Annotated in this window: 101 protein-coding genes and 1 pseudogene (2 of these 102 running past the window's edge); 59 read left to right on the plus strand and 43 right to left on the minus strand. The window is 71.1% G+C overall.

Annotation, left to right across the window (positions count from 1 at the left end; genetic code table 11):
• The 3 genes from AB0H54_RS12695 to AB0H54_RS12705 form a co-directional block, all read left to right on the plus strand.
• Nucleotides 1-1034 carry the 3' portion of a helix-turn-helix domain-containing protein gene (locus tag AB0H54_RS12695; RefSeq protein WP_357345190.1) on the plus strand. 190 nt of this gene lie to the left of the window's left edge, so the window shows 1034 of its 1224 coding nt (coding positions 191-1224); its start codon lies beyond the left edge, outside the window; the stop codon is at nt 1032-1034.
• Between the two features lie 69 nt (nt 1035-1103).
• On the plus strand, nt 1104-1661 hold the full coding sequence (locus AB0H54_RS12700; protein WP_357345191.1) for an NADAR family protein: 558 nt from the start codon (nt 1104-1106) through the stop codon (nt 1659-1661).
• Nucleotides 1662-1905: 244 nt separating this feature from the next.
• Nucleotides 1906-2406 (plus strand): DUF4189 domain-containing protein, encoded by a 501-nt coding sequence (locus AB0H54_RS12705; RefSeq protein ID WP_357345193.1) that lies wholly within the window; start codon nt 1906-1908, stop codon nt 2404-2406.
• Nucleotides 2407-2471: 65 nt separating this feature from the next.
• On the opposite strand, the gene AB0H54_RS12710 is transcribed toward AB0H54_RS12705, so the two are convergent.
• Genes AB0H54_RS12710 through AB0H54_RS12720 form a run of 3 tightly spaced genes read right to left on the minus strand, consistent with a single transcriptional unit; the run spans nt 2472 to nt 4983 of the window.
• Complete coding sequence (locus tag AB0H54_RS12710) at nt 2472-3134, minus strand: methionine ABC transporter permease (protein WP_357345195.1); 663 nt, start codon at nt 3132-3134, stop codon at nt 2472-2474.
• Nucleotides 3134-4147 carry a methionine ABC transporter ATP-binding protein gene (locus AB0H54_RS12715; protein WP_357345197.1) on the minus strand — a complete coding sequence of 338 codons (1014 nt, stop codon included), beginning with the start codon at nt 4145-4147 and terminating at the stop codon, nt 3134-3136. The genes AB0H54_RS12710 and AB0H54_RS12715 overlap by 1 nt, the downstream gene beginning before the upstream one ends.
• Entirely contained in the window at nt 4144-4983 is an 840-nt protein-coding gene (locus tag AB0H54_RS12720) for a MetQ/NlpA family ABC transporter substrate-binding protein (protein WP_357345730.1), read from the minus strand. Before AB0H54_RS12720 ends, AB0H54_RS12715 begins: the two co-directional genes overlap by 4 nt.
• Before the next feature lie 308 nt (nt 4984-5291).
• On the opposite strand from AB0H54_RS12720, the gene AB0H54_RS12725 reads away from it, so the two are divergent.
• Nucleotides 5292-5903, plus strand: coding sequence for a TetR/AcrR family transcriptional regulator (locus AB0H54_RS12725; protein ID WP_357345199.1), 612 nt, complete (start codon nt 5292-5294; stop codon nt 5901-5903).
• Between the two features lie 14 nt (nt 5904-5917).
• Here the strand turns inward: AB0H54_RS12725 and AB0H54_RS12730 are convergent, their stop codons facing one another.
• Nucleotides 5918-6463 (minus strand): GNAT family N-acetyltransferase, encoded by a 546-nt coding sequence (locus tag AB0H54_RS12730; RefSeq protein ID WP_218718217.1) that lies wholly within the window; start codon nt 6461-6463, stop codon nt 5918-5920.
• 15 nt (nt 6464-6478) lie between these two features.
• Nucleotides 6479-7396: a Ku protein gene (locus AB0H54_RS12735; RefSeq protein ID WP_357345732.1), complete on the minus strand. Its 918-nt coding sequence runs from the start codon at nt 7394-7396 to the stop codon at nt 6479-6481.
• Nucleotides 7397-7505: 109 nt separating this feature from the next.
• On the opposite strand from AB0H54_RS12735, the gene AB0H54_RS12740 reads away from it, so the two are divergent.
• Together AB0H54_RS12740 and AB0H54_RS12745 are read left to right on the plus strand one after the other, a co-directional pair.
• On the plus strand, nt 7506-8591 hold the full coding sequence (locus tag AB0H54_RS12740; protein ID WP_357345202.1) for a lycopene cyclase family protein: 1086 nt from the start codon (nt 7506-7508) through the stop codon (nt 8589-8591).
• Between the two features lie 178 nt (nt 8592-8769).
• Entirely contained in the window at nt 8770-11097 is a 2328-nt protein-coding gene (locus AB0H54_RS12745) for an MMPL family transporter (protein ID WP_357345204.1), read from the plus strand.
• 78 nt (nt 11098-11175) lie between these two features.
• Here AB0H54_RS12745 and AB0H54_RS12750 read toward each other — a convergent pair whose 3' ends face one another.
• Nucleotides 11176-11940: an SDR family oxidoreductase gene (locus AB0H54_RS12750; RefSeq protein WP_357345206.1), complete on the minus strand. Its 765-nt coding sequence runs from the start codon at nt 11938-11940 to the stop codon at nt 11176-11178.
• 147 nt (nt 11941-12087) lie between these two features.
• On the opposite strand from AB0H54_RS12750, the gene AB0H54_RS12755 reads away from it, so the two are divergent.
• Together AB0H54_RS12755 and AB0H54_RS12760 are read left to right on the plus strand one after the other, a co-directional pair.
• Nucleotides 12088-13719, plus strand: a complete 1632-nt coding sequence (locus AB0H54_RS12755; protein WP_355275979.1) for an ABC-F family ATP-binding cassette domain-containing protein — start codon at nt 12088-12090, stop codon at nt 13717-13719.
• Between the two features lie 176 nt (nt 13720-13895).
• The gene (locus tag AB0H54_RS12760; protein WP_019047730.1) at nt 13896-14168 is read left to right on the plus strand and encodes a helix-turn-helix domain-containing protein; all 273 of its coding nucleotides are present in this window, start codon (nt 13896-13898) and stop codon (nt 14166-14168) included.
• Nucleotides 14169-14175: 7 nt separating this feature from the next.
• Here AB0H54_RS12760 and AB0H54_RS12765 read toward each other — a convergent pair whose 3' ends face one another.
• From AB0H54_RS12765 to AB0H54_RS12780, 4 genes are all read right to left on the minus strand, one after another.
• A complete protein-coding gene (locus AB0H54_RS12765) occupies nt 14176-15135 on the minus strand; it encodes an MvdC/MvdD family ATP grasp protein (protein ID WP_355275975.1) in 960 nt (319 codons plus the stop codon).
• Between the two features lie 13 nt (nt 15136-15148).
• On the minus strand, nt 15149-15568 hold the full coding sequence (locus AB0H54_RS12770) for a hypothetical protein (protein ID WP_355275973.1): 420 nt from the start codon (nt 15566-15568) through the stop codon (nt 15149-15151).
• A 284-nt stretch (nt 15569-15852) separates the two neighbouring features.
• The gene (locus tag AB0H54_RS12775) at nt 15853-16269 is read right to left on the minus strand and encodes an acyl-CoA thioesterase (RefSeq protein ID WP_357345209.1); all 417 of its coding nucleotides are present in this window, start codon (nt 16267-16269) and stop codon (nt 15853-15855) included.
• An 84-nt stretch (nt 16270-16353) separates the two neighbouring features.
• Nucleotides 16354-16776, minus strand: coding sequence for a cupin domain-containing protein (locus AB0H54_RS12780; RefSeq protein WP_357345734.1), 423 nt, complete (start codon nt 16774-16776; stop codon nt 16354-16356).
• A 137-nt stretch (nt 16777-16913) separates the two neighbouring features.
• On the opposite strand from AB0H54_RS12780, the gene AB0H54_RS12785 reads away from it, so the two are divergent.
• Together AB0H54_RS12785 and AB0H54_RS12790 are read left to right on the plus strand one after the other, a co-directional pair.
• A complete protein-coding gene (locus AB0H54_RS12785) occupies nt 16914-17408 on the plus strand; it encodes a MarR family transcriptional regulator (RefSeq protein ID WP_355275969.1) in 495 nt (164 codons plus the stop codon).
• 459 nt (nt 17409-17867) lie between these two features.
• On the plus strand, nt 17868-18689 hold the full coding sequence (locus tag AB0H54_RS12790; protein ID WP_357345211.1) for an SDR family NAD(P)-dependent oxidoreductase: 822 nt from the start codon (nt 17868-17870) through the stop codon (nt 18687-18689).
• 156 nt (nt 18690-18845) lie between these two features.
• Here the strand turns inward: AB0H54_RS12790 and AB0H54_RS12795 are convergent, their stop codons facing one another.
• A complete protein-coding gene (locus AB0H54_RS12795; RefSeq protein WP_019047713.1) occupies nt 18846-19412 on the minus strand; it encodes a TetR/AcrR family transcriptional regulator in 567 nt (188 codons plus the stop codon).
• 134 nt (nt 19413-19546) lie between these two features.
• Nucleotides 19547-22345 (minus strand): aconitate hydratase AcnA, encoded by a 2799-nt coding sequence (gene acnA, locus AB0H54_RS12800; protein WP_355275966.1) that lies wholly within the window; start codon nt 22343-22345, stop codon nt 19547-19549.
• Nucleotides 22346-22641: 296 nt separating this feature from the next.
• Between acnA and AB0H54_RS12805 the strand changes: the two genes are divergently transcribed.
• The 12 genes from AB0H54_RS12805 (at nt 22642) to AB0H54_RS12860 (ending at nt 34315) form a co-directional block, all read left to right on the plus strand.
• Complete coding sequence (locus AB0H54_RS12805; protein WP_357345214.1) at nt 22642-23202, plus strand: DUF6676 family protein; 561 nt, start codon at nt 22642-22644, stop codon at nt 23200-23202.
• Nucleotides 23203-23526: 324 nt separating this feature from the next.
• Entirely contained in the window at nt 23527-24891 is a 1365-nt protein-coding gene (locus AB0H54_RS12810; RefSeq protein WP_357345216.1) for an NlpC/P60 family protein, read from the plus strand.
• A 176-nt stretch (nt 24892-25067) separates the two neighbouring features.
• Nucleotides 25068-26234: a MoxR family ATPase gene (locus AB0H54_RS12815; protein ID WP_355275961.1), complete on the plus strand. Its 1167-nt coding sequence runs from the start codon at nt 25068-25070 to the stop codon at nt 26232-26234.
• A gap of 29 nt (nt 26235-26263) precedes the next feature.
• Nucleotides 26264-27214 carry a DUF58 domain-containing protein gene (locus AB0H54_RS12820; protein WP_355276014.1) on the plus strand — a complete coding sequence of 317 codons (951 nt, stop codon included), beginning with the start codon at nt 26264-26266 and terminating at the stop codon, nt 27212-27214.
• Complete coding sequence (locus AB0H54_RS12825; protein ID WP_218716512.1) at nt 27211-28215, plus strand: VWA domain-containing protein; 1005 nt, start codon at nt 27211-27213, stop codon at nt 28213-28215. Before AB0H54_RS12820 ends, AB0H54_RS12825 begins: the two co-directional genes overlap by 4 nt.
• An 84-nt stretch (nt 28216-28299) precedes the next feature.
• Nucleotides 28300-29016, plus strand: coding sequence for a 3-oxoacyl-ACP reductase FabG1 (fabG1, locus tag AB0H54_RS12830; protein WP_355275959.1), 717 nt, complete (start codon nt 28300-28302; stop codon nt 29014-29016).
• A gap of 81 nt (nt 29017-29097) precedes the next feature.
• A complete protein-coding gene (gene inhA, locus AB0H54_RS12835; RefSeq protein ID WP_218716513.1) occupies nt 29098-29934 on the plus strand; it encodes an NADH-dependent enoyl-ACP reductase InhA in 837 nt (278 codons plus the stop codon).
• A complete protein-coding gene (locus tag AB0H54_RS12840) occupies nt 29934-30983 on the plus strand; it encodes a ferrochelatase (protein WP_357345220.1) in 1050 nt (349 codons plus the stop codon). Before inhA ends, AB0H54_RS12840 begins: the two co-directional genes overlap by 1 nt.
• Before the next feature lie 86 nt (nt 30984-31069).
• Nucleotides 31070-31471: a hypothetical protein gene (locus tag AB0H54_RS12845; RefSeq protein WP_357345222.1), complete on the plus strand. Its 402-nt coding sequence runs from the start codon at nt 31070-31072 to the stop codon at nt 31469-31471.
• A 215-nt stretch (nt 31472-31686) separates the two neighbouring features.
• Nucleotides 31687-32664, plus strand: a complete 978-nt coding sequence (locus AB0H54_RS12850) for a hypothetical protein (protein ID WP_357345223.1) — start codon at nt 31687-31689, stop codon at nt 32662-32664.
• Nucleotides 32665-32687: 23 nt separating this feature from the next.
• A complete protein-coding gene (locus AB0H54_RS12855) occupies nt 32688-33782 on the plus strand; it encodes a hypothetical protein (protein ID WP_357345225.1) in 1095 nt (364 codons plus the stop codon).
• A gap of 125 nt (nt 33783-33907) precedes the next feature.
• Nucleotides 33908-34315 carry a hypothetical protein gene (locus tag AB0H54_RS12860; RefSeq protein WP_357345227.1) on the plus strand — a complete coding sequence of 136 codons (408 nt, stop codon included), beginning with the start codon at nt 33908-33910 and terminating at the stop codon, nt 34313-34315.
• A 7-nt stretch (nt 34316-34322) separates the two neighbouring features.
• On the opposite strand, the gene AB0H54_RS12865 is transcribed toward AB0H54_RS12860, so the two are convergent.
• Entirely contained in the window at nt 34323-35138 is an 816-nt protein-coding gene (locus AB0H54_RS12865) for a hypothetical protein (protein WP_355275947.1), read from the minus strand.
• Nucleotides 35139-35209: 71 nt separating this feature from the next.
• Nucleotides 35210-36022 carry a DUF3097 domain-containing protein gene (locus AB0H54_RS12870; protein ID WP_357345736.1) on the minus strand — a complete coding sequence of 271 codons (813 nt, stop codon included), beginning with the start codon at nt 36020-36022 and terminating at the stop codon, nt 35210-35212.
• 142 nt (nt 36023-36164) lie between these two features.
• On the opposite strand from AB0H54_RS12870, the gene AB0H54_RS12875 reads away from it, so the two are divergent.
• The 4 genes from AB0H54_RS12875 to AB0H54_RS12890 all read left to right on the plus strand — a co-directional run bounded on the left by AB0H54_RS12875 (nt 36165) and on the right by AB0H54_RS12890 (nt 41202).
• On the plus strand, nt 36165-36596 hold the full coding sequence (locus AB0H54_RS12875) for an NfeD family protein (RefSeq protein ID WP_355275945.1): 432 nt from the start codon (nt 36165-36167) through the stop codon (nt 36594-36596).
• Nucleotides 36597-36598: 2 nt separating this feature from the next.
• The gene (locus tag AB0H54_RS12880; RefSeq protein WP_357345229.1) at nt 36599-37840 is read left to right on the plus strand and encodes an SPFH domain-containing protein; all 1242 of its coding nucleotides are present in this window, start codon (nt 36599-36601) and stop codon (nt 37838-37840) included.
• Nucleotides 37841-37913: 73 nt separating this feature from the next.
• The gene (locus AB0H54_RS12885) at nt 37914-40193 is read left to right on the plus strand and encodes a LuxR C-terminal-related transcriptional regulator (RefSeq protein WP_357345231.1); all 2280 of its coding nucleotides are present in this window, start codon (nt 37914-37916) and stop codon (nt 40191-40193) included.
• 196 nt (nt 40194-40389) lie between these two features.
• Nucleotides 40390-41202: an IclR family transcriptional regulator gene (locus AB0H54_RS12890; protein ID WP_357345233.1), complete on the plus strand. Its 813-nt coding sequence runs from the start codon at nt 40390-40392 to the stop codon at nt 41200-41202.
• Nucleotides 41203-41206: 4 nt separating this feature from the next.
• On the opposite strand, the gene AB0H54_RS12895 is transcribed toward AB0H54_RS12890, so the two are convergent.
• The 3 genes from AB0H54_RS12895 to AB0H54_RS12905 all read right to left on the minus strand — a co-directional run bounded on the left by AB0H54_RS12895 (nt 41207) and on the right by AB0H54_RS12905 (nt 44841).
• On the minus strand, nt 41207-42418 hold the full coding sequence (locus AB0H54_RS12895; RefSeq protein WP_357345235.1) for a molybdopterin-binding protein: 1212 nt from the start codon (nt 42416-42418) through the stop codon (nt 41207-41209).
• Nucleotides 42419-42649: 231 nt separating this feature from the next.
• Nucleotides 42650-43264 (minus strand): DUF305 domain-containing protein, encoded by a 615-nt coding sequence (locus AB0H54_RS12900; protein ID WP_357345738.1) that lies wholly within the window; start codon nt 43262-43264, stop codon nt 42650-42652.
• Between the two features lie 2 nt (nt 43265-43266).
• Nucleotides 43267-44841 (minus strand): hypothetical protein, encoded by a 1575-nt coding sequence (locus AB0H54_RS12905; RefSeq protein WP_357345237.1) that lies wholly within the window; start codon nt 44839-44841, stop codon nt 43267-43269.
• Nucleotides 44842-45065: 224 nt separating this feature from the next.
• On the opposite strand from AB0H54_RS12905, the gene AB0H54_RS12910 reads away from it, so the two are divergent.
• A complete protein-coding gene (locus tag AB0H54_RS12910; RefSeq protein ID WP_357345239.1) occupies nt 45066-46787 on the plus strand; it encodes a BCCT family transporter in 1722 nt (573 codons plus the stop codon).
• Nucleotides 46788-46792: 5 nt separating this feature from the next.
• On the opposite strand, the gene AB0H54_RS12915 is transcribed toward AB0H54_RS12910, so the two are convergent.
• Together AB0H54_RS12915 and AB0H54_RS12920 are read right to left on the minus strand one after the other, a co-directional pair.
• Nucleotides 46793-48670, minus strand: coding sequence for a serine/threonine-protein kinase (locus AB0H54_RS12915; protein ID WP_357345241.1), 1878 nt, complete (start codon nt 48668-48670; stop codon nt 46793-46795).
• A 99-nt stretch (nt 48671-48769) separates the two neighbouring features.
• Nucleotides 48770-49645: a 3-methyladenine DNA glycosylase gene (locus AB0H54_RS12920; RefSeq protein ID WP_357345739.1), complete on the minus strand. Its 876-nt coding sequence runs from the start codon at nt 49643-49645 to the stop codon at nt 48770-48772.
• 191 nt (nt 49646-49836) lie between these two features.
• Between AB0H54_RS12920 and AB0H54_RS12925 the strand changes: the two genes are divergently transcribed.
• The gene (locus AB0H54_RS12925) at nt 49837-51012 is read left to right on the plus strand and encodes a hypothetical protein (RefSeq protein ID WP_357345243.1); all 1176 of its coding nucleotides are present in this window, start codon (nt 49837-49839) and stop codon (nt 51010-51012) included.
• Complete coding sequence (locus tag AB0H54_RS12930) at nt 51009-51335, plus strand: hypothetical protein (RefSeq protein ID WP_357345245.1); 327 nt, start codon at nt 51009-51011, stop codon at nt 51333-51335. The genes AB0H54_RS12925 and AB0H54_RS12930 overlap by 4 nt, the downstream gene beginning before the upstream one ends.
• Here AB0H54_RS12930 and AB0H54_RS12935 read toward each other — a convergent pair.
• From AB0H54_RS12935 to AB0H54_RS12990, 12 genes are all read right to left on the minus strand, one after another.
• Nucleotides 51305-51829 carry an SRPBCC family protein gene (locus AB0H54_RS12935; protein ID WP_357345247.1) on the minus strand — a complete coding sequence of 175 codons (525 nt, stop codon included), beginning with the start codon at nt 51827-51829 and terminating at the stop codon, nt 51305-51307. The two genes, AB0H54_RS12930 and AB0H54_RS12935, sit on opposite strands and share 31 nt — an antisense overlap.
• Nucleotides 51826-52191, minus strand: coding sequence for a metalloregulator ArsR/SmtB family transcription factor (locus AB0H54_RS12940; protein WP_357345249.1), 366 nt, complete (start codon nt 52189-52191; stop codon nt 51826-51828). The genes AB0H54_RS12935 and AB0H54_RS12940 overlap by 4 nt, the downstream gene beginning before the upstream one ends.
• Nucleotides 52192-52327: 136 nt before the next feature.
• Nucleotides 52328-53392, minus strand: coding sequence for a hemolysin family protein (locus AB0H54_RS12945; protein ID WP_355275890.1), 1065 nt, complete (start codon nt 53390-53392; stop codon nt 52328-52330).
• Entirely contained in the window at nt 53385-54740 is a 1356-nt protein-coding gene (locus AB0H54_RS12950) for a hemolysin family protein (protein ID WP_357345251.1), read from the minus strand. Before AB0H54_RS12950 ends, AB0H54_RS12945 begins: the two co-directional genes overlap by 8 nt.
• Nucleotides 54741-55022: 282 nt before the next feature.
• Nucleotides 55023-56459 (minus strand): GuaB1 family IMP dehydrogenase-related protein, encoded by a 1437-nt coding sequence (locus AB0H54_RS12955; protein WP_355275886.1) that lies wholly within the window; start codon nt 56457-56459, stop codon nt 55023-55025.
• Between the two features lie 42 nt (nt 56460-56501).
• The gene (locus AB0H54_RS12960) at nt 56502-57374 is read right to left on the minus strand and encodes a DMT family transporter (protein ID WP_357345253.1); all 873 of its coding nucleotides are present in this window, start codon (nt 57372-57374) and stop codon (nt 56502-56504) included.
• 243 nt (nt 57375-57617) lie between these two features.
• Nucleotides 57618-59033, minus strand: a complete 1416-nt coding sequence (locus AB0H54_RS12965) for a DEAD/DEAH box helicase (protein ID WP_357345741.1) — start codon at nt 59031-59033, stop codon at nt 57618-57620.
• 315 nt (nt 59034-59348) lie between these two features.
• Nucleotides 59349-60287: a M56 family metallopeptidase gene (locus AB0H54_RS12970; protein WP_355275882.1), complete on the minus strand. Its 939-nt coding sequence runs from the start codon at nt 60285-60287 to the stop codon at nt 59349-59351.
• Nucleotides 60288-60351: 64 nt separating this feature from the next.
• The gene (locus AB0H54_RS12975; protein ID WP_019047691.1) at nt 60352-60732 is read right to left on the minus strand and encodes a BlaI/MecI/CopY family transcriptional regulator; all 381 of its coding nucleotides are present in this window, start codon (nt 60730-60732) and stop codon (nt 60352-60354) included.
• 71 nt (nt 60733-60803) lie between these two features.
• The gene (locus AB0H54_RS12980; RefSeq protein ID WP_355275880.1) at nt 60804-61628 is read right to left on the minus strand and encodes an ABC transporter ATP-binding protein; all 825 of its coding nucleotides are present in this window, start codon (nt 61626-61628) and stop codon (nt 60804-60806) included.
• A complete protein-coding gene (locus AB0H54_RS12985) occupies nt 61628-62743 on the minus strand; it encodes an iron chelate uptake ABC transporter family permease subunit (protein WP_357345256.1) in 1116 nt (371 codons plus the stop codon). The genes AB0H54_RS12980 and AB0H54_RS12985 overlap by 1 nt, the downstream gene beginning before the upstream one ends.
• Nucleotides 62740-63729 carry an iron ABC transporter permease gene (locus AB0H54_RS12990; protein ID WP_357345258.1) on the minus strand — a complete coding sequence of 330 codons (990 nt, stop codon included), beginning with the start codon at nt 63727-63729 and terminating at the stop codon, nt 62740-62742. Before AB0H54_RS12990 ends, AB0H54_RS12985 begins: the two co-directional genes overlap by 4 nt.
• A 168-nt stretch (nt 63730-63897) precedes the next feature.
• Here AB0H54_RS12990 and AB0H54_RS12995 point away from each other — a divergent pair, with 168 nt between their 5' ends.
• On the plus strand, nt 63898-64605 hold the full coding sequence (locus AB0H54_RS12995) for a hypothetical protein (protein WP_355275874.1): 708 nt from the start codon (nt 63898-63900) through the stop codon (nt 64603-64605).
• Here the strand turns inward: AB0H54_RS12995 and AB0H54_RS13000 are convergent.
• From AB0H54_RS13000 to AB0H54_RS13015, 4 genes are all read right to left on the minus strand, one after another.
• Nucleotides 64602-66017 carry a wax ester/triacylglycerol synthase domain-containing protein gene (locus tag AB0H54_RS13000; protein ID WP_357345260.1) on the minus strand — a complete coding sequence of 472 codons (1416 nt, stop codon included), beginning with the start codon at nt 66015-66017 and terminating at the stop codon, nt 64602-64604. The two genes, AB0H54_RS12995 and AB0H54_RS13000, sit on opposite strands and share 4 nt — an antisense overlap.
• On the minus strand, nt 66014-67039 hold the full coding sequence (locus AB0H54_RS13005) for an alpha/beta hydrolase family protein (RefSeq protein WP_357345262.1): 1026 nt from the start codon (nt 67037-67039) through the stop codon (nt 66014-66016). The genes AB0H54_RS13000 and AB0H54_RS13005 overlap by 4 nt, the downstream gene beginning before the upstream one ends.
• 1393 nt (nt 67040-68432) lie before the next feature.
• Nucleotides 68433-68951, minus strand: coding sequence for a pyridoxamine 5'-phosphate oxidase family protein (locus AB0H54_RS13010; protein WP_357345264.1), 519 nt, complete (start codon nt 68949-68951; stop codon nt 68433-68435).
• Between the two features lie 34 nt (nt 68952-68985).
• Entirely contained in the window at nt 68986-72213 is a 3228-nt protein-coding gene (locus AB0H54_RS13015) for a BTAD domain-containing putative transcriptional regulator (RefSeq protein ID WP_357345266.1), read from the minus strand.
• 129 nt (nt 72214-72342) lie between these two features.
• On the opposite strand from AB0H54_RS13015, the gene AB0H54_RS13020 reads away from it, so the two are divergent.
• Nucleotides 72343-73911: an MFS transporter gene (locus tag AB0H54_RS13020; RefSeq protein ID WP_357345268.1), complete on the plus strand. Its 1569-nt coding sequence runs from the start codon at nt 72343-72345 to the stop codon at nt 73909-73911.
• A gap of 113 nt (nt 73912-74024) precedes the next feature.
• Here the strand turns inward: AB0H54_RS13020 and AB0H54_RS13025 are convergent, their stop codons facing one another.
• Nucleotides 74025-74633 carry a maleylpyruvate isomerase family mycothiol-dependent enzyme gene (locus AB0H54_RS13025; protein WP_357345270.1) on the minus strand — a complete coding sequence of 203 codons (609 nt, stop codon included), beginning with the start codon at nt 74631-74633 and terminating at the stop codon, nt 74025-74027.
• A gap of 67 nt (nt 74634-74700) precedes the next feature.
• Between AB0H54_RS13025 and AB0H54_RS13030 the strand changes: the two genes are divergently transcribed.
• Nucleotides 74701-75591, plus strand: coding sequence for a MerR family transcriptional regulator (locus tag AB0H54_RS13030; RefSeq protein ID WP_357345271.1), 891 nt, complete (start codon nt 74701-74703; stop codon nt 75589-75591).
• 46 nt (nt 75592-75637) lie between these two features.
• On the opposite strand, the gene AB0H54_RS13035 is transcribed toward AB0H54_RS13030, so the two are convergent.
• The 3 genes and pseudogenes from AB0H54_RS13035 to AB0H54_RS13045 all read right to left on the minus strand — a co-directional run.
• Entirely contained in the window at nt 75638-76150 is a 513-nt protein-coding gene (locus tag AB0H54_RS13035) for a L,D-transpeptidase (RefSeq protein WP_355275859.1), read from the minus strand.
• A gap of 158 nt (nt 76151-76308) precedes the next feature.
• Nucleotides 76309-76989 (minus strand): hypothetical protein, encoded by a 681-nt coding sequence (locus AB0H54_RS13040; RefSeq protein WP_357345274.1) that lies wholly within the window; start codon nt 76987-76989, stop codon nt 76309-76311.
• A 37-nt stretch (nt 76990-77026) separates the two neighbouring features.
• Nucleotides 77027-77470, minus strand: a pseudogene (locus tag AB0H54_RS13045) (FAD-dependent monooxygenase); the annotation flags it as partial.
• An 86-nt stretch (nt 77471-77556) separates the two neighbouring features.
• Between AB0H54_RS13045 and AB0H54_RS13050 the strand changes: the two are divergent.
• The 5 genes from AB0H54_RS13050 (at nt 77557) to AB0H54_RS13070 (ending at nt 81441) form a co-directional block, all read left to right on the plus strand.
• Nucleotides 77557-78258 carry a TetR family transcriptional regulator gene (locus AB0H54_RS13050; protein WP_357345275.1) on the plus strand — a complete coding sequence of 234 codons (702 nt, stop codon included), beginning with the start codon at nt 77557-77559 and terminating at the stop codon, nt 78256-78258.
• A 227-nt stretch (nt 78259-78485) separates the two neighbouring features.
• Entirely contained in the window at nt 78486-78914 is a 429-nt protein-coding gene (locus AB0H54_RS13055; protein WP_357345277.1) for a PaaI family thioesterase, read from the plus strand.
• Between the two features lie 154 nt (nt 78915-79068).
• Nucleotides 79069-79371, plus strand: a complete 303-nt coding sequence (locus tag AB0H54_RS13060; protein WP_110035401.1) for an urease subunit gamma — start codon at nt 79069-79071, stop codon at nt 79369-79371.
• Between the two features lie 9 nt (nt 79372-79380).
• Complete coding sequence (locus tag AB0H54_RS13065; protein WP_357345279.1) at nt 79381-79692, plus strand: urease subunit beta; 312 nt, start codon at nt 79381-79383, stop codon at nt 79690-79692.
• Nucleotides 79693-79719: 27 nt separating this feature from the next.
• Complete coding sequence (locus tag AB0H54_RS13070) at nt 79720-81441, plus strand: urease subunit alpha (RefSeq protein WP_355275848.1); 1722 nt, start codon at nt 79720-79722, stop codon at nt 81439-81441.
• 57 nt (nt 81442-81498) lie between these two features.
• Here AB0H54_RS13070 and AB0H54_RS13075 read toward each other — a convergent pair whose 3' ends face one another.
• On the minus strand, nt 81499-82806 hold the full coding sequence (locus AB0H54_RS13075) for a lipase family protein (protein WP_355275846.1): 1308 nt from the start codon (nt 82804-82806) through the stop codon (nt 81499-81501).
• A gap of 276 nt (nt 82807-83082) precedes the next feature.
• Here AB0H54_RS13075 and AB0H54_RS13080 point away from each other — a divergent pair, with 276 nt between their 5' ends.
• From AB0H54_RS13080 to AB0H54_RS13130, 11 genes are all read left to right on the plus strand, one after another.
• The gene (locus tag AB0H54_RS13080) at nt 83083-83754 is read left to right on the plus strand and encodes an O-methyltransferase (protein WP_357345282.1); all 672 of its coding nucleotides are present in this window, start codon (nt 83083-83085) and stop codon (nt 83752-83754) included.
• A 241-nt stretch (nt 83755-83995) separates the two neighbouring features.
• Nucleotides 83996-84919, plus strand: coding sequence for a LysR substrate-binding domain-containing protein (locus tag AB0H54_RS13085; protein WP_355275843.1), 924 nt, complete (start codon nt 83996-83998; stop codon nt 84917-84919).
• An 87-nt stretch (nt 84920-85006) separates the two neighbouring features.
• Complete coding sequence (locus AB0H54_RS13090) at nt 85007-86674, plus strand: AMP-dependent synthetase/ligase (RefSeq protein WP_357345284.1); 1668 nt, start codon at nt 85007-85009, stop codon at nt 86672-86674.
• Nucleotides 86675-86816: 142 nt separating this feature from the next.
• Nucleotides 86817-88067, plus strand: coding sequence for an NAD(P)/FAD-dependent oxidoreductase (locus AB0H54_RS13095; protein ID WP_357345286.1), 1251 nt, complete (start codon nt 86817-86819; stop codon nt 88065-88067).
• Entirely contained in the window at nt 88064-88669 is a 606-nt protein-coding gene (locus tag AB0H54_RS13100) for an SGNH/GDSL hydrolase family protein (protein ID WP_357345288.1), read from the plus strand. Before AB0H54_RS13095 ends, AB0H54_RS13100 begins: the two co-directional genes overlap by 4 nt.
• 34 nt (nt 88670-88703) lie before the next feature.
• On the plus strand, nt 88704-94994 hold the full coding sequence (locus AB0H54_RS13105) for a beta-ketoacyl synthase N-terminal-like domain-containing protein (protein ID WP_357345290.1): 6291 nt from the start codon (nt 88704-88706) through the stop codon (nt 94992-94994).
• Complete coding sequence (locus AB0H54_RS13110) at nt 94991-97120, plus strand: beta-ketoacyl synthase (protein WP_357345292.1); 2130 nt, start codon at nt 94991-94993, stop codon at nt 97118-97120. Before AB0H54_RS13105 ends, AB0H54_RS13110 begins: the two co-directional genes overlap by 4 nt.
• Nucleotides 97120-98688 carry a PfaD family polyunsaturated fatty acid/polyketide biosynthesis protein gene (locus AB0H54_RS13115; RefSeq protein WP_357345294.1) on the plus strand — a complete coding sequence of 523 codons (1569 nt, stop codon included), beginning with the start codon at nt 97120-97122 and terminating at the stop codon, nt 98686-98688. The genes AB0H54_RS13110 and AB0H54_RS13115 overlap by 1 nt, the downstream gene beginning before the upstream one ends.
• Nucleotides 98685-100373 carry an acetyl-CoA carboxylase, carboxyltransferase subunit beta gene (gene accD, locus AB0H54_RS13120; RefSeq protein WP_357345296.1) on the plus strand — a complete coding sequence of 563 codons (1689 nt, stop codon included), beginning with the start codon at nt 98685-98687 and terminating at the stop codon, nt 100371-100373. Before AB0H54_RS13115 ends, accD begins: the two co-directional genes overlap by 4 nt.
• Before the next feature lie 34 nt (nt 100374-100407).
• Nucleotides 100408-101076 (plus strand): acetyl-CoA carboxylase biotin carboxyl carrier protein subunit, encoded by a 669-nt coding sequence (locus tag AB0H54_RS13125; protein ID WP_357345298.1) that lies wholly within the window; start codon nt 100408-100410, stop codon nt 101074-101076.
• Nucleotides 101073-102446 carry an acetyl-CoA carboxylase biotin carboxylase subunit gene (locus tag AB0H54_RS13130; RefSeq protein WP_357345300.1) on the plus strand — a complete coding sequence of 458 codons (1374 nt, stop codon included), beginning with the start codon at nt 101073-101075 and terminating at the stop codon, nt 102444-102446. The genes AB0H54_RS13125 and AB0H54_RS13130 overlap by 4 nt, the downstream gene beginning before the upstream one ends.
• A gap of 66 nt (nt 102447-102512) precedes the next feature.
• On the opposite strand, the gene AB0H54_RS13135 is transcribed toward AB0H54_RS13130, so the two are convergent.
• Complete coding sequence (locus tag AB0H54_RS13135) at nt 102513-103265, minus strand: hypothetical protein (RefSeq protein WP_357345302.1); 753 nt, start codon at nt 103263-103265, stop codon at nt 102513-102515.
• Between the two features lie 231 nt (nt 103266-103496).
• On the opposite strand from AB0H54_RS13135, the gene AB0H54_RS13140 reads away from it, so the two are divergent.
• The 8 genes from AB0H54_RS13140 to AB0H54_RS13175 all read left to right on the plus strand — a co-directional run bounded on the left by AB0H54_RS13140 (nt 103497) and on the right by AB0H54_RS13175 (nt 111114).
• On the plus strand, nt 103497-103622 hold the full coding sequence (locus AB0H54_RS13140; protein WP_355275822.1) for a hypothetical protein: 126 nt from the start codon (nt 103497-103499) through the stop codon (nt 103620-103622).
• 70 nt (nt 103623-103692) lie between these two features.
• Complete coding sequence (locus AB0H54_RS13145; protein ID WP_357345304.1) at nt 103693-104832, plus strand: cytochrome P450; 1140 nt, start codon at nt 103693-103695, stop codon at nt 104830-104832.
• On the plus strand, nt 104829-106112 hold the full coding sequence (locus AB0H54_RS13150; protein WP_357345306.1) for an MFS transporter: 1284 nt from the start codon (nt 104829-104831) through the stop codon (nt 106110-106112). The genes AB0H54_RS13145 and AB0H54_RS13150 overlap by 4 nt, the downstream gene beginning before the upstream one ends.
• 185 nt (nt 106113-106297) lie before the next feature.
• On the plus strand, nt 106298-107314 hold the full coding sequence (locus AB0H54_RS13155; RefSeq protein ID WP_357345308.1) for a hypothetical protein: 1017 nt from the start codon (nt 106298-106300) through the stop codon (nt 107312-107314).
• Nucleotides 107299-108117: a hypothetical protein gene (locus AB0H54_RS13160; protein WP_357345310.1), complete on the plus strand. Its 819-nt coding sequence runs from the start codon at nt 107299-107301 to the stop codon at nt 108115-108117. Before AB0H54_RS13155 ends, AB0H54_RS13160 begins: the two co-directional genes overlap by 16 nt.
• Before the next feature lie 12 nt (nt 108118-108129).
• Nucleotides 108130-108618, plus strand: a complete 489-nt coding sequence (locus AB0H54_RS13165) for a hypothetical protein (protein WP_357345312.1) — start codon at nt 108130-108132, stop codon at nt 108616-108618.
• A 10-nt stretch (nt 108619-108628) separates the two neighbouring features.
• Nucleotides 108629-110350: an asparagine synthase-related protein gene (locus AB0H54_RS13170; protein ID WP_357345313.1), complete on the plus strand. Its 1722-nt coding sequence runs from the start codon at nt 108629-108631 to the stop codon at nt 110348-110350.
• Between the two features lie 20 nt (nt 110351-110370).
• Nucleotides 110371-111114, plus strand: a complete 744-nt coding sequence (locus AB0H54_RS13175; protein ID WP_355275808.1) for a hypothetical protein — start codon at nt 110371-110373, stop codon at nt 111112-111114.
• A 12-nt stretch (nt 111115-111126) separates the two neighbouring features.
• On the opposite strand, the gene AB0H54_RS13180 is transcribed toward AB0H54_RS13175, so the two are convergent.
• A complete protein-coding gene (locus tag AB0H54_RS13180; protein WP_355275806.1) occupies nt 111127-111678 on the minus strand; it encodes a helix-turn-helix domain-containing protein in 552 nt (183 codons plus the stop codon).
• Nucleotides 111679-111771: 93 nt separating this feature from the next.
• Between AB0H54_RS13180 and AB0H54_RS13185 the strand changes: the two genes are divergently transcribed.
• From AB0H54_RS13185 to AB0H54_RS13195, 3 genes are read left to right on the plus strand one after another with little or no spacing between them, the layout of a single operon-like run.
• Entirely contained in the window at nt 111772-112983 is a 1212-nt protein-coding gene (locus AB0H54_RS13185; RefSeq protein ID WP_357345316.1) for a pyridoxal phosphate-dependent aminotransferase, read from the plus strand.
• Between the two features lie 29 nt (nt 112984-113012).
• The gene (locus AB0H54_RS13190) at nt 113013-113792 is read left to right on the plus strand and encodes a helix-turn-helix transcriptional regulator (RefSeq protein ID WP_357345318.1); all 780 of its coding nucleotides are present in this window, start codon (nt 113013-113015) and stop codon (nt 113790-113792) included.
• 5 nt (nt 113793-113797) lie between these two features.
• Nucleotides 113798-114655 (plus strand): sterol desaturase family protein, encoded by an 858-nt coding sequence (locus tag AB0H54_RS13195; RefSeq protein WP_357345320.1) that lies wholly within the window; start codon nt 113798-113800, stop codon nt 114653-114655.
• Here AB0H54_RS13195 and AB0H54_RS13200 read toward each other — a convergent pair.
• On the minus strand, nt 114648-115343 hold the 3' portion of the coding sequence (locus AB0H54_RS13200; RefSeq protein ID WP_355275798.1) for a carbohydrate ABC transporter permease. The gene runs 117 nt beyond the window's last position; 696 of the gene's 813 nt are visible here — the last part of the coding sequence; the start codon falls outside the window, past its right edge — the gene reads right to left on this strand; its stop codon occupies nt 114648-114650. The two genes, AB0H54_RS13195 and AB0H54_RS13200, sit on opposite strands and share 8 nt — an antisense overlap.

The raw sequence follows: 115343 nt of genomic DNA on the forward strand, positions 1-115343 counted from the left end.
ACGGCCGCGACGAGACCGAGCGGCTGAACCGGCTCTCGGTCGCCGCGGCGGGCTGGGCGCGCGAGGGCGTGCCGATCGACGCCATCCTGCACGCCTTCCACGAGGGTGTGCGGATCAGCTTCGATGCCGTCTTCGACGCGGTCGCCGACGACGACCGGGCGAGCCTGCTCGACGGCTTCCGCCGGGCGGTGGCGATCTCGGATCAGCTGTGCACCACCGTGACCCGCGCCTACATCCGGGAGCATCGCGACGTCGCGGGCGAGCATCACACGGCCGTGCACACGCTCACCTCGGCGCTGCTGGCCGGGCAGCCGACGGTCACCATGGCGCGCGAGTGCGGAATCGCCGTCGCCGAGGCGTATTCGGTGCTGGCGCTGTCGATCCGGCGTCGTCCCGAGGCCGCCGATCCGCGGGTGAACCGGGCGGTGGTGGCCCGGCGCGCGCTGCGCCGGGTGCAGGCCGCGCTCGCGCACCACGGCGGCGACCAGGTGCTGTCGCTGCTGTCGGTGGACGGTGGGACCCTGCTGATCCCGGCCGAGCTGATGGACTCCAGCGCCCTGGACGCCCTGATCGCGGCGCTGTCGCGCGCGGCCGATGTCGACGTGACCGGCGCGCTGGTCCCGGCGACCACCGCGGAGATCCCCTCGGCCGCCGAGCGCGCGCACGAACTGCTGGACATGGTCGAACGGCTCGACTGCGAGCCCGGCCTGTACCGCTTCGGCGATCTGGCCCTGGAGTACCAGCTCACCCGTCCCGGCCCCGGCCGCGCCCGCCTCGGCGAGCTGCTCGCACCGTTGGACAGCCACCCCGAGCTCTTCGAGACCCTGCGGGTGCACATCGCCAACAATATGAACCGCAGGCGCACGGCCCGCCTGCTGCACATCCACACCAACACCGTCGACTACCGCCTGCGCCGCATCGCGCAGCTCACCGGTCTGGATCCGGCGCAGGGCTCGGGGCTGTGGCAGCTGCGCTCGGCCATGATCGCCCGCAGCTTCCACTCCGGGCCGACCGTGGAAGCCCGCCTGGCCTGATCCGGAAACCGTTGGCGCGGTGCCCCCTCCCCGGTATATGGTTCAGTGGACCAAAACCTGGGAGGGGATATGACCGTCGAGACCGTCGAGCAGCTGTGTCACGCGATCGAGCAGGGCGCGGCACCGAAATACCTGGCGTTCTGGGGGCACACCCCGCGCGCCGACGGCGCTGTCGGCGCGAGCTGCCTGAGCCAGTGGTGGCCCGCGGAATTCGTCGTCGACGGCACCGCGTTCCGCAGCGCGGAGCACTACATGATGTGGCGCAAGGCGCTGCTGTTCGACGACGAGCGCACGGCGGCTCGCGTGCTCGACGCGACCCATCCGAGCGTGGCCAAGAAGCTGGGCAGGCAGATCCGCGCCTTCGACGACACCGTCTGGGAGCGTGCGCGATTCGAGATCGTCGTCGCGGGCAGCGTGGCCAAGTTCGGCCAGGACGACGCCCTGCGCGCCTACCTGCTCGGCACCGGCGCGCGGGTGCTCGTCGAAGCCAGCCCGGTGGACCGGATCTGGGGGATCGGCCTGGCCGCCGACGACGCGCGCGCCACCGACCCGGCGCGCTGGCGCGGCCTGAACCTGCTCGGTTTCGCCCTGATGCGCGCTCGCGAGGTGCTCGCCGCGGCGGGCTAGCCGCCGGCGATCCCCGGTTGTCGGTGGGGGTTGTTAGTCTGTGGCGGACGGACGGACCGGGAGGATTCGGGCGTCACGGTAGGCGAATTCGGTTGGCGTCGTGCTCATGCCGGCGCGCGGCGGAATTCGCGGAACCCGGCCGAGCGGGCAATTCGGGAAAGCTATTTCTCGATGGCCCGTGTGGCGGTTCATGATTGGTTCGGCTTCGACCGCGAAGCCGATTTTTCGATGGGGAGATTCACTGATGTCTGTTGTGGGCAAATATGCCCTGGGTGTGGCCGCCATGTCCGCGGTGGCCGCGTTCACCGTCGTGAACGCCGGCTCGGCCGCCGCGGCCGAGAGCGGCGTGGCGATCGCCGAGGCGCCCGGCTACACCGCCGTCTCGCGCGACGGTGGCTTCCAGGCCGCCGCCGGTGATCTCTACGGCGCGCTGGCGTTGTCGTCGAAGGAAGCCGTGGTCGCCTCGGCGGTCAACTACGGCAGCTGGGCGGCCGCGAGCCAGGCCGCGCTGGCCGAGTGCGGCGTCTGGGACTGCCAGATCGTCGTCGAGTTCCGCAATGCCTGCGGTGCCGTCGCGCAGGGCGCCGACTACCGCTTCGGCTGGTCCTGGGATCACTCCCTGGCCGCGGCCGAGCGCTCGGCGGTCGACGTGCTGGGAATCAGCGCGCCGCCGTTCCCCGACCCGGGTTCGGCCTCGCCGCGTGCGGCGAGCGTCATCCTGTCCGCCTGCACGGCGAACGTCTGACGAATCGAGGCAACGGGGTGCGGATCGAATCGATCCGCACCCCGTTCTCTTACCCACCGATATTCTCAGCGCCGCAATACCTTCCGGGCCAGCCAATTGCCGAAGAACTGCACACCCTGCACGCCGGCGATGATGATCAGCGTCGCCACGATCGTGACTTCCCAATCGAATTGCTGATAGCCGTAGACCAGCGCGAAATCGCCGAGTCCGCCGCCGCCGACCGTGCCCGCCATGGCGGAGATGTCCACGATCGAGATGACCACGAAGGTATAGCCGAGGATCAGCGGCCCGAGCGCTTCCGGAATCAGCAGCGTGAGAATGATCCGCAGCGGACCGGCCCCGACGGCGCGCGCTGCCTCGAGCACGCCCGGATCGACCGTCACCAGATTCTGTTCCACGATCCGGGCGATGCCGAACGACGCCGCGACGATCATCACGAACAGCGCCGCCTCGGTCCCGATCGTGGTGCCGACGACCTCGAGAGTGACCGGACCCAGCGCCGCCAGCAGGATGATGAACGGAATCGGGCGCACCACGTTCACCAGCACATTGAGCACCAGGTAGACCGGCGCGTTCGCCAGCAGCCCGCCCCGGCGGGTGGTGTAGAGCGCGGTGCCGAGCGCCAGCCCGATCACCCCGGCCACGACGAAGGTCACGCCGACCAGATAGACGGTGGTCCCGATCGCCTCGAACAGCGTGGGCTGCAGCTTCTCCCAGTTGGTCTCCATCAGCTCGCCTTCCGCTCCAGGTCGGCGACCACGCGGTCGAGCGCGTCGTCGGGGCCGTGCAGCGCCAGCGTGATGCTGCCGAACGTCTTGTCCTGCAACGTGCTCACCCCGCCGTAGACGATCTCGAAGCGCACGTCGGCGGCGGTCGCGGCGGCCAGCGCGGCGCCGATCCCGCTGTCGTCGTCGATGTCGACGGTGACCAGCCTGCCGCCGTGCAGGTCCCGCAGGCGCGCGAGTTCGGCCGCGTCGGGCCGGTTGTGCAGCACGGTGGCCACGAACGACCGGGTCGGCGCGGCCCGCGGCGCCGCGAAGACGTCGAAGGTGGGCGACAACTCGACGATCCGGCCCTCGGCCAGCACCGCCACCCGGTCGGCGACCGCGCGGATCACGTCCATCTCGTGGGTGATCACCACGATGGTCACCCCGAGCTCGGCGTTGATCTTCTTCAGCAGCCGCAGCACCTCGGCGGTGGTCTCCGGGTCCAGCGCCGAGGTCGCCTCGTCGGCGAGCAGCAGCGACGGCGAGGTCGCCAGTGCCCTGGCGATGCCGACGCGCTGCTTCTGCCCGCCGGAGAGCTGGTCGGGGTAGGCGCGCGCCTTCTCGGTGAGACCGACGAAGTCGAGCAGCTCGGCGACGCGCGCCTTGCGTTCGGCGCGCTTCCAGCCCGCCACCTTGAGCGGATATTCGATATTGCCCGCGGCCGTGCGCGAGCGGAACAGATTGAACTGCTGGAACACCATGCCGATATCGCGGCGCAGGGTGCGCACCGCCGACTCCGGCACCCCGGTGATCGGGGCGCCGGAGACGGTGATCGTGCCCGAGGTGGGCTTCTCCAGGGCATTGATCAGCCGGACCAGGGTCGACTTGCCCGCCCCGGAGTAGCCGATCACCCCGAAGATCTCGCCCGCCTCGATCCGCAGATCGATGTCGTCGAGCGCGACGTGCCGCTCGGCGCCGCTGCCGAAGACCTTGCTGACCGAACGGAATTCGACCGCGGCGTCGGGTGCGCTCACTTGTTCGCGCGGATGCCCTGCTGCACCCGGTCGAGGATCTGCTCGAGCTCGGGGCCCGGGCGGGTCACGGCGACCGCGGTGTTCTTGGTGACCTCCGCGTGTGCGGCGGCCACGGCCGGGTCCTTCCAGATCTCGACCAGTTTCAGGTAGGTCGGGTCGGTCTTGTCCTCGGCCCGCGTCACGATCACGTTGATGTACGGCTCGGCGGCCGGGTTCTTCGGATCGTCCTTGTAGAGCGCCGAATGCGGATCGATCCCGGCGCGGTCCAGGAAGGTGTTGTTGATCACCGAGCCGTCCACCGAGGCCAGCGACAGTGCCGTCTGCGCGGCGTCGACCGGGGTCACCGTCACCTTGGAGGCGCCCTTGTCGATGTCGGCGGGGGTCGGCTGCGCGGAGGTGCCGGTCAGCTTCAGCAGCCCGGCGGCCTGCAGCACGAACAGCGCGCGGGCCTGGTTGGTCGGATCGTTGGGGATCGCGATCTGACCGCCGGCCGGGATGTCGGCCAGCGCCTTGTGCTTCTTGGAGTACAGGCCCAGCGGCACGATGTAGGTCGCGCCGATCGGGGTCAGCGTGTCCGAACTCGCCACGTTGTACTGCCCGAGGAACTGCAGGTGCTGGAACAGGTTGACGTCGATCTGCTTCTGCGACAACGCGGCATTGGGCTGCTTGTAGTCGGAGAAGCTGGTGATCTTCAGGGTGATGCCCTGCTCCTTGGCCTTCTGCTCGAAGACGTCCCAGGCCTTGTCCCTGTCGGTGGTGCCGATGCGCACCACGGTGCCGGAGTCCGCGTCGTCCGAACCGCACGCCGTGAGGGTGAGGGCCGCGGTTGCTACCAGGACCGGGATCGCCAGTACCCGCCGGAATTTCACTTGATGCTCCCGAATTGCTCGCTGAGGATGAACCCGGTCATCCAAGCCGCCGTTCGTACGCCGAAACAACGGTTTGCGTTGCCTCGAGCGAAACCCTCGGCAACTCCTGGACGTGCGACTACTTTGCGGACGATGCGAGTTCTGCGCCGTCTGCGGCCGGGATACTCGAGACCGACGACCCGGCCGATCCGCAGGCGATGCCGCGTGAGCTGGAGGCGAGGTTCCGCGAGGAGGGATCGCCGCATACGAGAATCGGAGTTTCGTATGCTGCGAGCATGAGGACGTCGAAATCAGCGGGCGGACGCCCCCGCGAGAGCCGGGTCGACACCGCGATCGCGGCGGCGGTGACCGGGGTACTGGCGGAGTCCGGGTACGCGGCGCTCACCGTCGACGCGGTGGCGGCGCGGGCCGGGGTGAGCAAGGCGACGATCTACCGCCGCTTCGCCACCAAGCAGGAGATGACGTTCGCGGTCGTGTTGCACGACCTGGACGAGGCCCCGCCCGCCGACACCGGCACACTCGAGGGTGACCTGGGCGCGCTCATCGAGCGGATCGGCGAGCAACTAAGTCGCTCCGGCTCCGACGTGATGACGGGGCTGCTCGCCGATATCCGGGCTGACGCCACGCTGACCGAGCGCTTCACCACCACCTACCTGGCGGTGGAACGCTCCGTCATCGGCGAGCTGCTCGACCGCGCGATCGCCCGCGGCGACCTGACCCGGCGCCCCGATCCGGCGATCACCCAGGCGCTACTGCTCGGTCCGCTGTTCGCCTGGATCGTCGTGCTCGACGAAGATCCCGCGCGCGCACCCGAACTCGCGCGCATCGTCGCCCGGATGGTCAGCGACGCGCTCGCGGCGGGCGTGGTGCCCGCCGATCCGTCCTAGCGACGGCGCTCCGCTCAGCGGCGTGGGTGCTCCACCGACAAACGGCCGCGCCGGATGAGGTCGTGGCGGGTGGTGGCCGACATCGGCGGCAGCGGCTGCTCGCCGCCCGCCTCGTCGGGGTTCGGGCGCACGAGCAGGGTGACGGTCGCGGCGGGCACGAAGCCGGTGCTGGTCATCAGCGCGGCCGAGGCGCTGTTGCGGTCCTCGACATCGGTGACGATATGGCGGGCGCCGCGCGCGAACAGCGCCTCCGAGCACACGTTCACCAGCCGCCGCGCGATGCCGTGCCCCTGCATGTCGGGGGCGACCGCGATCCATTCCAGATACGCCCAGTCGTCGCGGTGCTCGAATTCCATCGAGCCGAGCACGAAGCCGACGACCCGATCGGAGTCGAGGGCGACCCAGCAGGCGTTGTCGGGGCTGTCCAGATGCTCGGCGACCGCCGTGAGCGACCACGAGGTGTAGGGCTTGGTGGTCGTGTCGAACACCTGGTGGCCGAGGTCGAGGACTTGCCGCAGATGTCCCAGCCCCATCGGCACGACAGCGATCGAGGAGTCCATGCGGGCCAGTCTGCCCTATGCGCCCTTGCGCGCCGCGGTCTTGCCGTCCGTGGATTTCTTCGCCGCGGCTTTGCGTGGCGCGGCTTTCTTGGCCGGCGCTTTCTTCGCCGCCTTCTTCGCGGGCGCTGGTGCCGCGTCGGCGTCGCGGCGACCGCTGGCCTCGAGGCTGCGCTGGAGCGCCGCGACCAGATCGACGACCTCGGCATCGGGTTGTTCGGCGGGTTCGGCCGAGGCGGCGGTCTCGACCTTGCCGGATCCGCTGGCGATCGCCTCGTCGAGCAGTTTCTGCAATTCGATCTGGTATTCGTCGGTGTATTCGGTGGGATCGAAATCGCCCGACATCGACTCGACCAGGGTTTCGGCCATCTTCAGTTCCTGCGGGCGCGGCGCGGGGGCGTCGTCGAGGGCGGGGAAGTCGACGGCGCGCACCTCGTCGGGCCACAGCAGGGTTTGCAGCACGAGCACGCCGTCGCGTACCCGCAGCGCCGCGAGCCTGGTCTTCTGCCGCAGCGTGAAGTGCACCAGCGCGGTCTTGTCGATGCGTTCGAGCGTGGCGGCCAGCAACTGATAGGCCTTGGGCGTGGCCGAATCCGGTTCGAGGTAGTAACTCTTGTCGAACAGCACCGGATCGATCTGCTCGGAGGGCACGAATTCCAGCACCGGGATCTCGTGTTTCTCCGCCGCTGGGAGTTTCGCGAAATCGGCGTCGGTGAGCACGACCTGGTCGCCGTCGGCGGAGACGTAGGCCTTGTCGATGTCGGAATACTGGACGGAATTGCCGCACACCTGGCAGACACGGTCGTATTTGATCCGGCCGCCGTCCTTGGCGTGGACCTGATGGAACCGAATATCGTGGTCCTCGGTCGCGGTGTAGACCTTGACCGGGACATTGACCAGCCCGAATGCGATCGAGCCCTTCCAGATCGATCTCATTTCCCCATGATGGCCGATAGATCGCGCGGGGGCGAGCCGACGCCGCCGAACCGGTGCCCGGCCGTGACGCGGCGGTGCTTGAAATAGCGGCGTCTGATCCAATCGACGGGTGCACGCCGAGGTGATCATCTGCGGACTCGGCCCCGCGGGCCGGGCGGTGGCCCATCGCGCCCTGGCCCACGGCCTGCCGGTGACGGCAATCGACCCGCACCCCGAGCGCGGCTGGACGCCGACCTACGCGGCCTGGGCCGACGAACTCCCGGACTGGCTGGACCCCGCCGTCGTCGCCGCGACCGTCGACCGGCCGACGGCCTGGGCGGTGGGGGAGCACCGGCTCGAGCGCGCGTACCAGGTGTTCGACACCGCGGCGTTGCAGCGCTCGCTGACCCTCGACGGCGCGCGGGTGATCGCCGACCGAGTCGTCGACCTGGACGCGCGCACCGTGCGCACGGCCGCAGGACGGACACTGACCGGCCGGGTGCTCGACGCGCGCGGCCTGGCCCGATCGCCGCGCCGGGCCGAACAGACCGCCTACGGGATGATCCTGCGCCGCGACACCCTCGCCCCCGATCAGCCGACGCTGTTCATGGACTGGCGCCGCGACAACGGCACCGGCCCCGACGATCCGCCGTCGTTCCTCTACGCGGTCCCGCTCGGCCCGGACACGATCCTGGTCGAGGAGACCTGCCTCGCGGGTAGACCCGCGCTCGATCCCGCGGTCCTGCGCGAGCGGCTGGAATATCGGCTGCGCGCCCGCGGCATCGCGTTCGCCGGGACGGAACCGGTCGAGCGGGTGCGTTTTCCGGTGCAGGGCGGTACCCCCGGCCGGGGGCGGATCGGGGCGGCGGGCGGGATGACCCACCCCGCCACCGGCTACAGCGTGGCGGCCGCGTTGCGCGCCGCGGACACCGTCGCGGTGGGCGGCACGCCCTGGACCGCACAGGCGCGGGCCGTCGCCGCCCTGCGCCGGGCCGGGCTGCGCGCGCTGCTCGCGCTCCCGCCCCGTGACCTGCCGATCTTCTTCGAGGCGTTCTTCGCGCTCCCCGCCCCGCTGCAGCGCGCGTACCTGTCCGGGAACGCCGATCTGCGCGGTACCGCGGCGGCGATGCGGGGGCTGTTCGCCGCGCTCCCACCGCGTCTGCGCCGCACGCTCGCGACCTCGGTGGCCGGAGTCGGCGGGCGAGCAACCGCCTAGCGTCCGCGGGGTCGGCCCGAGGCCCGGCGGCGCCGCCACGAAGTTGCTACCATCGCCGAGCGAACGCGCCGACCCGCCAACAGATTCGGGCCGACGAGGCGGACCGGCCGGGAGTTCCCCCAGCCCCGCGCGTCGACGTGCGTGCCGCCCAGTTGCGTGACTAGTTAGGGGAATATCGGTGTTCGAATTCACCAAGCGGCGCAGCCGCTGGGTGCTCGGCGTGTTCGCGGTGCTCGCGGTGGTGCTCGGCGCACTCGGCGCCACGCTGTTCGAGCGGGTGGAGGGCGGCGGATACACCGACCCGGACAGCGAATCCGGCCGGGCGCTGACGGTACTGCGCGACGAGTTCGGGCAGTCACCGCCGAACCTGCTGCTGCTCGTGGAGACCGAGTCCTCGGTGGAGGACCCCGAATCCACCGCGGCCGCCACGGCCCTGGTGGCCAACCTGCAGGAACGGCCCGGCGTCACCGACGTGGCCTCCTACTGGACCACCCACCAGCCCGCGCTGCGCAGCGTCGACGGCAAGCAGGGCCTCATCGTGGCCAGCGTGCTCGGCACCGAACGCGAGATCGACGACCGCGTCGCCACGATCGCCGACGAGCTCAGCGGCACCCACGGGACGCTGCAGGTCAGGGCTGGCGGCTTCGCCATGCTCATGCACGAGACCGTCGAACAGGGCAAGGCCGACATCGCCAAGGGTGAGGCGATTGCCTTCCCGCTCACGCTGATCGCGCTGCTGTTCGTCTTCGGCGGACTGGTCGCCGCGAGCCTGCCGCTGCTGGTCGCGTTCCTCACCGTGGTGACGACCATGGGCGCGCTGTGGGTGCTCACCCTGTTCACCCCGCTCTCGGTCAGCGCGACCAATGTGGCCACGCTGCTCGGTCTCGGTCTCGCCATCGACTACAGCCTGCTGATCGTCAACCGTTATCGCGACGAACTGTCCGAGGGCCGCACCCCGGCCGGTGCGGTGGCGACCACCCTGCGCACCGCGGGGCGCACCGTCGCGTTCTCGGCGCTGACCGTCGCCGTCGCGCTCGCGGGCCTGCTGTTCTTCCCGCTGCTCGCCATCCGGTCGATGGGGTACGCGGGCATCGTCGTCGCGGCGCTGGCCGCGACGGTCTCGCTGACCGTGCTGCCCGCCACCCTGCTGCTGCTCGGCACCCGCATCGACAAGGGCCAGATGGGCTGGTGGTTCCTGCGGGCGCCGCGCCCGGCCCCCGGTGAGGGCGCCTGGCACAAGCTGGCCACCGCGGTGATGCGCAGGCCGATCCCGATCGGCCTGGCCGTGACCGCGCTGCTGCTCATCCTGGGCGCGCCGTTCCTCGGCGTGCAGCTCGGCTTCCCCGACGAGCGGAGCCTGCCCGCGTCGATGCCGTCGCGCCAGGTCACCGAGATCGTGCAGGCCGACTTCGGCGAGAGCGATCAGAACCCCCTCGTCGCCGTGCTGCCCGAGAGCGCGTACAGCGCGGCCGGAGTGGACGCCATCGCCCGGCAGATGTCGGATCTGGCGCACGTGCGCCGGGTCGACACCGCGACCGGCAGCTACGCCCAGGGCGGTCTGCTCGCCGGTCCCACCGCGGCCAACGCCCGGTTCCGGGCGGATCGGGCCGTCTACCTGTCGATCGTGCCCACCACCACCGAGAGCGCGGCGCTGGCGGACCTGGTCGGGCAGGTGCGGGCCGTCGAGACCCCGAGCGAGCTGCTGGTCGGCGGCGTGCCCGCCGCCAATGTCGACTCCATCGGTGCCATCGAGGACGCGCTGCCCTGGGCGCTCGGCTTCGTGGTGATCGTGATGCTGATCGTGCTGTTCGCGCTCACCGGCAGCGTGGTGCTGCCGGTGCTCGCGGTGGTGCTGAGCGCGCTCAGCCTGACCGCGACCTTCGGCGCGCTGGTGTGGATCTTCCAGGACGGGCACCTGTCCGGGCTGCTCGGCTTCACCGTCACCGGCGATCTGGCCGCGACGGTGCCGGTGATGCTGTTCGCCGCGGCGTTCGGCCTGGCGATGGACTACCAGGTGTTCCTGCTCTCGCGCATCCGCGAGGAGTACGACCGGACCGGTAAGAACGACACCGCCGTCGCGCTCGGCCTGGAACGGGTCGGCCGCATCGTCTCCGCCGCCGCGGTCCTGATCTCGGTGGTGTTCCTCGGCTTCCTGGCCTCCGACATCACCTTCATGAAGGCCTTCGGCATCGGCCTGCCGCTGGCGGTCATCGTCGACGCCACCCTGGTGCGCGGGTTCCTGCTGCCCGCCGCGATGAAGGTGCTCGGCGACGCCAACTGGTACGCGCCGGAATTCCTGCGCCGCCTGCACGATCGGTGGGGCCTGGACGAGGGCGGCGCCGGCCGGTCGCTGAGTCACGATGTCCCCGTGCGTGATCCGCTGGGCGTCACCACCGGCAGGCCGGTGGCCGACGCCGAACCGCTGGTCAACGATCCGCTCGCGCGCGCCGAAGCGGCCCGCGCCGAGGAGGGCCTCGCCGCCGCCGGACGGGAGTCCACGGACTGACCCCGGCGACGTAGTTCCGCTGGGCGGCATCGGTATCCATGCGACACCGATGCCGCCCTGGGCGTGTGCGGGGGTGGTTCAGATACCGCCGGTGGCGAGCAGACCGCCGTCGACCCGGACGCAGTCGCCGGTGATCCAGGCGGCCTCGTCGGAGACCAGGAACGCGATCAGCCTCGCCACGTCCTCCGGGACGCCGAGGCGCTTGAGCGGGTAGACGCTCGCGGCGCGGTCCTCGTCGGCGGAGTACAGGGCGTCGGCGAACTTGGTCTTCACCACGCCCGGCGCCACCGCGTTGACGCGGATGTTCGGGCCCAGCTGCCAGGCCAGTTCCTCGGTGAGCCGGATCAGCGCCGACTTGGAGGCGCCGTAGGCGGAGATGACGCCCGAGGACCGGATCCCGGCCACGCTGGCCACATTGACGATCGCGCCGCCGTGCTCGGCCATCCACGCCCGGTAGGCCTGCTGGACGTAGCCGAGCGAGGCCACCACGTTGACGTCGAAGATCTTGCCGACCGCGCCCAGGTCGGCGTCCATCAGCGCGCCGTAGACCGGGTTGATGCCGGTGTTGTTGACCAGGATGTCCAGCGAACCGAACTCCGCGACCGCCCTGGCCACGGCCTCGGCGCGGGCATCGGCGTCGCCCGCGTTGCCGGCGAGCGCGCTCACCTGCCCCGTGTGCCCGAGCGCCCGCAGCTCGGTCGCCGCGGCCTCCAGCGGCTCGGGCTTGCGCGCGGTGATCAGCACGTTGGCCCCCCGGCGCAGGAGTTCGGCGGCGGTGGCGAGGCCGATGCCGCGGCTCGCTCCGGTGACGAGGGCGGTCCTGCCAAGTAGATCGGTAGTCATGCGACGAGAGTAACCACGCTCACACCCGGCGGCGCCGGTTCGGCCGCCGCGTCGGCGGACGGTAAAATGGGTGGTTCTTGCCGAGGCCGACGGTGCACGATGGGTCGGTTCGGCGTCACCATTCTGTGCGACACGAGGAGAAGCCCTGTGATCACGGCGACCGACCTGGAGGTCCGGGCCGGAGTCCGCACCCTGCTCGCGGCCCCCGGGCCGGCGCTGCGGGTGCAGTCCGGCGACCGGATCGGACTGGTCGGCCGCAACGGCGCCGGCAAGACCACCACCCTGCGCATCCTCGCGGGGGAGGGTGAGCCGTACGCGGGCAAGATCACGCGCTCCACCGAGATCGGCTACCTGCCGCAGGACCCCAAGGAAGGCGATCTCGACGTGATCGCCCGCGACCGGGTGCTCTCCGCGCGCGGCCTGGACACGCTGATCCGGGACATGGAGAAGCAGCAGGCGCTGATGGCCGAGGTCGTCGACGAGAAGGAACGCGAGAAGGCGATCCGCAAGTACGGCCGCCTCGAGGATCAGTTCTCCTCGCTCGGCGGGTACGTCGCCGAGAGCGAGGCCGCGCGCATCTGCAACAGCCTCGGCCTGCCCGACCGGGTCCTCGGCCAGCAGCTGCGCACCCTCTCCGGTGGTCAGCGCCGCCGGATCGAGCTGGCCCGCATCCTGTTCTCGGCCTCCGACGGTTCGGGTGGTCGCTCCGATCGCATCCTGCTGCTCGACGAGCCGACCAACCACCTCGACGCCGACTCCATCACCTGGCTGCGCGGGTTCCTGCAGAACCACGACGGTGGCCTCATCGTGATCAGCCACGATGTCGAACTGCTCGAGGCCGTGGTCAACAAGGTGTGGTTCCTCGACGCGGTGCGCGGCGAGCCCGACGTCTACAACATGGGCTGGAAGAAGTACCTCGACGCCCGCGCCACCGACGAACAGCGACGCGTCCGCGAGCGCGCCAACGCCGAGAAGAAGGCGAGCGCGCTGCGGCAGCAGGCCGCCAAGCTCGGCGCCAAGGCCACCAAAGCCGCTGCGGCACACCAGATGGTGCGCCGGGCCGAGCGGCTGATGGCCGAGCTCGACGACGTGCGCGTGGCCGACAAGGTCGCCCGCATCCGCTTCCCCGAGCCCGCGCCGTGCAGCAAGACACCGCTCATGGTGAACAACCTGACCAAGCTCTACGGGTCGCTGGAGATCTTCACCGGCGTCAACTTCGCCGTCGACAAGGGCAGCCGCGTCGTGGTGCTCGGCCTCAACGGCGCGGGTAAGACGACCATGCTCAAGCTGCTGGCCGGCGTCGAGACGCCGACCTCCGGCGGTGTCGAACAGGGCCGCGGCCTCAAGGTCGGCTACTTCGCCCAGGAGCACGACACCCTCGACGATCAGGCGACGGTGTGGGAGAACATCCGGCACGCGTCCCCGGACGCGGGCGAGCAGGAGCTGCGCAGTCTGCTCGGTGCCTTCATGTTCACCGGCCCGCAGCTCGAGCAGCCCGCGGGCACGCTGTCGGGCGGTGAGAAGACCCGGCTGGCGCTGGCCGGGCTGGTGTCCTCGGCGGCCAACGTGCTGCTGCTCGACGAGCCGACCAACAACCTCGACCCGATCTCGCGTGAGCAGGTGCTGGAGGCGCTGCGCACCTACGCGGGCGCCGTCGTCCTGGTGACCCACGACCCGGGCGCGGCCGAAGCGCTCAACCCCGAACGCGTCATCCTGCTGCCGGACGGCACCGAGGACCACTGGTCGAAGGAATACGCCGAGCTGATCGACCTCGCCTGAGCCGTCGGGGGGCGTGCGGCGGTCGCGCCGAGGCCGTGACGGCGGTGTGTCGCGCGTGAAACGCTGTGTCGGGAGGGAACTCGCGGCACTCGCGTGAGTTTCATCACTGTTTTCGTTGATCACCGACTCCGGAGTGTCTAGCCTGGAATCAGCTGCTCGGCGACTCGGAGGAAGCCATGAGCGACAGTGCGAGACAGGCCGCTAGGTCGGCCAAGGGCAAGACGACGATCGGCAAGGCCGCGCTGGGAAAGGGCACCCGGGTCACGGGCAAGTCCCGCGACCGGCTGCAGTCCCAGCTGAAGAAGCAGTACGAGGCGGGCGCGAGCATCCGCTCACTGGCCAGGGCCACCGGCCGCTCGTACGGCTTCATTCACAATGTGCTGGTCGAATCGCACGTCGAGTTGCGCGGCCGCGGCGGCGCCAACCGGCGCAAGAATCCGGCCGACTGAGGCGCGCTCACCACCCGGGGACGGCACCGTCCCCGCGCACCAGCAGGTTCGCCAGGCTGGCGAACAGCGGCAGGCCCGTCTTGATCTCGAGATAGGCGAACTGCCCCTGCGGATTGACCTCGAGGAAGTAGTACTCCCCGTCGGTGCCCAGTCGCAGGTCCACGACGCCGAAGCTCAGCCCGAGGGCGCCCATCAGGGTGGCCAGCGACTTGCTGACCGGGGCGGGCAGCCGGTCGCGGGCGAAGCCGACCGAGGTGTCGAGCCGGGAATCGACCCGGCCGACGCCGGCCTGCGAATCGATGCGCACCGACCACTCGATGCCGTCGACCCACACCACCCGCAGATCGCAGCTGGCCTCGACGTAGTCCTGGAACGTGGTCGGGGTCGACCGGATCGTGCCGAGCCTGCTCAGCTCCGGCCTGGTGATGATCCTGGTCTCGGAGAACTCGCCGCGCCCGGTGCCGGTGCGCTTGTACACCACTGGGCCGGAACGGGATTCGACGAAACTGCGGGCTTCGTCCGGGTCGTTGGTGATCAGGGTCTCCGGTATGGTGAACCCGGCGCGCTGCGCGGTCTCGAGCTGGACGATCTTGCGGCTGGCGGTGCGCTCGGCGGCCGGATCGTTGACCCAGTACGCCGGGATCGACCACAGCATGCCCTGCAGGAACCCGTCGCACTCGGCCTGGCGGAACTCGTCGTCGGCGGCGCGCACGCCGTGCGGCACCTGGCACGGATGCGGCCTGCGCCACCAGACCGCGCGCACGTCGTCGAGCCCGTGGACATGGGCGAGCGCGCGGTTGGTGCCTGCCTTGTCGAGCCGGAAACTGCCTGTCTCCCTGGGGAAGTCGCGCAGATCGAGCCGGATCGGGTCGAGCCCGTGGTGTTCTCGCAACGTGGCGGCCAGCGCATCGGCGTGCAGGTCGTCTGTTTCGGAGACGATGAGCACCGCGTCGGTCGCGCGTTCCATGACCGTGGGCCGTTCAGTCGAGGCTGTCGCAGTTGAGGCCGTCACGGAAGGTGAACGTGGCGCCGGTGACGCCGCCGCGCTCCGCGATCCGCAGCTTGGTCGCCCAGGTGCGAGTGGCCTGGGCCAGCAGATCGTCACCGAGTGCCTCGGACGGATCGGGCGCCAGCGTGATCGGGCGGTCGACCAGTTCCACCCGCATCCGGCGGGTGAAATCGGCGGTCGCGCCGGGCCGGATGTCGACCCGCACCTGCCGTTCCCCGGCGGCGGCGCGGTCCTCGGTAAGCCGTACGACATCACGCCGGTCGAAGGTCCACGTGCCACCGTCGACCCGGACCGAGATGTCGCGATCGGACTCGGCCACCAGCAATCCGCGCAAGGCGGGGCCCCGATCTCGGGACGACGCGGTAGCGGGGAGGTGGATGGCGTCGGTCATGGGCACTCACTCCGATCTTCTCGTCTGCTCGCGATTTGCCAGAACCCCCGAAGGTGCTACGGATCATAGCGCGCGAGCGCGTCGCGCCGAGCCGGTTCGCGAGATTTGCGGAGCCCCGGGCAAACCGCCGAGCGGCGCGTGATCGCCTAGCGGGGAGAGAATTTCGGGCAACTCAGCCGGGGATCGCCCCGTCGCATCGGCAATCGATCAGCAAACGATGGTGGAGACGGCGACGGCCCGCATCGCCGCGAGATTGCCGGCGATCCGGGCCGTGTCGGGACGTGTCAGAGGCCGAGGAGCTCCGGGCGCTCGGCCAGCCCGCGGAAGTGCTCGGCCGGGTTGGGGACCAGCTTGCGCGCGGTCAGATCCATCGCGCCCGCCACCACGGTGATCTCGGCGGACACCGTGCCGTCGAGTTTGATGATCTGGTGCTGGAAGCGGAAGACTTTGCCGCCGTCCCACTCGCAGGCGGCCGTCACGGTCACCTCGTCGCCGCCGCGCAGCTCGCGCCGGTACTTGATCGTCGACTCGAGCACGACCGCGCCGATCCCGGTGGCGAGGAACTTGTCCTGCGGGATGCCCGCCGCCCGCATCAGTTCCCAGCGGGCGTGCTCGCCGTACTGGTGGTAGACGGCGTGGTTGAGATGACCCTGGGTATCGAGCTCGTAGCCGCGGACGAGGACCGGTACGGAGAATGTCATACGGCGTATAACCGGCGGCTTCGCCACGATTGTTCCCGCCGCGCCTGCAATCTGTGACACAGACCGACAGGTTCGGTATGACGGTCAGCGGCGCTGCGCGGCGCGTTCGGCCCGCCAGGCGGGGGCGTCGACGAAGTGGTTGTCGAATTCGTCCTGGGCGGCGAGGAATTCGTCGTGCGTCGCCTCGCCGCGGATCAGGCGGTCGAGCAGGCGGAAGTACTCGAATCGCTGCACGCCGGGCATCAGGGCGATGAGGATGCGGGCGCCGCTGTCGGGAGTGGCGCCGAAGGCGTGCGGCATGTGCCGGGGAACCACCAGCGAGCCGCCGGCGCCGACGGTGAGGATGCGGTCTCCCGCGAGGACCTGGAGTTCGCCGTCGGCGACGTAGAACAGCTCGTCGGAGCGGGTGTGGAAGTGCGGTGCCGCGCCGTCGGCGCCCTGGGCCATGGTGACCTCCAGCGTGCTGACGGTGCCGTCGCTGGCGTCGGCGTCGGTGAGCAGGCGCATCCGCACGGCGTCGGTGCCGAGGGTCTCCGCGTCCTCGGGGAGGCAGAGGGCGATGTCGCGAGCGTTCGTCATGGCCATTCCATTCGCTGGTTGATAGTTCGCTGCCAAACTATATCGCAGCGAATAGAATCGTGTCCATGGATGATCCGGATGCCGTCGACGCCATCGCCGCCCAGTGGCGCCGCGAACGCCCCGACCTCGACCTGGCCGCGATGGCCGTCTTCGGACGGCTCGGCAGGCTGATGGTCGTGGCGACGGCCCGCATCGAGGCCGTGTTCACCGCGCACGGCCTGCAGCGTGGTGAGTTCGACGTGCTTGCGGCGCTGCGACGTTCGGGCGCGCCGTGCGAGCTCAACCCCTCGGTGCTCGCCGATACCCTGATGCTCTCGCGCGCCGGGATGACCGGGCGGATCGATCGGCTGGAAGCGGCCGGGCTGGTGCGCCGGATCGCCGATCGGGCCGACCGCAGGGCGGTGCGGGTCGCGCTCACCGAGGAGGGGCGCGCGCTCGTCGACGTGGTGGTCGCCGCGCACACCGAGAACGAGACACGCATGCTGTCGGTGCTCGACCCCGCCGATCGGGAATCGCTGGATCGCATCGCCCGCATCATGCTGAGAAGCCTCGGCGACTAGCCGATCCCGACCCGCGCAACGTCTCGCCTCGCACATCCCGCCGAGGGCAATCCGGGTGCAAGGGAAACGTCAAACCGGGGTGCGACATCTTGCCCGGTGTGGTGCGCGCCGGTTGTATGACTGGCATGACCGCGACTTCGGGTGCAGTGCTCCAGCGCTGCACGTGGTGTGGCGGTCATCTCGTGCCGTCCGCGCTGGAGCTCGTCGGCTTCGGCAGTGAGGACGAGCCCCCGAGTCCGGCGGCCTGACCGCCACCGCGCCGTCGGCGCGGTTCATCACCGAGCACCACCGATGCCATGTGGCAGTCGTCGGCTCCCCGCCGCGTGCTGCCGGTCCGGTTGGCTGTACCCGGTCCCCCTGCATCTTCATCCGAGTCACCGTGCGTGCTGCCGGTGGCCGAATTCCACTGTGCGCATGCGGCTTTCGTCCGCCCTGCGCCCCTTTTCCGATGGGAGAACAATGTCTGCATCCGTACCTGGTGACCGGCTGGTCCTGGTCACCGGTGCCGACGGCCGCCTCGGCTACTCGACCGCCCTGCGGTTCGCCGCCGAAGGCGCGTCGCTGATCCTGCACACCCACGATCGGCACAACGCCGAACGCACGCTCGACCGCTTGGTCGCCGACGGGATCGACCCGCGCTCCATCCGCATGGTGACCGCCGACTTCCGGCGGCTCGGGGAGGTCGACGAGCTCGCCACGCGGCTGTGCGCCGAGCTGCCCGCGCTCGATGTCCTGGTGAACGCCGCGTCCGTCCCCGGCGCGCCCGGCCGCACCCACACCGAGGACGGCTTCGAGCTGACCCTGCAGGTCAATTATCTGGCACCGCAACGTCTGACGATGGCGCTGGTCGACGCGCTCGCCGCCGCCCGCGGCCGGGTGGTCAGTGTGACGTCGCGGATGCACGTCGGCGGGAACATCGACTACTCCGACCTGGACCGCAAGCGTGGGATCTACGCTCCCACCGCGGTCTACGCGCAGTCCAAGCTGGCGCTGACCATGTTCACCCGCTCGCTCGCCGAGACCGGACCGGGTGGCCTCACCGCGGTGAGTGTGCACCCCGCCGAGTTCGAGATCGATATGCCCTACCTGCGTTCCCACGTCGATGCGCCGCTGGAGGAGGCCGCCGAGGTCATCGCGGCACTGGCCGATCCCGCGTTCCCGGTCCTCGACGGCGGCTATTACGTCGGTACCGAATCCGCCATACCCGCCGGGCTGGTCCGCAATTCGCGGGCTCGCACACGACTGGCCGCCTGGTCCAACGGACTGCTGGTGACCGCCTGATGTCCAAGCGCGCATCCAAGAAGCGGGCCCGCCGCAAGAAGAAGGCCAACCACGGCAAACGGCCGGGAGCCTGACCGAATACCCGGTGCCTGCCACTGCACAGTGCCACCGCCGCATCGTTCCCGGAAGAACGGTGCGGCGGTTCGGGTTTCGGCCTCAGTCGCGGCGGCGGACCGAGGCTTCGACGAGATCGAGGACGGCGGAGAGGTTGTCGTCGGTGTGGCCGGAGGCGATCCGGGCGATCAAGCCGTCCAGCACGAGGTCCAGGTAGCCGAGCAGGACGTCGGTGGGGACGTCGTCACGCAGCGCGCCCGCGGCCTTGCGGCGTTCCAGGCGGGCCAGGGTGGCCGCGGTGAGCTCGGCCGAGCGCTGGGTCCAGCCCGCGCGGAACTCGGGGTCGGTGCGGACCCGGCGGGCGATCTCGAGCCGGGTGCCCAGCCAGTTGAATTCCTCGGGGCGGGCGAGCATGTCGCGCATGACCTGCACGATGCCCTGGTTGGCCGCGACCTCGGCCATGCGCTCGGCGTCGTCCTTGGCCAGGGCGAAGAACAGCGCGTCCTTGTCGCGGAAGTGGTGAAAGATGGCGCCGCGCGAGAGGCCGATGGCCTCTTCCAGACGGCGCACCGTGGCGCCGTCGTAGCCGTATTCGGCGAAGCAGCGCCGTGCGCCGTCGAGGATCTGGCTGCGGCGGGCGGCGAGGTGGTCGTCGCTGACCTTGGGCATGAGTCCTCCAACGGGGAATACACGGACCCCCGCCCCGGAACTCCGAGACGGGGGCTGTCGCGAACAGGGCATCCGTGACCGGATGCCCGTGTGGTGCAGCATCATTCGATACTGCACCACCGGACACCGAGGTGTTAGCCGCGGATCATGTTGCGCAGGACGTACTGCAGGATGCCGCCGTTGCGGTAGTAGTCGGCCTCACCGGGGGTGTCGATGCGGACGACCGCGTCGAACGTGGTGACCTTGCCGTCTTCCGCGGTGGCGGTGACCTTGACGGTCTTCGGGGTGACACCCTCGTTGAGGGCGGTGATGCCCTCGATGTCGAAGGTCTCGGTGCCGGTCAGGCCCAGCGACGCGGCCGACTGGCCGGCCGGGAACTGCAGCGGCACAACGCCCATGCCGATGAGGTTGGAGCGGTGGATACGCTCGAACGACTCGGTGATGACGGCCTTCACGCCCAGCAGGCTGGTGCCCTTGGCGGCCCAGTCACGCGAGGAGCCCGAACCGTACTCCTTGCCACCGAGCACGACCAGCGGGATGCCGGCGGCCTGGTAGTTCTGCGAGGCGTCGTAGATGAACGCCTGCGGGCCGCCCTCGAGGGTGAAGTCGCGGGTGTAGCCACCCGAGACGTCGTCGAGCAGCTGGTTGCGCAGCCGGATGTTGGCGAAGGTGCCGCGGATCATCACCTCGTGGTTACCACGACGCGAGCCCAGCGAGTTGTAGTCCTTGCGGGCCACACCGTTGGCGTCGAGGTACTGCGCGGCGGGGGTGCCGGGCTTGATCGGGCCCGCCGGGGAGATGTGGTCGGTGGTGACCGAGTCGCCCAGCAGCGCCAGGACGCGGGCGCCCTTGATGTCGGTGACCGGGCTCGGCTCCATCGACATGCCGTCGAAGTACGGCGCCTTGCGGACGTAGGTCGACTTCTCGTCCCACGCGAAGGTGTCGCCCTCCGGGGTGGCCAGGCCCTGCCAGCGGGCGTCGCCGTCGAAGACGGTGGCGTAGGAGTTGCGGAACATGTCCTGGCTGATCGACGCCTTGATGGTGTCGTCGATCTCCTGGGCCGAGGGCCAGATGTCCTTCAGGAAGACGTCGTTGCCGTCGGTGTCCTGGCCGAGGGCGTCGGTCTCGAAGTCGAAGTCCATGGTGCCCGCGAGCGCGTACGCGATGACCAGCGGCGGGGAGGCCAGGTAGTTCATCTTCACGTCGGGGGAGATACGACCCTCGAAGTTGCGGTTACCCGACAGCACGGCGGTGACCGAGAGGTCGTTGTCGTTGATCGCGGCCGAGATCTCCTCGGGCAGCGGGCCGGTGTTACCGATGCAGGTGGTGCAGCCGTAGCCACCGACGAAGAAGCCCAGCTTCTCCAGGTAGGGCCACAGGCCGGCCTTCTCGTAGTAGTCGGAGACGACCTGCGAGCCCGGCGCCATGTTGGTCTTCACCCACGGCTTGGTCGACAGGCCCTTCTCCACCGCGTTGCGGGCGAGCAGGGCGGCGCCCAGCATGACCGACGGGTTGGAGGTGTTGGTGCAGGAGGTGATACCCGCGACCACGACGGCGCCGTGATCGAGGACGAAGTCACCGCGCTCCTCGGAGCGCACCTCGACCGGCTTGGACGGACGGCCGTTGGCACCCTTGGCGGCCGAGTGGGCCGGGGTGTAGGTGTCGTCGGCGGCGTTCGCGGACACGGCGACCGAATCCGACGCCGGGAAGGACTCCTCGCCGGCCTCGTCCAGCGCGGTGAGCTCGCCCTCGCCGACGTAGTTGACGATGTCGGAGCGGAAGGCGGCCTTGGAGTCGCTGAGCAGGATGCGGTCCTGCGGGCGCTTCGGACCGGCGATGGACGGCACGACGGTGCCCAGGTCCAGCTCCAGGTATTCCGAGTACGCGGGCTCGTTGTCGGCGTTGTGCCACATGCCCTGTTCCTTGGCGTACGCCTCGACGAGCGCGAGCTGCTCGTCGGTGCGGCCGGTCAGGCGCAGGTAGTTGATGGTCTCCTCGTCGATCGGGAAGATCGCCGCGGTGGAGCCGAACTCGGGGCTCATGTTGCCCAGGGTGGCGCGGTTGGCCAGCGGCACCTCGGACACACCGGCGCCGTAGAACTCGACGAACTTGCCGACGACGCCGTGCTTGCGCAGCATGTCGGTGACGGTGAGCACCACGTCGGTGGCGGTGACGCCCGGCTTGATCTCACCGGTCAGCTTGAAGCCGACGACGCGCGGGATCAGCATGGAGACCGGCTGGCCCAGCATCGCGGCCTCGGCCTCGATGCCACCCACGCCCCAGCCCAGCACGCCCAGGCCGTTGACCATGGTGGTGTGCGAGTCGGTGCCCACACAGGTGTCGGGGTAGGCCTGGCCGTTGCGGACCATGACGGTGGGGGCCAGGTACTCGATGTTGACCTGGTGGACGATGCCCATGCCCGGGGGGACGACCTTGAAGTCGTCGAAGGCGCCCTGGCCCCAGCGCAGGAACTGGTAGCGCTCGCCGTTGCGCTCGTACTCGAGCTCGACGTTGCGCTCCAGCGCGTCGGCGCGACCGAAGACGTCCAGGATCACCGAGTGGTCGATGACCATGTCGGCGGGGGAGAGCGGGTTGACCTTGCTCGGGTCGCCGCCGAGGGTGGTGACGGCCTCACGCATGGTGGCGAGGTCGACGATGCAGGGCACGCCGGTGAAGTCCTGCATGATCACGCGCGCGGGGGTGAACTGGATCTCGACGCTCGGCTGCGCCGAGGGGTCCCAGTTCGCGATCGCGCGGATGTGATCGGCGGTGATGTTGGCGCCGTCCTCGGTGCGCAGCAGGTTCTCCGCCAGCACCTTCAGGGCGTAGGGCAGCTTCTCGGTGCCGGGAACAGCCGAGAGACGGAAGATCTCGTAGGAGTTGCTTCCGACCTCGAGCGTGCCCTTGGCGCCGAAGGTATCAATCTTCGTCACGTCAGCTCCACTCATGTGTGAGGGTGTGCCGCCGGCGGGGCTGTGCCGGCGACTCGCGTCTTCGGAGGGGGTTCCGGCGCCGTGAGATGCCGGTTTCCTCGCCGTACGAGCCTAACAGTACGCTTGTCCTATGAAATACGCGGGGGCGGTTGGGTGTGCCGTGCGACCATGTCCGCGCGCACCGTCGGCTACTGTGCCAGTCGAGCGAGTCGGGGAATGACGCGTTGACGCTCACCCTGCAGTGTTGGATGCCCGTCGCAACGTAGGCGGCCGAGGCTCGACAGACCGGATGGAAGATGACCGTCTTGCACACCTTTGCGCCGATGGCCGCGGAACTGCCGCCGAATACCGTGCTGAGCAGTGTCCGGTCCGATCTCGCCGACAATCATGTCGCCGCTCCCAAGGGCGTGAACCAGGAGAAACTGGCGGCGATCGTCGCCGAGGCGCGATCCGAGGGGATCCCGCTGAGCGTCGTCGTCGTTCCCGGTAACCCCGGCCACGACTCGAGCCTACGTGACCTGGCCACCGAGGTGGGTAAAAGCACGCAGGGCACCGTCGCGGTCTTCAGTGACGATTGGGTCGGCACCTACAGCGACGGCATCAGCCGGGTGCGGCTGGAGTGGGCCGAGGACGCCGCCAAGTACAAGGGCAACCATCCCGAGGAGGCCCTGCAGGCCTTCGTCGGACGGCTCGAGGAGCCCGAGGGGGTGTCCTGGGGGCTGATCACGGCCGTGCTGCTGGTGCTCACCGCGCTGGTGATCGCCGGCCTGTACCTCGTGAAGGTCCGTCGCGGTCCCGATGCCGACGCGCGGGATTCGGTCGCCTCGGCGCCCCGCGGCACGGGATCCCCCGAGTAACAGGTTTCCCTTTCGTCACATTTCCAGACCTCTGGTCTGTTTTTGGCGTGCAATCCTGTCGTCGATAAGGCTAACTCCGGGCTATCGGAAAATTACACCCCTGTCATCCTGTGGCTGATGTTTCCTTTGTGAACTATGTGTCGTACGGTTGCGGTGATCGCGATCGTGAAAGCAGTGGTACAGGGGGCATTGGTCGACTCCTGTGGTCGATGGGTGGGCTGATGCGCCGGTGGCGTAGGTCGAGTCGAGTCACTCGGAGGTGCCGTGCGCGGTGCGGGCAGGCAGGACGAACCAGGTCTATTACGGGTAGCGGCAGGATTGCTGATGGCGCTGGCCGTCCTCGCGAGTGCGGGACCGGTCGCGGCGGTGCCACCGCCGCCGCCGAATCCCTCCGACGGTGAGATCGCGGGCGCTGGCGCCCAGGTCGACGCGCGGGTCGGCGAGATCGGCGTGCTGATCAATAGAGTCGCCGCGGCCGATCAGCAGTTACGGGCCCTCGACGATGTGCTCGCCGCCAAGCGCGAGGCGGTCAACCAGGCGCTGGTCGACCTGCAGACCGCGCGCGACGCCGCCGACGCGGCCGCGGCCGCGGTCACCGATTCCCAGGCGCTGCTGGCCGACGCGGGCGCGAAAGTCGGTGTGGCCCGCCAGGATTTCGATCAGCTCGCGACCCAGGCCTACGTGCGGCCGGTGAACAGCTCGGTCGTCACCTATCTGGCCTCCTCGACACCCGACGCCGCGATGGACCGCGCGCAGGTGCTGAGCATGGTGTCGAAGAACCAGCGCCAGGTCCTCGACGAGCTGCGCCGCACCCAGATCGCGCAGGCCAACCAGAACGCCGCCGCCCGGCAGGCCAAGGCCGACGCCGACAGCGCCGCCGATGCCGCCGAACAGCAGAAGAACGTCGCCCAGAACGCGGTGGCCGTCGCCAAATCCGAATACGACAGCCAGACCGTCACCCGCGACAACCTGCAGCGCGATCGCGCCGCCGCGCAGTCCGCGCTCGACGTCGCCCGGCAGACCGTCGCGGGCCTGCAGAGCCAGCGCGAGGTATTCCTGGCCTGGGACGACCAGCGCAAGGCCGAGGTGACCGCGCTGCTCGCCGCCGCCAACGCCGCCGCCCAGCGCGCGGCCGCCGACCAGGCGGCCCGCGACCGCGCCGCCAAACTCGGCGAGGGCCAGCGCCCGCACACCGAGCTCGAGTCCACCCCGGCCTCGCCGCGCAAGACCCAACCCAAACCGACGAAACCGCAGGTCACCGGATCGGCCGCGATCGAGACGGTGATCGACCGGGCGATGTCGCAACTCGGCGTCACCTACGCCTGGGGCGGCGGGGACGAGGACGGACCCACCCTCGGCATCCGCGACGGCGGCACCGCCGACGCGCACGGCGACTACAACAAGGTCGGCTTCGACTGCTCGGGCCTGATGCTCTACGCCTTCGCCGGTATCGGCGTCTCCCTGCCGCACTACAGCGGTTATCAGTACAACGCCGGCACCCGCGTCGACGTCGAGGACCGCGAACGCGGTGACATGCTGTTCTGGGGACCGGGCGGTAGCGCGCACGTCGCGCTCTACCTCGGCAACGGGAAGATGATCGAGGCTCCCGAATCCGGTGATGTCGTGAAGATTTCGCCGGTCCGCGAGGACGGCATCATGCCGTACGCGGTCCGCATCGTCACCGAATGAGCAGGTATCGTCGCTGGTAGTGGCCGGTGAGGCCGCCCGGGCTCGCGATCGGCCGACGCGCGTGAGCCCCGTCACCGTCATGACGAATTCCGGTCTACTCCCGGCCGGTTGCGGCATACCGGGCGATTACCTGGAATAGTTGGGGCGGCACGCACAGGACCAAAGCGAAAGCGGGGATGTTGGTGACTTCGACGGAAGGTGTGAGCGGGCCGAAGCTGGCGAAGGACGCCGGTACGGCAACGCCGAGCACCCTGGAGCGTGACGTCCAGACTCTCGAGAAGGCGATCTACGAGGTCAAGCGGGTCATCGTCGGCCAGGATCGCCTGGTCGAGCGGCTGCTCGTCGGCGTGCTGTCGCGCGGCCACGTGCTGCTCGAGGGTGTGCCCGGTGTCGCGAAGACGCTCGCCGTGGAAACCTTCGCCAAGGTCGTCGGCGGCTCGTTCTCGCGCGTGCAGTTCACGCCCGACCTGGTGCCCACCGACCTCATCGGTACCCGCATCTACCGTCAGGGCCGCGAAGAGTTCGACACCGAGCTCGGCCCGGTCGTCGCGAACTTCGTCCTCGCCGACGAGATCAACCGCGCCCCGGCCAAGGTGCAGTCCGCGCTGCTCGAGGTGATGGCCGAGCGCAAGCTGTCGATCGGCGGCAAGACTTACCCGATGCCCGATCCGTTCCTGGTCATGGCGACCCAGAACCCGATCGAGAGCGAGGGCGTGTACCCGCTGCCCGAGGCCCAGCGCGACCGCTTCCTGTTCAAGGTCGTCGTCGACTACCCCTCGGTCGAGGAAGAGCGCGAGATCATCTACCGGATGGGCGTGACCCCGCCGGAGCCCAAGCAGGTCCTCGCGCCCGAGGACATCATCCGGCTGCAGAAGCTGGCCGCCAACGTCTTCGTGCACCACGCGCTGGTCGACTACGTGGTCCGGGTGATCACGGCGACCCGCACCCCCGCCGAGTTCGGCATGCCCGATGTCGCCAGCTGGATCTCCTACGGCGCCTCGCCGCGTGCCAGCCTCGGCATCATCGCCGCCGCGCGCGCCGTCGCCCTGATCCGCGGCCGGGACTATGTCGTTCCGCAGGATGTCGTCGAGGTGATCCCGGACGTGCTGCGGCACCGTCTGGTGCTGTCCTACGACGCGCTCGCCGACGAGGTCACCCCCGAAGACGTGATCAAGCGCGTGCTGCAGACCGTCGGCCTGCCGCAGGTCGCGCCCCAGGCGGTCGGTGGCCAGGCCGCGCCGCAGCAGCCCGCGGTGCCCCAGCCGCCCGCCCAGCAACAGCCCGTGCCGCAGCCGGTGAACGGGCAGCAGTCCCAGCCCGCCGGCCACGTCGCGCCCCAGTGAGTGCGCCGGAACCCGTTGTCCGCGTGCCCATGTCGTCCCACGCGCCGCCGTCGTTCCGGGCCGGTGAACTGACCGACCCGAAGCTGTCCGCCGCGCTCAAGACACTCGAACTGACGGTGCGGCGCCGCCTCGACGGTGTCCTGCACGGCGACCACCAGGGCCTCATCCCCGGTCCTGGCTCGGAGCCGGGCGAGGCGCGCCTGTACCAGCCGGGTGACGATGTGCGGCAGATGGATTGGTCGGTCACCGCCCGCACCACCCATCCGCACGTGCGGCAGATGATCGCCGACCGCGAGCTCGAGACCTGGCTCGTCGTCGACCTGTCGTCGAGCCTGGACTTCGGCACCGGCCGGGTGCAGAAGCGCGATCTCGCGATCGCGGCCGCCGCGGCGATCACGCATCTCACCTCCGGCGGCGGCAATCGCATCGGCGCCGTCGTCGCCACGGGCCAGGACCTGGTGCGCATCCCCGCGCGCAGCGGTCGCCTACACGCCCAGACCATGCTGCGCGGCATCGCGACCACCCCGCACGCCCGCGACGGTGTGCGCGGTGACCTCAAGGCGGGCATCGAGTCGCTGCGCCGTCCGCAACGCAAACGCGGTCTGGCCGTGGTGATCAGCGACTTCCTCGGCGACGTCGACTGGCAGCGCTCGCTGCGCGCGATCTCGGCGCGCCACGACCTGCTCGCGGTCGAGGTGCTCGACCCCCTCGATGTCGCGCTGCCCGACGGCGGTGACGTGGTGCTGCACGATCCGGAATCGGGTCGCACCCGCGAGTTCAGCGTCACCCCCACGCTGCGGGCCGATTTCGCGGCCGCCGCGCAGGCCCAGCGCGCGCAGGTGCAGCAGGCGCTGCGCAGCTGCGGCGCGCCGGTGCTGTCGCTGCAGACCGATCGGGACTGGATCGCCGACGTGGTCCGGTTCGTGTCCACCCGGCGCCACAGCCTCGGCGCCCCGAGCGGGCGGGTGCCTCGCCAGTGAGTATTTCGCATTTCACGGCCGTCGTCTGGCTCGGTTTCCTGGTCGTCGTCGCCCTGCTGGTGCTCGGCTATGTGCTGGTCCAGCGGGCCCGGCACAAGCGGATGCTGCAGTTCGGCAACATGTCCGTGCTCGAGCGGGTCGCCCCGTCGCGACCCAGCCCGATGCGGCACGTGCCGATCGCGCTGATCCTCGCCGGCCTGGTGCTGCTGACCGTCGCCGCCGCCGGACCCACCGCCGTGCAGAAGGTGCCGCGCAACCGCGCGACCGTCGTGCTGGTGATGGACGTGTCGCTGTCGATGGAGGCGACCGACGTGGAGCCGAACCGGCTGCAGGTCGCGCAGAAGGCCGGTAAGGAATTCGTCGACGGCCTGACCCCGGGCATCAACCTCGGTTTCGTCACCTTCGCCGGTACCGCGTCGGTGATGGTGTCGCCGACGACCAACCGCGAGGCCGTCAAGCATTCGATCGACAACATCAAGCTGGCCGAGCGCACCGCCACCGGCGAGGGCATCCTGACCGCCCTGCAGTCGATCGACACCCTGGCCGCCGTGCTCGGCGGCGCCGAGACCCCGCCGCCCGCCCGCATCGTGCTGATGTCGGACGGCAAGCAGACCGTGCCCGACGACAAGGACGTCGACAACCCGCGGCACGGCTTCACCGCGGCCCGGCTGGCCAAGAACAAGAACATCCCGGTCTCCACGATCTCCTTCGGCACCGAATGGGGCACCGTCGAGATCCCGGATTCCGACGGCAAGGGCTCGCAGCGGGTGAAGGTGCCCGTGGACAACGCCTCGCTCCAGGAGATCGCCAAGCTGTCCGGCGGCGAGTTCTACACCGCCTCCTCGCTGGCCGAACTGCGCGCCGTCTACGACACCCTCGAGGAACAGATCGGCTACGAGACCACCCGTGGCGACGCGAGCAGGCCGTGGCTGCTGCTCGGTATGTTGTTCGTCGCCGCCGGCGTCGTGGTCAGTTTGCTCTATCGTCAACGCCTGCCCTAGCACGCCTCGCCCCGCGTTGTGAGCCGTCGCAGTGCCGCGACCCTGACGCGGGGCACACGAACCGGAACAGATAGGTTGGACCCTATGTCGAACGTCACATCCCGCTCGGTCCTGGTGACCGGTGGTAACCGCGGAATCGGTCTCGCGGTCGCCCAGCGCCTGCTCGCCGACGGCCACAAGGTCGCCGTCACGCACCGCGGATCGGGGGTGCCGGAGGGTCTGTTCGGAGTGAAGTGCGATGTCACCGACAGCGAGTCGGTCGACCGGGCGTTCACCGAGGTCGAGGAGCACCAGGGTCCGGTCGAGGTGCTGGTGGCCAACGCGGGCATCACCGACGACACCCTGCTGATGCGCATGACCGAAGAGCAGTTCACCAAGGTCATCGACGCCAACCTGACCGGCGCGTTCCGCTGTGCCAAGCGCGCCAACCGCGCGATGCTGCGTGGCCGCTGGGGCAGGATGATCTTCCTGGGTTCGGTCGTCGGCATGAGCGGCCAGGCCGGTCAGATCAACTACGCATCGTCCAAGGCCGGTGTCATCGGTCTGGCGCGTTCGGTGACCCGTGAGCTGGGTTCGCGTTCGATCACCGCCAACGTGGTCGCGCCCGGTTTCATCGAGACCGATATGACCGCAGAGCTGCCCGACGATCTGAAGGAGATGGCGAAGAAGTTCATCCCGCTGCAGCGTCTCGGCCAGCCCGAGGACATCGCCGCGGTGGTCAGCTTCCTCGCCTCCGAGGACTCCCGCTACGTCTCCGGTGCCGTCATCCCGGTCGACGGCGGCATGGGCATGGGTCACTGACCCGCTAACGGATCGCACCGCGCCGCCGACAATCCGGTGGCGCACGAAACGACCACCAGATTTCAGGAGAACCGAAAACTCATGGGCGGACTGCTCGAAGGCAAGACCATCCTGGTCACCGGCATCATCACCGATTCGTCGATCGCGTTCAGCGCGGCGGCGGTCGCGCAGGAGCAGGGCGCGAAGGTGATCATCACCGGCATCCCGGAACGGCTGCGGCTGATCGACCGCATCGCCAAGCGCCTGCCGCAGGAGGTGCCGCCCGCCATCCCGCTGGACGTCACCAACGAGGAGAACCTGGGCGCCCTGGCCGACGCGCTGCGCGAGCTGGCCCCCGAGGGCATCGACGGTGTCCTGCACTCGATCGCCTTCGCGCCCAAGACCCTGATGGGTCCGGACGCGGTGCCGTTCCTGGAGGGCCCCGGCCCCGACGTGGCGAAGTCCTTCGAGATCTCCGCCTGGAGCTACGCCTCGCTGGCCCGCGCCGTGCTGCCGGTGATGAACGAGGGCGGCTCCATCGTCGGTATGGACTTCGACCCGCGCGTGGCGATGCCGTACTACAACTGGATGGGCGTCTCCAAGGCCGCGCTGGAGTCGGTGAACCGGTACGTGGCCCGGGAAGTGGGCTACGCCAAGAAGATCCGCTCCAACCTGATCGCCGCCGGTCCGGTGAAGACCCTCGCGGCGAAGGCCATCGCCGGTACCGCCACCGACGACGCCAAGCAGCTGCGTCAGCTGGACGAGTACTGGGACGGCGCGTCGCCGATCGGCTGGGACGGCGCCGACGCGCGCGCGGTCGGCAAGTCGATCGTCGCGCTGCTCTCGGACTGGCTGCCCGCCACCACCGGCTCGATCATCTACGTCGACGGCGGCGCCAGCCACAACATGTGGTTCCCCGAGGGCTTCACCGCCAACTGATGACCGACGGCCTCCTGCTGCTGTCCTTCGGTGGCCCCGAGGGCCCCGAGGACGTGATCCCGTTTCTGGAGAACGTCACTCGGGGCCGCGGGGTACCGCGCGCGCGGCTCGACGAAGTCGCCCAGCACTACCTGCATTTCGGTGGTGTCTCGCCGATCAACGCGCTCAACCGCGACATCATCGTCGCGGTGGAAACCGATCTCGCCGACGCCGGGATCGAGCTGCCGGTGTATTTCGGCAACCGCAACTGGCACCCGCAGGTGGAGGACACCGTCGCCCGGATGACCGCCGACGGCGTGCGCTCGGCCCTGGTCTTCCCGACCTCGGCGTGGGGTGGCTACTCGGGCTGCCGCCAGTACGACGAGGACATCGCCCGTGCCCGCGCCGCGGTCGGCGACGGTGCGCCGGAACTGGTGAAGCTGCGCCAGTACTTCGACCATCCGCTGCTGATCGCCGCGTTCGCCGACGCGATCACCGCCGCCCTCGCCCGGATTCCGGCCGATCGCCGCGACGGTGCGCGCCTGGTGTTCACCGCGCACTCCATCCCGGTCTCGGCCGACATCGCCGCGGGCCCACCCGCCGACGGTGGCCGCCTCTACAGCAGGCAGGTCGCCGAGGCGGCCCGATTGTGTGCCGCCGCCACCGGTTTCGCCGACTTCGATGTGGTGTGGCAGTCGCGCTCCGGCCCGCCGCAGGTGCCGTGGCTGGAACCCGACATCGTCGATCACCTGGAGGTGCTGCACGGCAAGGGGATCGACGCCGTCGTGGTCTGCCCGGTCGGCTTCGTCTCCGATCACCTCGAGGTGATCTGGGATCTCGACAACGAGGCCGCGCAGAAGGCGGCCGAGCTCGGCATGGCCTTCGCCCGCGCCGCGACGCCGGGGACCGACCCGCGGTTCTCGCGCATGGTCGTCGAACTGGTCCAGGAGCGGATCGCCGGGGGCCCGGTGCGTGAACTCGGCGAGGTGCCAGGCTACGGCTGCACCGTGGACGGCGCCCTCTGCGCGCCCGGCTGCTGCGCACCGGCGGCGCGCCCGGCCAGGCCCTGAACACAACCGGATAAACATTCGCCGGGTCGACCGGGTCCGGGGAGTAGGCTTTGCGGAGTTGTGCTCGACTGATCGGAGGACTTCCGATGCGTTCGACTCTGCTCCGCCGCGGCCGACCAGCCGTCGCCCTGCTCCTCCTGGCCGTGACCGCGTCCGGCCTCAGCGGCTGCGGGAACGACTCCAGTTACGAGGACGCTGGTCCGGTTCCCACCGAACCCACCATCTCCCAGGACTCGGTGGACGAACTCTGTGGCATCCTCGACGGCCAGAAGGGCACGTGGAAGGCGCTGGGCCCCCAGGTCGCCCGCGTGGCGTTCACCGGCGCGATGAAACTGTGGACGGTGCAGGACACCGTCGCGAACGCCGCGATCTCCTGGAATCGCCACATCGTCGACACCGTCACCACCGAGACCTGCCCCGTCGTCCGTGACGACACGCTGGTCGTCCTCGACGTTCCCGATCTGAAGGCCGCCCTCGGCGGTTTCTGAACCGCGACCGCAGCCCTGCGCCACGCCGCGTCGCACGTACACCGCTCCCGCGTGGTCGAGTAGTCGGGTACGCGCGCGCCCCTGTACCGCTCCGGCGCATTCTCGTCCCACCTGCACGACAGGAGAGGACGATGCGATGCGATCCCGTTCGACCTGATCCGGCGCCCTGCGGCCACCGGACCGGCACCTGTCGGACCGCTGCGCGCACCCACCGGATGCTCGCACTCGCCGCGGTGGCGGCTGTGGCGGTCCTGTCGGCTGGTTGCGTGCGGCCCGCCGACGATTCGCTCGCACCGGCGCCCGCGGACCCCGGTGTCTCGGCGACCGCCGATCAGCACTCGGCCACGGAGCCGGGAGACCGGTCAGGATCCGACGGTGGTTCTGCCGGGACGGCGCCGGGTGGCAGCCCCGATTCCGGTGCGGCACCAGGGAACAGACCCGACAGCGGCGCGGCACCGGGTGGACCGATCGGCGAGGCCGGTGGCGGCGGGAGCGCGCCGGGCGGCCCGGTCGGCCCCGGTGCGCGACCGCCCGCGGGCGGCGGCCCGGCGCCCGCCAAGAAGCCCGGGAGCGGGAACCAGGCCAAGGGCTCCCCGGTCAAGATCCCGTCCTTCACCGAGATCGGCAGCCCGTTCACCCCGGAGCTGAAGGGTCGCATCGAAGCCGCGTCGGCGGCAGCCTGCCAGGACGCCGGAAACGACGCGAACTGCCTCACCCTCTCCTTCGCCCTGACCACGCCGGACGAGCGCGTCTGCACCTTCAGCGGCCTCTCGCCCTCCGGCGGAACCGCCGAGCCCGGCACCACACTCACGGTGAACCTGTCCGGCACCGAGCCGTGCCCCACCACCGATGACAACGGCGGCACCGGGACCGGCGGCGGTGGCACAGATGGTGGAGGCACAGCAGGTGGCGGTGGCGCGGGTGGAACGGGTGGCGAGGGCACATCCGGCGGCGGACCGTCCGGCGGTGGCGCAGGAGACGGAACGGGTGGCGAAGGCACACCCGGCGGCGGCGGAACGACCGGCGGTGGCGCGGGCGGCGAGACCGGTGGCGACGGAACGTCCGGCAGCGGCGGAACCACGGGCGGAAGCAGCGGGGGCGGCGACGGTTCGACCGGTGGCAGTGCAGGAGGTACGACCGGCGGCGCGGACACCAGCGGCACCGATGCCCCGCCGGGAACATCCGGCGGTTGACCGGTGAGACGAAGGACGACGACATGAGCACAAACACCGGCTCCACCGGTTCCGGCGCCACCCACCCACACAACGGCACGCCGCGACCCACCCCGGCCGCGGCGGTACCGTCCGCCGCAACGGCAGCGACCACGTCGGGATCGGACGTACCGTCCGTCGCGACGGTAGCGACCGCGCCGGGATCGGACGCGTCGACCGCCGCCCCGGCGCCGGGCGCGTCCTCCGCCACTCCTTCCGGCGAGACCGGTCTGTCCCGCCTCGGGCCCATGATCCGGAACTTCGCCGCGCCGACCACGCTGGTGACCGCGCTGCTGTTCTTCTTCGGGTGGTCGCATGCCTACTGGTTCTTCGACTACTTCGGGGTGAACTCGACGACGATCGGGCTGACGACGCAGGACTATCTGATGCGCAGTCAGGATTCGCTGTTCATTCCGCTCGCGGCCGGGGCGTGCCTGTTCCTGGTGTATCTGCTGGGCCGCAGGGTGTTCCAGGAGTTCGTGGTGCCGCGGATGAGCGCGGCGCAGCGTCGGCTGCTGGTGCTCGCGACCCTGGTCGTCGGGAGTGTGCTGGTCGTCGCCGGACTGGTCAGCATCGTCGTCTCGTCGCCGTTGCGGTCGATCGTCGGCGCGCCGGGGCTGTGCCTGGTCGGCGGTGTCGTGCTGGTCGTCGCCGCGGTGCGGGTGCGGCGCAATGATCAGGGTGGTGACGAACCTGCCGCCGATGTGCTCACGGCGGGGGAGTGGGGCGCGGTGTTCGTCCTGGTGGGGGTCGGCTTGTTCTGGGCGGTGGCCGACTATTCGGCGGCGGTCGGTACCGGCCGGGCGATCGAGCAGGTCGAGCAGTTCCCGCACCAGCCGAGTGTCTCGGTGTACGCGGACAAACGTCTCGGCCTGGCGGCGCCCGGCGTCACCGAACTCACGTGCCCGGCGTCCGACGCCGCCTATCCCTTCCGCTACGACGGTCTCAAACTCGTTCTGCAGTCGGGGAACCAGTACCTGCTGCTGCCGGAGTCGTGGAATCGGGACGGTGGGGTGGCCTTCCTGCTGCCGCGATCGGATGCCAACCGGATCGATTTCTTCCCGCCCGGAGCCGTCCCGCCCGCCCACGATTGCCGCTGAGCACGGGGTGCGCGGATTCCGAACCGGCGCTTGCCACTTCGGCCTGCCGCTGCGCTAGCATCTGCGCGCAGACCTTCGAGGGAAGGTGGTGTTCGAGACGGGGAGGCCCGATGATTCATGCCGCAATGCCGGCAACCGCACTAACGCTCCAGTCCGCGCCGGTCGCGGTGCTGGCCCGCCGCGGCGGCGGGGGAACCAGCGTCGGCATCGGCCTGCCCGATTGGTTGTGGATCACGATCCTGATCATCGTCGTGGTGATCGTCGCGATCGTGGTGATCCGCAAGCTCAGCAGCGGCTCGAATACCGGTGCGCCGCAGCAACTGCCGCCTCAGCAGTACCAGCAGCCGTACCCGCCCCAGCCGTATCCGCAGCAGCAGTACCAGCAGCCGCACGGATACCCGCAGCCGTATCCACCGCAGTACCCGCAGGCGCAGTACCCGCAGCCGTATCCGGCCCAGCAGCCGATGCCGTATCCGCAGCAGTACGCGCCCTACCAGGGCCAGCCGCAGTACCAGCAGCCCTACCGGCGCTGACCGGCGGCTAGCGCGGGGGACCGGCGGCGGCGTGCACCGCCACCAGCCGGGCCTCCCTGATCGTGTTCCACAGCGGCCGCAGCAGCGACTCGTGCGCGCCGATCGCGCTGGCCGAGGTCGGCGCGGAGGCTGGTTCGTGCTGGGCGACGGTGAGGATCGCCGCCACATGGTCGGCGGTGTCGAGAATGCGCTTGGCGCGCAACGGGATCGAGTCGGGGTAGGCGTGCCGGGAATACGCCGCCAGCTGCGCTTCGATCTGTTCGCGCGGGTCGGCGTCGCCGGTGCCGACAGCGGTGGTGTGTAGCTGCATCAGCGCGTCGGCGGCGTCGCGGACGGCCTCGCGCATCGTGTATTCGGCTTCCCCCAGCGACATGTCGGGCCCGCTGACGTGCGGGACGTCGACGCTGTACACAGTCCACTGGAGCGTCTCGTCGTCGTCCCACTGCGGGATCAGGCCGGTGCCCTGCTCGCCGGGCACCCCGAGCAGCAGGCCCTCCTCGGCGTCGATCGCGTCGGCGGCGAAGGCGGTGCCGACCGGCAGGCCGCGCACGTCACCGGGGGCGGGCAGCACCAGGCGCAGCTGCGCGCCCTCGGGCGCCATCGCTTCGCGGATCACCTTGAGCAGCGGCATGACTCCGGTGCCGGCGGCCTCGCCACGCGAGGTCCACGGCAGATCCGTGCGCCCGCCGGTGACCGGGTCGCCCGCGGCCAGCGTGTGCCGCGCCGCCCAGGCGTGCAGTGCCTCCAGGAGGTCGTCGGGCGCGCTGGTACCGGCCAGCCAGGAGCCGGCCCACAGCGTCAGCGTGGCACTGGGAGAGCACATAATCATCGAGCATAAAGGTTTGCCCGGAATCGTGTGCGGGCACTGAGGGCCTGTCTGACCTGCGGGTGGACTTACTCGGGCTCGGTGACGAAGTCGATGAGCCGTTCGACGGCGCCGATCAGCGGCGCCTCCAGATCGCGGAACGAGCCGACCGCGTCGTAGACGCGGCGCCAGCCCTCCTGCGGTGTTCCCCAGCCAAGGCGCGCGCAGATCCCGGTCTTCCAGTCCTCGCCGCGCGGCACCGTCGGCCAGGCCTCGATCCCGACCGCGGCGGGCCGCACCGCCTGCCACACATCGATGAACGGGTGCCCGGTCACCAGCACATGCGGGCCGAGGCCGGTGGTCAGCTGGGTCTCCTTGGACCCGGTCACGAGGTGGTCGACCAGCACGCCCACCCGCGCGCCGGGGCCGGGCGCGAACTCGGTCAGCTTCGCGCCGAGATTGTCGAGGCCCTCCAGATGCTCGACGACGACGCCCTCCACCCGCAGGTCGTGGCCCCACACGCGCTCGACGAGGGCCGCGTCGTGCACGCCCTCCACCCAGATCCGGCTGGTCCGAGCCACCCGGGCGCGCAGTCCCTCGACCCGCGTCGACCCGGAGGCCGACCGGGTCGGCTGCTGGGGCGCGGTCGCGGTGGGCCGCACCAGGGTGACCGGTTTGCCGTCGATCAGGAACGCCGCCTCGCGCAGCGCGAACAGCCGGACCGCGCCACGCCCGTCCTCGAGTTTCACGAAGTCGCCGTCGTAGCTGCGGTCGAAACCGACTACCGCGCCGCAGAATCCGCTCGCCGCGTCCTCCACGACCAGATCGCGGTCGGCGCTCACCTTCGGCACCGGGGTCTTCCTGGTTCGCTGGTGCCCGGAATAGATATCGCCGCCGTACATGTCACGCCCACTCACCCGGCCGAGCTTAGAGGCGCGGGCCCCGTGACGGCGGCAGCGGCGCGCGAAAGCGGTTGAACGCCATGATCGCGCCCAGGGTCGGCGAGCCCGCCCGGAAAGCCGTGATCGCGGCTAGTCTGGGATGGTGGCCGCAATAGTCTGGCTGATCGCGGGCATCGTCCTCGCGGCGGCGGAAATGCTCACCGGGGATCTCACGCTGCTCATGCTCGGTGTCGCCGCGCTGGGTACCGCCGGCGTCAGCGCCGCGGCCGACCTACCCCTGTGGGGCGACGCGCTGGTGTTCGGCGCGGTCGCGGGCGTGCTGTTCCTCGGGGTGCGCCCGGTGCTGCGGCGCAAGTTCGGTTCCCCGCCCCCGATTCCGACGAATGTCGATGCGCTGCCGGGAAAGTCGGCGCTCGTCCTCGAACAGGTCGCGGCGCATTCGGGTCAGGTGAAGCTCGGCGGTGAGGTCTGGACCGCGCGGCCGCTGGACCCGAGTGAAGTGTACGACGCCGGCGTGACCGTCTACGTGATGAAGATCGACGGCGCGACCGCCGTCGTCTGGAAGGGTCCCTAGTAATGGTTGCCTTGATCGTGGCCGCTGTCCTCGTCCTGCTGGTCGTGGTGGTGGTCTTCAAATCGATCGCTCTCGTTCCGCAGGCCGAGGCGGCGGTGATCGAACGGCTCGGGCGCTATTCGCGCACCGTGTCCGGTCAGCTCACCTTCCTCGTCCCGTTCGCCGACCGCGTCCGCGCCAAGGTGGACCTGCGGGAGCGGGTCGTGTCCTTCCCGCCGCAGCCGGTGATCACCCAGGACAACCTCACCCTGCAGATCGACTCGGTGGTGTATTTCCAGGTCACCAGCCCGCAGGCGGCCGTCTACGAGATCAGCAACTACATCGCCGCGGTCGAGCAGCTCACCGTCACCACGCTGCGTAACGTGGTCGGCGGCATGACGCTGGAGGAGACGCTGACCTCCCGCGACCAGATCAACAACCAGCTGCGCGGCGTCCTCGACGAGGCGACCGGCCGCTGGGGCCTGCGCGTGGCCCGGGTCGAGCTCAAGTCCATCGATCCGCCGCCGTCGATCCAGGAATCGATGGAGAAGCAGATGAAGGCCGACCGCGAGAAGCGGGCGATGATCCTCACCGCGGAGGGCACCCGCGAATCGCAGATCAAGACGGCCGAGGGCGCCAAGCAGGCCCAGATCCTGGCCGCCGAGGGCGGCAAGCAGTCGGCGATCCTGTCGGCCGAGGGTGAGCGGCAGAGCCGCATCCTGCGCGCGCAGGGTGAACGGGCCGCCTCGTACCTGCAGGCGCAGGGTCAGGCCAAGGCCATCGAGAAGGTGTTCGCGGCCATCAAGAACGGCAAGCCGACGCCGGAGCTGCTGGCCTACCAGTACATGCAGACGCTGCCGATGGTGGCGCGCGGCGACGCCAACAAGGTGTGGCTGGTGCCCAGCGATTTCGGCAAGGCGCTCGAGGGCTTCGCCCAGAACTTCGCCACCAAGGGCGAGGACGGGGTGTTCCGCTACGAGCCGTCCACCGAGGAACACCCGCCGGTCAAGATCGAGGACGACTCCGATGTCGCCGACTGGTTCGAGACGGCCTCGGACCCGAAGATCGAGCAGGCCGTGCGCGCCGCGGAGGCCACGGCCCGCACCCCCGTCGAGGGTTTCGAGCCGCCGCGGCCGAAAACCGTTGCGCCGGTAGAACCCCCGTCGCTGCCGACCCCGCCGCCGAACGTACCCCAGCAGCAGCCGCCCGCACCGCGCCCGGACGATCCGTACGGTCGCCCCTGGCAGCCGCCGCAACACAGCTGAGGCCGGGGACCGCCTGCCCGCGAGTGTGCCGAAAGCCGCCACCGGGCTCGGCGCGCGTGCGAAAGTAGCGGGCGTGGGCAGGCGTGTGTCCGGGAACCTCCCGGCGGAAGTGACCAGCTTCGTCGGCCGCGATGACGATGTCGCGGCGGCCAAGCAGTTGCTCGCCGGTACCCGATTACTCACGCTGACCGGGGTGGGTGGGGTCGGCAAGACCCGGCTGAGCAGGCGGGTCGGCGAGACCGTGCAGCGCGCTTTCCCCGACGGGGTGTGGCTGGTCGAACTGGCCCACGTCAGCGATCAGAACCTGGTCGCCTCGACCGTGGCACGGGAGCTCGGCCTGCGCGACGACACCAGCGCGCCGCTGGCCGTCCTCACCGATTTCCTGGCCGACCGGGACCTGCTGCTGATCCTCGACAACTGCGAGCACGTGATCGGCGCGTGCGCGGCGCTCGCGGACCGGATCATTCCCGCGACGACCGGACTGCGCATCCTCGCCACCAGCCGTGAGCCGCTCGGTGTGCCGGGCGAACAGGTCCTGCCGGTCGCGCCGCTGTCGGTGCCCGATCCCGCCTCCGGCGACCTCGACAGTCCCGCGGCCCGGCTGCTCGTCGACCGCGCGACCGCGGCGGACCCGGCTTTCCGGCGGACCCCGGCCAACGCGGCGACCCTCGCCGCCATCTGCCTGCGGCTCGACGGCATCCCGCTCGCGCTGGAACTGGCGGCGCTGCGGATGCGGATGTTCACCCCCGAGCAGGTCCTCACCCGGCTCGACGACGCGATGGGCCTGCTCACCACCGGATTGCGGACCGCCCCGCACCGCCAGCAGACCCTGGCCTCGGCGATCCGCTGGAGCTATGACCTGTGCACGCCCGACGAGCAACTGCTGTGGGAGCAGCTGTCGGTCTTCGCCGGCGGCTTCGACCTCGACGCCGCCGAAGCGGTCTGCCTGCTCGACGCGCCGCACGCGCTGCTGGCCGCGCTGACCGGGCTGGTGGAGAAGTCGGTGCTGGCCTACGGTCCCGGGGTCGACGGGGCGGGGCGGTATTCGATGCTCGAGCCGTTGCGGCAGTTCGCCGGCGACCGGTTGCGGGCCCGGGGTGCCGAATACGCGGTCCGGGTCGGTCACCGCGAGTACTACTACCGGCTCGCGTGCCGCGGGCGCACCGACTACTGGAGCGGCACCGATGTCGACTGGTTCCGCGACCTCAGCCGGGAGCACGCGAATCTCCGTGCGGCACTGCAATTCTCACTCGGCGATCCGGCCGGTGCCCGGCGCGCGCTGGAGATCGCGACCGAGCTGTGGCCGTTCTGGGAGCACTGTCATTTCCTCCTGGAGGGGTATCGCTGGCTGTCCGAGGCGCTGGCCAAGGACACCGAGCGCACGGTCGATCGGGCCAGGGCGCTGACCGTGAGCTCGGTGATGGCGGCGATGCTGTCCGACACCGAGACGGCGGCGGAGTTCGCCAGGGCCGGGACCGAGATCGCGGCCGAATCCGGGTCGGCCGACGTGCGGGCCGAGGCCGCGATGGCGGGGGCGGTCCTGGCCTTCGGCGCGGGCGAGCTGCGCGACGCGCTCGACATCTCGGTGGCGGCGTCGGTGAGCGCGCACGAGTGCGCGCACCCCCGGGTGGAGATGGAGAGCCTGGCGTTCGCCGCCGTCTGCGCGCTGGCCCTGGACGACCCGCTCGCCGGTGCCATGGCCGAGCGGCTGCTGGCGCTGACCACCGAACACGGCTCGCACCTGCTCGGCGGTCTCGCGTACTGGGCGGTCGGCACCCAGCAGTGGCGCGACGGTGACCAGCGCGGCGCCGTCACGTCGCTGCGCCGGTCGATCGAGTTGTTCCGGCTCTTCGATCGGTGCGCGTGGCTCGCCACCAGTGTGGACGGCCTGGCCTGGGCGGCCGCCGCCGACGGCGACCCGGTGCGCGCCGCCCGCCTGATGGGGGCGGCATCGACTGTCCGCCAGGGCAGTTCGCAACGGCTGGCGCACGCGATGACCCAGCTCATCGGGCAGCGGGTGCGCGATCAGGTCCTCGCCGCGCTGGGGGAACAGGAGTTCGCCGCGTGCTTCGACGCGGGTGCCGCGCTGAGCCTCGACGACGCTGTGGACTACGCGATGGACACCGCGCCGCCCCCGGTCCCGGCGGCCGCGCCCGGCGGGCTGGACGTGCTGACCCGGCGGGAACGCGATGTCGCGCGCCTGATCGCGAAGGGCTACGGCAATCGCCGGATCGCGCAGGAGCTGGTGATCTCGATCCGTACCGCCGAGAGCCACGTCGACCACATCCTCACCAAACTCGGCTTCACCTCGCGCACCCAGGTCGCCGCCTGGGTCAGCCGGAACACCCTCTGACGGTGGCATCTCCGCGGTGACCGGGGACGGACCATCCCGCTGGGCGGCCCCGGCGGACCACTGAGTGGGACCGGATCCCGGCGGGCGCGGAAACATCCGTAGTCGACGGGGGATCTCCGTAGTTTCCGCGATTCCCGCGCGTCGCCGGGACGGCACTGTGATGGGGGACACCATCGCTAGGTAAATGAGGTGACCCATGACGGTCGACGTGCTCGTCCAGCCCCGGTCCGCGCAGCAGAGCGGTCCGCCGCCGTCCTCCATGATCGATCGGATGACCTTGATCCTGGACGCGTTCGACGGGCCGGATCCGGTCCGCACGCTGCTCGACGTGGCCGACCGCACCGGGCTGCCGCGCTCGAGCGTGCACCGCATCATCGATCAGATGGTCCGGCTGCGCTGGCTGGCGCACGCGCCGGGCGGGTACCGGCTCGGGACGCGGGCGCTCGAGGTCGGCGGGCTCGCCGTCGAGCACAACGAGATCAGGGACGCGGTGAGCCCGCTGCTGCACGAGGTGTGTCAGCGGACCGGGATGGTCGGCCACCTCGGCGTGCTCGACGGGCCCGAAGTGCTCTACCTGGACAAGGCGACGGGCCGGTCCTGCGACAGCATCCCCACCCGGCTCGGCGGCCGGATGCCCGCGCACTGCACCGCCGTCGGGAAGGCGCTGCTCGCGACGCTGGAACCGAGCGTCGTGGAACTGGCCTTCCGGGAGCGGCTGCCGCAGCGGACACCGCGCACGATCGGCAGCCGTGCCGAGCTGCATCGGGAACTCGATCGCGTCCGGACCCATCAGGGCGTCGCCGTCGATCGCGAGGAGTCGGTCGTCGGGGTGGCGTGCGTGGCCGTGCCGATCCGGGGCCGGGTGCCCGGCGCGGTCGCCGCGCTGTCCCTGTCGGGCCGGCTCGGTGGGGCGCGCGCGCCCGGGACGAGCCGGTTGGCGCGCATTCTCGTCGAGGTCGCCGACGAGGCCGCACGGGCGGTCTTTCCCCGGTACGGCCGCTGGCACTAGGGGATCAGTAGGGGAGCGGCAGCAGTTCGACCAGCGTGCCCCGGCCGGTGCCGGGCGGGAGGACGGCGAGCGCCTGGCAGCCGATGAGCCCGGCCAGGTGGGGGGTGTGCGCGGGACCGGTACTGCGCCACACGCCCCCGGTCTGCTGCTGGATGGGGACCAGCCGGGTCGAGGCGCCCTCGAGCACGCCCGCGTCCGAGAGCCTGCCCCACATGGTGGGTCCGGGGGTGCGCTGGGTGAGGGCGTCGACGACGGCGGGGCCGATGGCGAGCAGGGCCGCGATCGCGGCGAACGGGTTGCCGGGCAGGCCGAGCAGCACCCGGCCGTCGGGGAGCTGGGCCACCAGGGTGGAGCCGCCCGGCCGGATGGCGGCGCGCTCGACCACGATCCGGGCGCCCAGGTCGGCCAGCAGGGCGCGCAGGTGGTCGGCCGCGCCGCGCCCGGTCGCCCCGACCATCACCACCAGGTCGGCGTGGGATTTCAGGGTCAGCCAGGAGCGCAGCAGGTCTTCGCCGTCGGCGAGATGCCACAGCCCGGTGCTCTCGATATCGCAGCAGCGCAGGAACTGGGGCAGCACCGGGCCGAGCGAGTCCCTGGTCTCGTTCGCGCCGAGCGGGCCGACGGCGCGGATCTCGTCGCCGGTCATCACCACGTCGGCGCGCAGCGGACCACGCACCGTGACGGTCTCGGCTTCGGCGCTCAGCGCCGCGGAGGCCAGCGCGGCCGACACGCGGGTGCCCGCGCTGGCCAGCTGGACCCCGCTGTCCCAGTGCTCGCCCTGGCGGCGGGTGTCGTCACGGACGGGGGCGCCGGGCGCGCGCATGACCACCGGCTTGCCGGAGACGGTGGTCGTCACCACGTGTTCGTCGCGCAGGGTGGCGGTGGTGCCGAGTGGGGTGGCGGCGCCGGTGGCGATGCGCACCGCCTCACCGGGCGCGAGCACCACCGAGCAGTTGCGTCCGGCGTACCTGACCTGCTGGTGGAGGCTCCACCACGGCCCAGGGCCCGCGACGGCGTAGCCGTCCATCGCCGCGCTGTCCACCCGGGGGAGCGGGCCGCCGGTCGTCAGCGCGGTGGCCAGGGTGGCGCCGATCGCGTCGGCCACGGGTAGCTCGCGCACGCCGATCGGCAGCAGGCGCGCGGCGATCCGGGCCCGCACCTCGGCCAGCCCACATCCCACGGCCGGAACAACCACGCCCGCTCGCGCGCTCACCACCACGTCCAGCCTCCGCCCACAATTCACCGGCAATCCGACACATCGTCCGCATCAGCCATTGCCTGCGATTTTCTGGGCAGTTGCCCCACGATGACGTTGTGCTCACCCGGTCCGGGCCGCGCTCGTGCGGATTCGGACACATCACCGTCGGACGGACCGCCATCGACCCGGGCGTTCCCCAGCCGGGCCCGAGCGCATCGTAGCGACGCGACGCCGACGGCGCCGGGTGGTTCAGGGGCGGACTCCCCGGGCGTCCAGGAGCATCCCGAGGTAGCCCATCTCCTGGCTCTGGGACTGCGCCATGGCGCGGGCGGCCTGTTTCACCGGACCGGAGGTGAGCAGGGCGTCGGCGGCGCGGGCCATGGTGACGCCGCCCGAGTGGTGGCGATACATCAGTTGCAGGAACAGGGTTTCGGCGTCGGCGCCGCGCGCGGCGGAGAGGGCGTCGAGGTCGGCGGTGGTGGCCATGCCCGGCATCCCCGCCGTCGAATCATGGTGGTGCCCGTTGGAATTCGCCATCCAGGCCACCGGTCGCGCGGAGGTCGGGGCCGCGCCCGCGAGCTGGGTCCAGCCGAGCAGGGTGCCGATCTCCACCCGCTGGACGTCGGCGATCTGGTCGGCCATCTTGCGCACGGACGGATCGGCGGCGGGGTCGAGCCGTTCGACCAGGATCAGCGCCTGCTGATGGTGGGCGGTCATGTCCTGGACAAAACCCAGCTCGACCGTGTCGAGCACCGGTGCGGGCGTGGCGGTCTCGGCGATCAGCAGTGGCCGCAGGGCCGCGCCGAGCACCAGCAGGAACACCGCGGCCGAGCCGAGCGCGGCGACCCGCAGCGCTCGACCCATCCTCACGACCCCACGGTGGACTGCTGATCCGCCGGCGGCGAATACACCGCGTTGTCGAGCTGCAACACCATGAACCCGTTGTCGGAGCAGGCGACATAGAGCTGATCGCCCCGCCACTCCGGCGGCGAGAAGCACCAGTCGGTCGACATGTCGCCGAAGGCGATGTCGCCTGCGCGCGAGGTGAGCACCTGCGCGGGATCGAACAGCCCCTCGGCCATCGCCCGCAGCGCCGCGGGCGCGCTCATCGCCGGTACGCCGACGATCGAGGCCAGCGCGTGCGGCGAGTTCCAGACCTCCAGGTTGCGGCCGGTCCTGGCGGGCGGATTGAAATACGCGATCTCGCGGATCGCGTCCGGGTCGCGCACGTCGAACACCCGGATTCCGGAGGAGATCCACCCGCACGCCAGCGCCGTCGGATCGTCGGGCCGATCAGCCGCGCAGTAGTGCGATTCGTAGGAGAACACCGAACCACCCATGGACGACCCGACATTGGCGTCGATGTTGTGCGGCAGGTTGATCTCCAGCTTGATCTTCGCCCTGATGTTCGGGTCGCCGTCAACGGACACGTCGATGAGTTTCACGCCGCCGGAACCCCCTTCGTCGACGGTGAAGACGTGCGGGACGCCGTCGTAGGTCACCGGCACACTGTGCTGGGTGGCCCACCCGTCGGTCCAGAACGTCCGGCCCAGGTGCGGCACCTGCGGATTCGGGTCGCGCCGCTGCACCGCGCTCACGTCGAGCACGGTGAAACCTCCGAGCGCGGAGATGTAGAGCCGGTTGCCGTCCGGGCTCACGCCGAGGCCGTGCGCCTCGATGCCGGTCAGCCCCTGCCAGACCACCCGCGGCTGCGAGGGATCGGTGAGGTCGATCGCACTGAGGAATCCCGGCGCGATCCCGGAGGCCCAGTACGTCCGCCCGTCGGGGGAGAAGCCGCCCTCGTGCGTCGTGATCGGTAGTGGCATCAGCAGATTCGAGCCGGTGCCCGGATTGAGCAGGCGCGGATGCGCGCAGTCGGAGATGTCGTAGACCGACAGATAGCCCGCGCCGATCGCGACCGGGACGCCGGTACCGACCAGCAACTTGCGAGTGGTGTTGACCTTCAGCGTCTCCCAGGTCCCGGCCAGCATGGCGGGTTCGGTCAGCGTCGCGGTGCGCCGCGGATTCGCCGGATCGGAGACGTCGAGCACCTGCACGCCCTGCTGCTCGCTGAGCATATTGCCGGGGAAGAATGTGCCCATATAGGCGCAGTGCTCGAAACTGGTCGAGGTGATGCCCGCGCCGCGCCCCTGATAGTTGCCGACCATCGACATATTGCAGCGGTACCCCTGCGTGCTGCGCGCACTGTCTCGGTCACCGGCGGGCACGTCGCCCTGCATCCCGGTCTCGGGCAGCGAGCCCGGCCCACAGTCGGCGCGCGGCACCGATGTTCGCCCGACATCGAGGAATTCCTGCACCGCACCGGTGAGATCCGCGAACGGGTCCGCCGCCGAACCCGCGGGCACCCCCATCGCCACCAGCACCGCGACCGCGGCTGACGCCGTGAATCGCAGGACCGACCGTCCCGACCGTGCGCGCATCCTTGCCTCCCGATCATGCCCCGCGACCCGAACTGACTCAGACAGCAGTCCGCTGCTTTGGATGGTAAGTCGGGCGACCCCGCCGCGGGGGCGATTTCGCCGAACGGCCGCTCGACCGGCGAGTCGGGTCCCCCACCCGGGCGGAGGAACGCTGTACGGTTGCCTGCGTTACGACTGCGTGTCTGTCAGGGCCGTCTTCCGCGACCGGAAAGGACTCGGATTCCATGTCGAACGATGTCGTAGGCAGGTCCGGTGACGCGGACGCGGACGGGAGCCCGATAGCCGGTAGATCGCCGGGGAAGTCCCGGATCGATCTGTTCGTCTTCTGCGCCACCGCGATCGGCGCCCTCGCCTTCGTCGCCTGGGGCGTGCTCGACGACGAGAGCCTGGCCTCGGCGGCGGGCACCGCGCAGAAATGGGTCATCACCAATACCGGCTGGTTGTTCGTCCTGGTGGCCACGACCTTCGTCGTCTTCGTGATCTGGCTGGCGGTCAGCCGATACGGCCGGATCCCGCTCGGCGCCGACGACGAGAAGCCCGAATTTCGCACCGTCTCCTGGATCGCGATGATGTTCAGCGCGGGCATGGGCATCGGCCTGATGTTCTGGGGCGTGGCGGAACCGTTGTCGCACTTCGTGACTCCGCCACCGCACACCGCGGAACCCGGTTCTCCGGCGGCCGCCGAGGTCGCCATGGCCACCACGCTGTTCCACTGGACGCTGCACCCGTGGGCGATCTACGCGGTGGCGGGTCTGGCCATCGCCTACGGCACCTTCCGGAAAGGCCGCTCGCAGTTGATCTCCGCGGTGTTCCGGCCGCTGCTCGGCCGCCACGCCGACGGGATCGGCGGGCGCGCCATCGACATGATGGCGATCTTCGCGACCCTGTTCGGGTCGGCGGCCTCGCTCGGTCTCGGCGCCCTGCAGATCGGTGCGGGCATGGAGTTCAACGGCTGGATCGACGGCATCGGCAAGGTCGGCCTGGTCGCCATCATCTCCGGCCTGACCGTCGCGTTCGTGCTGTCGGCGGTCTCGGGGGTGGAACGCGGCATCCAGTGGCTGTCCAACATCAATATGGTGCTGGCGCTGGCGATCGCGGCGTTCGTCTTCGTCGCCGGGCCGACGCTGTTCGTCCTGAACATGGTGCCGACCTCCATCGGCGACTACGTGGAAATGCTGCCGACGATGGCGTCGCGCACCGGCGCCGGTGACGAGGCGATGCAGCAGTGGCTGTCGAGCTGGACGATCTTCTACTGGGCCTGGTGGATCTCGTGGACCCCGTTCGTCGGCATGTTCATCGCGCGGATCAGCCGCGGCCGCACCATCCGCCAGTTCGTCACCGGCGTGCTGCTGGTACCGAGCGCGGTCAGCCTGCTGTGGTTCGCGATCTTCGGCGGCGCGGGCATCGCCGAACAGGCCGAGCACGGCGATCTCACCGAACCCAACGGCACCGTCGATTCGGACTTCGCGCTGTTCCACCTGCTGGACCAGTACCCGCTCACCTCGGTCACCACGGTGGTCGTGATGATCCTGGTCGGCATCTTCTTCGTCTCCGGCGCCGACGCGGCCTCGATCGTGATGGGCACCCTGTCCGAACGCGGCAGCATCGAACCGTCCCGCCCGATCGTCATCTTCTGGGGCGCCGCGACCGGTGCCGTCGCCGCGATCATGCTGGTCATCGCCGATTCCGACGACCTGGGCGGCGCCCTCACCGGCCTGCAGGCCCTGACCACCGTGGTCTCGCTGCCGTTCCTGGTGGTGATGGCCGCGATGTGCGTCTCGCTCTACAAGGACCTGCGCGAAGACCCGCTGATCGTCCGCGCCGACCGCGGCATCGAACTCGTCGAGATCGCCGTGGACAAGGGCACCGAACAGCACGACGGCGACTTCGCCCTGGTCACCGAACCCACCGAGGACGACGAGCAGGGCGGCGTGGCGGCGCGCTGACCCGATCAGTCCGGTAGGTTGCCGACCTGCCACAGGTGGGTCGGCCCGGCGCCACCGGTCGCGAGGAGGGTGCCGTCGGGGCTGAACGCGAGCGTGTCGGCCGGACACAGCAGGGGCGCGCGGTACGGCTGCGCCGTCCGGACGTCCCAGAGCCGGACCAGCGCGTCGTCGCCGCCGACCGCCAGCAGGGCGCCGTCCGGGCTGAAGGCCACCGACTGCACCGTGTCGGTGTGCGAGTGGATCCAGGTCTGCTGGATTGCGCGGGCCGAGGGGTCGAGGTGGAGGAGGCAGACGGTGCCGTCGCCGCCGCCGACGGCGAGCAGCGCTCCGTCCGGACTGAAGGCCACCGAGGTGACCTTCGACGGGAGCCCGGGTAGGGCCCGGCTGTCCGGTTCGCCGATCGCCGGCCGCCACACCTGCACCGGCCTGCGTTTCCACACCGGGGAGGTGCCCCCGATCGCGAGCAGCGCGGCGTCGGGACCGAACGCCACGGAGTTCACCTCGGTGATCCGCCCGGTGATCGGCGGCCCGATCGGGCTCGCCGTCCGGGTGTTCCACAGCTCGACGCGCCCACGGCAGGTTCCGATCGCGAGCACGGTGCCCTCGGGTCCGAACGCGAGTGCGGTGACCAGGTCGGGGCGGTGCAGCACCGGTCGCTGCACGACGTGCCCGGCGCGCGGATCCCACAGCTGAACACCGTCGCCGCCGGCGGCGAGCAACGTGCCCTGCGGGCTGAAAGCCAGTGCCTGGATCGGGATGTCCCTGTCGCGCAGCAGCGCACCGATCGGCGCACCGGTGCGGGCGTCGGAGAGCTGGAGGTGACCGTCGCCGTCCGGCCCGTCGGCGGTGGTGGCGAGCACGGCGCTGTCGGGGCTGAACGCGACCGCGTTCACCGGAGCGCTGAGCCCGGGGCGTGGCCGGGCGACGACGATGGGCGCTGTCCGGGTGGTCGCGACCGGTCGGGCGGTGCTCGCGGTGCCGCGCCGCGCGGTGCGGGCCGGTGGCCGCGGTGTGGGCGGGGCTTCGCCGCGGACAACGGTCGGCGCCGCCGGAGCCGCCGCCCGCGCCACCGCGTCCGCGAAGGCGAGGCACGTCGGGAATCGATCGGCGGGCCGCTTGGCCAATGCCGTGGCCAGGACGGCGTCCAACCCGGCCGGGAGGTTACCGCGACGGTCGCGGGGTGGCGTGGGCTGCTCGTTGAGATGGGCCCCGATGAGCGCGTAGTCGTCGCGGCCTTCGAACGGCTTCTTCCCGGTGAGGAGCTCGTAGAGGGTGCAGCCGAGCGAATAGATGTCGGCGCGATGGTCGGTCGGCTCGGCGGAGAACCGTTCCGGTGCGACATAGGCGAGGGTCGCCGACACCCCCGATCGGGTCTGGGTGCCGTCCAGCGACCTGGCGATGCCGAAATCGGTGAGCAGGGCGCGTTCCCCGTGCCGCGGATCGTTTTCGACCAGCAGGTTCGCCGGTTTGACGTCACGGTGCAGCACCCCGTTGCGGTGCGCGAAATCGAGGGCGTGGGCGGCGTCGGTGAGCAGCCGCACCGCCCGGTCGACGGCGATGCCGCTCGGCGCGGCGTCGATCACGGCGGCGACGTCGCCACCGTCGACGTAGCGGATGGCCAGCCACAGCGCGGCATCGTCCGGGGCGCTGCGGTCGTGCACCGCCACGATGTTCGGGTGATCGAGGCCCGCCGCCACCGCAGCCTCGCGGTCGAAGGCGGCCCTGGCGTGCGGGTCGGCGGCGAACGAGTCGTTGAGTACCTTCAACGCGACCCGGCGGTCGAGCCGGGGATGCCGCGCCAGGTACACGACGCCCATGCCGCCCGCGCCCAGCATGCGCTCGATGGTGTATCCGGCGAATACCGCCCCCGCTGCCAACGGCACGTCCCACTCCTTCGATCGCCGTCCCCGCCACGCCACGCCGCGACCGAGAAAGAATGTAGTACACCGGCATTGCGCGCGACGGCCACGCGGCGCCGACGATCAGTGCGGAGTGCGCGTCTCCAGCGCGGTCGACAGCTCGGAGCAGGCGCGCCGCAGCCGGGTGCGCAGGAGGTCGGCCGCTTCGGCCACCGCGGCCTGCGCCCGCACATAGTCGGCGCGGCCGCTGGGTGTTTCGATGCGCACCGGCTCGTAGCCGAACGCGCGCAGATCGTACGGGCTGGCGCGCATATCGAGTTCGCGTGCGGTGCAGGCGAGTTCGAAGCAGTCCAGCAGGAGATCGGAGGGAATCAGCGGAGCGAGCTTGAAGCTCCACTTGTAGAGGTCCATGTTGGCGTGCAGGCAGCCGGGTTGTTCCCGCTGCACCTGGTCGGCGCGGGTGAGGGGTTCGGCGTTACGGCCGACGGCGTCGGGGGTGAAGAAGCGGAACGCGTCGAAGTGGGTGCACCGCAACGACATCGACTCGACCACCGCGTCGGTACCCGCGTGCCCCAGGCGCAGCGGCACCTGCTGATGGCGGACATCGTCGGTGCGGTAGACCATCGCCCATTCGTGCAGCCCGAAGCACGACAGGTGCGTGGGGCGCTGCGCGGTCGCGCCGAGCAGCCGGTCGACGAAGACGATCGTGTCGCGTCGTTTCGCCAGGTACGCCGGATCGGCGGTATAGGTATCGGCGTCCACCTGGTGATAGCCCCGGGCCCCCGCGTAATCGCGCGCGTCTCTCAGCGCGATGCCGAAGCCCGGATGCCAGCGGCGCAACTGCGCGGGCTTGTTGCCGTAGTACGTGAAGAGGAAATCCACGACCGGGTGGGTGGTGCCCGCCGCGCGACGTTCGAGGTAGGGCCCGACCAGCTCGTCGAGGCGGTCCCGATGTGCCCGCGCGCGTTCCCGCCACTCGACCGCGGGCACAATCCGCAGGTCGAGCGCTCGGTCTGGGTTGTCGTGCGCGCTCACCCGGCTATTCTCCCGCACCGGTCCGGCGTGCCTGATCCACCCCGAACCCCACGTCGGCGACGGCGCTTCTCGCCGGAGCTCCGGCTCCCCGTCCGGTCGATACGGCTACGGTAGGCCACGGTGGGAACCCCTGCCGCGCAGGTACCTTCGGGGATATGGGGAGTTCGGGCGGCGGGGTGCGCCGAGGGCAGCGGTATCGGCGCCCGCTCATCGTGGTGATCGCGCTGCTGATGGCGGTGGTCGTCGGGTGTCTGCTGCCGCGGTGGTGGTGTGGTCGCGACGCCGACGCCTGGTATCGCGGTGACCCGGGACCGGCGCGCGCGCTCGCCGAGGAGCTGGTCGCGTTCGAGGCCGCCGACGATCATCGGCGGGCCACCGGTGGGGGAGACGGGATCGCGGGCATGTGGGGGCTGCTCGTCCACCAGATGACCGCGCAGGGACTGGCGCAGCTGTGCCTGGCCCATCCCGACTGGCGGGAGCGCTACGCCCCGGTGATCACCCGCGCGGCGGTCAAGAGTCTGCTGCCCCAGATGCGGGCGGAGTTCACCTCGGCCTGGCACGGCCGCGACGGGCTGGCCGAGCTCGACAGCGCCGACGGCCACGCCTACCTGTCCTATCCAGCCCTCGCGCTCGGCTTGGCCCGGCTGGTCGATCCGGCGTTCCCCGCTGACCTCGCGGTCCAGCACGACGCGGTGATCGCCGCGCTCGAACGGCGGCTGCTCGCCTCGTCGACCGGGCTGCTCGACACCTTTCCCGGCGAGGCCTACCCGACCGATGTGGCCGCCGTCGCCGCCGCGATCGCCGTCCACGGCCGGGTGACCGGCGCCGACCACGCCGCGGTCATCGCGCACTGGGCCGATCGGGTCCGCGCGGTCCAGCTCGACCGAGCCACCGGACTGGTGATCCAGCGCATGGGCGTCGACGGGCGAGCCCACGACGCCCCCCGCGCGTCGGGAACCGGACTCGCGGCGTACTTCGCCGGTTTCGCGGATCGGGCGCTCGCCGCCGAGCTGGCGAACGGGCTGTTCCGCCAGGAACGCGGCGTCCTCGGCTTCGGCGCCATCGACGAATACGGTGACGGCTACAGCGGCTCGGGAGATATGGACAGCGGCCCGCTGGTCCTCGGCATCTCGGTGGCCGCCACCGGTTTCGCCCTCGCTCCGGCCCGGGCCTTCGGCCACCGCGACCTGTTCACCCGCCTCTATCGCACCACCGACCTCTTCGGGCTGCCCGTGCGGAGCGGCACCCGTGCCCGGTTCGCGACCGGCGGCGTGATCGGCAACGCCCTGCTGCTCGCCTTCCTGACCTCCGGACCGGAGCTGGCCCGATGAGACGACGCGCCGACCTGCGGCTGCTCGGCATCGCGGCCGTCTTGCTCGTGGCCTACCTCGCCCTGCACTGGGTGGTGACAGCCCTGTCCGCGCGACAGGGCTTCGGCTCACCCGACGGCCTCGGCCCGGGCTTCGTGGTCCTCGCCGCCCTCGCCGTAGGGCTCCGGGTGGTGCTCCTGGTCGTCGTGCCCGCGGTGTTCGTCTACCGCATCGCGACGTCGGCGCTGGCCCGCCTCCTGCCCGGCGATCGGACAGGAGACGCCGGGGTCGCCGGTGACCTGGGAGCCGGTGATCAGGCGGTGAGGCCGAATTCCTTGCGGTAGTGCTCGGACAGGGCCGGGAAGTAGTCGTCGAAAACGACGGTGGCCGGATCGCGGTCGGTCTCGGCGGCGACCAGGCGGTCGAGGTAGTAGTCCCAGCCGGGGCCGACGCCCTCGGCCATGGTGGGGTCGGGGACGTTCTGGGCGAAGGTGAGCGTGGTGACGCCCGCGTCCTCGGTGAGGTCGAGGCGCAGTTGCCAGTGTTCGGGGTTCTCGCCGTCGTAGGGCATGGAGGTGGTGATCCGCAGCCGGTGCGGGGCGTCGCACTCGTCGATGTGGAAGCGTTCGGCGGGCATCTCGCCCTCGAAGAGCATCTGGAACTTCACCTCGCCATCGGCCGGGTCGCCGGTCCAGGTGCCGAGCCAGCGCGCGAGCCGTTCCGGCTCGGTGACGGCCGCCCAGACGTCCTCGATCGGGGCGCGGAAGGTCCGCGTCCATTCGCAGTAGGTGCCGTCGGCGTAGTCGCGGCGGTGGCCGGTCGCGGTGGGAATGGTCATGCTGTCTGCTCCTTGTCGGTAGCGGCGCCGGGGGTGGCCCTGCGCTCACGGGTGGTGCGGCGGACCTCGAGGTCCAGGCCGTCGAGCGCGTGCTCCGGGATCGGCGGGCGGGCCGGGCGCAGCTGCTCCAGGTAGGTCCACAGCGGGGTGAGTCCCGCCGGGGCCAGGCGATAGTGACGTTCGCGGCCGTGCGGTTCGGCCTCGACCAGGCCCGCCTCGGTCAGGGCACGCAGGTGCTTGCTGATCGCGGGCCTGCTGATGGGGTGGTCCGCGGCGAGGTCGACGACGCGCGCCGGGGAATCGGCGAGCCGCACGAGCAGGTCGCGGCGTACCGGGTCGGCCAGGGCCTCGAACACATCCACTCCTAATTGGTAACCCATAGGTTACCAATTAGTCAAGGGTGCACGAGGTCCGGTGGTGGAACGGAAAACGGCCCGACCGAATGGTCGAGCCGTGTCCGAGTGGCCTACTTGTGCGCGAGATCCGTTGTCACGGAACTCATTCGGCGAGTCGGTGGGTACCGTCGCGCACGGTGCCGACGAACTCCTCGATCAGATCCTCGAGCGCGACGACGCCGACGGTGTTGCCCCGGCTGTCCACCACCCGGCCCAGGTGGCTGTTGGTGCGGCGCAGGCGGGCCAGCGCCTCGTACAGCGTGGTGCCGGAGCTGACCGTGGGCAGCGGGCGGATATCGGTCCGCGGGATCTGCGTCTCCGGTCCGGCGGTGTCGTCGGCGACCTTGTCCAGCACGTCCTTGACGTGCAGATAGCCGACCAGCGACCCGTCGGTGGCGCGCACCGGATACCGCGAGAACCCGGTCTCGCCGACCGCGGCCTCGATATCGCCGAGGGTGGTGCCGTTGCCGCGCAACGGCACCGAGCGCGCCTGCGCCAGCGGCACCATCACATCGCCGACGATCCGCTCCGAGGTCCCCAGCGCCTGGGTGAGCCTGCGGTGCTCCTCCTCGTCGAGCAGCCCCTCCGAGCGGGACTCGCCGATCATCTCGGCCAGCTCCACCGTGGAGACCGTCGCGTCGAGCTCGTCCTTCGGTTCCACCCGCAGCATGCGCAGCGAGAGGTTGGCGAGGTAGTTGTACAGCGCGATGAGCGGGCGCGCGATCCGCAACCACACCAGGTGGATCGGCACCAGCAGCAGGGCCGAGCGTTCCGGCCCGGCCAGCGCGATGTTCTTCGGCACCATCTCGCCCAGCAGGATGTGCAGGATCACCACCAGCGACAGCGCGAGCGTGAACGAGATCGGGTGCAGCAGCTGATCGGGCATGCCGAGCAACTCGAAGGGGCCCTCGAGCAGATGCGCCACCGCGGGTTCGCCGACCCGGCCGAGCAGGATCGAGCAGATGGTGATGCCGAGCTGGGCCGCGGCCAGCATGATCGACAGGTTCTCACCGGCCTCGATGACCGTCTTCGCGTTCTTCTTGCCTTGTGCGACAAGCGCTTCCAGCCGGTCGCGGCGTGCGGAGATGAGCGCGAACTCGGCGGCGACGAAGAACGCGTTGGCCGCCAGCAGGACCACGGTGAGCACGATTCCGAACAGGTCACCCATGGTTGTGCTCCCGTGCCGCCAGGTGCGCCGCGTCGACCGGGATCAAGCGCACCCGGTCGATGCGCCGCCCGTCCATCCGTTCCACCCGGGCGATCCAGCCGCCGCCGGAACCGCGGGATTCGGGCAGCACCACCTCGTCGCCGGTGGCCGGGATCCGGCCGAGCTGGGTCAGCACGAGACCGCCCAGCGTTTCGTATTCGCCTTCCGGCGCTTCGTATCCGGTCGCGCGCGACACCTCGTCGATGCGCATCAGACCCGAGCAGTCCCAGCCGTCGGAGACCCGGCGGACATCGCGTTCCTCCTCGTCGTGCTCGTCGCGCACGTCGCCGAGGATCTCCTCGATGAGGTCCTCCATGGTCACCATGCCCGCGGTGCCGCCGTACTCGTCGACGACCAGCGCGACCTGCATGCCGTCGGCGCGGACCCGTTCCATCACGTCGTCACCGTCGAGACTGGCCGGCACGATCGGCACGGCGACGGCCAGCTTGCTCAACGGGATCTGCTTGCGCAGATGCGCCGGATGGGTGAACGCCTGTTTGACGTGCACGACGCCGAGCGCGTTGTCCAGGTCGCCGTCGATGACCGGGAACCGGGAGTAGCCGGTGCGGGCGGAGGCGGCGATGAGGTCGGCGATGGTGTCGTCGCGGTTGAGCGATTCGACCTTCACCCGGGGTGTCATCAGGTCTTCGGCACTGCGCTCACCGAATTCCAGCGAACGGTCCATGACCTGCGCGGTGCGTTGATCCATGGCGCCGCGCAGCGCGGAGGTGCGCACCAGCGAACCCAGCTCCTGCGGTGAGCGAGCCGAGCGCAGTTCCTCGGCGGGCTCGATGCCCAGCCTGCGCACGATCCAGTTGGCGGCGCCGTTGAGGAACCGGATCAGCCACTTGAACATGGCCGAGAACCAGATCATCGGGCCCGCCGTGAGCCGGGCGGTGGCCATCGGCTTGGCGATGGCGATGTTCTTCGGCACGAGTTCGCCGTAGATCATCGACAGCGAGGTCGCCAGGACCAGCGCCACCACCAGGGCGACGCCGTGCGCGGCGTTGGGGCTCAGGCCCGCCGCGTCCAGCACCGGATCGAGCAGCCGGGCCAGCACGGGTTCGGCGATGAAGCCGGTGATCAGGGTGGTGATGGTGATGCCGAGCTGCGCGCCGGAGAGCTGGAAGGACAGGGTGTGGTGGGCCTGCTTGACCAGCCGGGAGCGGACGTCACCTTCGCGGGCCGCGGCCTCGACGGTGCTGCGTTCCAGTGCGGTGAGGGAGAACTCGGCGGCGACGAAGAGCGCGGTGCCGAGGGTGAGAGCGATGAAGCCGAGCAGGCTGAGCACGGTCAGAACGATGGACATCCTCAGCACCACCCGGGTGATGCCGTGGGGAGATCGAGAGATCGAACGGACGCTGCGGAAAGGAGGACGCCGGGTTGGTCACCCGGCTCCGTAGAGGAACCCTCCTGTGTGGCGCCCTTGGACGCGGGTGACAACTGGATCCTTTCGGGGTGGGGAAAAAGCGCTGCCGAGATCGGCAACTCCATAGTAATCGGTCCGCATCGATGATGTGTCAGCGGCGCGGGGCGAAGCGACAGCGGCCGATCGGGACCGGAGTCCCGATCGGCCGCTGTCGGTCGGTGGTCACCAGCCGCTGGGCAGCGGGCGTCCCTCCGCGAATCCGGCCGCGGACTGCACACCGAGCACGGCGCGCTCGTGGAACTCCGGCAGCGAGCGGGCGCCGGCGTAGGTGCAGGAGCTGCGCACGCCGGAGCAGATGTGGTCGATGAGGTCCTCGACGCCGGGCCGCTCGGGGTCGAGGCGCATCCGCGAGCTGGAGATGCCCTCCTCGAACAGCGCCTTGCGGGCCCGGTCGAAGCCGCTGTCGGCGGCGGTGCGGGCGGCCACGGCCCGCTTGGAGGCCATGCCGAAGCTCTCCTTGTAGGCATTGCCGTCGCGATCGACGCGCAGGTCGCCGGGGGATTCGTAGGTGCCGGCGAACCAGGAGCCGATCATCACGTTCGACGCGCCGGCGGCCAGCGCCAGGGCGACGTCACGCGGGTGCCGCACGCCACCGTCGGCCCACACGTGCACGCCGAGTTCCGCGGCCGCCGCGGCGCATTCGGCCACCGCGGAGAACTGCGGGCGGCCGACGCCGGTCATCATGCGGGTGGTGCACATGGCGCCGGGGCCGACGCCGACCTTGATGATGTTCGCGCCCGCCGCGGCCAGGTCGCGGGTGCCCTCGGCGGACACGACATTGCCCGCCGCCAGCGGCACGCCGAGCCCGAGATCGGCGACGGCGCGCAGCGATTCGAGCATCTTGGCCTGGTGGCCGTGCGCGGTGTCGATGACGAGCACGTCCGCGCCCGCCTCGGCCAGCGCCTTCGCCTTGGCGGCCACGTCACCGTTGATGCCGACCGCGGCGGCGACCCGCAGCTTACCGTTCGCGTCGACCGCGGGGGTGTAGATGCCCGCCCGGATCGCGCCGGTGCGGGTCATCACGCCGGCCAGGGTGCCGTCGGTGTGGGTGAGCACGGCGAGCTGGGCGTGCGCCTCGGCGAGGCGGTCGAAGATCTCGCGCGGCGACTCGTCGACGGGGGCCTGCACGAAATCGGTGAACGCCACCTCGCGCAGCCGCGCGAACCGGTCGACATCGGCGCAGGCGGCCTCGGTGACCACCCCGACCGGCTTGCCGTCCTCGACGATCACGACCGCGCCGTGCGCGCGCTTGTGCATCAGCGCCACCGCGTCGGACACCGAGTGGTCGGGGTCGAGGGTGACGGGGGTGTCGGCGGTGAGCGAGCGGCTCTTCACGAACGCGATCGTGTCGGCGGCCGCGGGGATCGGCAGATCCTGGGGGAGCACGACGAGTCCGCCTCGGCGGGCGACGGTCTCGGCCATCCGCTTGCCCGCGACGGCGGTCATGTTCGCGACCACGAGGGGGATGGTGGTGCCGGACCCGTCGACGCTGGCCAGGTCCACATCGAACCGGGACGCGACATCCGTCCGGTTCGGGACGAGGAAGATGTCGTCGTAGGTCAGGTCGTACGGCGGCTGGGGTCCCGGAAGAAATCGCACTCGTTCGATGATAGCCGTGTGAGGTGTGTCGTGGGCGGCACCTCAGTGCGCGGTGTCGGCCGCTTCCGCGAGCGGCGCCGCCTGCGACCGGCACAGCACGACGGTGGCCACGCACATCACGACGACGCAGGTCACGACGGCCACCAGGCCGAGGCCGTCGGTGCGCAGCTGCTCGTTCAGGGCGGTCAGGCCGAGGAACGCGGCGGCCAGTGGTTCGGCCACCGCCGCCGCGGGGAGCGAGGCGGACAGCGGTCCGGCCTGGTAGGCCCGCTGCTGGAGGTAGAAGCCGAGCAGCCCGGCCCCGACCAGCGCCCAGGTCTGCCAGCCCGTGAGCACGCTGCCCGGCCCGTCACCGAACAGGGTGACCACGCGGTCGGTGAGCGCGGCGGCCAGGCCGAACAGCGCGCCGCCGGCGAGCCCGAGGGCCAGCGCCCGCTCGGCCGGCTTGCGCACCAGGAACCCCGCCAGCGTCGCGACGGCGACGATGCCGAGCAGAATCGCCAAGGGCGCCAGCCACTCTCGCAGCGGTGCGGTCTGCTCGCCCGCGGTCGGATCGCCGATGACGAGGAACAGGACCAGCGCGGTCACCAGGACCAGCGCCGTCGCGGCGGCCCGCCCGGTGATCCGCTGATGGTTCAAGCGCGCGGACAGCGGCAGCGCGAAGACCAGCGAGCTGACCAGGATCGGCTGGACCACCAGCACCGCACCGAAGGCGAGCGCGAGCACCTGCATGCCGTACCCGCCGATATCGCCGACGATCGCCGCCCACCACCGCTTGTTCCGCAGCAGCGAGCCCACCAGCGACGCGTTCCCCGGGACCGCGGCCGCCGCCCGCTGCTGCGCCACCGACGACACCGCGAACAGCATCGCGGCGACGACGGCGCACACGATCGCGGCGATCGAACGGTTCGTCACCAGGTCAGTGTGGCAGCCGGACCGCGGTGACGCCGGGAGGCGCCCGGCCCGACGACCGCACCGACAAGCCGTCGATCGATCGCGTGACCGCGGGCCGAGTCGATCAGTCGCGTGCCGAGTCGTCCTCGGGACGACGGTGTGAACACGCCGTCGGCGCCGATCACCGGGTCGACGAGGGCGCCGGAACGACGCGCCCCGAACAGCAGCGTGGCCGAACCGTAATCGGTTCGCCCACGCGGTGATTCAGTTTGCCGTGCGGTTGCGGCGGGTGGCCGGAGCCGCCGGACGCGCGGCTCGACGACGCGAATTCGTCGGCGTGTCGCCGCTGCGGGCGTGTCCGCCGGTGCCCGCGGGCTTGCGGCCGCGCGACTCGCCCGCCGGACGCTCCCGGCGGGGCGCGCCCGCGCCGCGGCTGTGGCCCTGCGCGGCCTCGCCCGCCGGTGCGCCACCGGAGCGGGGACGGCGCGAGCGTCCACCGGTCGCCGACTTCGGCGCGGCGGCCTGGGCCGGTGCGGCGGGCGCGGCCAGCGCGATGCCGCTGGGCTTGCGGGCGCCGGTGATCTCCACCAGCTTCCGGTCGCCGGGGCGGACCTCGACGCCGTCGGTCTGGACACCGGCCTTGCGGGTCATCGCGGCGACGTCCTTGCGCTCCTCGTCGGTGACGAGGGTGACCACGACGCCCTCCTCACCGGCGCGCGCGGTGCGCCCGGCCCGGTGCAGGTAGGCCTTGTGCTCGGCGGGCGGGTCGAAGTGCACGACCAGCGAGACGCCGTCGATGTGGATGCCGCGCGCGGCGACATCGGTGGTGACCAGCACCGGCACCGAGCCGTCGGCGAACGCCGCCAGGGTGCGGGTGCGATTGTTCTGCGCCTTGCCTCCGTGCAGCGAGCCCGCCGCGACACCGGCGCCACGCAGCTGCTTGGCCAGCCGGTCCGCGCCGTGCTTGGTGCGCACGAACATGATGGTCAGGCCCTCGCGGGCGGCGATCTCGGTGGCGACCGAGCGCTTGACGTTCTTGTCGCGCACGTAGAGCAGGTGGTGCGACATGGTGGTCACCGATGCCTCCGGCGGCGCGGTGGAGTGGGTGACCGGCTGGTGCATGTACCGCTTGACCAGCTTGTCCACGTCACCGTCGAGGGTGGCCGAGAACAGCAGGCGCTGACCGTCCTTCGGCGTGCGGTCGAGCAGCCGGGTGACCTGGGGCAGGAAGCCCATGTCGGCCATGTGGTCGGCCTCGTCGAGCGCGGTGATCGTCACGTCGGACAGGTCGGCGGCGCGCTGCTTGATCAGGTCGTCGAGGCGGCCGGGAGTGGCGATGAGCAGGTCGACGCCGCGCGCGAGCCGGTCGGCCTGGCGCTTGATCGGCGCACCGCCGACGACGGAGGCCACGCGCAGGCCGAGCGAGAGGGCGGCCTCGTCGAGCGCGCGCTCGATCTGCGAGGCGAGTTCGCGGGTCGGGACCAGCACCAGGCCGCGCGGGCGGCCCGGCTTGGCGGACGCGCCGGTGAGACGGGCCAGCATCGGCAGGCCGAAGGCGAGGGTCTTGCCCGAGCCGGTCGGGCCGCGGCCGAGCACGTCACGGCCGGCGAGCGCGTCGCCGATGGTGGCGGCCTGGATGGGGAAGGGCTTCTCGATGCCCGCGTTGCGCAGGGTCTGCACCAGTGCGACGGGCAGACCGAGGTCGGCGAAGGTGGCGTCGGGACGCGAAGAGGAAGACAAAATGGCCTTTCGTTGGGCTGCGCATCGCGCTGGAAGATGACCGGCGCCGATGACCCGGATACGCCGAGGGCGTGCACGGGGTGCGGCCCAGCAGGAAGGACCGATCTCCCAGGATAGGCGGGATCGGTGGCACGTGGGTAAACGCGCTGGTCAGACGACCGTTTGTAGCGATGATTGTGCGAGGGGGTCCGGTGGCGGCACGGGCGGCCGGGACCGATGCCGTCCCGGCACCGACAAGGGCGGCGAATCGCCAGGTCAGCCGCGGAAGAGCCGGTTCAGCTCCTGCAACCACGGCACCGCGACGGCGAGCGTCGGCACGACCAGGATGGCCGCCGACCCGAGGTACGCGGCGGTGGCGACTCTCACGTCGCCGGTGCGGCCCGCGAGCCGCTGGATGCGGATCAGCGTGGTCGGTCCGCCCGCGGCCAGCGCGCCCTGCGGCGCGGTCGACTTCGCACACGCGACCAGCGCGCGCGCCAGCGGCTTGGGGCCGGTGACCTTGACCGCGGAGTCGTCGGCGAGCAGTTCGATCAGCAGTTTCACCGAGCCGAGCGCGGCCTTGCTGCGGACCACCCGGGGGAACGCCTCGTGGACCGCGGTGAACGCCTCGAGCACCAGGTCGTGGCGGGCCCGCAGATGCGAGCGTTCGTGACTGACGATCGCGGTGACCTCGGCGTCGTCGAGGCTGGTCAGCGTGCCTTCGCTGAGCACCACCCGCTGCCGCAGCCCGGGCAGGCAGTAGGCGATGGGTTCGGTCGCGGCGAGCACGCGGATATCGGCGGCGCGGCGGACCGGCCCGCTCTGATCCAGCAGATCGACCAGCATGCGATGCCGGGACCTGCGGCGACGGGTGTGCACGCCGACGCGCACGATGGAGAAGATGAGCCGGGCGCCGATCATCAGGGTCAGCGCGAAGACCAGCACGTAGATCGTCCACAGTGGCAGACCGAGCGCGTCGATCTCCTTGGTGGGGGAGGTGGTCGGCCTACCGTCGGGGCCGGGGACGAGCAGCAGGCTGGCGATGGCCAGCCCGGAACCGAAGGCGCTGAGCACGGCGGCCAGCGCGATGGCCTGCCACAGCACCAGGGCCGCGCGCGGCGATCGATGCACCCAGGTCGCGCGACTGAGCAGCGCTGGTACCGGCCCTGCGAGAAGCAAGGCGAGACCGGCGAAGACTGCCGCGGTTGCGTTCATCGACTCTGCTCACTGCGTTGTGGGACCAGGGGCGCTCACGTCGTTGTGAGAGCCGCCAGGGAGTCTAGCTGCTCTTCTCGTCGGATTCGAGCTTGGCGAGTGCCTCCCTGAGGGCATCGGCCTCGTCCTTGCCCACCTGTTCCACGAAGTGCACCAGCGCGGCGGCGCGGCTGCCCGCCGCGTCGGCCTGCTGCAACGCGTCGACCATCAGGCTCGCGACGAGCTCGTCGCGGCTGTGTACCGGTGCGTATCGATGGGCGCGATCATCGCGCCGCTGCACCACCAGGTCCTTTTTCGCCAGCCGCTGCAGCACGGTCATCACTGTCGTGTACGCGAGCTCGCGCCGTGCGGCCAGTGCTTCGTGGACCTGCCGCACCGTCTGCGGTTCGTCGGCCGACCACAACTGGTCCATGACCGCTTTTTCGAGTTCGCCGAGTCCTGCCATCCCACAATTTTACGGACTCAACGACAAAGATGCGTACTACAGATTGTCGTAACGGGGGGTTTGCTGGTGTGTCATTCGTCATACCCGTCGGCGCCGTGCACGTGCCGGGTGCCGATCGGGACGATCATCGGCCGCCCGGAGACCGGATCGGTGAGGACGGTCGCCTCGAGCCCGAACACCTCGGCGAGCAGCTCGGCGGTGACGATGTCGGCGGGCTTGCCCCGCGCCACGATGCGCCCGGCCGACATCACCACGAGCTCGTCGCTGTAGCGGATGGCGAGGTTGAGATCGTGCAGCACCATGACCACGGTGCGCCCGTACTCGGCGTGCAGCCGGTCGACGAGGTCGAGCACCTCGAGCGAGTGCGCGAGGTCGAGGTAGGTGGTCGGCTCGTCGAGCAGCAGGATGTCGGTGCCCTGGGCCAGGGCCATCGAGATCCAGGCGCGCTGGCGCTGGCCGCCGGAGAGCTCGTCGAGGGTGCGCTCGGCCAGGTCGGCGATGCCGGTCTGGGCCAGCGCGGCGGCGACCTCGGTCTCGTCGTCGGCCGACCACTGCCGCAGCCAGGACTGGTGCGGGTGCCTGCCGCGGGCGACGAGATCCGCGACGGTGAGGCCCTCGGGGGCGACCGGGGTCTGCGGCAGCATGCCGATCACCCGGGCGACGTCCTTGGTCTTCATCGTCGAGATGGCCTTGCCGTCGAGCACGACCTGCCCGTCGCGGGGGCGCAGCAGCCTGCCCAGCGACTTGAGCAGCGTCGACTTGCCGCAGCCGTTGGGACCGATGACCGTGGTGACCACGCCGGGCGCGATGTCGAGGCTCAGCTCGTCGACGATCACCCGCTCGCCGTAGCCGAGGGAGACGCCGTCGGCGGCGAGGCGATGGGCGGGGCTGGTCATCAGAGCGTGGCCTTCCGGTTCATGCGGACGAGCAGGTAGAGCAGGAACGGCCCGCCGAGCGCGGCGGTCACGATACCGACGGGCAGTTCGACGGGAAGCAGTGTGCGCGAGATGATATCGGCCGCGGCGACCAGCCCGGCGCCGGTCAGCGCCGAGGCGATGAGCGGTTCACCCGGCGTGCGCAGCGCCATCCTGGCGATCTGAGGCGCCGCGAGCGCGACGAAGCCGACCGGCCCCACGGCCGCCGTGGCCACCGACGCCGCCACCACCGCGGCGCCGATGAGCAGCGCCTGCTGGGCCTGGATCCGCACGCCGAGCACCCGGGTCGACTCCTCGCCGAGGCGCAGCGCGGCCAGCGTCCGCGCCGAGACCAGCGCGATCACGGTCACCACGGCCAGCGCGAGCACCGCGGGTACGACCCTGGCCAGGTCTGCGGCGTTGAGCGATCCGGTGAGCCACAGCTGAGCCCGCGCGGCGTCGGTGAGGCTGGCCCGGGTGAGCAGCCAGCTGATCACCGACATCAGCACCGCGTTGACGCCGATGCCGATGAGGACCAGGCGGAAGCCGGTGACCCCGCGTTCCCCGGCCCGGCCGCGCCCCCAGGCGAGCAGGTAGATGACGATCGCGGTGAGCAGGCCGCCGGTGAGCGCGGCCAGCGGCGCGCCGACCGTGGCGATCAGTCCGGTGGTCGCGCCGCCGCTGCCGACCAGCACCGCGACCGCGCCGACACTGGCACCGGTGGTGATCCCGAGGACATCGGGCCCGGCCAGCGGGTTGTGCAAGATCGACTGCATGAGCGCGCCGGACAGGCCGAGCGCGGCGCCGACCACCACGGCCGTCAGCGCCCGCGGCAGCCGCGACTCGATGATGATGAACCGCTGCGATCGGGTGCCACCGCCGCCGAGGACGTCGAGGACCCGGCTCAGCGGGATGTTGGTCTCGCCGACGGCGATATCCAGGCAGAACAGCGCGAAGACCAGCGCCGCGAGGGCCAGCACGGCACCCAGCAGCACCGGCCGCCACACCAGCGACATCGGCCCGATCCGCAGCGCGGGGCGCACCTTGCGCAGCGCGGCGCCCGCGTCGGTGGGTGTGTACGTCTCGAGTGTGCTCACAGCGTCACCAACTTCTTGCGGCGCACCAGCGCGATGAAGAACGGCGCGCCGATCGCGGCGAGCATCACGCCGACCTGGAGTTCGCCCGGCCGGGCGACCACCCGGCCCGCGATGTCGGCGACCAGCAGCAGCAGGCCGCCGATCAGTCCCGAATAGGGGATCAGCCAGCGGTTGTCGGGCCCGGTGATCGTGCGCGCGATATGCGGCACCACCAGCCCGAGGAAGGCGATCGGCCCGATGGCCGCGGTGGCGGCGCCGCTGAGCAGTACCACCGCGAACAGGCCGAACGCCCGCGCCCGGCCGACGTCGACGCCGAGCCCGCGGGCGACGTCGTCCCCGAGGCTGAGCAGGTTCAGGCTGGGCGCCGCCGCGACCGCCATCGCCATCCCGATCACCAGGAACGGCAGCACCTGCCAGAACACCCCGCCCTCGCGCCCGTTCACCGTCCCGACCACCCAGAACCGGTAGGTGTCGAGCGCGGCGTTGTCGAGCACGATCACGGCATTGGTCATCGCCTGCAGGAACGCGGTGACGGCCGCGCCCGCGAGCACCAGGCTCAGCGGACTCGCCTTGCCGCCGCCGATCGAGGACACCCCGAACACGATGATGCCCGCGATCGCGGACCCGGCGAAGGCGAACCAGATGTACTGGCTCGGCGCGGTGAAGCCGAACAGATAGATGCTGAGCGCGGCCAGGAATCCCGCGCCGGCATTCAGTCCCAACAAACCGGCATCAGCGAGCGGATTCCGGGTATACCCCTGGATGAGCGCGCCCGCGATGCCCAGCGCCATCCCGGCGACCAGGGCCAACGCGGTGCGCGGCAGACGTAGCTCACGCACGATTTCCTCGGCGGTGGAGCGGGCCGGGCATCGGAACGGGCCGCCGTCGCAGCCGAGAGCGTGTGTGACGGCGTCGAACACCGTGGCCGGTGCGAGCGAGCGGGTACCGATGGCGATGCTCGCCACCACCGCGACGGTGAGCAGCAAGACGAGCAGAAGAAGCCCGGTCAGACGACGACGTCTGACGGTGCCAGGGTGGATCACGGCGACGAACTTCTCCTGACTCGAATCCGGACACGACTTGTGAAGTCTGGTAAGCCTAACCTATGTTCCGAGACATCATCGTCACGGGAACCCACTGTTCGAGGAGGTTCGATGCCCGAGCCCGTCACCACCGCCACGTCCCGCAGCACCGCCGCGTTCGATCGCGCGTGTGCCCGGTTGCAATCGCTGCAACCCGAACATCCGCGGGTCTATGCCGTGGCGGCGATGGCCGGTCAGGGAAAGCGCCGCTGGTGGCATGTGCCGAACGGGCTGTCCGAGGGCCGCGTCGAGCTCATGTACCGCAGGCACGCCGCCGAGATGATCAACGACGACATCGCCGCCGAGGTGGTGGCGACCGCCCTCATCCACGCGGTCGTCGGCCGGGTGACGGCGCTGTTCGTGATGGCGGGCCGCGCCTGGGATCCCGGCCGGGACAATCTCTGGATCCATCATGACAACGATGGTGGCATCGACTGGGCGGGATTGTCCGACACCACGATTCGGGTCGTCGCCGGTGACCCCGAGGTCGACGAGCGCGACGCCGTCGCGCTGCCCTGCGAGGCGGCGATGGCGGTCTGGCTGGCCCAGCGGTGCGCGTCCTCGCTGATTCCGCTGCAGTCCGTGCTCACCCGCTGCTCCGGCCTGCCCGCGCGCCGGTTCTGGTCGCTGGTCGGCGAATCCGTCATCGGCGCGGCGACCTATGTGCCCGACCTGGCCCGCACCGACGCCACCGCGGGCGCCCGGCGCGGCCAGCTCCTGCTCGGCGCGCTCGAGGACCGGGGTCTGCCGGTGCGCCGGACCAGCTGCCTGCAACGCTAGGAGCCGGTCGCGGCGCGGACCGCCGCGGCGAGTTCCCGGAACGACCGCAGCACGAGTTCGCCGTAGTGCTCCGGGTCCGGCATCATCCCCGGATTCGTGGTGACGGCGATGACGATGTCGTCACCCTGCGAGGTGATCAGGTGCCGCAGGCCGTCGCCGTCGAGGATCGGCAGCGCGCCGACCACCCGGCGGATCGGCCGCCCGCAGAAGACCAGGCTGTCGGTCACCGGCGGCACATTGCTGATGGTGGTGTTGCACAGCGGCACCGTCGCCGCGTCGTCGAAACGCCGTTGCGCCCTAGCCCATCCGGCCGCGCGCAGCAGCAGCGCGGGCGCGGTCTCCACCCGGCGGTCACCGCGCCGCACCACCGGGTCGGTGGTCCGCTGCTTGGCCAGGCCCGCCGACCGCCGGACCGCGGCCAGCCGGGCGAGTGGATCGGCTAGGTCGGTGTGCAGGTCGACGATCATCTGGCTGAGCTGGTTCGCCGAATCCCAGTCGGCCACACCGCGCATCGACATCGGCACCATCGCGGCGAGCGAGCCGTCGGGCGTCTCGTCGTGCTCGGCGAGATAGGCGGCCAGCGCGCCGGCGATCGTCGTCAGCATCAGGTCGTTGATCGTGACCCGCTGTGGCGCCGCGGCTTTCGCGGTGAGCACCTCCGGCATCGGCAGCGCGATCAGGTGGAAGGTGAGCTCCGCGTGGATATCCCGGTTGAAGCGGGTCGCGGGGCGTTCGGCCACCGGTTCGTGCACCGCGCCCGCGTCGACCAGTGCGCGGAGTTCGTCCTGCGCCGCGCGGGCGCGCCGCAATCCGCCGACGAACCGCGCGGGCCGCAGCGGGAGCGCGGCGCTCGTGCGGATCGCCCGGACCAGCGGGCGCGGCTCGTCGAGCCGGATCGCCGGCGCCGGCTCGGCGCCGAACAGCCGCTGCTCGAGCGCGCGGGTGGCGACGCCGTCGCCGGCACTGTGATGGAACGCGAGCACCACGATGGTGGTCGGGCCCGGCATCGCCGGGACCCCGTCGACGCGGTCGAGCACATGGATGCGCCACGGTGGCCGCGTGAGATCCATGCGCGTGGCGGTGATCTCGGCGATCCTAGCGCGCGCGTCGTCCCAGGTGCCCGGCCGCTCCAGCGAGACGTGGTCGCGCACCGACATGGACGGATCGGGCACCCAGTACGGCAGGTCCAGGTCCATCGGCACGCGGTGCAGCCGCCGGTGGAACAGCGCCGCGTGCCCGATGCTCGCGCGCACCCAGTCCAAGACCTCGCCGATGGTCAGCGGTGCCCGGCCCGCGGAGTCGGCGAGGTACACCCCGACGACGTTCGACAGGTGCCGGTCGGTCTCGTCGTAGACGAACACCGCGTCGCGCGGGCGCAGCTGCTCGGTGCCGACCCGGAGTTCGGCGCTCACAGGCCCAGCGCCGTCGCCATCATCGGCCACGACGCGTGCAGGTCGTCTTCCCAATAGCCCCACGAGTGAGTTCCGGTCGGCCGGAGGTTGTAGGTGATATTCGTGCGGCCGAGCTGCTGGGTTCGCTGGGCCAAATTCGCCGTGCAATACATGGTCGCCGCTTCGATGCCGCCGCCGACGAGCATTTGATTCGTCAGAATGGAGGTCGGATTCTTTCCGTTGATATGAACTCGCGGATTCTGCAGTGTGTCGTGAATTCCGGGCAAACCCGTTCCGGCAGAAATGTACATCGGGATATCCGGTAGGCGGTGGGCCTGGACGAAGGGGTCGTGTTCGCGCCAGGCGGCGTCGGTGACCGGGCCCCACATGTTCTCCACGTCGCCGCCGCCCATCCGCACCACCAGCGAGACGAAGCCACGGCCGATCGGATCGCTGGTCATCGCGCAGCCGCTGTAGGCGGACACGCTGCGGTACAGGTCGGGGGCCTGGATGGCGAGGTCGAGGACCGAGGTGCCCGCCATCGAGATGCCCGCCAGCGAGTTGACGCCGGTGGTGCCGAAGGTCGCGTCGACGACCGGCGGCAGCTCCTGGGTGAGGAACGTCGTCCACATGTTGCGGCCGTTGTTCTCGAGGTTCTTCCCGAGCTTCTCGTCGGGGCGCAGCCAGTCGGTGTAGTAGCTGAACGCGCCCTCCATCGGGATGACGACGTTGACGTGCTTGTCGGCGAAGAACCCGCCCGCGTCGGTCTGCCCCGGCCAGTTGGCCGAATCCTCGCCGCCGCCCGCGCCGTTGAGCAGGTACAACGTCGGTGCCGGGGTCGCGGTGTCGGCCGGCCGCAGCACGCGTAGCGCGATCGTGCGATCCATGGCGGGGGAGTAGACGCTGATGTCGGCGACCTGGCCGGACTGGGTCCGGCTCACCAGGCGGGCGCCGGTGGTGGCCGCGGCCTGCCCGGTGTCGGCGAACACGGGTGTCGCGGCGAGCGCCACGACACAGGCGGCCGACAGGAGGGCGCGGAGCATGTCGTTGTTCATGGTGATGCGGGCCTGCTGACTTCTCGGGCGGTGCGGGGGCCGGACGACGGCCGGCCCCCGCTGGTGCGGCGGTTGATCGGGCTACGGGAAGAAGGCTTCCTTGCTTGATTGTCGAGAAACCTGAGGTCAGGGGTGGGTCAGCCGCCGATGGGCGTGCCACCGCTCAGGGAGATCAGCGCCTGGACGAGGGGCAGGGTGGTGTCGCCGAGACTGGCCATGCCGGTGGCGAACATTTCGTAGAGGGAACCCATGTCTTACTCCTACGGGTGATTTCGGATTACGGGAAGAACGCTTCGACGGAACCCAGGAAGGTCTCGAGCAGAAGGTCGCCCTGGTTCGCGGACGCCATTCCGCCCAGTACGCCGAGTAGCAGCTCATCGAACGAGCCCATGAAGTATCTCCTTGCGCTGTTGTCGTGCCCGAAGAGAGGGAGATCCCTCTCCGCGGGCGGTCATCACAATCGGTGGTCGATGTGATGCCGGTAACCTAGCTCCGGTTCCGAAGTGTGGCAACCAACTGTTTCACTCATGCTGATTCGTTCATTTATTTCTTTCCTTCTGGAAGCTGCTCGGCGATTGCCGCGGGCGTTGCCATATGTGTCTTGACCTGCGGTTACAGCGACTACCTCCCTGTCGTTTTGTTCTCCAGACCCCAGTTTTCGGGGGTTCCATCGGGTCTGGGAATCCTCTTGTTTCAACCTGCGCAGTGGTGGTTGATCATTCTGTCTGGCTATATATCTGTCGCGGGGGCGGACCGTGAATGGTCCGCCCCCGCGCTGTCTCGCCGAGTGTTACTTACCCGGTGTCGGCGTGCCGCCGCTGACGGTGATCAGGGCCTGGATGAAAGGCAGAACGGCGTCGCTCAGGCTGCCCGCGCCGGTCTGCATCAATTCGTAGAGAGATCCCATGTGCTTTTTCCTTCGGTGAAATGGATGCCGGACTCGTCAGTGAGCCGGAGGGGAGTGTCGGGGCGAGGTCGTTTTACGGGAAGAATGCCTCGACGGAGCCGAGGAAGACCGCCAGGAGCCCATCACCCTCGACCATGGAACCCAATCCCGCAATGGCGGCCATCATTATCTCGGTCAGCGAACCCATGGTGAATCTCCTTGCATGATTGATGAGCATCCCGCCGGAAAATGGAGGACCCGTCGGCCGGGATGTGGATCACAATCAGATCTCCTCTGCTGTGATGTGGGTAACGTAGCCCCGCTCATTTCCCTCGGCAAGGAAATCGCCCGATTCGCGAAATTCGACCCCACATCCTTCCTGGTGGAACTACCGGGGAGTGTTGGTGTCCGTCACAACGGATCGCGCCGTGACCTGTAGCGACGTCCAGTCCCGTCAGATCCGACGGCGAACGGCCACGTTCGCCGTCGGTGCCGTCAATCCCCCTGGAGTGAACCGCGCCAGATGCGGGCCGGAATCCCGCTGACCAGATCGCGGCCACGCAGCACCTGAATCCGCCACGGTGACAGGCGAAGCACCTGGAACGCCGGGTCGTCCGGGCCCTGCCAGAACTGGCCGGGGTCATAGCCGGCGCCGGGCGGGCTCCCGTGCCGGTACAGGTCCCACACGTGCGCGCGCTCGTCCGGATCGTCGGTCCAGCTGGCGACGGTATCCACGGCGACGGTGTTCTGCGCCGGACTCCAATACGAGAACGTCACATGCGGGTTCCCCGCGATATGCGCGGCTTTCACCGGCGTGCGATAGGTCCCGAGCCACCCGGTCGGCACCTCGCCGCCGGTCTCCCAGACCGGGATCAGCACCCGGGACCGGGGGCGCCCGGCGGCGTCGACGGTGGTCATCGTGGCGTAGTTGATCGAGCCGACGATGGCGTCGAAATCGGCCTTGATATCGGCGAAGCTCTGGACTGTCGACCTGGTGCGACTGTTGGTATTCATGGGTCCACCGTGGCCGGGCGGACTTCGGACCGACTCAGGATCGGCTCGAGGTCGCCCCCGCGACGAGGGTCGCCGGGTCGGCGGTCCGGCCGTGCGCGACCGCGGCCGCCAGTCCGTCGGCGCCAAGCTCGGCGCGGACGCGCGCCGCGATCCGGTCGACATCGCCGCGTTCGGCCTCGGGCAGGGGCGCTCCGGTGGCGCGGCGGAGGGCCTCGGCGGCGCCGAGCAGCTGAGCGGCCTGCTCGGCGTCGCCCGCCAGCGCGCGGGCGCCTGCCAGTCCCTCCAGGGCGAGCGCGTGGGCGCGGGGATCGCCGGTGCGCAGCGCCGCGTCCAGGCCGCGACGGTGCAGCTGTTCGGCCTCGGCGGCGTCGCCCGCGAGTTCGGCGGTGAAGCCCAGTTCGGCGAGGATCAGCGCCGCGCCGAACTGGGAGCCCGCGCGCAGGTGCCAGTCCAGCCAGGCGCCGAGGTGCGTGCGGGCGGCGGCGAGATCGCCGCGGCGCCGCGCGACCAGGCCGAGTCCGAGTTCCGCGGATTCCTCCCCGACCAGATGACCCTGGTCGACGGCGATCCGGCGCGCACGTTCGTGCAGTTCGGCACTGTGCTCGAAGTCCCCGCGCAGCAGCGCGATCCGGCCCAGGGAGGTGAGCCGCTCACCCACCTCGGTCCACAGCCCGAGCTCCTCGGCGGTCGTCAGCGCGGCCCGGTGCTCGGTGCGCGCGGTGTCGAGATCGCCGACGACCTCGGCGTGATTGCCGAGCAGGAAGCCCGCGATGCCCTGCCCCCAGCGGTCGCCGACCCGCGTGAACAGATCCCGGCTGCGTTCGGCGTGCGCGCGCATCTCGGTCAGCTCACCGCGTGCGAACGCGTCCCTGGCCAGCGACGCCGAGGCCGCCGCGACACCCCAGTCCTGACCGGCGTCGGCGAAGGCGGTGCGCAGCTCGGCGGCGCTGTCCATGTCGTGGTGCGCGGCGAACCCGGTGTGCACGTGCGCGAGATACCAGCGGGCCCGCAGTTCCGCGGGCGCGGGCCGCTCGCCGAGGGCGGGCAGCGTCTCGACGGTGCGGCCGCGCCCGAGCTCGAGCGCGCCGCGCCACAGCAGCGCGATCCGCCGTGCGGCCGAACCGGGTTCGCCCGGCACCGCCAGCGCGATACCGATCGACCGGATGCCCTCCGCGAGCCGCCCGCGCAACACCCAGTACCAGGCCAGCGCGTTCACGAGACCGAGCGCGTCGTCGGATCTGCCCGCGGCCCTGGCGGTCTCGAGCGCGCGGCGCAGGTCGGCCGATTCGGCGTCGAGCCGGGCCAGCCACCGCCGCTGGTCGCCGGTGCGCAGGTGCGCGTCGGCGCGTTCGGCCAGCGCGCGGTAGTAGGCGAGATGACGCAGGCGGGTCTCGGTCTCCTCGCTACTGTCGCGCAGGCGGTCGACGCCGTAGGCGGCGACCGACTTCAGCAGCCGATAGCGGGGCCTGACGTCGGCGGCGGGCGCGATGACCAGCGAGCGGTCGACCAGGCGGGCGAGCAGTTCCGCGATGTCGATGCTGTCGACATCGCCACCCGCGCAGACGGTCTCGGCCGATTCCAGGGTGGCGCCGTCGGCGTGGGCCGCGAGCCTGCGCAGCACCGCGCGTTCGGGCTCGTCGAGCAGTTCCCAGCTCCAGTCGATCACCGCGCGCAGCGTGCGCTGCCGATCGGGGGCATCCCGGTACCCGGCGGAGAGCAGCGTGAACCGATCCTCGATCCGCTCGGCCAGGGTGTGCACGCCCAGCGCGCGGACCCGGGTCGCCGCCAGTTCCAGCGCCAGCGGCAGGCCGTCGAGATGGCCGACGATGGTCGCGACCGCGGCGGCATTGGCGTCGGTGACGGCGAATCCGGGGGTGGTGGCGCGGGCCCGATCGGTGAAAAGCCTGACAGCAGGCGACTTCTCGATCTCAGCCGTGGTTCCCTCCGCGGCGGGCACCGGCAGTGGTGCGACCGGCCACAGGTGCTCGCCCGCGATGTTCAGCGGGACCTGACTGGTCACCAGCACCCGCAGGTCGGGGGCCGCGCCGAGCAGTCGCGCGACCAGTGCCGCGGCGGCCTCGGCGACATGCTCGCCGTTGTCCAGCACCAGCAGTGCCCGCTTGGCCCGCACCGCCTCGGCGAGCCGGGCGAGCTGGGTTCCGCTGTCGGGCACCGGGAACGGGCTGGTCCCCGCGGAGTCGTCGCGCACCTCGAACGTCGCGGCGACCACCTCGGTGAGGGCGGTCAGCGCGCTGTCCGGCTCGGCGCCGAGACACAGCCCGGCCAGCTCGACGAACAGCACGCCGTCGCGAGCCGGATGATCGGCGCCGACCGCCAGCGCCAGGCGGGTCTTGCCGACGCCGCCCGGACCGGTGAGCGTCACGAGTCGTTCGGCCCGGAGCAGGGCCTCGATCCCGGCGCGATCGTCCGCACGCCCGATCAACGCGGTGGCGGGGACCGGCAGCGTGGGCCGGGGCGTGACCGGAGTCGCCCGCGGCGGCCGGGTCGGCGCGCCGAGCGCCGGATCCTGTTCCAGCACAGCACGATGCAGCGCGGTGAGCTCGGGACTGGGATCCAGGCCGAGGTCCTCGGCGAGGTGCTCGCGCAGGCGCCGGAACGAGTCAAGCGCCTCGCCGTGGCGGCCCGAGCGGTACAGCGCGAGCATGTGCGCGGCCCGCAGCCGTTCCCGCAGCGGATGTTCCTCGGTGAGCGCGCCCAGTTCGTCGGCCACCTGCTCGTGCGCACCGAGCGCGATCCTGGCTCGCGCGTAGTCCTCGGTCGCGGTCAGGCGCTGTTCCTCGAGGCGTAGCACCGGGATCCGGGCGAAGTCGTGGTCGGCGAGGTCGGCCAGGGCGGGGCCGCGCCACAGCGCCAGCGCCTCGGCCAGCAGGGCAGCGCGGGTAGCGTCGTCGGCGGTGCGCGCCCGGCGCAGCAGGTCCTGGAACACCTGCGCGTCGACCGCGTCGGGGGGAACGTCCAGGAGATAGCCGGGGGAGCGCGAGACCAGCAGGTCGCGGCCGCCGTCCTCGGCGTTGCCGAGCACCCGGCGCAGCTGGGACGCGCGGGTCTGCAACGATCCCGCCGGATGGGTGGGCAGCGCCGCGCCGCCCCACAGGTCCTCGACGAGCCGGTCGGCGGGCACGATCCGGCCCGGCTCCACCAGCAGTGCGGCCAGCAGGACCCGCACCTTGAGCTCGGGCACCCGGACCGGCTGTCCGTCGTCGGTCCACACCGCCACCGGCCCGAGCACCCCGAAACGCATGTCACCCACCCTAAACGGCGGGGCGGACGCGGCGGCCTCGAGGCGATCCGGAGTCGATCCGAAGGGTTCCCGAAGGGCCGCTCGGCACGGTGGGTCTCGTTCGCATCCTCCTCGAAGGGAATCCTCCTGATGTCCGCGTTCACCGAAATCCCCGAGCGGGCAGGCACCCGCCAATGGCTGGGACTGGCGGTCCTGCTCCTGCCGACGGTGCTGCTGTTCCTCACCATGACCGTCCTGTTCCTGGCCACCCCCTACATCGCCGCCGATCTGGCACCGAGCAGCGGACAGCTGTTGTGGATCAACGACATCTACGGCTTCGTGATGGCCGGGTTCCTCGTCACCATGGGCACGCTGGGTGACCGGCTCGGCCGCCGCAGGCTGCTGCTGGCCGGCGCCGCGCTGTTCGGTGTCGCCTCGGTGCTCGCGGCCTTCGCGCCCGGTCCCGAACTGCTCATCGCGTCGCGGGCGCTGATGGGGCTGGGCGCCGCCGCCGTCATGCCCGCCACCCTGTCGCTGATCACCACCATGTTCCGCGACGATCGCCAGCGGGCCACCGCCATCGGTCTGTGGGCGGCGTCGGTGTCGGCCGGGGTGGCGCTCGGCCCGCTGCTCGGCGGACTGATGCTGGCCTCGCTGTGGTGGGGCGCGTCCATGCTGATCGGCGTGCCGGTGATGCTGCTGGTCGTGCTCGCGGTGCCGGTGCTGGTGCCCGAGTACCGGGCGCCCGCGGCGGGCAGGCTCGATCCGATCAGTGTCGCGCTGTCGCTGGCCGCGCTGCTGCCGTTCGTCTACGGCGTGAAGAAGCTCGCCGAGGCCGGACCCACCGCCACGTCGGTGCCGACCCTGCTCGCCGGGGTGCTGTTCGCGGTGGTCTTCGTCCGCAGGCAGCTGCGCCTGGCCGACCCGCTGCTCGACGTGCGGCTGTTCGCCAACCGGACCTTCAGCGGTTCGCTGGGCGTGTACATGCTCGCGGCCATCGCCCTGGGTGGGGTGTACCTGCTGTTCACGCAGTATCTGCAGCTGGTCGCCGCCCAGTCGCCGCTGGCGGCCGGGCTGTGGATCCTGCCCGCCGCGATCGGCTTGGTGATCGTCTCGACGGTCACTCCCGCGCTCGCCCGCCGGGTCCGGCCCGCGTACCTGATCGCCGCGGGTCTGGCGGTGTCGACGGTCGGCTACCTGGTGCTGACCCAGGTCGAGAGCGTCGCGGGTCTGCCGCTGCTCATCGTCGGCTTCTACGTCCTGTACCCGGGTATCGCCCCGGCCATGGCGCTGATCCCCGGCCTGGTCATCGGCGCCGCCCCGGCGGAGAAGGCGGGTGCCGCCTCGGCGGTGAACAGCACGGCCAGCGACCTGGGTGTCGCGCTCGGTGTGGCGCTGCTCGGCAGCGTCGGTGCCGCGGTGTACCGCGCCGGGATGTCGGAGTCGACGGGCGAGGCCGCGGAAACCCTGCCCGGGGCACTGAGTTCGGCCGAATCCCTGCCCGCCGAGGTCGCCGATTCCGTCGTCGCGGCGGCGAGGGATGCCTTCACCAGCGGACTCAATGCCGCCGCGTGGACCGCGGCCGTCCTGTCCGCCGCCGGTGCGGTACTGGCGGTCGCGCTGTTGCGCCGGATCCCGGCCGGAGCCACCTCGGTGCCGGATTCCTATGGGGTGGAGGACAATTCGGCCGAGGGCGACCGGGAAAGGGCGGCGGTGTAGCCGGGATCGTGCTCGTGATCCCACCCGCCACGAGCAGGCCCGTCGGCCCCAGCGCCACGGCCCCAGCACGATCCGCGGTGCCGAGCAGTTCGGCACCGCGGATCGCCGCGTCGTCAGTGATCCGGTGATGTCCGGCCGGCGACGATCATCAGCAGCTCGGCGGCAGTCCCGGTGACCGGTGTGCCGGTGCCCGTGTGCCAGCCGGTATCCGTTGCGGTGAGGGCGTAGCCGGCCAGGCGGGTGCGTGCGTGGAACGGGGTGCCCATCGCCCACACGCGTTCCAAGGACCACTGTGCCGCCGCGGTCGGCATCACGCGGTCGACGCCGAGGGGGACCGCGATGTCCTGTCCGTGGACCAGCAGATCCATCAGCCGGTCGGTCGGTGTCGTCCCGATCGGGGTGATTCGTGAGTCGACGGTGGACCGAAGCGCGTCGAGCAGTTCGGCGGTCGACATCCGGTCGGCGAGGCGGACGGCGGTGTCGTGGATGAGCCGGTCGAGATTCCCGCGGGCCCGGATCAGGTTCACCAGGAGCGAGCCGATCGTCACCCGGGTGGTCAGCACGAGGTGCGCCACCACATCCCGGATCCGCCAGCCCGTGCACAACGAGGGGGTGTCCCATGCGGATTCGGGCAGGTCGGCCAGCAGGTCAGCGAGGGTGGCGCGTTCGACGGCGACCGCCGCCCAGATCGCGTCGTCGGTACGGGAAGTTCGGGTGGTCATGGGTCCTCCTTCGCTGGGGTGTCGTCGGTACCGTAGGAACTCCACCGAGGTGGAGGTGCCAGTGACTGTGACCGACAGCACACCGATGACGATCGGCGAACTCTCGACCCGGACCGGCGTCGCGGTCCGCACGATCCGGTTCTACTGCGACGAGGGCCTGCTCGAGGTGCGTCGCACCGCGGCCGGGCATCGGGTGTTCGACCGGGCCGCGGTCGATCGCCTGCGACTGCTGCGCCGGTTGCGCGCCTTCGGCATCGGGCTGACCGCCATCGCCGACGTTCTCTCGGGCACCCGGTCGATCGCGGAGGTGATCGCCACCGAACGTGCCGCCGTCGACGCCGAGTTCGCGGCGTTGAGCCACCGTCGCGCGCTGCTCGCCGCTGTCGAGCACGCCGCCCCCGCGGCGCTGGATCTGCTTGCCGCCGTGGCGGATCCGTCGACGGCCCGGGCCACCCTTGGCACCTTCTGGCGCCGTCAGCTGGCACCGCTACCGCGCCCGCTGATCGAGGACTTCCTCGACATGAACGTCCCCGAACCCACTCCCGACGCCCCACCCGAGCAGCTGCTCGCCTACGCGGAACTCATTGCGCTCGTGGCGAATCCGGCACTGTCGACGGCGATGTCGGACACCATCCGCCACCGTGGCACCCCGGGGGTCCGCGACGAGCGCCGCCTGCTCCTCGACGTGGCCGGCGCCTGCCTGACCGCGGCACCGGCGGTCGCCGCGGGCCGCGCGCCCGCGCCCGGCGCCGAACTCGACCACTACGTCGACATCCACGCGGGCGCCCGCGGCCTGGCCGACACCCCGGCCTTCCGGCGACAGCTGCTGGCCGACACCGCCGACACCGCCGACGTCCGCCGGTACTGGCAGCTCACCGCCACCCTCGCCGGCGACACGGTGACCTCCGGCGCGGCCCACCTCTGGCTCTTCGACGCGCTCACCGTCGCCGTGGCATGACAAAGGGGAGGCCGATGATCCGGCCTCCCCTTCGGGTCACGACGGCTCAGGGAACCACTTCGACGATGTCGCCCGGTTCCAGCCACTCGTAGTGCGCCTTCGCGCCTTCGGGCGTCAGCCGGATGCAGCCGTGGGACTGCTCCTCGGTGGGCCCGATGTGATAGGCGATGTCGCCGTTGAAGAAGACCGCGTACTCCATCGGCGCGTTGTGCAGGGTGCTCCAGTGGAACGGCTTCTTGAACGCCACCTTGAAGACACCGGGCGGGGTCTCGTAGCCGGGACGGCCGTGCGACATCGGGCTCGGCCCGAAGGTCACCTTGCCGTTGTCCATCAGCCAGGCGTTGTTGGTGGACAGCTGCAGGCAGGCGCGCGCCTTCTCGCTGCACGGCGCGACCACCGGCTCCGGCGGCGGCGCGGGAATGATCGCCGGAACACCGGGAACATCGGGACCGCCGGGCCACAGCGGCTCGGCCTGCACCGGCGCCGCGACGGCGGCTCCGGCGACGGCCGCGCACAGGGCCGCCTGCGCGGCCCAGCGGGGGATACGACTACTACTCACGAAATCTTGCCTCTCTCGCCGCGCCCACCCCTGGCCGTCGTGCGCCCAGAACATGAGCTTTCAACATCGACACAAGCCTCGGAAACATAGAGGTACGTGTGATCATGGAGTATTGCGATCGTGTTGAGCAAGCCCAGGCGGCCGTCTCCGGCGCGCCGTCACGCGGCCCGCGCGCGCTCCGGCCGGAACACCCGGGCAGCCAACGGCGGCAACACCATCAGCCGGGTGAACTGATCGCGCAGCCGGATGGCGGTGCGCGAGCCGGGGATCAGCATCGCGCGACTCGCCCCGACCGACCGCTGACGGGCGCGTACGGTGGCCCGCAAGCCCCGCTCGTAGCGGGCGAACGCGGCCCGATGCCCGTCTCCGACGGCGAGCTCGGTGGCCAGCCGGTGCGCGCCCTCGACGGCCAGTGACGCGCCCGCGCCGGACAGCAGCGTCGCACAGTAGGCGGCGTCGCCGACCAGGCCGACCCGCCCGCGCGACCAGCCGGGCATCCGGATCTGGGTGATCGCGTCGAGGTAGAAGCCCGGATCGGCGGTCGCCGCGTCGACCAGGGCGCCGACCCGCCAGGCATCGGTGTCGAAGTGGCTGCGCAACAGCTCCTTCTGTGCCTGCTGGTCCCGGGGCACGGCGAGCTCGCGCGGGGTACGGAAGGCGAAGAACGCCTGGGCGCTCGCGTGTCTGCCGGACCGGTAGACCCCGGCGACCCGGCCCGGTGCGTTGTGCAGCGTCACCTCCCGCGCGGTGCCGAAGTCCGGGTCGACGGCGGCGGTCGCGAAGCACAGGCCCAGGGGATAGGCGGCCTCCGATTCCGGGCGCACCGCGAGCTCGCGCACCCCGCGAGTGCAACCCGTCCGCGCCGATGACCAGGTCGAACTCCGCGCTGGTCCCGCTCGTGAACTCGACCTGGACGGACGCCTCGTCCTGGGTGATCGAGGCGACGGAGTCGCCGAACCGGTAGTCGGCGTCGTCGGCGGTGGCCTCGTGGAGGACGCGGGCGAGGTCGCCGCGCATCACCTCGAGGTCGTCGGGGCCGTTGAACGTGCTGGTCGGCATGCCCGCGACCCGCCTGCCGTCGGCGTCGACGAAGGTGAGCTGCCGGATGTCGGTGGCGAGCTCGCGCACCGCGGGCAGCACGCCCATGGCGTCGGCGATGCGCACGGCGGCACCGCGCAGGTCGACACCGTTGCCGCCGGGACGCGGCGCGGGGGCGAGCTCGACGACGGTGGGTGCGACGCCGTGCCGGGCGAGCCACCAGGCGAGGGTGGGACCGGCGATACCGGCACCGGAAACGAGAATGCGTGGACTGGTCGGCATGGCGACTCTCCTCGTAGAACTGACCTGTGGTCAGTCCTCACGGTAGATTCCTGACCCCCGGTCAGTCAAGGCGCTAGGATGTCCCGATGACCGACGAGCAGACGCCGGGCACGCGCGAGCGCATCCTGGCCGTCGCCATGGAGCTGTTCGGCGCGCACGGGTACCACCGCACCACGGTCCGCGCGATCGCCGATCAGCTGAACATCTCCAAAGCCGGTGTGCTCTACCACTTCCCGAGCAAGTACGACATCCTCGCCGGGCTCGCCGAGCCGCTGCTCGTCGCGATGGCCGGGGCGGTCGCCGACGCCGCCCATCCCGATCCGCGTACGGCCAGACGGCAGGTCCTGGAAGGGCTGCTCGAGGTGTTCCTCGAGTACCGGTATCTGTTGCGGCTCAATGTGAACGACCTGGCGCTCGCCGCGCCCGGCGCGATCTTCGAGCGGTTCCGCACCACGATGCTGGCGGCGAACCGGCTCGTCGCGGGCCCGAGTCCGGCGCTGGCCGAGCGGGTGCGGGCGGCGCAGGCGCTGGGCGCGCTGAGTGACCCGGTGGTGTTGTTCGCCGAGGAATCACCCGCCGACCTGCGGGCGGAAGTGCTGGCCGGGGTCGAATTGCTCTATCCCGAGGCCGTGCGTCCGGTGGCCGCGCCGCGCGGGCGGCCCGCGGCGCTCGACGCGGAGCGCATCGCGGCCGCGCGCCGGATGAGCGAGGTCGAGCAGCGCAGCGCCACCGAGATCGCCGCCGTGCTCGGCGTCTCGCGCGCGACGGTGTATCGGTATCTCAAATAGGAAATTATGAGACGATTTGTGAGACGAATGAGACGAATCGGCGAGGCGCTTGACCACTTAGGTAAGCCTGACCTATGCTCATCTCGGCGTATGGATGAGCCGGTGGTCCCGAGGGCTGCGGTCGACCCCCTCATTCCTGCCGCGGCGGGCTCCGTCCCTGTGACGGGGTCCGCCGCTTCGTCTCCCGGGGTGTCGGCCGCGGAATCCGATGGTGTAGACCGGAGCGTATGACCGACAACACCCTGTCCCTGGCCGCGATCACCCCGGAGCTGATGACCAAGGCCAGCGAAGGCACCTTCACCGATCTGATCGGGTTGCGCTACACGGAGGTGGGCCCCGACCGGGTGTGCGGCGAATGGGAGGTGCGTCCGCAGCTGCACCAGCCCGCTGGCATCCAGAACGGCGGCGTCTACTGCACCGTGATCGAGACCCTGGCCAGCGTGGGCGCCGGCGTCTGGTTCGGCGAGCGCGGCTCGGTCGTCGGCGTCAACAACAACACCGACTTCCTGCGCGCGGTCCGCGAGGGCCTGCTCACCGGCGAGGCCACCCCCATCCACCGGGGCCGCAGCCAGCAGCTCTGGGTCGTGGTGATCACCGACGCCGAGGGCCGCACCGTCGCCCGCGGTCAGGTCCGACTGCAGAACCTCGCCGCCTGACCCCCGTAGTCATGATGCCGGGGATGCCGCCCGGCTCGGCGGGTTCGCGCGCGGAGGAGACCGGGTGGTCGGGAACCGTGTCGGGTGGACGGGCAGGGGCGCGTCGGGCGTGTCAGAATGTCGGACACCTGACCACGATCCGTGAGGAGACCCGATGCGCCTGTCGCCGCACGAGCAGGAACGGCTGCTGCTGAGCTACGCGGCCGAACTGGCCCGCCGCAGGCAGGCGCGGGGACTCAAGCTCAACCACCCCGAGGCGGTCGCGCTGATCACCGATCACGTGCTCGAAGGCGCCAGGGACGGGCGGACCGTGGCCGAGCTGATGTCCTCGGGGCGCTCGGTGCTCACCCGTGACGACGTCATGGCCGGCGTTCCGGAGATGATCCACGACGTGCAGGTCGAGGCGACCTTCCCCGACGGCACCAAACTCGTCACCGTGCACCACCCGATCGGATAGGTGAGGCCCATGATTCCCGGTGAATACCTCTGTGCCGAGGGCACGATCGAACTCAACGCGGGCGCCGTGCGCGTCGAACTCGACGTCGTCAACACCGGTGACCGCCCCGTCCAGGTCGGCAGCCACGTCCACTTCCCGCAGGCCAACGCCGCCCTGGACTTCGACCGCGCGGCCGCGCACGGCCACCGCCTCGACATCCCCGCGGGCACCGCCGTCCGCTTCGAACCCGGTCTGCCGCAACGTATTTCGCTGGTGCCGATCGCCGGTACCCGTGAGGTGTACGGGATCAGCGCGAACCCGCCGGGCCGCCTCGATGCGTGAGTCCACGACCTCTTCGGGAGAGAACCGATGACCGAACTGAGCCGCGCCCGCTACGCCGAACTGTTCGGGCCGACCACCGGCGACCGCATCCGGCTCGCCGACACCGACCTGATCATCGAGATCACCGAGGACCGCAGCGGCGGACCGGGTCTCGCCGGTGAGGAAGCCGTCTTCGGCGGCGGCAAGGTGCTGCGCGAGTCGATGGGCCAGTCCCGCGCCACCCGCGCCGACGGCGCTCCCGACACCGTCATCACCGGCGTGGTGATCATCGACCACTGGGGCATCATCAAGGCCGACGTCGGCATCCGCGACGGCCGCGTCTGCGGTATCGGCAAGGCGGGCAACCCCGACACCATGTCGGGTGTGCACCCGGACCTGGTCGTCGGCCCGTCGACGGAGATCATCGCGGGCAACGGCCGCATCCTCACCGCGGGCGCCATCGACTGTCACGTGCACTTCATCTGTCCGCAGCTGCTCGACGAGGCGCTCGGCGGTGGCATCACCACGCTCATCGGCGGCGGCACCGGCCCGGCCGAGGGATCCAAGGCCACCACCGTCACCCCCGGCTCCTGGCACCTGGCCCGGATGCTGGAGGCGCTCGACCACTGGCCGATGAACATCGTGCTGCTCGGCAAGGGCAACACGGTAAGCCAGGAATCCATGTGGGAGCAGTTGCGCGCCGGCGCTTCGGGTTTCAAGCTGCACGAGGACTGGGGTTCCACGCCCGCCGCCATCGATGCCTGCCTCACCGTCGCCGACGCGGCGGGCGTGCAGGTGGCGCTGCACTCGGACACCCTGAACGAGGCCGGTTTCGTCGAGGACACCCTGGCCGCCATCGCCGGGCGTGGCATCCACGCCTACCACACCGAGGGCGCGGGCGGCGGGCACGCGCCCGACATCATCACCGTCGCTTCGTATCTCAACGTGCTGCCCAGTTCCACCAACCCGACCCGGCCGCACACCGTCAACACCCTCGACGAGCACCTCGACATGCTCATGGTCTGTCACCATCTGAGCCCGTCGATCCCCGAGGACCTGGCCTTCGCCGAATCGCGGATCCGCCCGTCCACCATCGCCGCCGAGGACCTGCTGCACGACCTGGGCGCCATCTCGATGATCGGCTCGGACTCCCAGGCCATGGGCCGCATCGGCGAGGTGGTCATGCGTACCTGGCAGACCGCGCACGTGATGAAACGCCGCCGCGGCGCCCTGTCCGGCGACGGCGCGGCCGACAACGCCCGCGTGCAGCGCTACATCGCGAAGTACACCATCTGCCCGGCGGTCGCGCACGGGCTCGACGACGAGATCGGCTCGGTGGAGGTCGGCAAACTGGCCGATCTGGTGCTGTGGGAGCCCGCGTTCTTCGGGGTGCGCCCGCACGCGGTCCTCAAGGGCGGCATGATCGCCTGGGCCGCGATGGGCGACGCCAACGCCTCCATCCCCACCCCGCAGCCGGTGCTGCCGCGCCCGATGTTCGGGGCCGCGGCCCCCGCCGCGGCGGCCACCTCGCTGCACTTCGTCTCCGAGCAGGCCATCGACGACGGGCTGGCGAACCGGCTCGACGTGCGGCGGAAGCTGGCGCCGGTCAAGAACGTCCGCCGGGTCACCAAGGCCGACATGCCGCGCAACGACGCGATGCCGCGGATCGAGGTCGACCCCGACACCTTCACCGTCCGCGTCGACGGCGAGGTGTGGACCGAGGAACCGGCCACCGAACTGCCGATGGCCCAGCGCTACTTCCTGTTCTGAGTCCGGAGACGACACCGGGGGCCCGCGCCGTTGCGGGCCCCCGGTGCCGTGCGGCGCTCAGTCGAACGAGCAGCCGCCGACCGGCTTGTCGGCAAGCCGGTCGAGCAGGTAGGTCACCGCGTTGTCGGGACCGAAGCCGTCGATCAGTTCCGGACCGAAGTGGTTCGGGATGGTCGTGCCGGGCAGGATCGGCGGCAGTTCGTTGGTGCGGAAGGTGACCGTGGCGCCCTGGCCGCACCAGTCCTCGGCGAGGCGGCGGGCCTGGCCGTAGGGGACCGTGTCGTCGTTGCGGCCGCTGGTGATCAGCACCGGGGTGGTGGGCGCGGTGCTGCCGATGCGCAGTTCCGCGAGCACCGGTGCGGCCTCGGGCAGCTCGGCGAGGTGCTCGGTGAGCGAACGCCCGTCCACGGTCAGTGAATTCGTCTTCATGAACGGGTGATAGGTGATCAGGTCGGCGACGCACGAGTCGCTCAGGGTCGCGAGCTTCGCCCGGCCCTGCGGGCTGGTCACCCGATCGACGGCCTGCTGGAGTTCGGGGTAGCGGGCGAGCATGCCGTTGACGGCGAACCCGATCGCGCCGCCGATCAGGGCGCCGTCGATGCGGGTCAGGATGGCCGACAGGTCGGCGACCGGTCCACCGGCCCAGGTTCCCTTGAGATTCAGCTCCGGCGCGTAGCTGGGCGCCATCTCCGCGGCCGCGGCGGTGGCACCGCCGCCCTGCGAGTAGCCCCACAGCACCAGCGGCGTCTCGGGGCCGACTCCGGCGAGCGCGTTCGCGGCGCGGGCGCCGTCGAGGATCGCGTGGCCGCTTTCGAACCGGTTGGCGTAGGTGTGGATGCCGGGGGTGCCGAGGCCGATGTAGTCGGTGATCAGCACCCGCGCGCCGAGCGCGCTCCACACCGCCGAGGACGGCAGCTCCTGGTTCGCCGAGAGCCCCAGCGGGTCGGCGGTCACCGAGACACCGGTCGAGAAGGCCACCGACATCGCGCACCGGTCGCCCTGGCCGGAGGTGCCGGGGCCGATGACCACGGTCGGCCGCGGGCCCGCGCCCTGCCACGGGTTCTTCGGCTCGATGTAGGTGCCGGAGACGGCGACGGGGGAGCCGTCCTGCAACCGGCTGGTGTACATCACGTGCTGGGCCTGGGTCGGCCAGCCCGCCGCGGTCGGCGGGGTCGCCAGGATCGTCATCGGCTGGGTCTTCACGATCGCGCCCGGGGTCTGCGGGATCTCCGCGGGCGGCACGTAGAACGCGCTGACCGGCTCCGCCGCCACCTGCGTGCCGACCACCCCGGATCCGGCCACCGCGGCCAGGCAGGCCAGTGCGGTCACCGCCGCCCGGCGCGCCAGCGATCGTGCTTGCTGCATACCACTCCCATCGATGCCACCGCCGCACCGCTGCGGCTGTGTCCTGAGCCGCGGCGGGGGTCGATCATGACGCACGTCACGCCGCAGCGGCCGACCGAACGGTAACACTGTTACCGCACGCCGGGAACCCCGGGTCGGCCCAACGGCGGGCGGTGCGCCGAGCGGGGGGACGGTGACTCGGTCCGGTCGCCGAGCGGGCCTGTGGGAGTGGGACATCCGGCGCACCGCGGGCTCGAGTCCGCGCCGGGGGCTGCCGATGGTGGCACACTGGCGCCCATGACGGACAACGACTGGGCCGGTGTCGATCGCTATATCGTGGACGCGCTGGTGGGCGACGACGGCGCGCCCGCCCTCGCCGCGAACGCCGAGGCCGGGCTGCCCGCGATCGACGTCTCGCCCCCGCAGGGCAAGTTCCTGCACCTGCTGGCCCGGTCGGCGGGCGCGCGCCGGATCCTCGAGATCGGCACCCTCGGCGGGTACAGCACCGAATGGCTGGCCAGGGCGGTCGGCGACGACGGCACCGTGGTCACCCTCGAGTTCGAGCCGCGCCACGCCAAGGTCGCGCGGGAGAACCTGGACCGGGCCGGGGTCGGGGCGAGGGTGGACATCCGGGTCGGCGCAGCGCTGGACACGCTGCCCGAGGTCGCCGAGGATGTGACCGAACCGTTCGACCTGGTGTTCATCGACGCCGACAAGATCAACAACGCCAACTACGTACAGTGGGCGCTGCGGCTGACCCGGCCCGGCTCGGTGATCATCGTCGACAATGTGGTGCGCCGCGGCGGGCTGGCCGACGAGCAGTCCGAGGATCCCAACGTGCGCGCCAGCCGCGAGCTGGTCGAACTGCTCGCCGCCGAGCCGAGCCTGGACGCGACGGTGTTGCAGACGGTCGGCTCGAAGGGCTGGGACGGCTTCGCCTACGCGGTCGTCAACGGGCCGGAGTCCTGAGTACTGGGCCGGGCGCGCACCTTCCGCAAGGCCGCCGCGGCGCGGTAGAGTGAGCGGTTCCGTGGCAGGCCTTGGCGCGCCTGGTGTTTCGGTGCCGGTGCGCGGCGCGCCGGGTCGGCCACGCCGTGTCCGGGGCGGGTTCACCCACCGGCAACGCGCACGGCGACTTCTGGGCGATCGGTATTCATCACGGGTTATCCGGCCTCGATAGCGTGGTGGTACTCGGAAGGAGCCCGGCGTCATGGAATTCCGACACCTCGTTTCGTTCATCACCATCGCCGAAGAGTTGCATTTCGGTCGCGCAGCGCAGCGCCTCCATCTGACCCAACCAAGTCTCAGTGCCCAGCTGCAGAAGCTGGAGAAATCGCTCGGCGTCCAACTGGTCGCCCGCAACTCCCATGAGGTGCGGCTGACCCCGGCGGGACGGGAGTTCGAACTCCAGGCCCGCCAGATCGTCGCCCAGCTCGACCGTGCCGCCCAGGCGGCCAAGGCGACCGCCGAAGGTCGCGCTGGCAGTCTCAATATCGGCTACAACCTGCCCGCCAGCAGACACGTGCTGCCGGAGGCGCTGACCAGGATGACCGAACGACACCCCGACATCGTGGTGTCGCTGTGGGAGAAGCGGACCGGGCCCCAGCTGGCCGGCCTCGCCGACGGATCACTCGATCTGGCCCTGGTCTACGGTCATCCCAGTACCGCGGACTTCCGGTATCGCCGTCTGCTGCACCGGGTTCCGCTGGTGGCCGTCGTCGGCCGCCGACATCGGTGGGCGGACCGGCCGGGAGTGCCGTTCGCCGAATTACAGAGTCAGGACTGTGTGCTGTTCGCGCGCGAGCAGTGTCCCGCGATGTACGACACGATCCTGCGCTCGGCCGCCGAGACCAGGATCTCGCTCAATGTCACGCATTCGGCCGACGACCCCGGCGCGACCGCGCACATGGTCTCGGTCCGTCCACTGGTCGGGTTCGCCTCGCTACCGCGGGCGATTTCGATGGGAATGGGCGTGGCGGGCAGCAGCTCGGTGGCGGTGAAATTGTTCGATCCGGTGCCGACGCTGGATTTGCACGCGGTGTGGCGTGCCGACGAGCCGAACCCCGCCGTGTCGCTGTTCCTGGAATGCATCGAATCGGCACAGATAGATGATGTCCGGGCATTGTCGGCGTGAACCCGTCGATAGGACATGACTCTCGCACGGTAGGAACAGCGATGGCGGCGGCGACGGGAATGGTTGCCGCCGTGAAGAATTCAATTCGTGAACACAGTGTCTGTCACCGCGAACGGATTCGTTCCATCCGATAGTTCCAGTCTGTATGAGATTGTTTCCGAAGCGGCACGGCGTGACCCCGCGCGCCATTCTCTGTGTGCCGTCGACGGAACCCAGCTGACCACCGGCGACCTCGACACCCGCGTCCGCGCGCTCGCCTCGGCCCTGCTCGACCGAGCGGTGGCCGCGGGCGACCGTGTGGCCGTGCTCGGCCGCACGAGCCTGGAGTGGGCGCTGCTCGACTGCGCCGCCGTCGCGATCGGCGCGGTGATCGTGCCGGTGTACCCGACCTCCTCGCCGGCCCAGATCGAACACATCCTGCGCGACAGCGGCAGCCGCTTCTTCGCGGCCGAGACCGCCGACGACGCGGTCCGGCTGGCCTCGGCGGGCGCCGACGGCGAGGTCTGGTCCTTCGACGAACTCGGCGCGTGGTCCACCCGGGGCGCCGAGCACCCCGAGCTCGACGCGCGGCTCGCCGCGGTCGGCGCAGGTGATCTGGCGATGATCGTCTACACCAGCGGCACCACCGGCCTGGCCAAGGGCTGCATGATCAGCCACCGCAACATGTACGTCACCGCGGCGAACACCGCCCGCCAGACCGGCACACTGTTCGACGGTACGACCGCGCTGGCGCTGCCGCTCTCGCACGTGTTCGGCCAGACCATCCTGTTCGCCTGCCTCTACGGCGGCAGCCGCACCCACCTGCTGCCCGGCGTGCCCGACCTGGTGCCCGCCCTGTCCCGGCTGCGCCCCACCTTCCTGGCGCTGGTGCCCTACGCGCTGGAGAAGATCCGCAAGCACACCCGCGCCCTGCTCACCGAGGAGCAGGAGGCGGCGGCGGTCGACCGCGGACTCGCGGTGCTGGCCGAGGGGTCGGCGCCGACCCCGGCGGACGACGCCGTGGCGGCCGCCTTCGGTGGGCGGTTGCGCCATGTGATCTCCGGTGGCGCGTCCCTCGACGACACCACGGCGGGCTTCTACGCCGGGGTCGGCGTGGTGATCCTGAACTGCTACGGCCTGACCGAGGCGGCCACCGCGGTCACCGTCAGCGCGCCGGAGACCAACCGGCTCGGCACCGTCGGGCGCCCGATTCCCGGTACCGAGGTCGGCATCGGTGACGACGGTGAGGTGCTGGTCCGCGGGCCGCACGTCTCGCCGGGGTACTGGGGCGCGGCGGCCGATCAGCGGCCCGTCGACGACGAGGGCTGGCTGCACACCGGTGACATCGGTGAACTCGACGACGGTCACCTGCGGATCACCGGGCGCAAGAAGGAGATCCTGGTGACCTCGGGCGGCAAGAACGTCGCCCCGACCCTGCTCGAGGACCGGATCCGGCTGCACCCGCTGGTCAGCAACTGCATGGTCGTCGGTGACGGGCGTCCGTTCGTGACCGCGCTGGTCACCCTCGACGCCGACCGCGCCGCCAAGTGGCAGATCGACCACCCCGACACCGACCCCGCCACCGAGATCCAGGCCGCCGTCGACGACGCCAATTCCCTGGTGTCGCGCGCGGAATCCATTCGCGCATTCCGCGTCGTCGACGGCGATTTCACCGTCGACGCCGGGCTGCTCACCTCGTCGCTGAAATTGCGCAGAGCCGCGATCGCCGACACCTATTCCGCGGACATAAATCAGCTGTACGTGTCGCGCGGGTAACGCGACGCGAAATTCCCCCCGCCGTCCCGCCGACGATAGCCGGGACCGATCGGCCGATGAATTGCGGTGGCCCGCAGTGGTTTCCGCAATACACCGGCGACAGACTCGAAATCGGAATTCGACCACCGAAAGTGATCACATCATGTATGACGTCATCGTCGTCGGAACCCGGGTCGCGGGCTCGCCCCTGGCCATGCTGCTGGCCCGTCAGGGTTACCGGGTGCTCGCCGTGGATCGCGCGACCTTTCCCAGCGACACCCCGTCCACGCACTACATCCACCAGGCCGGCCTCGGCTTTCTGAAGTCCTGGGGTCTGCTCGACACCGTCGTGGCCACCGGCTGCCCGCCGATCCGCCACCTCAACTTCACCTACACCGACATCGAGATCCCGGGCATGGCCGACCCGTCGGCCGACGGCATCGACGCCGTGTACTGCCCGCGCCGCACCGTGCTCGACAAGATCCTGGTCGACGCGGCGGGGGAGTCCGGCGCCGAGCTGATCGAGGGCTTCACCGTCACCGGGCTGCTGCGTGACGGCGACCGGGTCGCCGGTATCCGTGGTCGCGTGGGTGACGGCCCCGAGCAGGAGTTCCGCGCGAAACTGGTTGTCGGCGCAGACGGTTCGAACTCGATCGTCGCCAAGGAGGTCGGCGCAGCCACCTACGAGGGCTCGCCCGCGGCCTGCTTCGTCTACTACTCGTACTACGAGGGCGTGGACTGGGGCATGCACCACCGCACCGGTTTCGGTGAGCAGCAGTTCGCCTCCTGGCCGACCAACGACGGCCTGGCCCTGGTCGCGGTGATGCGCAAGCGCGACCGCTTCCGCGACTTCCGCACCGATCCCGACGCCGGCCTGCAGGAGATCGTCGACCAGGTCGACCCGGAGATCGGCGCGCGCCTGCGCGACACCGGCAAGCGGGTCGAGCCGTTCCGGCCGATGCTGTACCCGGACAACTACCGGCGCCAGTCCTTCGGTCCCGGCTGGGCCCTGGTCGGCGACGCCGGCTACCACAAGGACCCGTTCACCGGCTGGGGCATCACCGACGCCTTCAAGTACAGCCAGCTGCTGGCCGACCTGGTGCACGAAAGCCTCTCGGGGGTCCGCCCGTTCGAAGAGACCATGCCGGAGTACCAGCGCGAGCGCGACGCGCAGAGCGCCAGCACCTACGAGCTGACCCAATCGATCTCCGACCTCACCCTCACGCCGTACTACGACTCGGTGTTCCGCGCGGCGAGCCGCAGCGAGCACTACTCGAAGAAGTTCTTCGGTCTGATCGCCGGGCTGTACCCGCCGGACAAGTTCTTCGGCGAGGAGGAGCTGGCCGCGCTCTACGAAGAGGTGAACTTCCCCGTCGCCGACCGGCATGTGGTGAATACCGGAGTCTCGGCATGATCGCGGCCGGCCTGACGGCGCTCGGCGACAGCTTCGTGGAAGGCCGGGGCGACCCGGCCGCGGCGGGCGGCTACCGGGGCTGGGTGTCGCGGCTGGGCGGCCAGCTCGGCCTGCGCCCAGCCACGATTCGCAACTTCGGCACCCACGGCGCCACCACCGGTGATGTCGTCGCGGGTCAGCTGGCGTCGGCGACGAGCGCCCGGGCCGGCCTCTACGGTGTGGTTGTCGGCGTGAACGACCTGGTCAGCGCATACGACGAGGCCCGTTTCGCCGACAACCTGCACACCATCTTCACCACCCTGCGGGCGGGCAAGGCCACCGTGTTCACGGCGACCTACCCCGACATCCCCGCCCGGCTGCCCGTGCCCGACGGCTTCCGCGCGCTGCTGCGCGAGCGGTTCGCCGTCGCCAACGAGGTACTCGCCCGCGTCACCGCCGACACGGGCACCCTGCTGCTGGATATCGCGGCGCACCCCGACTGGGCCCGGCCGGAGGTGTGGACCGCCGACGGTCTGCACCCCAGTCCGGCGGGTCACCGGCTCTTCGCCGCCACCGCGGCCGAACTGATCTCGTCGACCACCGCCACCACTGTCGCCGCTTGAGTTTCGCGACTGCCCGTTTTCGAGAGGAAATTACGTGACGGACGAACGACGTCTGGCCCGCGACCCGATCGCCATCGTCGGGATGTCGGGTCTGCTGCCCAAGGCACATACCCACCGCGAGTACTGGCAGAACATCATCGACGGCGTCGACTGCACCTCCGAGGTGCCCGCGTCGCGCTGGAGCCTGGACGACTACTACGACGCCGACCGCACGGTGCCGGACAAGACCTATTCGCGCCGCGGCGCGTTCCTGCCCGACGTGGAGTTCGACCCGCTGGAGTTCGGCATGCCGCCGAACCAGCTCGAGGTCACCAGCACCATGCAGACCCTGAGCCTGGGAGTGGCGCGGGATCTGCTCGTCGACGCGGGCGCGACCGGCTCGCAGTGGTACGACCCGGCGCGCACCGGCGTGGTGCTGGGCACCACCGGCCCGGTGCCGCTGATGCATCCGCTGGCCGCGCGCCTGTCCACCCCCGTGCTCGAGGAGGCGGCCCGGTCGGTCGGCCTGTCCGACAGCGACGTCTCGGAGATCTCGCGCCGTTTCGTGGCCGCCTTCGCACCGTGGGAGGAGAACTCCTTCCCCGGCCTGCTCGCCAATGTGGTGGCGGGCCGGGTGGCCAACCGGCTCGGCCTGGGTGGCATCAACTGCACCGTCGACGCGGCGTGCGCGGCCTCGCTGGCCGCCATCCGCACCGCGATCGCCGAGCTGCAGGACGGCCGCGCCGACATGATGATCACCGGTGGCGTCGACACCGAGAACTCGATCTTCATCTACCTGTGCTTCAGCAAGGTCGGCGCGCTGTCGCCGAGCGGCCGGATCAGCCCGTTCTCCGCCGAGGCCGACGGCACCCTGCTGGGTGAGGGCATCACCATGCTGGCGCTGCGCAGGCTCGCCGACGCGCGCCGCGACGGCAACCGGATCTACGCGGTGATCCGCGGTCTGGGTTCCTCCAGCGACGGCCGGGCCAAGAGCATCTACGCCCCGGTCGCCGCCGGTCAGCGGGTGGCGCTGGAGCGCGCCTACACCGACGCCGAGTGCTCGCCCGCCGACGTGGAGCTGATCGAGGCGCACGCCACCGGCACCGCGGTCGGCGACAAGACCGAGCTGACCGCGCTCAAAGGCCTGCTCGCCGATGCCAGTTCGGAGACCGGGTTCGCCGCGCTGGGCAGCGTGAAGTCGCAGATCGGGCACACCAAGGGCGCCGCGGGCACCGCGGGCGTGATGAAACTCGCCCTCGCCCTGCACCAGAAGGTCCTGCCCTCGACGATCAATGTCGACGCGCCCAACAGCGAGGTCGACGCGACGGCGACCCCGTTCTACGTCAACACCAGGACCCGGCCGTGGGTGCGTGACCCGCAGCGTCCGGTGCGCCGGGCGGCCGCCTCGGCGATGGGCTTCGGCGGCACCAACTTCCACCTCGTGCTCGAGGAGGCCGACGGTGAGCGCGGCCCGGTGCTGCACCGCGTGCCGCGGGCCCACCTGTGGCACGCGCCGGACGTGGCCGGCCTGATCGACGTGGTGCGCAGTACCCCCGGCACCGACGGCGGCGACATCCCCGCCGGCCACGCCCGGATCGGTTTCGTCTCCGTCGACGCCGACACCGCCGCCGATCTGCGCGCGCTGGCCGTCGACGAGATGGTGCGCAATCCCGAAGCGGCGCACTGGGATCACCCCGAGGGCGTCTACTTCCGTGCCGCCGCGCTGCCCGCACCGAAGGTCGGCGTGCTGTTCGCCGGCCAGGGCAGCCAGTACGTGGACATGGGCCTGGACACCGCGCTCAACAACCCGCCCGTCGGCGCGGCCTTCGACGCCGCCAACGCCGCCTTCGCCGGTGCCGCGCGGCGCGTCGGCGCGGTGGTCTTCCCGCCGCCCGCGTTCACCGAGCAGGCGCGCGCCGACCAGGAAACCGCCCTGCGCCGTACCGAATTCGCGCAGCCCGCGATCGGTGCGCTCGCCGCGGGCCAGTTCCGCGTGCTGACCGAGTTCGGTCTGCGGGCGCACGGTTACCTCGGCCACAGCTTCGGCGAACTGACCGCGCTGTGGGCCTCGGGCGCGCTGAGCACCGAGGACTTCTTCGCCCTGGCCCGGGCCAGGGGCGAGGCGATGACCGTCGCCGACGATGCCGAGGCCGGCACCATGGTGGCCGTCAACGCACCGCGCGAGGACGTCGCCGCGGTGCTCGCCGATCTCGACGACGTCTGGATCTGCAACCACAACGCCCCCGACCAGATCGTGGTCGGCGGTGGGCCTGCGGGGATCGCCGCCTTCACCGCGCGTAGCGCCGAGAAGGGCTGGGCGACCCGCGATCTGCCGGTGGCCGCCGCGTTCCACACGCCCTACGTCGCGCACGCGGTCACCGAATTCGGTGCCGCCGTGGCCGAGGTCGACATCACCGAGCCCGACGCTCCGGTCTACGCCGACACCGCGGGCGCGTCCTACGGCGCCGACGTGGCCGCCAACCGGGCGACGCTCACCGCCCAGCTCAGCCAGCCGGTCGAGTTCGTCGACGCGCTGCGTGCCATGCGCGCCGACGGCTGCACCGTCTTCGTCGAATGCGGCCCCAAGCAGGTGCTCACCTCGCTGGTGCGCCGCACCCTCGGCGACGACGTGATCGCCTTCGCCACCGACACCGGCCCCATCGGCAACGGTGACGTCGCCCTCAAGCGCGCCGCGGTGCGCCTGGCCGTCCTCGGCGTCGAGATCACCGGCATCAACCGCTACGCCGCGACCGAGGACCAGCGGCCCGCCGCCGCGGGCAATCGCATGACCGTCACCCTGTCGGCCCCCGAATACGTGCCCGACAGCCGTCGCGAGGCCTACGCCGCGGCCCTGTCCGACGGCTACCGCGTGCACCTCGAGGTGCCCGCATCCCCGCACCAGCCTGTGGTGCCACCGATCGTGGAGGAACAGCTCGTGACCATCCCCGCCCCCGGCCCGTCCGAGTACCGGACGGCCGACTCGCTCGACACCGCCCTGGTGCAGCACCTCGACACGCACCGGCAGTACCTGGACGGGCAGCTCGACCTGGCCCGCGGCCTCGCGGGCGCGCTGAGCAACGGCCCGCTCGACGAGAACACCCTGCGCGCCATCGAGGCGGTGAAGGACCACGGCATCGCCATCAGCGAAAGCCACTCGCGGGCCAGTGACGTGCTCGCGCAGCTGGCCGAGCTCGAGGGCGGCGCGCCGGTCTCCGGTACCCGCACCGTGGCCGCCACCCGTCCTGCCCCGCGGGCGATCACCGCCGCGCCCGCCGTGCCCGCGATCGCGGCGCCGGCTCCCGCGCCGACCAACGGGCACGCCGCCCCGGCCGCTCCGGCGACGAATGGTGGTGCTGCCCAGCCGGTTCCGGCTGCCGCGCCGCAGGTCGTCGCCCAGCCCGCCGCGGTCGTCGCCCAGCCCGCCGCCGCGCCCGCCGATGCGATCACCGGTGACGCCGTGCGCGCCGCGCTGCGCGAGGTCGTGGCCGACAAGACCGGCTACCCGGTCGAGATGGTCGACCCCACCATGGATCTCGAGGCCGACCTCGGCGTCGACTCGATCAAGCGCGTGCAGGTCATCGGCGCGCTGCAGGAGCGCTTCCCGTCGCTACCCAGCCTCGGCCCCGAGCAGCTGGGCACCCTGCGCACGCTGGATCAGATCGCGGACCTGCTCGCCACCGCGGACAGTGCCCCCACCGCGGACAGCGCTCCCGCTGTGCCCGCCACCGCTGCGCCCGCCGGCGCCCCGGCCGCCGGTGCCGCCACCGCCGACACCCTGCGGCAGGCGCTGCGGGAAGTCGTCGCCGACAAAACCGGCTACCCGGTCGAGATGGTCGATCCGACCATGGACCTGGAAGCGGATCTGGGCGTGGACTCGATCAAGCGGGTCCAGGTGATCGGCGCACTGCAGGAACGGTTTCCGAACCTGCCCAGCCTCGGCCCCGAGCAACTCGGCACCCTCCGTTCACTGGATCAGATCGTGGCCGAGCTGGCCGGGGGTGATGTCCACCCAAAAGCTGAGGCCGCGGCCGAAACGCCGCGGCACGTCGTCGAACTCGTCGAGCTGGCGCCGGTCGATCTCGCGGTCGACCCGTATCGCCCGGCGGGTCGCGCACTGGTGGTCTGCCTGGACGACTCCGCCGAAACCGACGGCGAGGCGATCGAAGAGGCACTGCGCGAACGCAGCTGGACCGTCCAGCGGGTCGGCGCGGCCGACGCCGTGACCGGACCGGCGGACGTGTGCGTGGTCGTGGCAGGCGTGGCCTCGGAATGGGCGCAGGCCGAACGCATCCTGACCGAGGCGATCCTGGTCAGCGGCCGGGTGCTGCCCGCGCTGCGCGGGGCGACGGCCAGGGCGGGCTATGTCACCGTCACCCGGCTCGACGGGCACTTGGGTCTGCTCGGTGACGCCGAGCCGGTGCCCGCGCTGCTCGGCGGCCTCGGCGGTCTGGTGAAGACCCTGGCCGCCGAGGAACCCGGCCTGTTCTGCCGGGCGCTCGACATCGCCCCCGCGGCGACGCCGGGACGGGTGGCGCAGATCGTGCTCGAGGAACTGTGCGACGCGGCGATCGACACCGTCGAGGTGGGCGTCGACGGCTCCGGCCGCCGACGCACCCCGGTGCCGAGCGGGCACCGGGCCGCCGCCACCACCGAGATCGTCAGCGCCGCGGCGGAGTTCGCGCCGTCGGTGCTGACCGCCGACGACGTCCTGCTGGTCACCGGCGGGGCCAGGGGCGTCACCGCCACCTGCGTGCTCGCCCTCGCCGAGCACAGCGCCGCGCGGTTCGTCCTGCTCGGCCGGACCCAGCTCACCGACGAGCCGGCCTGGGCCACGGGGATCGCCGACGGCGATCTCAAGCCCGCCGCGGTGCGCGCGCTGGCCGGGACCGGGGTCACGCCGAAGGACATCGACCGGGCGTGCGGGGAGATCCGCGCGATCCGCGAGATCCGCGCGACCCTGGCCACCCTCGGCGACCGGGCCGAGTACCTCGCGGTCGACGCCACCGACGCGACCGCGCTGGCCGCGGCGATCGAACCGTGGCGCGACACCGTCACCGGTGTCGTGCACGGAGCGGGCGTGCTGGCCGACTCCCTGATCCCGGACAAGACGGCGGACTCGATCGGCCGCGTGCTGCGCCCCAAGCTCGGTGGCCTCGCCGCCGTGCTGGCCGCGGTGGGCGAGCCGAGGGACCTGGTGCTGTTCACCTCGGTGGCGGGGCTGTTCGGCAATACCGGGCAGGCCGACTACGCCGCCGCGAACGAGGCGCTGTGCCGCTTCGCGGTGAGCTGGCGGCGCAGGCATCCCGGCCATCGCGTCACCGCGCTGGACTGGGGCGCCTGGGACGGCGGCATGGTGACCGACGACCTGCGCGAGTACTTCCGCGCGCGCGGGATCCCGCTGCTGGCCCCCGCCGCCGGCGCCGCCGCGTTCACCACGCAGTTCACCACCGCGCGCAGGCCCGAACCGGTCCTGCTGGTCGGCGCGGCCACCGCGCTGTCGACGGGCGAACGCCCGGCGGCGGCGGTGCGAGCCCGTCGCGACGTCACCGGGCTGGTCGACGAACCAGTGATCGCCGCGCACCGGATCGGGGAGCACATCGTGCTGCCGGCGACCTTCGGGCTCGGCGCGATGATCAATCTCGCGGAGCGGACCAGGCCGGGCCGCACGGTCATCGGGGTCCGCGACTACCAGGTGCTCAAGGGCCTGGTATTCGATCATCCGGTCACCGCGCTGGAACTCGAGCTCGAACCGGTCGCCGATGTCGACGGCCGTACCGCGGTGCGCGCCACCGTCTTCGGCGACAAGGCCGCCCACTTCCGGGCGACCCTGCTGCTCGCGGCGGCACCTGAGGCGGCGGGCAACCAGGCGATTGTGGCCGGTCCCGGCACCGATGCCCAGCGGATCTACACCGACGCCGTCCAGTTCCACGCACCGGCGTTGCAGGGCCTGCGCGCCCTCCGGTCCGAGAGCGACACCGCGATCGTGCTGGAGTGCTTCCTGCCCACCGGCCCCGTCGCCGACGGCGCCTACGCGGGCCGCCTGCACGATCCGGTCGCCGCCGACCTGATCCTGCAGGGCCCGCCGGTGCTCGGCCACCGACTGCTCGGCGCGGCCTGCCTGCCGCTGGGTGTCGGCCGGATCGACTATCACCACCCGCTGCCGACCACCGAACCGTTCGTCCTGGTGGTCGACAACCCGCGCGCCGGGCGGCTCGAAGCCCGCATCGACGCGACCGCGCTGGCCACCGACGGCACAGTGCTGCAGCGGTTCTCGGACGTCACCGTCCTCACGACGCCCGATCTGACGGAGAAGTTCCAGACCTCGGTGAGGGAGTGGACCCGATGACAGTCCTCGATTTCGACGGCATCGCCTTCGACCCGGTCGGCACGGTAGACGCCCGCCCGGTCCCGCAGGCCCCGACGCCCACCGCGCAGGCAGCGCCGCCCGCGCCCACCTCCGAGATCGTGCGGTACTCCGCTGCGCCGGTCACCGATTCGGGCCTCGGCCCGATCGGCGAGCTGCGCACCGGCCTCGTCGCCGCCCACCGAGCGGCGCTCGGCGCGCAGGTCGCGCTCCAGCGGGCACTGTGGGAGCGCGCCACGGGGACGGCCGCCGACACCGCGGCCGGTGATCGGCAGCTCGCCCTCACCAGCGGCACCGCGACCTCCCACACCAGCCGAGCCACGTTCGGCGCACCGGACGCGGCTCACCCGGCTGGCGATGGGGCGGCACTGACCGGCAGCCGCGGCTCGGCGGCCGAGTCGGCTCGGTTCCCGGGCAACGGGCAGGCCGGAACCGGCGACCACCTGCCGATGACCTCGGCTGTCGCGGGGATTGTCGCCAGGGAGGGCGCGTTCAAGCCGTTGGCGCGCACTGGGCGGACCCAGCTCGACCGCGCGGCACTGGAATTGCTGGCGCAGGGTGCGGTCGCCGAGGTCTTCGGGCCCGGCCACCAGCGCGACGGCGTCGTGCAGGCCGTACGACTGGCCGCCGGAGAACCCTTGGTACTCACCGAGATCGAGTCGATCGAGCTCTACGGCGGGACCGGCGACGGACGGGTCGTCGCCCGCTACGAGGGTGCGCCCGGCGCGGCAGCGCGCCAGGCGGCCGAGGTGTTCGCCCTGTTCACCGGCATGCACCTGGGCCTGTCGGGCAGCACGCTGACCGGGGCGACCCCGGCCGTGTCCGGTGCGACCCGGGGCACGGTGGAACTGGTCGTCACCGGTCTGGATCTCGTACCCCGCCCGCACGTCGCCGCCACCGCGAGCTTCGCCGGCGGCGAACCGAGCGTGGCCGTGCGGGTCACCGTGGCCGAGCCCGCGGGCGCGGGCGTCGGCCCCGGACAGGCGGTCCCGGGCTTGCTGCTCAACGAGTTCCACATGACCCACCTGGCCCGCGGCGACCAGGCGATCGCGATGGGCCTGGAGTTCGCGGAGTACACCGGCGTCCGCGCGACCCGCCTGCCCACCGGCGGCCTGCTCCTGGTCGACCGGGTCCGCGATTTCGACGGTGCCCGTGGCACTCTCGACGCCGCGTCCTACACCACCGAGTACGACTCGCCCGCCGACTCCTGGTACTACGCCGACACGGCCAACGACTCCATGCCGCACTTCGTCTACATGGAGACCTCGCTCCAGGCCGCGCTGCTCATGGGCTACTACGCCGGGCCCACCCTGACCCAGCCGGGCGTGACCCTGAGCCTGCGCAATCTCGGCGGCACGGCCACCGTGCTGCGCCAGGTCGACCTGCGCGACCGCACGATCGAGCAGTCCTCGCGGATGCTGTCGACGACGATCCTGCCCGGATCCTCGCTGCAGACCTTCGATTACACGCTCAGCGTCGACGGCGAGCCGTTCTACGCCGGCGAGACCATGTTCGGCTACTTCAGCGACGAGGCCCTGGCCAACCAGACCGGCCTGGACGCCGGCCGTCCCGCCCCGTCCTGGCTGGCCGAGAACCCGGGGGCCCAGGTCCGCACGATCGATGTGGCCGCCCGCCGCGCCGACCCGTCCGCGCCGCTGTGCTCGCGCCGCGCCCTGACCCTGATCGACCGCGTCGAGGTCGTCGACGGCGGCGGCAAACACGGTGCGGGGTACCTGCATTCGCTGCGCGCCATCAACCCCGACGACTGGTTCTTCGCCCGCCACTTCCACCTCGACCCGGTCATCCCCGGCTCGCTCGGGGTGGAGTCGGTGATCCACGCCGTCCAGGAATGGCTCGTCGACGCGGGCCACACCGCGGGCATGACCGACCCGGTGTTCCGCATCCCGGCCGACATCGCGTTCAGCTGGCGCTACCGCGGCCAGTTCCTGCCCACCGACGGCACCGTCGAACTCGAAGCGCACATCAAGGAGCTGCGCCGCGGTCCGCACGGAGTGACCGCGGTGGTCGAGGGCTCGCTGTGGAAGCCGGGCCTGCGGATCTACGAAGTCACCGATCTGGCCGTCGAACTCGTCGATCGGGGAGCGTGATGACCACGATGCGCACCGCCGCGGTGGCGAGCACCGCCGAGGAGATCACCGCGCTGCTGCTCGATCTGGACGCCCCCGTCTGGATCGTCCGCGCCGACGGCCGGGTCGGCGCCACCGCCGACCAGGCCGTGGCGGCCGGGGCCCAGGTGCTCGCCGCCGTTGCCCCGCTGCCGCCGGAACGCCTCGGCGACAGCGCGTTCCGCGCGGCCCACGGTGTCCGCGCGGCCTACGCCGCGGGCGCGATGGCCAACGGCATCGCCTCGCCCGCCCTGGTGAAGGCCATGGCGCGCAACGGCTACCTGGCCGCGTACGGCGCGGCGGGTGTTCCGCCCGCCGCGGTCGACGCGGCGCTGGGCGAGCTGGCCGGGGACCTGGGCGGAGCACCGTTCGCCTGCAACCTCATCCACAGTCCCAGCGAACCCGCGCTGGAACGCGCCATCATCGACGCCTGCCTGCGCCACGGCGTGCGCTGCGTGGAGGCCTCGGCCTTCATGGATCTCACCGCCGAGGTGGTGCGCTACCGCGCCGCCGGGCTCGCGGTCGACCGGCAGGGCGGCATCGTGATCGGGCACCGGGTGATCGCCAAGGTGTCCCGGGTCGAGGTGGCCGAGCTGTTCCTGCGACCCGCGCCCGCCCGGCTGCTGCGCGAGCTCGTCGCGGCGGGCCGGATCACCGCCGAACAGGCCCGCCTGGCCGAGCGGGTGCCGATGGCCGACGACATCACCGCCGAGGCCGATTCCGGCGGCCACACCGACCGCAGGCCGCTCACGGTCCTGCTGCCCGAACTGATCGCGGCCCGGGATCGCTTGGCCGCCACCGTCGTCGGCGCCGACCGGGTGCGCATCGGCGCCGCGGGCGGCATCGGCACCCCCGACGCCGTCGCGGCGGCCTTCGGGCTCGGCGCGGCCTACGTGGTGACCGGCTCGGTCAATCAGTCGGCGGTCGAGGCGGCGCAGTGCGGCGCCACCAAGACCCTGCTGGCGCGGGCCGAATTCGCCGACTGCGCCATGTCGCCGTCCTCGGACATGTTCGAGCTCGGCGTGCAGGTCCAGGTGCTGCGGCGCGGCACCCTGTTCGCCGCGCGCGCCCAGCGGCTCTACGACACCTACCGCGCCTACGACGGTCTCGACGCCCTGCCCGCGACACTGCGCGCCGAGCTCGAGTCCACGTTGTTCCGCAGGCCGCTCGACGAGGTGTGGCAGGAGTGCGTGCGGTACTTCACCGAACGCGACCCTGCCCAGCTCGCCGGCGCCGAACAGGACCCGAAGGCGAAGATGGCGCTGGTGTTCCGCTGGTACCTCGGCCTGTCCTCGGGCTGGAGCATCCGCGGCGAGGCCGACCGGGTCGCCGACTACCAGATCTGGTGCGGACCCGCGATGGGCGCCTTCAACACCTGGGCGGCGGGCACCTACCTGGCCGCGCCGGAGAACCGCGCCGTCGCCGATATCGCGGGCCAGCTCATGTACGGCGCCGCCTACCTGACCCGTGTCGCCCAGCTGCGGACCGCGGGGGTCCGGCTGCCCGCGGCCAGTGCCCGCTACGTCCCACGCCCGCTGGAGGACCGATGACCATCGTCGAGACCGGAACCGCCACCACCGGCACCGCCTGGATGCTGTGCCCGGCGTGCCAGGCGGTGATCTACGTCAAACGCTACGACCGCGCCGAGCGGGTCTGCCCCGAATGCGACGACCACGGCATGCTCACCGCCGATCAGCGCATCGACCTGCTCCTGGACGACGATTCGGCCCGGCCGATCGCCACCGCGGCGACCGTCACCGACCCGCTCGGCTTCGTCGACACCAAGCCCTACCCGGAACGGGCCGAGCAGGCGCGCCGGGCGACCGGTCTGCCCGAGGCGATCCGCTGTGTGCGCGGCACCGTCGACGGGACGCCGATCGTGCTGGCGGTCATGGACTTCCGCTTCCTCGGCGGCAGTCTCGGCAGCGCGGTCGGTGAGGCGGTCACCGCCGCCGCCGAGGCGGCGCTGGCCGACCGCGCGCCGCTGGTGATCGTCACCGCCTCCGGTGGCGCGCGGATGCAGGAGGGCATTCTCGCGCTCATGCAGATGGCCAAGACCAGCCGCGCGCTGCGCCGCCTCGACGACGCGGGCGTGCTGACCGTCTCGATCATCACCGACCCGACCTACGGCGGCGTGGCCGCTTCCTTCGCCACCTCCACCGACATCATCATCGCCGAACCCGGTGCGCGCCTGGGCTTCGCGGGCCCGCGAGTGATCGCGCAGACCATCGGCCAGACCCTGCCCGCCGGCTTCCAGACCGCCGAGTTCCTGCTCGCGCACGGCATCGTGGACATGATCTGCCACCGTTCGGCGTTGCGTGCCCGGCTGTCGCGCCTGGTCGCGATGACCACCCGCCCGCTGCGTCGCACCGAACCCGGGGACGACGATGCCGTCATCACCGACCCGGCCGTGCTCGCCGCGCGCGGTTCCTGGGACTGCGTGCGCGCGGCCCGCCAGCTCGGCAGGCCGACCACCCTGGACTACCTGGCGTCGGCCTTCGACGATTTCGTCGAGCTGCACGGCGACCGGATGTCGGCCGACTGCCCGGCCATGATCGCGGGCCTGGCCCGGCTCGACGGCCTGCCGGTCGTGGTGCTCGGGACCCAGAAGGGCCACACCGGCGCCGAACTGACCGAACGCAACTACGGCATGCCGACGCCGGCGGGGTACCGCAAGGCCGCCCGGGTGCTGCGGCTGGCCGCCAAGCTCGGCCGTCCGGTCGTCGCGCTGGTCGACACCGCGGGTGCCTATCCCGGCATCGAGGCCGAGGAGCAGGGGCAGGCCGTCGCGATCGCCGAGTCGCTGAAACTGCTGGCGGGTCTGCCCGTTCCGGTGGTCACCGTGATCACCGGCGAGGGCGGCAGCGGGGGAGCGCTCGCGCTCGCGCTGGCCGACCGGGTGCTGGTGTGCGAGAACGCGGTCTACTCGGTGATCAGCCCCGAAGGCTGCGCCGCCATCCTCTGGAAGGACCCGGCCGCCGCACCACGCGCGGCCGCGGCCCTGCGCGTCGAGGCGGCCGCGCTGCTGGAACTCGGCATCGCCGACGCGGTCGTTCCCGAGCCGCAGGGCGGGGCCGACCGCGACCCCGTCGGCGCCGCCGCGCTGCTGCGGCGCGCGGTGCGCCAGGCCGTGCACGAGCTGCGCGCCTGGCCGACCGCCGACCTGCTGGCCCAGCGCCACAGCCGGTTCCGGGCCTACGGACTGGCTCGTCCGGAGAGTCCGGCGACCCGATGACCCCGCTCGCCCTACCAGCCTCCCGGGAGAACCGATGGCCGACTTCCTGATCCGCAACCCGCTGTCGGTGCTGCGGCACGGCCTGCACTTCCCGGTCGGCACCGACCGGCCCGACCCTTCGACTCGCCCGCACCGAGAGCCAGGAGACCCGATGTCCGAGTCCGCGACCAGCGAATCCACCCAGCGCGCGGTGAGCGCCACCGACGCCGATCACAGCCTCGCGGTGCTCACCCGGCACGCGATGTCCGTGCGCGCCACCGCGTCGGCCCCGACCTCGGTGACCGTCGCCAACGGCCCCGTGCTGTTGCGCATCACGTGGGACGACCGTCCGGCCTCGGCGCCCGCCGCAGGCCACGACGGCGGCACCGACACCGCGGGCCGCCTCGCGCTCGTCACCCCGGTCGCCGCCGCACCCGCCCTCGCTCCGGCCGCGCGGGCCGATGCCGCCGCGGCCGCGAACACCTTCACCCTGACCGCCGAGACGGTCGGCGTGTTCTACCGGTCACCGGAACCCGGTGCGGCGCCGTTCGTTTCGGCCGGTGACCCGGTCCGGGCCGGTCAGCAGGTCGGCATCATCGAGGCGATGAAGCTGATGATCCCGGTCACCGCGACCAAGGAGGGCGTTGTCGTCGAACTGCTCGTCGACAACGGTGACGCCGTGGAGCACGGCCAGCCGCTGATCGTGTTCGAGGCACTGCGGTGACCCGCTCGCTGCGCAAGGTGCTGATCGCCAATCGCGGCGAGATCGCGGTCCGGGTGATCCGCACCTGCCGGGAACTCGGCATCGCGACGGTGGCGGTGCACTCGGCCGCCGACCGGGACTCGGCGGCGGTGCGACTGGCCGACGAGCGTGTGCAGATCGGCCCCGCCCCGGCCAAACGCAGCTACCTGTCGATCCCCGCGATCATCGAGGCCGCCCGCGCCACCGGCGCCGACGCCATCCACCCCGGCTACGGATTCCTTTCCGAGGACCCGGATTTCGCCGAGGTTTGCGAGGCGGAGGGCTTCGTGTTCATCGGCGCGCCGCCCGCCGTCATGGCGCGGCTGGGCGACAAGTCCACGGCCAGGGCGCTGATGGCCGACGCGGGTCTGCCGCTGCTGCCCGGCAGCCGCGATCCGATCGACGATGCCGACGCGGCCAGGGCGCTGGCCGAGGAGATCGGCTACCCGGTGATCATCAAGGCTGTCGCCGGTGGCGGTGGGCGCGGCATGCGGGTGGTGCGCGACGGCGACGACTTCGGCGCCGCCTGGCAGCACACCAGGGCCTCGGCCGCCGCGGTCTTCGGCGACGGCAGGCTCTATCTGGAGCGCTATCTGGAGTCGGCCAGGCACGTCGAGGTGCAGATCCTGGCCGACACCCACGGCACCGTCGCGCACCTGGGCCTGCGCGACTGCTCGCTGCAGCGCAGGCACCAGAAACTGGTGGAGGAATCCCCGGCTCCCGGCCTGTCCGCCGAGCTCGCCGAGCGGATCGGCGCCGCGGCCGTGCGCGGCTGCGCGGCGGCGGGCTACGTCGGCGCGGGCACCGTGGAGTTCCTGCTCGGCCCCGACGAGCAGTTCTACTTCATGGAGGTCAACTGCCGGTTGCAGGTGGAGCATCCGGTCACCGAGATGGTCACCGGCGTCGACCTGGTCGCCGAGCAGCTGCGCATCGCGGCGGGCGAACCGCTGGCCCTGCCCGCCGACCTGCGCCCGCGTGGGGTCTCGATCGAGTGCCGGATCAACGCCGAGGACCCGGAACGCGAATTCGCCCCGGCGGCGGGCACGCTCGTCGAATGCGCGCTGCCCGGCGGTCAGTTCGTGCGAGTCGACACCCATGTCCGGCCGGGCTATGCGATTCCCCCGCACTACGATTCGCTGCTCGCCAAGGTCGTCGTCTGGGCGCCCGACCGCCCCGCCGCCATCGCCCGGATGCGCCGCGCCCTCGCCGAGACCACCATCACCGGTACCGGTGTCGCCACCACCACCGACTTCCTGCACGACATCCTCGACCACCCGCGCTTCCGCGCCGCCACCCACGACACCGCCCTCATCGGCACCTTCACGGCCCCGGCCACCGCCGGCGCCCGCTGACGACCGGGCGGTCGGTGCCGCCCCCGGCGAGCCTTACGGGAGCGTCGGGGGCGGAGCATTTCGCCGCTATTTCCGCCGCAGATTGTCGAGAATCCGCTGAACCTGGGACCGGGCGACAGCGTCGAATTCCGTTCTGCCGACGCGCGATTCCGGTGGCCCGGTACGGCTGAGCACGACCAGCACCGAGAGATTTCCGTCCAGTACGTCGAAGAGGTATTCGTCGTCGATGCTGGGACCATATTTGTCGGCGGCGTGCCGCCAATAGCTGTGGGTGCCGATCCCCGTGGACTCCCCGGACGTCAGATCCGCCAGCTCGGACTCGCCGAGCAGCCGGGCGTCGACGACCTTCCTGGCGGCCAGGTCGTCGACAGTGGTGCCGTCGGTCGTCTCGACCCGGATCCAGAGGTCCGCGGTGTTCGTGGGCGACCCGGCGCTGATCGAATGCCCGTAGTAGACACGGCAATCCAGCGTGTCGTAGCCCTGACCCGTAGGCTCGCGGACCTCCTCGTGGGTGGGTGCGCGCCGTGGCGCGGACGCCCACCGGATCAACGGCGCGGTGTCCACCAGCGCGCACGCATCGCGCACGGTGTCCGTCGAGTAGCTCACGGGTCCCGGCGGTGCCGCCACCGGAACGGCCGTGGGGGTGCTGTGACGGCCGATGACCACGCCGATCGCCACCCCGGCGAGGAGCACCACCACCAGCGCGACCGCACCGGCGACGAGCAGGACCGGGCCGGGGCGATCGGGCGGCGGGGGAACGGGCGCGAGGACGGCCGTTTCGGGCCGATCGCCGGGCCCGGCGGGCTGCAGAGCGGACATGCTGATTCGCGGCCTTCCTGTTCCGGATTCCGATCGTAGGGCGTCGGTACCCGCACGGCCACCGGCACGATCGTGGCCGGTCGCCGCCGGGTTAACGCATTCCGTCAATCCAGTGTCCGAAAGGGGGTGATGAATTCCGCACCCCAGGGTTTCTATTCGGAGGCGCCGTAATTCCCGAGACTTTAACTACCGACGCACACGGCGACGGAAACGAAGAAAGGGAACAAAGAAATGCACACCACCATCGAACTCCTCGACACCGAAATCGCTCGCGAGCTGGACGCGCTCGAGGCACTCTTCGCGCTCCCCGCGGACGATGCCGATCGGTCCTCTCACATCTACGCCTACCGGTACTGATCGTCCGTTCGGCCGTCGCCGGGGGCGAGGCACTCGGCTTCGCCCCCAGACCGTGAAGGCAGGAATTCCTTTGAGCGTCAGACATATCGAATCTGTCCGCGCGCTGGCGGACAACCGATATCTCGTCACGGGATACGACGCCGCGCTCCAGCTGCTCGCGGACCGGCGGATGTCGAATGATCCGGCCAACGGGGCGGACCGGCACGCGGATATCGCCGCGCAGCCCGCGGCGACGCAGCGCCACAGCACGAGCATGCAGATGTGCGACGGGGCGCGGCACACCCGGCTCCGGCGCGCGGTGGCGCCCACGCTCACGCCGCGCCGCTACGACGACCCCGTCGAGCGCATGCGGGGGCGGGCCACCGGCCTCCTCGACGCACTGCTCGCGCGCGGCGGCGGCGACCTGGTCGCCGAGTTCGTGCTTCCGCTGGTGTTCTCCGTGATCTGTGACCTGCTCGGGGTCCCGGACGCCGACCGTGACCGAGTACTCGCGTGGGCCGAGGCGTCGACCATGCCCGATCCCGAGGTCAGCGAGCCGGGCACCGCCGCCCTGGACACCTACCTGGCCGCACTGCTGGCCACCAAGGGCGAGCAGCCCACCGATGACCTGAGCAGTGAGCTCGCCGCGTCCAGGGCCGCGGGCCTGCTCTCGGACGCCGAAGCCGTCGGCACGGCCGCGCTGATGATCGTCGCGGGCTACGAGACGACGGTCAGCTTCGTCAGCATGTCCGTCTTCACCCTCCTGATGGCGCCCCGGCTCCAGTGCGCGCTGGCCCGGCGGCCGGAATCGCTGCCGACGGCCGTCGAGGAGCTGTTCCGCTACCTCACCCCCACCCAGGGCACCTGGACCAGGTTCGCCCTGGACGATGTGCCGATCGGTGACATCGTCATCCCGGCGGGCAGCGCCGTCGTGGTGGATCTGGTCGCCGCCAATCGCGACCCGGACCGCTTCGACCATCCCGATCGCCTCGATCCGACCCGCGCCGACACCAAGCATCTGGCCTTCGGACACGGCCCGCACTACTGCCCCGGCGCCACCCTGGCGCGCAAGCAGGCGCAGGTCCTGCTCGGGGTCCTGCTCCCGCGCCTGTCCGAGCTGCGGCTCGCCGTTCCCGTCACCGAGGTGCGCTGGCACCGCAATCGCTTCAGCAAGCGCCCCGGTGCGCTCCCGACCACCGTCCTCGACTCCCGCCCGGAGGCCATCGCGTGACCGCGACCATCCCGACCCTCACCCGTCGCTACGTGGTGCTGAACGTCCTCGGCTGGCTGCCGACCGGGCTCTGCGCCCCGGTGCTCATCCTGCTGCTGGCCGCGCGCGGGATCGACATGGCGACGATGGGCGCTCTCCTCGCGGCCTACGGTCTGACCGCCGCCGCCCTCGAACTGCCGACCGGCGGGCTCGCCGATGTCGTCGGCAGGCGCCCGGTGCTGATCGCCGCCTCCCTGCTGTTCCTGGTGTCGACGATCTCGCTCGGGATCGGCACCGGTGTGCTCGTCCTCGGGGCCGGGATCCTGCTCGAGGCCGCGGGCCGGGCGCTGGACTCCGGGCCACTGCAGGCCTGGTACGTCGACGCCGTGCACGCCGTGGACGAGGACGTGGATCTCACGTCCGCGTTCGCGCACGGCCGCACCGCCGGGTCGATCGCCCTCGCCGTCGGTGCGCTGGCCGGTGGCGCGCTGGCCGCGTTGGCCCCGCTGCCGTCGGCCGGGGCCGGGCCGGTGCTCGCGCTCTCCCTGCCCTATCTCGCGGCCGCGGGCGTCATCGTGGTCCGGATCGTGGTCCAGCTGGCCTGGGTCGGGGAGACCGTCCGCCGTCCGCGCGCCGATCTCCGCGCCGTGCTCGCCGATATCCCGCGCACGGTGCGGGTCGGCATCAGCACCTGTGCCCGCGTCGGTGTGCTGCGCCGCATCACGGTGCTGTGCGGGGTCATCGGCGTCGTGCTGGCGGCGGTCGAATTGCTCGCGCCGTTGCAGATCGCGGCGAGCCTCGGCGGGGACAGCCGGGCCGTCGGCGCCTTCGCCGTCTTCACCGCGCTCGGCGGCTTCGCGATGGCGGCCGGTTCGGCGGCCTCGCCCACGCTGACGCGGCTGCTCGGGTCCGTCCGGCGCACGGTGGTCCTCGCGCTGGTGCTGACCGCGGTCGCCGTCGCCGCGCTGGGCACCCCGCTGCTGCTGGTGGTCGCCGCCGGCTATGTGGGCGTCTACCTCGCGCTCGGAGCGCCGGAACCGTTGCTGGACACGCTGACCCACCGCGCCGCGACGGCCGGGGAACGCGCCACCGTCCTGTCGGTCCAGTCGCTCGCCCTACGGATCTGCGGCAGTGTCGGCGCGCTGGCGGCGGGCGTGCTCGCGGCGCACGCCTCGGCCACCGCCGTGTGGGTCCTGGTCGTCGCGGTGCTCGGGCTCGGCGCCCTCGTCGCCACCGGGCTCCCCGGCCGCGAACCGGCGGCCACCGCCACCGAGGCCGGGCCGGTGCTCGAGCCCGCCTGAAGCCCTGCGAGCACGGCCGGACCGATCCGGCCGGGAACGTAGGCATTCGGTGGCATCGCCCGAATTGGCCGGGACGTCACCGGCGGTTCGTGTGGTGCGGTCGCGGAATTCCGGTGGATCCGGTATGCCGTACCTGTGAGGATCGAGCGTGCCGCGCGGCCAGGCGGCGGACAGGTAGACGCGCGATGATCTGCCCGCACTGCGGCAAGAACGTGCTGCACCGCGAACGCGGAAAGCGTACCTGCGCGAAATGCGGGCGGCTGTTCGCGCTCGAACCGAAGGAGAGCCCGTTCCGGCTGCACGACCTCCGGATGCGCAGGCTGATCGACCGGCTCGGGGACGGGCGGAACCTGCGCTACACGCTGCCGCAACTCTGGTACGCCGCGGCGCGGGGACGCCTCCGCGACCCAGGGCAGACGTTCTTCGGCATTCGGATGGGAATCTCGATCGCGCTCGGCATCGTGATCTTCGCGCTGGCGGTCACCGGGCTCGTCTACTGGGCCCTCGCGCTCGGCGCGGGCGTGGCCGCACTGGTGGGAGTGAACGTCCTGTTGACCGCGCTGCGGCCCCGGTATCTGGCGACCACCCTGGTACCGATGCCGGTCACCTACGCCCGATTCGAGCAGTTCGTGGTCGCCCGGTGGATCCAGGTCTACGGCGCGCCGCCCGCGGGTTCGGTCGATGGCCGGACCCCGCTGCCGCCCATGCCCGCCCGCCCGCGATTCGCGGTGCTGTGCCCGGACAGCACTGTGCTGACCTGTCTTTCGGCCAACAACGTCGCCGGACTCTGGGGTATGGCGCCGGTGGGCCGGATCGATCAGCTGCCGCCGGGTGTCCCCGTGCTGGTCCTGCACGACGCCAGCGTCCCCGGTATCACCTACGTCGCCGGCGCGCGCGCCGCCCTCGGCGCCCGGGTGGTCCCGGTCGGGCTCGCCCCGCGCGCGGTGCTCGGCAAGGCGAAGGCGATACGGTTGCGCGAGGGCAGGCCCACCGCCGACGACCTGGCCCGGATCAGCGGCGAGCGACTGACGGCGGAGGAACGCGCCTGGCTGGCCGACGGCTGGCAGACGCCCCTGGCGTCGGTGCCACCCGCCGCCCTCCTCGCGGCGCTGGGCAGCGCGGTGGATCGGGTCGAGCGGGCGCTGGATCCGGATCGGCGGCGCGCCGCGGCGGTGGGGTTCCTGACGTGGCCGACCCGGTGACCTCGGCGGTCCTGCGCCGGGCGGTGCGGATCGCGGTGCGACGGGCCGGTGCGCCCGGCGACCTGCGATTCACCGAGCGCCAGCTCTACTACGAGGTCTGCCGCGTCCTGCTGCCGCTGCCGCGCGGGCTCCGCCGCCCCACCTTCACCGTCCCGGCTCCCGTGCGCTACCCGGACTTTCGCGCCGCGCTGGCCGCGCACGGTCCGGTACCCGGCCTGCTCGCACCCGAACCGCCCCGGACCCGGCCCGCCGGTCGGCACACCACGGAACCGGACCTGTTCGACTACGGCCTGCCCCGGCTGCTGGTGTGCGAGTCCACCGAGATCGCCCAGATGCTGCGCGCCAACGGCATTCCGATGGAATCCGCCTGCCCGGTGGTCGGCGCCGACGAACTGCCGCTGGACCCGCGTGTGGCGGGCATGTTGACGCTGGTCGAGCGGTCGGCGGTGTTCCTGCTCCACGACGCGACCCCGCACGGACTGACCTTTCCCGATCGCGTGCGCGCGCTGACCCCGATCCCGGACGGCGTCCGGGTGGTTCCCCTGGGATTGCGTCCCCGGCAGGCGGGCACCCTGCACGCCACCCACCGGTCGGCACACGCGCCCCGCACCATCGACGCCGTGGTCGATCCGTGGGAACAGGACTGGCTGCGCCACGGCCGCGGCGTCGAGCTCGCGGCGGTGCGACCCGCCGCCCTGCTGCGCACCGTGCACCGGCTGGTCCGTGAGGTGCGGATCCGCGACACCGCGACGCAGTGGAATCGCCTGCGCACCACCGGTTTCCTCACCTGGCCCACCGCATGAAAGGACCGGACCATGTCGGTGCGACAGCACGTCACCTACACCGATGAACTCCTCGCCGACGGCACCGTGCACCGGCACTACTCCGACGGCCACCGCGAATGGCGCACGCGCGGAGCGGGTTTCGTATCGTGGCGGGACGACCGTGGTGGCACCGGCCGCGACGAACCGCTGGGGCGCACCCTGGTGAAGCGGACCTACGCCGACGGCCGGGTGCTCTACGGCCGGGAATCCGGCTACGGCCGCACCCTGTGGGGTGACGGCGTCCTCACCGTGAACCGCTCCTCCTTCGGCGGCCGGGTCGGCACCATCCTCGCGGCGGTCGCCGGTGGCGCGCTGCTCGGCACGCTGGTGATGCCGCCCGAGTTCCTCTCCGCGGCCGAGGAAGAGGAACTGCGCAGGCAGGCGGCGGCGTCCTCGTCGAGCGATTCCGGCGGCGGCGGTTCCGACGACTACGGCACCTGGAGCGACGACTCCGGCGACGACGGCGGCGACTTCGGATGAGGGAGTACTGATGTCGCGCTGGTGCGCCTTCCTGACTCCCGCCGATCCGGCCGGTGCCGTCCGCGCCGTCGGCGGCGACCCGGTCGCGGTGGGCGCCGGGAGCGCCCTCGGCCTGCTCGCCGGATCCGGTGCGGCGGCAGGGCATTTCACCGCAGGGGAGTATCACGCCGTCGGCGCGGTCACCCTGTTCAACGCGCGGGCGCTGCGCACCGCGCTCGGTGCCGACGCGCCGCCACCGGACTGCGCCGACGGCGACCTGCTGCTGCGCCTCTACGCGAAGTTCGGCACCGCGGGCATCGCCAGGGCGGACGGCATGTTCGCGCTGGCGATCACCGACGGCCCCGAGCTGGTCCTGGTCCGCGACCACGTGGGCACCCGCACCCTGTTCTATGCCCGCGCCGGCGACGCGTGGGCGGCCTCGGGATCGATTCGCGCGGTGGCGAACTGGCCCGCGGTGCGCACCGGACTGCACCTGCCCGCCGTGCGTTCGTTCCTCACTTTCGCGTACCTGCCCGGCCGCGACACCTTCTTCCGCGACGTGCACGAGGCGCTGCCCGGCCGCTGCCTCCGGTTACGCCCCGATGGCACCTCGGTCGAGGAAACCTACTGGGAGCCCGCCGAATCCGTCGACGACCTGCCCGCCACCGAGCACGCGCTGACCCTGCGCGCCCTGCTCGACGACGCGACCGCGCGGCGGCTGCCCGCGGGTGAGCCGGTCGGTGTGCTGCTCTCCGGCGGAATCGACAGCAGCCTGGTCACCGCGTTGGCCGCCAAGCGCCACGACCAGCCGGTCCGGACCTACTCCATCGCCTTCACCGGCACCACGCCCAACGAGCTCGCCTATTCCGGCTTGGTCGCGGCGCACTGTCACACCGAGCACCGGGTGCTGACCGTGCCGGGGGAGACCGTCGCGGCCCGCCTCGCCGACACCGTGGCCCTGCTCGACTGTCCCGTCGGCGATCCGCTGACCGTCCCCAATCTGCTGCTGGCCGAGACCGCCGCGGCCGACGGCGCGCGCGTGGTCCTCAACGGCGAGGGCGGCGACCCGGTCTTCGGCGGCCCCAAGAACCTGCCGATGCTGATCTTCGAACTCACCCGCGACGATCCGGACCCGGTGGCCCGCGCCGCCGCCTACCTCGACAGCTACCGCAAATGCCTCGGTGACCTGCCGGTCCTGCTCAGCCGCGACGCGCTCGCCGCACTCGACGGCGCCCCGCCGCTCACCGACCTGCTCACGCCCCTGCTCACCGCGGGGCCGATGACGAGCCTGCTCAATCAGCTGCTGCACACGAACCTGCGCACCAAGGGCGCCCACCATATCCTCACCAAGGTCGAACGGCTCACCGCTGCGGCGGGTGTGGAGGGCAGGGCGCCGCTGTTCGACCGCGCCGTCATCGACCACGCCTTCCGGGTCCCGCCGCGGCTCAAACTCGCCGGTGCCACCGAGAAATGGATTCTCAAGGAAGCCGTCCGGGACCTGCTGCCCGCCACCATCGTCGACCGGCCCAAGAGCGGCATGCGGGTACCGGTGCAGCAGTGGCTGGCCGGTCCGCTGCGCGATCTCGGGCACGAGCTGCTGCTCGGCCGGTCCGCCCGGGCGCGCGGGCTCTTCCGCGAGGACACCATCCGCGCCTGGTTGCGTGGCGACGGCGCGCTGCTGCCCCGCCAGGGCGGCAAATTGTGGTTGGTGCTGTCGCTGGAACTGTGGTTGCGTGCCTTCGAGGTCACCTGAGCGCGAGGAGTCACCACCGTATGGCCGCACCGAGGATCAAGCACGCCGCGGACGACGAGAACGAGATCCACGACGTGGCGAACTTCGCCGACGCGGGCCGCAACACGGTGACCCCGGTGGCGAGTCTGCCCGCCGAGGTCGCGCTGGTGGTGGTGCGGACCTTCGCCGAGATCGTCCGCACGGCCAAGACCGTCCACGCCGCGACCACCCCCGACGCCGACGGCATCGTCCGCGCGCAGACCTTCGAGGAGGGCGACGTCTACATGATCGAGAAGCCTTTCGACGGCTTCTTCGCCGACCGGTACCTGATGGACTTCTACGACGTCACCGAGCGGGGGATCTGCTCGCGGATGCACCTGCACACCGGCCTGCGCTTCGTGCGGATGATGACCGGACCCGGCACCCACATCCGGGTCAGCAGCCTGTCCCCGTTCGAGGTCACCCACGTCGAGGGCGTGACCCCGTTCCGGCCCGACCAGTTCACCGACGACCTGCCCGACCTGCCGCCGGGGCAGCACCGGACCCGCTACAACCTCGTCGTGCCGCCGTGCTCGTTCGTGGACATGCAGATCCCGCGCGGCGTCAGCCACCAGTTCAACGCCTTCGGGCCGCACGCGGTGATCGACTCGGTGCACCCGGAGGAGTCCATCGAGGTCTTCCGGGAGCGGATGTCCGGGTTCCGGATGACCGCGCAGACGGTCTTCCTGGCCGAGACCGCACCGGATGCGGCGACCTGCGCCGAACTCTCGGTCGCCGGAGACTGACGGGGACCGCCGTCAGCCGGTCAGCGAGCGGGCGCCGGTGGCGATCTCGGTGGCCTCGGCCAGCTCCAGCCGCAGTTCGCGGTCCGGGGCCGACGCGGGACCGTCGTGGTGGGTGACGCCGTCGGCGGTGATCACGTAGTGCAGCACGGTCTCGCCGATGTGGACCGTCACCGTGCCCGCCGGGACCAGCTCGGCGACGGCGTGGCCCAGCGGCAGCGCCAGCCAGTGCGCGCGCACGGCATCGGTCGGGGCGCGATCGCCGAGCAGGGGAGCGCCCCAGGCGGACAGGGCGTCGAGGACCGGGCGCAGGGCTCGGCCAGAGTCGGTCAGCTCGTAGCTGGACCGCATCCCGTTGCGATGATGGACGAGGATGCCGTCGCGCTCCAGGTCCTTGAGCCGGGTGGCCAGCATGTCGGTGCTGATCCCGGGGAGATCGGCGAGCAGATCGCTGTAGCGGCGCGGGCCCGCGGTCAGTTCGCGGACCACGAGCAGGGTCCAGCGGTCGCCGACGAGATCCAGGGCGCGGCTGACCGAACAGTAGTGGGCGTAGCTTCGGCGTGGCACGTGTACTACCTTAACCATGGGCTTGGAAAAACCAAGTGAAATCTTGGAAATACCAAGTAGTGTGTGCGGCAACCACGCCTCGGAGGGATGTTCATGCAGGTCAAACAGTCCAGCAAGCTGTCGGGAGTGTCGTACGAGATCCGCGGCCCGGTCGCCGAGGAGGCGGCTCGGCTCGAGGCCGAGGGGCATCACGTCGTCAAGCTCAACACCGGCAATCCGCTGCTCTTCGGCTTCGACGCGCCCCCGGATCTGTTGCAGGACATGGTCCGGACGCTGCCCACCTCCACCGGCTACAGCTCGTCGAAGGGCCTGCTCTCGGCCCGGCGCGCGGTGGTGCAGTACTACCAGACCCTGGGCGTCGACGACGTGAGCGTCGAGGAGGTCTTCCTCGGCAACGGCGTCTCCGAGCTGATCATGATGGCGATGACCGCGCTGCTCGAGAACGGCGACGAGGTCCTGGTCCCCGCCCCGGACTTCCCGCTGTGGACCGCCGCGACCGCCCTCAACGGCGGCACCCCGGTGCACTACCTGTGCGACGAGGGCGCCGACTGGTACCCCGACCTGGCCGACATCACCGCCAAGATCACCGACCGCACCCGCGCCATCGTGCTGATCAACCCGAACAATCCCACCGGCGCGGTGTATCCGCCGGAGGTACTGCGCGAGATCCTCGAGATCGCCCGCAGGCACAACCTGGTCGTGTTCGCCGACGAGATCTACGACAAGATCTATTACGACGATCTCGAGCACACCGCCGTCGCCTCGCTCGCCCCCGACCTGCTGTGCCTGACCTTCTCGGGCCTGTCGAAGAACTACCGCGCCGCCGGCCTGCGTTCGGGCTGGCTGGTGGTCTCCGGGCCCACCCAGCACGCCGCGAGCTATCTCGAGGGCCTGACCATGCTCGCCGGGCTGCGGCTGTGCGCGAATGTGCCCGCGCAGCAGGCGATCCAGGCCGCGCTCGGTGGGCATCAGAGCATCTACGACCTCACCCTGCCCGGCGGGCGCCTGCGCGAGCAGCGCGACCGTGCCTGGGAAGCCCTCAACGCCATCCCGGGTGTCTCGTGCGTGAAGCCCAGGGGCGCCCTTTACGCCTTCCCGCGCATCGATCTGGACATGTACCGCATCCACGACGACGAGAAGTTCGTCCTCGACCTGCTCCTGCAGGAGAAGCTGCACATCGTCCAGGGCACCGGCTTCAACTGGCCGCGCCCCGACCACTTCCGCATCGTCACCCTGCCGCACGCCGACGAGCTCGAGGCGATCATCGAGCGCATCGGCCGCTTCCTGGCGACCTACCGGCAGTGACACCACGGGTGCCCGGTGCCGGGAGCGAGGTGGCCTGGCACGGTGCCGGGGCGGTGCTCCGTCCCGGCGTCCTCGCCTTCACCGGAACGATCGGCGGGACGCGGAGCCACGCCCATCACGCCGTGCAGATCGTCGTCGCCGACGCGCCGGTGACCGTGGTCGACGGCGACGGCCGGGCCCACACCAGGGCCGAGATCGTGATCCCGCCCGACACCGAGCACCGCATCGACACCGGCGGTGCGACCGGGATCGTCGTGTTCCTCGACCCCGATTCCCCGGCCGGTCGCGGGGCGGTGCAGCGGGTCGCGACCTCGGGCTGGTGTGGCGGCCCCGCCCTGCGCGACCCCGCCCGGCGGATCGCCTCGACGGCGGCCTTCGTCGACGACCTGCTGACCACCTTCGCTGCGGCGGGCGGTGGCGCCGCCCGCGCGCGGCATCCGGCGGTCGTGGCCGCGGTGGCCGCGCTGCCCGCGATGGTGGCGCGCGGACCGGTGCGCACCGGGGAAGTCGCCGCCGTCGTCGGTCTGTCGGCGAGCCGGCTCACCCACCTGTTCACCGCCCAGGTCGGACTGCCGCTGCGCCGCTACATCCTGTGGCTGCGGCTGATGAACGCCGCCGAGCTCGCGCGGGCCGGGCGGGATCTGACCACGATCGCGCACGCGACCGGTTTCGCCGACAGCGCGCACCTCACCCGGACCTGCCGGGAGATCTTCGGCCTGCCGCCGTCGGCCCTGACCGGCGCGCTGGTCCGGGAGATCGGCGGCAGCCGAATCGTTCAAGCGCCGACGGGGGACCGGCACCCAGGCTGAGGGGCATGAACCTCGCTGTGCGCCGTCTCGCCCGATACGGGTACGTCCCATTGATGCTGTTGGGGGTCAACGGGATCGGCATCGCGCTCGCCGCCGCCCATGCCCCGAAACCCTGGCTGCTGCTCGTGCTCGCGGTGGCGATCGCCACCTCGTTCGTGGTCGAACGGGTCATCCCGTACGAACCGGACTGGAACGGGACCAAGGCCGACAGCGTCCGCGACCGGGTGCACGCGGTGGTGAACGAGACGCTGATCCTGGTGAGCGTCGCGGTGATCCCGCTGCTCGCCGCGATCGTGCCCGCACCGGGCGTGTGGCCGGGTGGTTGGCCGTTCGTGCTCCAGGTGGTCCTCGCCGTCCTGATCGCGGACGCGGGAATCACCCTGGTGCACCTGGCCAGTCACAAGATCGGGGTGCTGTGGCGCTTCCACGCCGTGCACCACAGCGTCACCCGGTTCTACGGGCTCAACGGCCTGATGAAGCACCCGCTGCACCAGACCGCCGAGATGGCCGCCGGCGTGGCCCCGCTGATCCTGCTCGGCCTGCCGGTCGATGTCGCCGCCGCGCTGGCCCTGGCCGTGGCCGTCCAACTGCTGCTCCAGCACTCCAACGCCGACTACCGCGTCGGTCCGCTGAAGTACGTGCTCGCCCTCAACGAGGGACACCGCTTCCATCACCTCAAATGGGCCGGTGTCGGCGACGTCAACTTCGGCCTGTTCACCCTGCTCTGGGATCACCTGCTGCGCACCTACAGCTACGATCCGCAGCGCCGGTTCAGCTCCGACCAACTCGGCATGGCGGCGCATCCCGACTATCCGGTCGGCTACCTCGACCAGCTGATCGCGCCCTTCCGCCGCCTCACTTGAGACCCGACCGGACGAAGGCGTTGACGATGTGGCGCTGCAACACCAGGTACAGCAGCAGAACCGGCAGGCACGCCAGGCTCGCCAGTGCCATCATCGGCCCCCACTGGTCGCCCTCGGTGCCCATGAAACTGCGCAGACCGAGCTGGAGCACATCGTTGGACTGCCGCAGTACGACCGCGGGCCAGAAGTACTCGTTCCAGGCGTTGATGAACAGCAGGATGCCCAGCGCGGCGAGCGCGGGACGCAGATTCGGCACCACCACCGTCCACAGGATCGCCCACGAGGACCGGCCGTCGATCTTGGCGGCGGCGACGAGTTCCTTCGGGAACGCGTTCATGTGCTGGCGCAACAGCAGGACCGCCAGCGCCGAGCACAGCGTCGGCAGCACGCAGCCGATCAACGTGTTGATCAGCCCCAACCGGTTGAGCAGGATGTAGTTGGGCAGCATGGTGACCTGGAACGGCACCAGCCAGACGCCCACGAACGCCAGATACATCAGCCGCTGCAGCGGGAAGGTGTACATCGCGAAGGCGTAGGACGCCAGCAGCGCGATCAGCAGCTGGCCCGCCGCGGACAGGATCGCCACCACGAACGTGTTGACGATCAGTCCGGTGACATCGACCTTGTGCGCCGCGTCGAGGTAGTTGTCGATCGACAGCGGCCACGGCAGCGGCGACAGCGAGGTGAC

It is taken from the genome of Nocardia sp. NPDC050718, assembly GCF_040654235.1.
Lineage (GTDB): Bacteria > Actinomycetota > Actinomycetes > Mycobacteriales > Mycobacteriaceae > Nocardia.

Coding starts and splice junctions, on each gene's coding strand:
- AB0H54_RS13015 (WP_357345266.1), bottom strand. CDS start 72,213: ATGCGTTTCGGGGTGCTCGGGCCGGTGGCGGTGTGGACCGACGACGGA.
- AB0H54_RS12780 (WP_357345734.1), bottom strand. CDS start 16,776: ATGCGCCTGCTCACCGACGCCGACGCCAGCGACGGCACCGTCAGCACG.
- AB0H54_RS13050 (WP_357345275.1), top strand. CDS start 77,557: ATGACCGACGAGCAGACGCCGGGCACGCGCGAGCGCATCCTGGCCGTC.
- AB0H54_RS12705 (WP_357345193.1), top strand. CDS start 1,906: ATGTCTGTTGTGGGCAAATATGCCCTGGGTGTGGCCGCCATGTCCGCG.
- AB0H54_RS13060 (WP_110035401.1), top strand. CDS start 79,069: ATGCGCCTGTCGCCGCACGAGCAGGAACGGCTGCTGCTGAGCTACGCG.
- AB0H54_RS12795 (WP_019047713.1), bottom strand. CDS start 19,412: ATGCCCAAGGTCAGCGACGACCACCTCGCCGCCCGCCGCAGCCAGATC.
- AB0H54_RS13025 (WP_357345270.1), bottom strand. CDS start 74,633: ATGACCACCCGAACTTCCCGTACCGACGACGCGATCTGGGCGGCGGTC.
- AB0H54_RS13175 (WP_355275808.1), top strand. CDS start 110,371: ATGGCCGCACCGAGGATCAAGCACGCCGCGGACGACGAGAACGAGATC.
- fabG1 (WP_355275959.1), top strand. CDS start 28,300: ATGTCGAACGTCACATCCCGCTCGGTCCTGGTGACCGGTGGTAACCGC.
- AB0H54_RS13100 (WP_357345288.1), top strand. CDS start 88,064: ATGATCGCGGCCGGCCTGACGGCGCTCGGCGACAGCTTCGTGGAAGGC.
- AB0H54_RS12820 (WP_355276014.1), top strand. CDS start 26,264: ATGTCGTCCCACGCGCCGCCGTCGTTCCGGGCCGGTGAACTGACCGAC.
- AB0H54_RS12775 (WP_357345209.1), bottom strand. CDS start 16,269: ATGACATTCTCCGTACCGGTCCTCGTCCGCGGCTACGAGCTCGATACC.
- AB0H54_RS13095 (WP_357345286.1), top strand. CDS start 86,817: ATGTATGACGTCATCGTCGTCGGAACCCGGGTCGCGGGCTCGCCCCTG.
- AB0H54_RS12815 (WP_355275961.1), top strand. CDS start 25,068: ATGTTGGTGACTTCGACGGAAGGTGTGAGCGGGCCGAAGCTGGCGAAG.
- AB0H54_RS12790 (WP_357345211.1), top strand. CDS start 17,868: ATGTCTGCATCCGTACCTGGTGACCGGCTGGTCCTGGTCACCGGTGCC.
- AB0H54_RS12900 (WP_357345738.1), bottom strand. CDS start 43,264: ATGGGTCGAGCGCTGCGGGTCGCCGCGCTCGGCTCGGCCGCGGTGTTC.
- AB0H54_RS12840 (WP_357345220.1), top strand. CDS start 29,934: ATGACCGACGGCCTCCTGCTGCTGTCCTTCGGTGGCCCCGAGGGCCCC.
- AB0H54_RS12805 (WP_357345214.1), top strand. CDS start 22,642: ATGACCGTCTTGCACACCTTTGCGCCGATGGCCGCGGAACTGCCGCCG.
- AB0H54_RS12995 (WP_355275874.1), top strand. CDS start 63,898: ATGCCCGAGCCCGTCACCACCGCCACGTCCCGCAGCACCGCCGCGTTC.
- AB0H54_RS13010 (WP_357345264.1), bottom strand. CDS start 68,951: ATGAATACCAACAGTCGCACCAGGTCGACAGTCCAGAGCTTCGCCGAT.
- AB0H54_RS12980 (WP_355275880.1), bottom strand. CDS start 61,628: ATGACCAGCCCCGCCCATCGCCTCGCCGCCGACGGCGTCTCCCTCGGC.
- AB0H54_RS12845 (WP_357345222.1), top strand. CDS start 31,070: ATGCGTTCGACTCTGCTCCGCCGCGGCCGACCAGCCGTCGCCCTGCTC.
- accD (WP_357345296.1), top strand. CDS start 98,685: ATGACCATCGTCGAGACCGGAACCGCCACCACCGGCACCGCCTGGATG.
- AB0H54_RS12945 (WP_355275890.1), bottom strand. CDS start 53,392: ATGGGTGACCTGTTCGGAATCGTGCTCACCGTGGTCCTGCTGGCGGCC.
- AB0H54_RS12725 (WP_357345199.1), top strand. CDS start 5,292: ATGAGGACGTCGAAATCAGCGGGCGGACGCCCCCGCGAGAGCCGGGTC.
- AB0H54_RS13110 (WP_357345292.1), top strand. CDS start 94,991: ATGACAGTCCTCGATTTCGACGGCATCGCCTTCGACCCGGTCGGCACG.
- AB0H54_RS13185 (WP_357345316.1), top strand. CDS start 111,772: ATGCAGGTCAAACAGTCCAGCAAGCTGTCGGGAGTGTCGTACGAGATC.
- AB0H54_RS12905 (WP_357345237.1), bottom strand. CDS start 44,841: ATGCGCGCACGGTCGGGACGGTCGGTCCTGCGATTCACGGCGTCAGCC.
- AB0H54_RS12770 (WP_355275973.1), bottom strand. CDS start 15,568: ATGACCGACGCCATCCACCTCCCCGCTACCGCGTCGTCCCGAGATCGG.
- AB0H54_RS12855 (WP_357345225.1), top strand. CDS start 32,688: ATGAGCACAAACACCGGCTCCACCGGTTCCGGCGCCACCCACCCACAC.
- AB0H54_RS13125 (WP_357345298.1), top strand. CDS start 100,408: ATGGCCGACTTCCTGATCCGCAACCCGCTGTCGGTGCTGCGGCACGGC.
- AB0H54_RS13085 (WP_355275843.1), top strand. CDS start 83,996: ATGGAATTCCGACACCTCGTTTCGTTCATCACCATCGCCGAAGAGTTG.
- AB0H54_RS12735 (WP_357345732.1), bottom strand. CDS start 7,396: ATGAGATCGATCTGGAAGGGCTCGATCGCATTCGGGCTGGTCAATGTC.
- AB0H54_RS13075 (WP_355275846.1), bottom strand. CDS start 82,806: ATGCAGCAAGCACGATCGCTGGCGCGCCGGGCGGCGGTGACCGCACTG.
- AB0H54_RS12935 (WP_357345247.1), bottom strand. CDS start 51,829: ATGACCATTCCCACCGCGACCGGCCACCGCCGCGACTACGCCGACGGC.
- AB0H54_RS12760 (WP_019047730.1), top strand. CDS start 13,896: ATGAGCGACAGTGCGAGACAGGCCGCTAGGTCGGCCAAGGGCAAGACG.
- AB0H54_RS12710 (WP_357345195.1), bottom strand. CDS start 3,134: ATGGAGACCAACTGGGAGAAGCTGCAGCCCACGCTGTTCGAGGCGATC.
- AB0H54_RS13165 (WP_357345312.1), top strand. CDS start 108,130: ATGTCGGTGCGACAGCACGTCACCTACACCGATGAACTCCTCGCCGAC.
- AB0H54_RS13055 (WP_357345277.1), top strand. CDS start 78,486: ATGACCGACAACACCCTGTCCCTGGCCGCGATCACCCCGGAGCTGATG.
- AB0H54_RS13170 (WP_357345313.1), top strand. CDS start 108,629: ATGTCGCGCTGGTGCGCCTTCCTGACTCCCGCCGATCCGGCCGGTGCC.
- AB0H54_RS13195 (WP_357345320.1), top strand. CDS start 113,798: ATGAACCTCGCTGTGCGCCGTCTCGCCCGATACGGGTACGTCCCATTG.
- AB0H54_RS13065 (WP_357345279.1), top strand. CDS start 79,381: ATGATTCCCGGTGAATACCTCTGTGCCGAGGGCACGATCGAACTCAAC.
- AB0H54_RS12785 (WP_355275969.1), top strand. CDS start 16,914: ATGGATGATCCGGATGCCGTCGACGCCATCGCCGCCCAGTGGCGCCGC.
- AB0H54_RS12950 (WP_357345251.1), bottom strand. CDS start 54,740: ATGTCCATCGTTCTGACCGTGCTCAGCCTGCTCGGCTTCATCGCTCTC.
- AB0H54_RS13135 (WP_357345302.1), bottom strand. CDS start 103,265: ATGTCCGCTCTGCAGCCCGCCGGGCCCGGCGATCGGCCCGAAACGGCC.
- AB0H54_RS13080 (WP_357345282.1), top strand. CDS start 83,083: ATGACGGACAACGACTGGGCCGGTGTCGATCGCTATATCGTGGACGCG.
- AB0H54_RS12930 (WP_357345245.1), top strand. CDS start 51,009: ATGAGACGACGCGCCGACCTGCGGCTGCTCGGCATCGCGGCCGTCTTG.
- AB0H54_RS12860 (WP_357345227.1), top strand. CDS start 33,908: ATGCCGGCAACCGCACTAACGCTCCAGTCCGCGCCGGTCGCGGTGCTG.
- AB0H54_RS12700 (WP_357345191.1), top strand. CDS start 1,104: ATGACCGTCGAGACCGTCGAGCAGCTGTGTCACGCGATCGAGCAGGGC.
- AB0H54_RS13005 (WP_357345262.1), bottom strand. CDS start 67,039: ATGCTCCGCGCCCTCCTGTCGGCCGCCTGTGTCGTGGCGCTCGCCGCG.
- AB0H54_RS12865 (WP_355275947.1), bottom strand. CDS start 35,138: ATGTGCTCTCCCAGTGCCACGCTGACGCTGTGGGCCGGCTCCTGGCTG.
- inhA (WP_218716513.1), top strand. CDS start 29,098: ATGGGCGGACTGCTCGAAGGCAAGACCATCCTGGTCACCGGCATCATC.
- AB0H54_RS12850 (WP_357345223.1), top strand. CDS start 31,687: ATGCTCGCACTCGCCGCGGTGGCGGCTGTGGCGGTCCTGTCGGCTGGT.
- AB0H54_RS12810 (WP_357345216.1), top strand. CDS start 23,527: ATGGCGCTGGCCGTCCTCGCGAGTGCGGGACCGGTCGCGGCGGTGCCA.
- AB0H54_RS12910 (WP_357345239.1), top strand. CDS start 45,066: ATGTCGAACGATGTCGTAGGCAGGTCCGGTGACGCGGACGCGGACGGG.
- AB0H54_RS12750 (WP_357345206.1), bottom strand. CDS start 11,940: ATGACTACCGATCTACTTGGCAGGACCGCCCTCGTCACCGGAGCGAGC.
- AB0H54_RS13140 (WP_355275822.1), top strand. CDS start 103,497: ATGCACACCACCATCGAACTCCTCGACACCGAAATCGCTCGCGAGCTG.
- AB0H54_RS13020 (WP_357345268.1), top strand. CDS start 72,343: ATGTCCGCGTTCACCGAAATCCCCGAGCGGGCAGGCACCCGCCAATGG.
- AB0H54_RS12730 (WP_218718217.1), bottom strand. CDS start 6,463: ATGGACTCCTCGATCGCTGTCGTGCCGATGGGGCTGGGACATCTGCGG.
- AB0H54_RS12890 (WP_357345233.1), top strand. CDS start 40,390: ATGACGGTCGACGTGCTCGTCCAGCCCCGGTCCGCGCAGCAGAGCGGT.
- AB0H54_RS12925 (WP_357345243.1), top strand. CDS start 49,837: ATGGGGAGTTCGGGCGGCGGGGTGCGCCGAGGGCAGCGGTATCGGCGC.
- AB0H54_RS13155 (WP_357345308.1), top strand. CDS start 106,298: ATGATCTGCCCGCACTGCGGCAAGAACGTGCTGCACCGCGAACGCGGA.
- AB0H54_RS13070 (WP_355275848.1), top strand. CDS start 79,720: ATGACCGAACTGAGCCGCGCCCGCTACGCCGAACTGTTCGGGCCGACC.
- AB0H54_RS12880 (WP_357345229.1), top strand. CDS start 36,599: ATGGTTGCCTTGATCGTGGCCGCTGTCCTCGTCCTGCTGGTCGTGGTG.
- AB0H54_RS12870 (WP_357345736.1), bottom strand. CDS start 36,022: ATGTACGGCGGCGATATCTATTCCGGGCACCAGCGAACCAGGAAGACC.
- AB0H54_RS12765 (WP_355275975.1), bottom strand. CDS start 15,135: ATGGAACGCGCGACCGACGCGGTGCTCATCGTCTCCGAAACAGACGAC.
- AB0H54_RS12970 (WP_355275882.1), bottom strand. CDS start 60,287: ATGAACGCAACCGCGGCAGTCTTCGCCGGTCTCGCCTTGCTTCTCGCA.
- AB0H54_RS12975 (WP_019047691.1), bottom strand. CDS start 60,732: ATGGCAGGACTCGGCGAACTCGAAAAAGCGGTCATGGACCAGTTGTGG.
- AB0H54_RS13115 (WP_357345294.1), top strand. CDS start 97,120: ATGACCACGATGCGCACCGCCGCGGTGGCGAGCACCGCCGAGGAGATC.